Origin of the sequence: Microcoleus sp. Pol12B3, from assembly GCF_036701355.1 — a bacterium.
Classification (GTDB): Bacteria; Cyanobacteriota; Cyanobacteriia; order Cyanobacteriales; family Microcoleaceae; genus Microcoleus.
This window is the reverse complement of record NZ_JAUBQS010000011.1, coordinates 57,672-145,058: the sequence shown is the minus strand read 5'-3', so window position 1 is coordinate 145,058 and position 87,387 is coordinate 57,672. Positions and strand designations below refer to the sequence as shown.

70 protein-coding genes (1 of these 70 cut by a window edge) are annotated in these 87,387 nt (G+C 46.1%); 30 read left to right on the top strand and 40 right to left on the bottom strand.

Annotation, left to right across the window (positions count from 1 at the left end; translation table 11 throughout):
* Nucleotides 1-368: 368 nt before the first annotated feature.
* Nucleotides 369-1,622 (bottom strand): beta-ketoacyl-ACP synthase II, encoded by a 1,254-nt coding sequence (fabF, locus tag QUA53_RS08425; RefSeq protein WP_333096267.1) that lies wholly within the window; start codon nt 1,620-1,622, stop codon nt 369-371.
* A 97-nt stretch (nt 1,623-1,719) separates the two neighbouring features.
* Entirely contained in the window at nt 1,720-1,974 is a 255-nt protein-coding gene (gene acpP / locus QUA53_RS08420) for an acyl carrier protein (RefSeq protein WP_333071912.1), read from the bottom strand.
* 383 nt (nt 1,975-2,357) lie between these two features.
* On the opposite strand from acpP, the gene QUA53_RS08415 reads away from it, so the two are divergent.
* The 4 genes from QUA53_RS08415 (at nt 2,358) to glmS (ending at nt 8,022) form a co-directional block, all read left to right on the top strand.
* On the top strand, nt 2,358-3,263 hold the full coding sequence (locus tag QUA53_RS08415) for a CoB--CoM heterodisulfide reductase iron-sulfur subunit B family protein (RefSeq protein ID WP_333096265.1): 906 nt from the start codon (nt 2,358-2,360) through the stop codon (nt 3,261-3,263).
* A gap of 603 nt (nt 3,264-3,866) precedes the next feature.
* Nucleotides 3,867-5,096, top strand: a complete 1,230-nt coding sequence (locus tag QUA53_RS08410) for a chloride channel protein (protein WP_333096263.1) — start codon at nt 3,867-3,869, stop codon at nt 5,094-5,096.
* A gap of 598 nt (nt 5,097-5,694) precedes the next feature.
* Nucleotides 5,695-5,940: a photosystem I iron-sulfur center protein PsaC gene (gene psaC / locus QUA53_RS08405; protein ID WP_015175986.1), complete on the top strand. Its 246-nt coding sequence runs from the start codon at nt 5,695-5,697 to the stop codon at nt 5,938-5,940.
* A gap of 159 nt (nt 5,941-6,099) precedes the next feature.
* Nucleotides 6,100-8,022 (top strand): glutamine--fructose-6-phosphate transaminase (isomerizing), encoded by a 1,923-nt coding sequence (glmS, locus tag QUA53_RS08400; protein ID WP_333096261.1) that lies wholly within the window; start codon nt 6,100-6,102, stop codon nt 8,020-8,022.
* A gap of 279 nt (nt 8,023-8,301) precedes the next feature.
* On the opposite strand, the gene QUA53_RS08395 is transcribed toward glmS, so the two are convergent.
* Together QUA53_RS08395 and QUA53_RS08390 are read right to left on the bottom strand one after the other, a co-directional pair.
* Nucleotides 8,302-9,801 (bottom strand): O-antigen ligase family protein, encoded by a 1,500-nt coding sequence (locus QUA53_RS08395; RefSeq protein WP_333096259.1) that lies wholly within the window; start codon nt 9,799-9,801, stop codon nt 8,302-8,304.
* 43 nt (nt 9,802-9,844) lie between these two features.
* Nucleotides 9,845-10,690, bottom strand: a complete 846-nt coding sequence (locus tag QUA53_RS08390; protein WP_333096257.1) for a YaaW family protein — start codon at nt 10,688-10,690, stop codon at nt 9,845-9,847.
* A 265-nt stretch (nt 10,691-10,955) separates the two neighbouring features.
* Here QUA53_RS08390 and QUA53_RS08385 point away from each other — a divergent pair, with 265 nt between their 5' ends.
* On the top strand, nt 10,956-12,023 hold the full coding sequence (locus tag QUA53_RS08385) for an FAD-dependent oxidoreductase (protein WP_333096256.1): 1,068 nt from the start codon (nt 10,956-10,958) through the stop codon (nt 12,021-12,023).
* A 377-nt stretch (nt 12,024-12,400) separates the two neighbouring features.
* On the opposite strand, the gene QUA53_RS08380 is transcribed toward QUA53_RS08385, so the two are convergent.
* From QUA53_RS08380 to QUA53_RS08370, 3 genes are all read right to left on the bottom strand, one after another.
* Nucleotides 12,401-13,336, bottom strand: a complete 936-nt coding sequence (locus QUA53_RS08380) for a polysaccharide deacetylase family protein (RefSeq protein WP_333096255.1) — start codon at nt 13,334-13,336, stop codon at nt 12,401-12,403.
* Between the two features lie 504 nt (nt 13,337-13,840).
* Nucleotides 13,841-15,430, bottom strand: coding sequence for a bifunctional pantoate--beta-alanine ligase/(d)CMP kinase (locus tag QUA53_RS08375; protein WP_333096253.1), 1,590 nt, complete (start codon nt 15,428-15,430; stop codon nt 13,841-13,843).
* A gap of 194 nt (nt 15,431-15,624) precedes the next feature.
* Complete coding sequence (locus QUA53_RS08370) at nt 15,625-16,701, bottom strand: septal ring lytic transglycosylase RlpA family protein (RefSeq protein WP_333248790.1); 1,077 nt, start codon at nt 16,699-16,701, stop codon at nt 15,625-15,627.
* A gap of 489 nt (nt 16,702-17,190) precedes the next feature.
* Between QUA53_RS08370 and purM the strand changes: the two genes are divergently transcribed.
* A complete protein-coding gene (gene purM, locus QUA53_RS08365) occupies nt 17,191-18,219 on the top strand; it encodes a phosphoribosylformylglycinamidine cyclo-ligase (protein ID WP_333096249.1) in 1,029 nt (342 codons plus the stop codon).
* A 926-nt stretch (nt 18,220-19,145) separates the two neighbouring features.
* Here the strand turns inward: purM and QUA53_RS08360 are convergent.
* Nucleotides 19,146-19,769, bottom strand: a complete 624-nt coding sequence (locus tag QUA53_RS08360) for a DedA family protein (protein WP_333096248.1) — start codon at nt 19,767-19,769, stop codon at nt 19,146-19,148.
* 346 nt (nt 19,770-20,115) lie between these two features.
* On the opposite strand from QUA53_RS08360, the gene QUA53_RS08355 reads away from it, so the two are divergent.
* Entirely contained in the window at nt 20,116-20,460 is a 345-nt protein-coding gene (locus QUA53_RS08355) for an STAS domain-containing protein (protein ID WP_333096247.1), read from the top strand.
* Between the two features lie 44 nt (nt 20,461-20,504).
* Here the strand turns inward: QUA53_RS08355 and QUA53_RS08350 are convergent, their stop codons facing one another.
* The 7 genes from QUA53_RS08350 to psbN form a co-directional block, all read right to left on the bottom strand.
* The gene (locus tag QUA53_RS08350; RefSeq protein ID WP_333096246.1) at nt 20,505-21,155 is read right to left on the bottom strand and encodes a hypothetical protein; all 651 of its coding nucleotides are present in this window, start codon (nt 21,153-21,155) and stop codon (nt 20,505-20,507) included.
* A complete protein-coding gene (locus QUA53_RS08345; protein ID WP_333078699.1) occupies nt 21,148-21,702 on the bottom strand; it encodes an Npun_F5560 family protein in 555 nt (184 codons plus the stop codon). Before QUA53_RS08345 ends, QUA53_RS08350 begins: the two co-directional genes overlap by 8 nt.
* 262 nt (nt 21,703-21,964) lie before the next feature.
* Nucleotides 21,965-22,597, bottom strand: a complete 633-nt coding sequence (locus QUA53_RS08340) for a class II aldolase/adducin family protein (protein WP_333096245.1) — start codon at nt 22,595-22,597, stop codon at nt 21,965-21,967.
* 826 nt (nt 22,598-23,423) lie between these two features.
* The gene (locus QUA53_RS08335; protein WP_333071074.1) at nt 23,424-24,347 is read right to left on the bottom strand and encodes a hypothetical protein; all 924 of its coding nucleotides are present in this window, start codon (nt 24,345-24,347) and stop codon (nt 23,424-23,426) included.
* A 633-nt stretch (nt 24,348-24,980) separates the two neighbouring features.
* A complete protein-coding gene (locus QUA53_RS08330; RefSeq protein WP_333048652.1) occupies nt 24,981-25,892 on the bottom strand; it encodes an MBL fold metallo-hydrolase in 912 nt (303 codons plus the stop codon).
* A gap of 1 nt (nt 25,893) precedes the next feature.
* Nucleotides 25,894-26,994 carry a chorismate synthase gene (aroC, locus tag QUA53_RS08325; RefSeq protein ID WP_190659307.1) on the bottom strand — a complete coding sequence of 367 codons (1,101 nt, stop codon included), beginning with the start codon at nt 26,992-26,994 and terminating at the stop codon, nt 25,894-25,896.
* Nucleotides 26,995-27,252: 258 nt separating this feature from the next.
* Nucleotides 27,253-27,384: a photosystem II reaction center protein PsbN gene (gene psbN / locus QUA53_RS08320; protein ID WP_006633693.1), complete on the bottom strand. Its 132-nt coding sequence runs from the start codon at nt 27,382-27,384 to the stop codon at nt 27,253-27,255.
* Nucleotides 27,385-27,597: 213 nt separating this feature from the next.
* On the opposite strand from psbN, the gene psbH reads away from it, so the two are divergent.
* The 4 genes from psbH (at nt 27,598) to QUA53_RS08300 (ending at nt 29,139) form a co-directional block, all read left to right on the top strand.
* Nucleotides 27,598-27,801: a photosystem II reaction center phosphoprotein PsbH gene (gene psbH, locus QUA53_RS08315; RefSeq protein ID WP_172189685.1), complete on the top strand. Its 204-nt coding sequence runs from the start codon at nt 27,598-27,600 to the stop codon at nt 27,799-27,801.
* 151 nt (nt 27,802-27,952) lie between these two features.
* The gene (locus tag QUA53_RS08310; RefSeq protein WP_333096244.1) at nt 27,953-28,213 is read left to right on the top strand and encodes a TatA/E family twin arginine-targeting protein translocase; all 261 of its coding nucleotides are present in this window, start codon (nt 27,953-27,955) and stop codon (nt 28,211-28,213) included.
* On the top strand, nt 28,214-28,876 hold the full coding sequence (gene pth, locus QUA53_RS08305; protein ID WP_333096243.1) for an aminoacyl-tRNA hydrolase: 663 nt from the start codon (nt 28,214-28,216) through the stop codon (nt 28,874-28,876).
* On the top strand, nt 28,873-29,139 hold the full coding sequence (locus QUA53_RS08300; RefSeq protein ID WP_006633689.1) for a DUF3146 family protein: 267 nt from the start codon (nt 28,873-28,875) through the stop codon (nt 29,137-29,139). The genes pth and QUA53_RS08300 overlap by 4 nt, the downstream gene beginning before the upstream one ends.
* An 81-nt stretch (nt 29,140-29,220) precedes the next feature.
* On the opposite strand, the gene QUA53_RS08295 is transcribed toward QUA53_RS08300, so the two are convergent.
* Together QUA53_RS08295 and QUA53_RS08290 are read right to left on the bottom strand one after the other, a co-directional pair.
* A complete protein-coding gene (locus tag QUA53_RS08295; RefSeq protein ID WP_333096242.1) occupies nt 29,221-29,595 on the bottom strand; it encodes an S-layer protein in 375 nt (124 codons plus the stop codon).
* 81 nt (nt 29,596-29,676) lie between these two features.
* Entirely contained in the window at nt 29,677-30,510 is an 834-nt protein-coding gene (locus QUA53_RS08290) for a CPBP family intramembrane glutamic endopeptidase (protein ID WP_333096241.1), read from the bottom strand.
* A gap of 399 nt (nt 30,511-30,909) precedes the next feature.
* Here QUA53_RS08290 and QUA53_RS08285 point away from each other — a divergent pair, with 399 nt between their 5' ends.
* On the top strand, nt 30,910-32,379 hold the full coding sequence (locus QUA53_RS08285) for a GTP-binding protein (RefSeq protein ID WP_333096240.1): 1,470 nt from the start codon (nt 30,910-30,912) through the stop codon (nt 32,377-32,379).
* A gap of 350 nt (nt 32,380-32,729) precedes the next feature.
* Here QUA53_RS08285 and QUA53_RS08280 read toward each other — a convergent pair whose 3' ends face one another.
* Complete coding sequence (locus QUA53_RS08280; protein ID WP_333096239.1) at nt 32,730-33,938, bottom strand: argininosuccinate synthase; 1,209 nt, start codon at nt 33,936-33,938, stop codon at nt 32,730-32,732.
* A 307-nt stretch (nt 33,939-34,245) separates the two neighbouring features.
* On the opposite strand from QUA53_RS08280, the gene QUA53_RS08275 reads away from it, so the two are divergent.
* The 4 genes from QUA53_RS08275 (at nt 34,246) to QUA53_RS08260 (ending at nt 41,665) form a co-directional block, all read left to right on the top strand.
* Nucleotides 34,246-35,184, top strand: a complete 939-nt coding sequence (locus tag QUA53_RS08275) for a glycosyltransferase family A protein (RefSeq protein WP_333096238.1) — start codon at nt 34,246-34,248, stop codon at nt 35,182-35,184.
* 572 nt (nt 35,185-35,756) lie between these two features.
* On the top strand, nt 35,757-38,522 hold the full coding sequence (locus QUA53_RS08270; RefSeq protein ID WP_333096237.1) for a PAS domain-containing protein: 2,766 nt from the start codon (nt 35,757-35,759) through the stop codon (nt 38,520-38,522).
* Nucleotides 38,523-38,908: 386 nt separating this feature from the next.
* Complete coding sequence (gene argZ / locus QUA53_RS08265) at nt 38,909-41,023, top strand: bifunctional arginine dihydrolase/ornithine cyclodeaminase (protein WP_333096236.1); 2,115 nt, start codon at nt 38,909-38,911, stop codon at nt 41,021-41,023.
* Between the two features lie 132 nt (nt 41,024-41,155).
* Entirely contained in the window at nt 41,156-41,665 is a 510-nt protein-coding gene (locus tag QUA53_RS08260) for a DUF29 family protein (protein ID WP_333096235.1), read from the top strand.
* A gap of 418 nt (nt 41,666-42,083) precedes the next feature.
* On the opposite strand, the gene QUA53_RS08255 is transcribed toward QUA53_RS08260, so the two are convergent.
* The 6 genes from QUA53_RS08255 to QUA53_RS08230 form a co-directional block, all read right to left on the bottom strand.
* Nucleotides 42,084-43,229 carry a citrate synthase gene (locus tag QUA53_RS08255; RefSeq protein WP_333096234.1) on the bottom strand — a complete coding sequence of 382 codons (1,146 nt, stop codon included), beginning with the start codon at nt 43,227-43,229 and terminating at the stop codon, nt 42,084-42,086.
* A gap of 234 nt (nt 43,230-43,463) precedes the next feature.
* Nucleotides 43,464-43,958 carry a phosphohistidine phosphatase SixA gene (gene sixA, locus QUA53_RS08250; RefSeq protein ID WP_333096233.1) on the bottom strand — a complete coding sequence of 165 codons (495 nt, stop codon included), beginning with the start codon at nt 43,956-43,958 and terminating at the stop codon, nt 43,464-43,466.
* A gap of 67 nt (nt 43,959-44,025) precedes the next feature.
* Nucleotides 44,026-46,827, bottom strand: coding sequence for a diguanylate cyclase domain-containing protein (locus QUA53_RS08245; protein ID WP_333096232.1), 2,802 nt, complete (start codon nt 46,825-46,827; stop codon nt 44,026-44,028).
* Between the two features lie 4 nt (nt 46,828-46,831).
* Nucleotides 46,832-47,668, bottom strand: coding sequence for a GAF domain-containing protein (locus QUA53_RS08240; protein WP_333096231.1), 837 nt, complete (start codon nt 47,666-47,668; stop codon nt 46,832-46,834).
* A 725-nt stretch (nt 47,669-48,393) separates the two neighbouring features.
* On the bottom strand, nt 48,394-49,668 hold the full coding sequence (locus QUA53_RS08235) for a bifunctional oligoribonuclease/PAP phosphatase NrnA (protein ID WP_333096230.1): 1,275 nt from the start codon (nt 49,666-49,668) through the stop codon (nt 48,394-48,396).
* Nucleotides 49,669-49,914: 246 nt separating this feature from the next.
* On the bottom strand, nt 49,915-50,412 hold the full coding sequence (locus QUA53_RS08230; RefSeq protein WP_333096229.1) for an HNH endonuclease: 498 nt from the start codon (nt 50,410-50,412) through the stop codon (nt 49,915-49,917).
* 344 nt (nt 50,413-50,756) lie between these two features.
* Between QUA53_RS08230 and QUA53_RS08225 the strand changes: the two genes are divergently transcribed.
* The gene (locus QUA53_RS08225) at nt 50,757-51,221 is read left to right on the top strand and encodes a COP23 domain-containing protein (RefSeq protein ID WP_333071047.1); all 465 of its coding nucleotides are present in this window, start codon (nt 50,757-50,759) and stop codon (nt 51,219-51,221) included.
* A gap of 33 nt (nt 51,222-51,254) precedes the next feature.
* On the opposite strand, the gene QUA53_RS08220 is transcribed toward QUA53_RS08225, so the two are convergent.
* Nucleotides 51,255-54,005: an AAA-like domain-containing protein gene (locus tag QUA53_RS08220; RefSeq protein WP_333096228.1), complete on the bottom strand. Its 2,751-nt coding sequence runs from the start codon at nt 54,003-54,005 to the stop codon at nt 51,255-51,257.
* Between the two features lie 233 nt (nt 54,006-54,238).
* On the opposite strand from QUA53_RS08220, the gene QUA53_RS08215 reads away from it, so the two are divergent.
* Complete coding sequence (locus QUA53_RS08215; protein ID WP_333096227.1) at nt 54,239-54,985, top strand: 5-formyltetrahydrofolate cyclo-ligase; 747 nt, start codon at nt 54,239-54,241, stop codon at nt 54,983-54,985.
* 50 nt (nt 54,986-55,035) lie between these two features.
* Nucleotides 55,036-55,545, top strand: a complete 510-nt coding sequence (locus QUA53_RS08210; protein ID WP_333096226.1) for an O-acetyl-ADP-ribose deacetylase — start codon at nt 55,036-55,038, stop codon at nt 55,543-55,545.
* A gap of 330 nt (nt 55,546-55,875) precedes the next feature.
* Here the strand turns inward: QUA53_RS08210 and QUA53_RS08205 are convergent, their stop codons facing one another.
* Entirely contained in the window at nt 55,876-57,741 is a 1,866-nt protein-coding gene (locus QUA53_RS08205; protein ID WP_333096225.1) for an AAA-like domain-containing protein, read from the bottom strand.
* Nucleotides 57,742-58,017: 276 nt separating this feature from the next.
* Between QUA53_RS08205 and QUA53_RS08200 the strand changes: the two genes are divergently transcribed.
* From QUA53_RS08200 to QUA53_RS08190, 3 genes are all read left to right on the top strand, one after another.
* Entirely contained in the window at nt 58,018-58,191 is a 174-nt protein-coding gene (locus tag QUA53_RS08200) for a hypothetical protein (RefSeq protein ID WP_333096224.1), read from the top strand.
* Between the two features lie 40 nt (nt 58,192-58,231).
* Entirely contained in the window at nt 58,232-58,564 is a 333-nt protein-coding gene (locus QUA53_RS08195) for a hypothetical protein (RefSeq protein WP_006633666.1), read from the top strand.
* Nucleotides 58,565-58,859: 295 nt separating this feature from the next.
* Nucleotides 58,860-60,191 (top strand): serine hydrolase, encoded by a 1,332-nt coding sequence (locus tag QUA53_RS08190; protein ID WP_333096223.1) that lies wholly within the window; start codon nt 58,860-58,862, stop codon nt 60,189-60,191.
* 86 nt (nt 60,192-60,277) lie between these two features.
* On the opposite strand, the gene QUA53_RS08185 is transcribed toward QUA53_RS08190, so the two are convergent.
* The 9 genes from QUA53_RS08185 to QUA53_RS08145 all read right to left on the bottom strand — a co-directional run bounded on the left by QUA53_RS08185 (nt 60,278) and on the right by QUA53_RS08145 (nt 65,049).
* The gene (locus QUA53_RS08185) at nt 60,278-60,649 is read right to left on the bottom strand and encodes a DUF4342 domain-containing protein (RefSeq protein ID WP_333096222.1); all 372 of its coding nucleotides are present in this window, start codon (nt 60,647-60,649) and stop codon (nt 60,278-60,280) included.
* Between the two features lie 498 nt (nt 60,650-61,147).
* Entirely contained in the window at nt 61,148-61,525 is a 378-nt protein-coding gene (locus tag QUA53_RS08180; RefSeq protein WP_333096221.1) for a hypothetical protein, read from the bottom strand.
* 39 nt (nt 61,526-61,564) lie between these two features.
* Nucleotides 61,565-61,903 (bottom strand): DUF86 domain-containing protein, encoded by a 339-nt coding sequence (locus QUA53_RS08175; protein ID WP_333096220.1) that lies wholly within the window; start codon nt 61,901-61,903, stop codon nt 61,565-61,567.
* On the bottom strand, nt 61,893-62,204 hold the full coding sequence (locus tag QUA53_RS08170; protein WP_333096219.1) for a nucleotidyltransferase family protein: 312 nt from the start codon (nt 62,202-62,204) through the stop codon (nt 61,893-61,895). The genes QUA53_RS08175 and QUA53_RS08170 overlap by 11 nt, the downstream gene beginning before the upstream one ends.
* A gap of 46 nt (nt 62,205-62,250) precedes the next feature.
* Complete coding sequence (locus QUA53_RS08165) at nt 62,251-62,634, bottom strand: hypothetical protein (RefSeq protein WP_333096218.1); 384 nt, start codon at nt 62,632-62,634, stop codon at nt 62,251-62,253.
* A 210-nt stretch (nt 62,635-62,844) separates the two neighbouring features.
* Nucleotides 62,845-63,333: a cupin domain-containing protein gene (locus QUA53_RS08160; protein ID WP_333096217.1), complete on the bottom strand. Its 489-nt coding sequence runs from the start codon at nt 63,331-63,333 to the stop codon at nt 62,845-62,847.
* Nucleotides 63,334-63,392: 59 nt separating this feature from the next.
* Entirely contained in the window at nt 63,393-63,968 is a 576-nt protein-coding gene (locus QUA53_RS08155) for a TMEM175 family protein (RefSeq protein WP_333096216.1), read from the bottom strand.
* 372 nt (nt 63,969-64,340) lie between these two features.
* Complete coding sequence (locus QUA53_RS08150; RefSeq protein ID WP_333096215.1) at nt 64,341-64,676, bottom strand: DUF5615 family PIN-like protein; 336 nt, start codon at nt 64,674-64,676, stop codon at nt 64,341-64,343.
* The gene (locus QUA53_RS08145) at nt 64,666-65,049 is read right to left on the bottom strand and encodes a hypothetical protein (protein ID WP_333096214.1); all 384 of its coding nucleotides are present in this window, start codon (nt 65,047-65,049) and stop codon (nt 64,666-64,668) included. Before QUA53_RS08145 ends, QUA53_RS08150 begins: the two co-directional genes overlap by 11 nt.
* A gap of 43 nt (nt 65,050-65,092) precedes the next feature.
* On the opposite strand from QUA53_RS08145, the gene QUA53_RS08140 reads away from it, so the two are divergent.
* From QUA53_RS08140 to QUA53_RS08120, 5 genes are all read left to right on the top strand, one after another.
* Nucleotides 65,093-66,175, top strand: a complete 1,083-nt coding sequence (locus tag QUA53_RS08140; RefSeq protein WP_333248785.1) for an RNA-binding domain-containing protein — start codon at nt 65,093-65,095, stop codon at nt 66,173-66,175.
* A gap of 238 nt (nt 66,176-66,413) precedes the next feature.
* Complete coding sequence (locus tag QUA53_RS08135) at nt 66,414-67,523, top strand: reverse transcriptase domain-containing protein (protein ID WP_333096212.1); 1,110 nt, start codon at nt 66,414-66,416, stop codon at nt 67,521-67,523.
* Between the two features lie 246 nt (nt 67,524-67,769).
* Nucleotides 67,770-69,692: an ABC-F family ATP-binding cassette domain-containing protein gene (locus QUA53_RS08130; protein WP_333096211.1), complete on the top strand. Its 1,923-nt coding sequence runs from the start codon at nt 67,770-67,772 to the stop codon at nt 69,690-69,692.
* Nucleotides 69,693-70,375: 683 nt separating this feature from the next.
* Nucleotides 70,376-71,596 (top strand): hypothetical protein, encoded by a 1,221-nt coding sequence (locus QUA53_RS08125; RefSeq protein ID WP_333096210.1) that lies wholly within the window; start codon nt 70,376-70,378, stop codon nt 71,594-71,596.
* Between the two features lie 330 nt (nt 71,597-71,926).
* Nucleotides 71,927-72,502 carry a TIGR04376 family protein gene (locus tag QUA53_RS08120; RefSeq protein ID WP_333096209.1) on the top strand — a complete coding sequence of 192 codons (576 nt, stop codon included), beginning with the start codon at nt 71,927-71,929 and terminating at the stop codon, nt 72,500-72,502.
* Nucleotides 72,503-72,851: 349 nt separating this feature from the next.
* Here the strand turns inward: QUA53_RS08120 and QUA53_RS08115 are convergent, their stop codons facing one another.
* The 5 genes from QUA53_RS08115 to cbiD form a co-directional block, all read right to left on the bottom strand.
* On the bottom strand, nt 72,852-73,748 hold the full coding sequence (locus tag QUA53_RS08115; RefSeq protein WP_333096208.1) for a pirin family protein: 897 nt from the start codon (nt 73,746-73,748) through the stop codon (nt 72,852-72,854).
* Nucleotides 73,749-73,903: 155 nt separating this feature from the next.
* Nucleotides 73,904-74,119: a hypothetical protein gene (locus QUA53_RS08110; protein WP_190659239.1), complete on the bottom strand. Its 216-nt coding sequence runs from the start codon at nt 74,117-74,119 to the stop codon at nt 73,904-73,906.
* Nucleotides 74,120-74,537: 418 nt separating this feature from the next.
* Complete coding sequence (locus tag QUA53_RS08105; protein ID WP_333096207.1) at nt 74,538-79,070, bottom strand: CHAT domain-containing protein; 4,533 nt, start codon at nt 79,068-79,070, stop codon at nt 74,538-74,540.
* A 971-nt stretch (nt 79,071-80,041) separates the two neighbouring features.
* On the bottom strand, nt 80,042-81,643 hold the full coding sequence (gene guaA / locus QUA53_RS08100; RefSeq protein WP_445304930.1) for a glutamine-hydrolyzing GMP synthase: 1,602 nt from the start codon (nt 81,641-81,643) through the stop codon (nt 80,042-80,044).
* A gap of 347 nt (nt 81,644-81,990) precedes the next feature.
* Complete coding sequence (cbiD, locus tag QUA53_RS08095; protein ID WP_333096205.1) at nt 81,991-83,112, bottom strand: cobalt-precorrin-5B (C(1))-methyltransferase CbiD; 1,122 nt, start codon at nt 83,110-83,112, stop codon at nt 81,991-81,993.
* An 804-nt stretch (nt 83,113-83,916) separates the two neighbouring features.
* Between cbiD and QUA53_RS08090 the strand changes: the two genes are divergently transcribed.
* The 3 genes from QUA53_RS08090 to QUA53_RS08080 form a co-directional block, all read left to right on the top strand.
* Entirely contained in the window at nt 83,917-85,350 is a 1,434-nt protein-coding gene (locus QUA53_RS08090; protein WP_333096204.1) for an MFS transporter, read from the top strand.
* Nucleotides 85,351-85,986: 636 nt separating this feature from the next.
* Nucleotides 85,987-87,030 (top strand): DUF2235 domain-containing protein, encoded by a 1,044-nt coding sequence (locus QUA53_RS08085; RefSeq protein ID WP_333096203.1) that lies wholly within the window; start codon nt 85,987-85,989, stop codon nt 87,028-87,030.
* An 84-nt stretch (nt 87,031-87,114) separates the two neighbouring features.
* A protein-coding gene (locus QUA53_RS08080; protein WP_333096202.1) for a peroxidase family protein crosses the window boundary here: on the top strand, nt 87,115-87,387 show its 5' end (the start). 1,374 nt of this gene lie beyond the right edge of the window; the window shows 273 of its 1,647 coding nt (coding positions 1-273); the start codon lies at nt 87,115-87,117; its stop codon lies beyond the right edge, outside the window.

Sequence of the window (87,387 nt, the reverse complement as noted above, 5' to 3'; positions counted from 1 at the left end):
TGGCTACAATATCTATTAGTAAATGCTCTTTACTTCTTTCTATTCTTGGATCGGTCAAGTTCTCAAAATGGTTTAAAAAACTAATGTTCAATAAGTCTGTCGGATTCGATACACCTATTGTTTTTTGTTGAGAAGTTAAAGTCGAAGTAAACCCTTTCGCCATCGCTCGCACCTATGAATTACGCACTTGATTTACCTAAATAATCCATCTTATCATGTTTTAGGTTGAAATTAAGATGCGTTTACCCTGGGACTGGAAGAGTTTATTTCTTGGATGTCCCTTAGTTAATAGCCGATGGCTCAATCTAAAATTAAAAGGTGAAAAACTAATTTTTCACCTTTTTAACTCTCGACTTTCAAATTGCCTGTTACTGAACAAACTTCTTGAAAGCCAGAGTCACGTTGTGGCCGCCAAATCCAAAAGAATTCGACAGCGCCACATCAACTTTGAGATCGCGGCTTGTATGAGGAACATAGTCCAAATCGCACTCAGGATCGGGATTTTCCAGATTAATTGTCGGCGGGATTTTGTCATTGGCGATCGACATTACCGTTGCCACCGCCTCAATTCCCCCAGAACCGCCCAAAAGGTGGCCGGTCATCGACTTGGTAGAACTAATAGCTACTTTGTAAGCGTGGTCTCCCAAAGTCCGCTTAATCGCTTTTGTTTCAGTAGAATCGTTGGGAAGCGTACTCGTGCCGTGAGCGTTGATATAGCTCACTTGATCCGGCGTCAAACCCCCATCCTTGAGCGCTAAAGCCATCGCCCGCGACGCACCTTCTCCCCCCGGTACCGGAGAAGTCATGTGGTACGCATCGCAAGTTAAACCGTAGCCGACGATTTCTGCGTAAATCTTCGCGCCACGCGCCAGAGCGTGTTCCATTTCTTCTAGAATCAGAATGCCAGCACCTTCGCCGACGACAAAACCATCACGATCGCGATCGAACGGACGGCAAGCATGAGTCGGGTCATCGTTGCGAGTCGAAAGCGCCCTCGCCGCAGCAAAACCGGCTACGCACAAAGGTGTCACCGCAGCTTCGGTACCGCCGCAAATCATGGCTTGCGCGTAACCCCCCTGAACTAGGCGAAACGCGTCACCCACCGCATTTGACCCGGCAGCGCAGGCCGTCACCGTGCAAGAGTTTGGTCCCTTAGCACCCGTTTGAATCGCCGTCAGACCTGCGGCCATATTCGCAATCATCATGGGAATCATAAACGGGCTGCATCGATCGGGGCCGCGATTCAGATAAATCTCTTGCTGGTCTTCCAAAACCTTCAGGCCACCAATGCCAGTGCCAAGAATGACACCCACCTGTTCTGCGTTCAGGTCGTTAATCTCAAACTTCGCATCAGCAACAGCTTGTTTACTCGCTGACACCCCAAATTGAGCAAAGCGATCCATCCGCTTTGCTTCCTTGCGCTCTAAATAGTCGTGTGGGTCGAAACCCTTCACCTCTGCGGCAAAGCGGCAGTCGTGCCGCGACGGGTCGAATAAGGTGATCGGGCCTATACCATTCTTCCCGGCAAGCAACCCGTCCCAATATTCGGACAAGGTATTGCCGATCGGTGTAATCGCGCCGAGACCCGTGATAACAACGCGCTTACGCTCTAAATTTGTCATGATTTCAGTTTCAAAAAATTAAACACCCAGAACGCAGAACAAAAGAGGAGTTTCCAGTTTTCTAACTTCTCTCCTCTTAGGGGAAAAGACAGGTATTTTATGCTTTTGGAGCTGCAAGTTGGCTGCTGATGAAATCTACAGAAGCTTGAACCGTAGTAATTCCTTCGGCTGCTTCGTCGGGAATTTCAATATCAAACTCTTCTTCCAAGGCCATGACCAGCTCTACAGTATCTAAGGAATCTGCTCCTAAATCGTTAGCAAAGTTGGCTTCTGGCTTGACTTCGCTCGGATCGACTTCCAGTTGCTCTGCCACAATTTTCTTGACTCTAGCAAAAATGTCGTCTTGGCTCATAACATCGTGTCCTCATTGGTTGCTGCGTATCTAATCTTATCCGAAAGGGGGATCTGCAGGAGAAACGCTGGCCGCTTTTCTAAGTGACACGGGCCAGCGACAATTGGCACACCGACGATCGCAGCAACTATAGGAGTAAGGCAAAAAAACCCAATAGCCCAAAATCAATCATCTCGTTTAGCCACCTGATAACGTTGATGAACCGGATTGTTGGTCAATGGTGCGTCAGTCATCAACTCAAAATGCTTGAGAAAAGCTGACAATTGGCTCCTAGCTAGGCGGGGATAGGTTAATTATAAAGAGGGAAAACTAAGCAGGAAGCCTCCCGCCTTCGATCGCTCAAGTTTCTTTTCCCGAACCTTGTGTCCCCAGCAGAAACGACTATGCCATCCCAAACTCTCAGATATGCTTACTTTCCCGGTTGCGTTGCCCAAGGGGCGGCCCGCGAACTTTACTTGTCTACAATGGCGCTAACTCAAGCGTTGGGGATTGAACTGGTGGAACTAAAGAAAGCTTCCTGCTGCGGTTCTGGTACTTTCAAGGAAGATTCGCAGTTGCTCGAAGATACTGTCAATGCCCGCAATATCGCTTTGGCTGAGGAACTGAATTTGCCTTTGCTCACGCATTGCAGCACTTGTCAAGGAGTAATCGGTCATGTGGACGATCGCCTCAAGGATTGCCAAAAAACCGATCCCAACTACATAGAAAAAGTCAACGGTTTACTCAAAAAACAAGGCTGTTCGCCTTATCAAGGCAGTACCGAGGTGAAACATCTGTTGTGGGCGATCGTTGCCGATTACGGGCTGGACGAGGTGCAGAAGCGAGTCACCCGCCAGCTTTCGGGTTTGAAGTGCGCGTCTTTTTACGGATGCTACCTCCTGCGAGCTCAGGATAAGCTGCTTTACGATGACCCGCACCAACCGGAATCGATGGAAAATGTATTTCGGGCGATCGGGGCAACTCCGGTTTACTATCGAGGGCGGACGCAGTGCTGCGGCTGGCCGTTGGCGAGTTATGCCACTGACCAATCTTTTGGGATGGCAGGCAAACATATTCAAGATGCTATTGACAATGGTGCGGATTGTATGGTGACGCCTTGTCCTCTGTGTCACTTGAATTTGGATTCGCGACAGCCGGAGGTGGAAAAAGTAATCGGGCGCAAGTTGGGTTTGCCCGTGTTGCATTTGTCGCAATTGGTGGCTTTAGCTTTGGGTGTGGAGCCGAAAAAACTAGGACTCGATCGACATATTGTGTCAACTAAGCCCGTGTTAGAAAAATTAGGCTTTTAGTCGATCGATTTGCGCCGCTTTGTAGTAAGGAATTTAGTCCTTTCTAATATCCAATCCCGTTTTGTAGTAAGGATTTTGGTTCTTTCTAATATCCAATCCCGTTAGCTCGGAATTATACCCGAATGCTAGCGGGAAGCTCGAGCGCGCTCATCCACTCTTGAGTTGATAGAAGATACCGTCCACAATTTGTCGTTTTGTCCCCAGAGGTGGTCTAGTCTTCTTCTTGTGGGGCAGGAATGGCGCTGCGGAGTTATCACTCTTTGTCGGTTAAGTTGCTCGACAATGTTATTTATTTCTGATCTTAGCTCGTCATCAAAGATCCCAAATGGGTTCTTTAAGCTATTGACGCCACCAAGAGATGAAGCGGTCTAAGGGTGAGGGCTTCAGCGGACGGCGTTGCACGGTAGCTACACCACTGATCACCTATGCCTCAGTTCCGTTGCCAGCCCTTGTTAGACTGCGATCGCTCTCTTCGCATTCGATAGCCCCGATCTCCACTCCACAGCAAGTGTGGTGGTTGGTAGGTTAATATGCAGACAACAGAAACAGAAGTTGTATACAATTACACAAAATAGTTTTTTAAGAGTTCCTAACTGCCTAATTATGGATAAGGAATCAGCAATGAAACGAAACCCAGTAAATCTCACACGTTCGGTATTCCTATGGGCAATGCTAGGAATCATTTGTGGTTTGTTTGCTGCAAGTTATTGGATATTTTTGTCTTACATGATGGTGGGATTTGAATATTTTAGTGGACATTCTCTACTAATCATCATGCCGCTTGCGGGTTTGCTCATCGGTTTGCTCATTCATTGGCTGGGAAATCCTGGCGAAATAGGGTTGATTATTGACAATATTCATCTCAATGGTGGGCGATTACCAATGAACGAGAATCCTTCGATGATTCTGTCGTCGCTAATCAGTATTGCAAGTGGAGGCAGTGCTGGTCCAGAAGCACCAATGGTGCAAGTCACAGGTTCAATTGGTACGTGGTTAGCCGATCGCTTTCAATTGCGTGGAGAGGCACTACGAACTTTGAGTATTGCTGGCATGGCATCTGGTTTTACAGTTTTGTTCGGCGCTCCATTGGGTGGTACTTTTTTTGCTTTAGAAATCCTGCATCATCAGAATGTGGTGGAGTATTTTGAAGCAATATTGCCTGCGGTCGTGGCAAGTTGTACAAGTTACACCATCTTTGTAGCAATTACCCAGCTAGGAATTGGTCCTACCTGGCATTTTCCTCAATACAATGTGGACAGCCTTTATGACTTTGGCGCAGCGATTGCTTATGGAATTGTAGGTGCGCTCATGGGGTGGCTTTTTATCGCTGTATTTCGCAGTGTAGGTCGCTTGTTTGATTCGATACCCAGTCCAATCTATGTGCGTACTACTTTAGCTGGGCTAGGACTTGGTGTTTTATCAGCTTTATTTCCGCTCACTCGTTTCTTTGGTGAACATCAAATTGAAAAAATTGTTGAGGGAAACTTTTCTTTGGGATTTGTCTTAACTTTAGTTATTGCTAAAGTGTTTGCCATTAGTACGACCGTAAATGGAGGCTGGCGCGGGGGGATTATCATCCCACTGTTTTTTATAGGAGCCTGTTTAGGAAAAGCAATCGCTATCATTAATCCCGCATCCAACGAGACTTTGGCAATGATTTGTGTAATGGCTGCTCTGAATTCAACAGTTACTCGAACTCCAATTAGTACAACTCTGCTACTCGCCAAATTGACAGGATTTAGCACTTTTACACCGATTCTCTTTGCTAGTCTCGTGGGTTTCTTCTTGGCTCCCCGATCTCCCTTCATTAGCTCACAGCGTAAAGTGGATTAACCAAAGGCTATAATTCCTCTAATAGCTCCGTGTAGTGGCGAAAAATACGTGCATTTTGCCAGTGCCGAGTCTAAAGGCTTCTGCCATTACAAATGCACCAATGGCATCACACAACATCTAGCCGTTGATACCAGTCAGCCTGCTGTTTTTGATCCATTACACAAAAGCCAGTGTGTACGATGACTGTGGCTTGATTGAAATGTTGAGTCACAACCTCGATGATTTTTACACTCGGGCCCGTCAATATTCCGAAGATTACCATTCTGCAAGGGCAAGGGGTATCACCCGGATAAGATCATCGCAGTTTGGTCAAGAACTTTGAGCCCGCTCTCACCAATGCCACTGCGAAACTCAATTTGTATTTCATGAGGCTGATGCTCAAACGGTTGGCGAATGATAGAGATCCCAAAAGGCTTCTATAACAGTCCCACCGTGAATAACTGTGAAGTTTTGTCGCTTTTTCGCGAAGTGCTTCCAGGCACTGCGGTAGACTAACCTTTAATTCTCTGTGCAGGCTATAGCGGTGGCACCTCGCCGTCAAATCTGTTAATTCGCAGAGGCAGCAAATTTTTAGTGACTCGTTGGGAGCCTTTATTCAATGTCTCATTCAGTCAAAATTTACGATACTTGCATCGGCTGCACTCAATGCGTCCGCGCTTGTCCGACTGACGTTTTGGAGATGGTGCCCTGGGATGGCTGCAAAGCAGCTCAGATTGCCTCATCTCCCCGCACCGAAGACTGTGTAGGCTGCAAGCGGTGCGAAACTGCTTGCCCCACCGATTTTCTGAGCATCCGGGTTTACCTGGGAGCAGAAACCACTCGCAGTATGGGTCTAGCCTACTAAATATCGATCGACACGCCGATCGAATTACAGGCACAAGAGAGGGGGCAATTTAATCGCCCCCTCTTTTTTGTCGCGGAATCTGCATTCTGGGGCCGGAAGAAGGTAAAAATGATAAAACGTGAGTTTTATTGCGATCGCTAAGCAGGAGTAGTACGTTAAATGTGCGGAATCGTTGGCTATATCGGCACGCAAGCAGCAAGCGAGATTTTGCTAGCAGGATTGGAGAAACTAGAATACCGGGGCTACGATTCAGCGGGCCTCGCTACCATCTCGGAAGGAGAAATTACCTGCATCCGAGCCAAGGGCAAATTGCACAACCTCCGGGAAAAGCTAGCAGAGATAGAATCTCCGGCTCCCATTGGCATCGGACACACCCGCTGGGCAACTCACGGCAAACCAGAGGAATATAACGCTCACCCTCACCTGGATAATAGCGGGCGAATTGCGGTAGTTCAAAATGGAATTGTCGAAAATTATCGCGATTTGCGGAAAGAATTGAAAGCAAAGGGACATAAATTTGTCTCCGATACCGATACAGAAGTGATTCCTCACTTAATAGCTGAGTTATTTGCAGAAGTAAAAAGGGAGAAGGAAGAAAGAAAAGAGAAAAAGCCCGAAAAAATTGCTGATTTGTCGTTTTTAGAAGTCGTTGCAAAGGTGGTAAATCGGTTAGAAGGAGCCTTTGCGATCGCCGTTATTTGCGCCGATTTTCCCGACGAAATAATTGTCGCCAGACAGCAAGCTCCTTTGGTGATTGGTTTTGGTGCTGGCGAATTTTTCTGCGCTTCCGACACGCCGGCCTTAGTCTCTCACACCCGCACTGTTTTGTCGTTGGAAAATGGTGAATTGGCAAGACTAACTCCGATGGGAGTCGAAGTTTACAGCTTTGCAGGAGAAAGGCTGAAAAAAAGCCCGCGCATCCTTGGTTGGAGTCCGGTTTTAGTCGAAAAGCAAGGCTTCAAACACTTCATGCACAAGGAGATTTACGAACAGCCCGCCGTAGTCCGAGCTTGTTTGGAGGCTTATTTAGACAGCGATTGGCAGCCGGGAAATCCGCGCTCTCCCATCAATCTCAACTTGCCCAAGGAACTTTGCGCCGATGTCGAACAAATTTCGATTCTCGCCTGCGGAACGAGCTGGCACGCCTCGCTAATTGGCAAATATTTGTTGGAACAATTAGCTAATATTCCCACTGCGGTGCAGTACGCTTCTGAGTACCGCTACGCACCGGCACCGCTGACAGCAAATACTCTAACTATTGGGGTAACACAGTCGGGAGAAACGGCGGACACACTGGCTGCTTTGGGGATGGAACAGCAGCGCCGCGCAGGTTTTACCGATAAATTTCGGGCGAGAATGTTAGGCATTACTAACAGAACCGAAAGTTCGATCGCCCACATGATGCCGCAGGTAATCAACACCCACGCTGGTATAGAAGTCGGCGTTGCTGCGACTAAAACTTTTGTGACTCAGTTGATGGCATTCTATTTCTTAGCTTTGGATTTGGCGCACCAGCGGCAAACAATCAGCACGGATAGATTGGCAGAAATTATTGCGGGTTTGCGCCAATTGCCAGCGGAAATTGAGAAGTTTTTGGAGATTCAAGAACAGTATGTGGAGGAATTGTCCCACCAGTTTACAGACACCCAAGATTTTATCTTTTTGGGGCGGGGAATTAACTTTCCGATTGCTTTGGAAGGGGCGCTGAAACTGAAGGAAATTAGCTACATTCACGCCGAAGGATATCCGGCGGGAGAGATGAAACACGGCCCGATCGCCCTTTTGGATGCGAAAGTGCCTGTAGTGGCGATCGCCATGCCAGGAAGCGTCTACGAAAAAGTGCTTTCCAACGCTCAAGAAGCGAAGGCCCGCGACGCCCGTTTAATTGGTGTCACGCCGAAACAAGGTATGGCGGAAGCCGATATTTTTGACCACGTTTTGCCGGTGCCTTTGGTGGATGAATTGTTGTCGCCGATTGTGACAGTGATTCCGCTGCAATTGTTGGCCTATCACATTGCAGCCCGTCGGGGTTTGGATGTGGATCAGCCACGAAATTTGGCGAAGTCGGTGACGGTAGAATAAAAGACTTCTGTTGGCAGTTGGCAGTGTGTTCTGAGAATAAAGTTGTACACTACCTTGAAAACCTTTCCGTACAACGTTTCTGAGTTCTAGTGTACAACTTTAGCGGAAAATTCTTGTACGGCACAGTAATACTTTCAAGCGTTTTCGGTGTACAACTTTATTTTTCATACACAGGTAGTTGGCAGTTGACTGTTGACTGTTGACTGTTAGCAGTTGTTATGGGTTATTTGTTATTTGTTATCAATAACCTTCCAGACTCTGCCTCCAATGCGCGATCACCTATTCCCTCTGGCTGACTCCGCAAATTGCGGCTAACAGCAACCAGCTTGTAGTATTGAGTCGGAAATCAAACAGCGTCACGTCTACAGTGTTAAATAGCGTACAGGCGACGAAGGCTAATAAATAACTGAAAAAAATTAGGCGATCTGCCGCTCTTACATCTTGACAAACCCTCTGACGTTTGCTGTTAGTTATAAGTTTTTGAGTAAACCCTAAAGCATTTTCCGCTACTTCCTGTGTTGCTATTTGCTCATGTTTGATATCCGCAGAAAACAGTGGCCAATTCGCCAGCATAAAAACACCCCTAGCCAAAACCCAACCAACTAAACCAAACAAAAAAAGGGTTGCGGGTATTCCAGTTTCCGCAGTCAACATCAGTATCAAACTGTGAGGATGACCGAGCCATTCTTTCATCTGAGCTTGATAGAGAGGCGTAAAATTTCGCAACCCCCAACCAGTCCAAGGACGCTGCTGAGTCATCGACAAAGCAAATTCCCACTGAGTTTTTCTCAAAGTAGCTGTTGGTCGATTTGGAAACATCTCGTCGGTGAGTCTAGCCCAAAAGAAAGCCGGAACAATTTTTCGTAAAGATTGCCGCAGTGGTTCCGGACCAAAGGCAGACAAAAAAATTGTGCTAGCCACACTCAAAACTGTAGCTAATAATTTTTTATAGCCCGCATAAAATGCAAAAGCCAAAACTGCCAAAACTGCCATTCCCCAAGCATTGCGAGAATTAGTAAAAATCAAAGCAACAGCATTTCCGATCGCTGCACAACTTAAAAATAAGAATTGGGAATTGGGAATTGGGAATTGGGAATTGAGAATTGGTAAGTCGTCACGACTGACAACTGCCAACTGACAACTGCCAACTGACAACTGACAACTGACTTCTTCCATCCACAGTCCCAGTGCTAAAATAAAAGCAATTGTCAGATAGCAAGCTAAAATATTAGCGTACATAAATACAGAAGCCATACGGCCGGGGGGATTGCCTTGGGGTGCGAGTACCCAGCCAAAAACAGGCTGCAATTGATCTATGCCACTCCAGCCTAAAAATTGCTGTCCCAAGCCTAAAATTATCACTGGAATTGAACTAATTACAATCATCCAAGACAATTGCCGCAATTGAGGCAAAGTTTGAATTAAACTGCTGAAAGCAGCAAACAATATAAAGAATGGCAAGAAATTGTACAACCCTATAAAAGCCTCAATGCGGTTGTGGGCAAAAACGGCTGTGATGACTAGCAACGCGCTCAGAATTGCGAATCCTCGATTCAACGGGCTGCGACTAATTTGACGGAACTTTTGCTTGCAAGTGCTGGCCAATCCCAGGAATAAACCTAAAGCTCCCAAAATTGGAATTAAGGGAAAAATCAGCATCCCCACTTGGGCGAAATTCCAAGGGATTTGCAGGCGGGGATCTGGATGTTTTTGGAGGCGAGACTTGAGATTTTCGGCTGTCAGTTTGGCAGCTAATTTCAACCGATTTTTGATATTCACCCACACTCCCAATCTCAAATCTAAAATCTACAATTTACCATCGTTAAGCTAGTTCCCAAACGCATTCCGATCGCGTCAAGCGTATTTGAGCTAAGGCAAAAATGGTCGGGATAATGCGGCCGTAGTTCGTGGAAATCGATCGCCAACCCAAATCCGCTAAAAACCAAGTCCACATCACCGGGCCGACCAACGAAAATACGCTCCGCGTCGCACCGTAACGAGCTGCACTCACCGCCATACCGCGCCGCGCCGTCTGAATTGCCACATAATTTTGAAACTGGGTTGCTGCAGTTGCAGTGCCTGCAAGCACTCCTTGTTTTGCCATTTGATAGGTGGCAAAATGCAGGGCAAATTGATTGGCCATTAGTTTGAGCAGCATTGGTCTTAAGATGGAACTAACAGCTAAAGCGCTGCCGCCTTTGAACAGTAAACCCAGCGGGTCTTTTTCAGCAGAAATTGGCAGGGGTTCTGAGAGTTTAGAATCAACGATCGCTCGCTGTACGCGCACTGTCAGCGCTTGCTGTTCATCTGCAGGTAAACGCTTCCACGCGCGGCCCATTAAGTGCAGAAATACTTCTGCCTCTAAGTCAGTGGTTGACAACTGTCTGGGATAAGGGATTTTGAGATAGCGACAAACTTGAATTAGTGCTTGTCTGTAAGTTACTTGTTGGGTTCGCCCTCTGAGTACCGTCAACCCGTCGGCTGCAAGATAGCGAAACCGCTGTTCTACGGCGTCGAGCCATGCTTGGCGATCGCGACTTTGTACATCTATCGGTGCGGGGGTTTGCACGTAATCTAAAGGGTTAAACTTGCGGCTGAACAGAAGTTCTGTTAGTTGCTGCAATTCTTCTTCTGTTGTCAATTCGAGTGCTGCTCTGAGTTCGTCCAAAATTTTGCCCTCCCCTATTCGATTTTAGATTTTAGATTTTAGATTGCTGCTGGTTGACAACCATTAGGATTTAGGATTTACCTACAGTGGCATTTATCGATCGGGTCTTAATCGTGGATTCGTGCTGTCCTTTATTCTACTACTTGGTGCAGGGCGATGGCGTCGGGCCCCGGAAGCTACGGCTCTTTTGAGTCGTCGGTAAGCTACAAATTCAGCTCGCAGCCTTTAAGCTGATGTTTAGATTCACAAGGCTGACTGATTGATTATGTTCGATGTTGCGGTGATTGGTGCGGGTATGGCGGGACTTAGTTGCGCTCAACGGTTGCGTCAAGCTGGTTATTCTGTGGCGGTCGTTGAGAAATCTCGCGGCGCGGGGGGACGTGTTGCTACCCGCCGCGTACAGGGTACTAGGGCCGATCACGGGGCGCGGTATCTGGAACCGCAGGGGGATGCGGTGCAGGGGTTAATTGAGGTTTTGGTCGATCGGGATCTCCTCAAACTCTGGACTGATACTGTCTGGGAATTCAGACAGGGGAAACTTTCTGCTATTGCTAGTTCATGTTATGTCCCACCTGCGGGTATGAATGCAATCGGTAAGTATCTGGCGGAGGGTGTAGAAATTTGGTTTGGCCGTCGCGTACAAGCTATTTCTACTACAGATAACCAAATGTGGCATCTTTCCCTAGAAGTCACTGACAGAAATTTAGAGTTCCCTCAAGAATTGATTGCTAAGGCTGTGGTTGTGGCAATTCCTGCTCCTCAAGCTTTAATATTTTTGAATTCTGAAATGGGTTTTTCTCCTAATTTTATTGACAAATTGCGTTCCGTAGAGTACGACCCTTGTATTACGGTGATGGCTGGCTATCCTGTGGCAAAACAGCACGATTTAAATAATCTAAATCCGCAGTGGAAATCTGTTTCGTTTCCCGATAATGCTGATTTAGCTTGGATTGGCTGGGACAGCAGCAAACGGCTCGATCCGCAGCCGCCGGTGTTTGTGGTTCACAGCAGCGCAAATTTTGCCGAACGCTCTTTAGAAGCTGCTGATTTACAAACTGTCGGTCAGGAATTGCTTTCGAGATATTCTGAATATTTAATCCCTTGGTTCAAAGAGCCAGAATGGTTGCAGGTTCACCGCTGGCGCTATGCTTTTTGTCGAAATCCTTTGCCTGTTTCTTGTTTGCCTGCTGGGGGGAATTTGCCGCTGGTTTGTGCGGGGGATTTGTGCGGGGAAGGTCAAATAGAAGGTGCTTTGCGATCGGGCTTGGCGGCGGCTATTTGGGTGAATTCTCAGTTGCACAATTTGCCCTTAGATTTCCGCCTAAATTGGTAATACGGCTACAGTTAACGTATCGATTTTTCCTCTAACGCTATGATTGCCATCCCGTCTGGGTTTAGCCAAGAAAATCACCTTGCCCTCGAACCTGATAATACCGTCCGGCATGAATAACGGATGTTAGGAAGAAGGAATAAGGAAGTTCGGCAACGGATTCGCTTTCTTCGGATGTAACGGATGTCAGTCCGATGTCCGTCGGAAGAAGGAAGAAGGGAAATGCAATTAGAGCAATGGTTTCAGTAGTTAAGAAGGTCGCCTGGAATCGGGCGCGGTTGCTACTTCTTCCTTCTTCGTTCGGCTAGAGTTATGAAAAATTAATCTAACGACTTACAAGAAAATGGAAAAATGGTGTAAACTCCCACTTTTCCAAATTTTTATTTTTGTGCTGTTTGCTGCTGTTTTGACTCTTGTTCTTGCATCTGCAATAACTCGGGAACTGTTACGAAAATGTACCCTTCCTTTCTCAGTTTAGCAATAATATCAGGCAAAGCTTTTACAGTTCTAGATCGATTGCCGCCGCCGTCGTGCATCAGCACAATGCCGCCAGAATTTGCCTGCCTCATCACGTTCTCCATTAAAGATTCCGTAAGAGTGCGCCAATCAAAAGAATCAGCAGACCACATCACAACTGCATAATTTTTCTTTTGAGCGTAAGCTGTCAATCCATTGTTTAAAATGCCTCCTGGCGGTCGGAACATCGATGTTTGGATGCCGGTCAAGTCCTCAATTAAGGCTGAAGTGCGATCGATCTCGCGAGCTGCACCGTCTTCGTTATACTGAAGGTATTCATGGTTCCAAGTGTGGTTGCCGATCGCGTGACCGGCTGCTGCGACCTGTTTGCCAATTTCGGGAGAATTTTTCAGGTATCTTCCTACCCAGAAGAATGTAGCCTTAATATTATTTTCCTTGAGAATATCTAAGATTTGTGTAGTTGTTTTCGGCCAAGGGCCGTCGTCAAATGTCAGGGCGATCGCCTTGTGCTGGGAGTCGAGTTTCGCGTGACTAATGGTTGTACCTTGAAACTGATCCGGTACGGCTGATTGAAATCGGATTGCCTGCACTTGGGCTAGAGCCTGTTGGGAAAATTCTACTCGATTGGCGATCGCCTCGGAGAACTTATTAATATTGGACATCGGCGGTTGTTCTTGCGACTGGGATACGGCCAAGACTTGCGCCTGAATCGGTTGCAATGGCTGACTGGCCCGCAAGTTAATCGGCCATGTCACACCCAGCAAAAAACTTCCTGTGGCTGCCATAAAAGCAACGATGAAAGTTTTTCGCCGCCTCCACAGCAGTTTCAATTTTGTCACGTCCTTCTCTCCTTCACACCTTGCACAGTTAATTTGAGATTTTATGTTGATATCACGTTAATCCACTTAAGAGGATAATCTTAAATTGGACTGCCCCTAAAAATGCTACTGGAAATAACCTATCGCGGGGAAGTCCATCCGGATAAAAAAATTTAAGATTTGTACGCCTGAAATGCCCTAACGCATGAAAACGCGGGATGGTTGAACTTTTCCCCAGCCAGGGGGACGAATTTCAAATCGGATTCATGGCACGATATTCTTAGGGGCTCAGCCCGCATGGACCCGCGTCCCTACCTGACACTGCAAGTTGGTTTAACGTGAGATGTTGCACTATTATTAATAAGCCTTTCAAGGGCGGGCTAGAAGATCCCAACCCCTACTCCCCACAAGAAAATTTAGCCTTTGTGGAACAGGCCCAAAAGCCTGTGCGAGCGAGAATCGTGCAAGATGTGAGTTTAACCCGATTTGATATGAGGGCGATCGCGCGCCCCCAGGGTTGTAAAATTAAGTTTTAGCGCCGATTCTCTCTTTGTACAAGACGACAATCCGATCGATAACTTCAGCAACAGTCAGATTGTCTGTTTGAATTTCCACAGCATCGGCCGCTTTACGCAAAGGTGCAAGCGCGCGGGTGCTGTCCTTTTCGTCCCGCAGGGCGATGTCTTGTTCCAATTGGGCCAAGCTAATATTAGCCCGCTCGGTATCTTTAAGTTCTAACAGCCGCCTGCGCGATCGCTCTTGTACCGAAGCCGTCAAAAAAATCTTCAGTTCCGCATCGGGAAAGACGTTAGTGCCGATATCGCGGCCTTCTGCTATAATCCCGCCTTTTATGCCGCAGCGCCGCTGTTCCTCCACCAGAAACTGCCGCACGGCCGGAATTGCCGCCATTTGCGAGACGCGGGATGTGACTTCCAAACTGCGAATTGCCTCGGTTACGTCTTCGCCGTTAATCTTCAACATCTTTGATGCGGGATCGAGATTGTATTCCAAATAACTGGAACTGATTAATTCAGCGATCGCGCATTCGTCGGAAATTGGCGTGTCTGTTTTCAATGCCAGCCAAGTCAGCGCCCGATACATCGCACCGGTATCCAGATAAAACAAGTTCAAAGCAGTTGCGGCAAGGCGAGTTACGGTAGATTTGCCTGCTCCCGCCGGGCCGTCGATCGCCACAATGGGCCGACGATTCCTGAGAATTATATTGTCAATCAAACGAGTAGAGCCAACTCTGGCGGCCACGGCTAAAAGTCCCGCTGTTTCCACAAGCTGCAAGGGCGTCAAAGTGTCGGGATCGACGAGTTCGGCGTATTCGAGCTTGACTGCAGGTTCTGCTGCGACTGCTGCGCGGGCGGCAGCGAGTGCGGTCACTGCGGTGCGGTCGCCTGAAGCAAAAGTTTCCGAGGCTTGTTGCAGCGCGCGGTAGAGTACGGAGGCTTGCTGTTTTTGCTCTGCTGTTAAATACTGATTGCGAGAACTCATTGCCAGTCCCGACTCTTCGCGGACGATCGGACAAGCGACAATCTCTACAGGCAAGTTAAAATCAAAGACCAGCTTCCGAATAATTGCTAGCTGCTGGGCGTCTTTTTGACCGAAATAAGCTTTTGTCGGCTGCACCAAACTCAAAAGTTTAGTAACAATTGCCGCGACGCCCTGAAAATGACCGGGCCTTGCTTTGCCGCACAAAACCGATGTCATCGCCGGCGGCGGGACTACTTGAGTTAAGGAGGAAAGGTGAATCTCTATCTGTTTTTCGGCGGTTTGCTCTGTTTCTGTGCCGACTGCTTGATGGCCGAACATTTCCGTTGCTGAGGGAGCAAATATGGCGTCAACCCCAGCTTGTTCGCACAACAGCCGATCTTGCTCGAAATTCCGAGGATAATCTTGAAAATCTTCTGTCGGCCCAAATTGCAGCGGGTTGACAAAAATGCTGACCAGGGCGATCGCATTTTCTTGCCTTGCCCGCTGGATCAAGCTCAGATGCCCTGCGTGCAAAGCTCCCATCGTCGGCACCAAACCGACTGTCAAATGAGGTGCAGCAGATTTTTGTAAATTTAAGTAGCAGCGAAGTGCTGCAATGGTAGTAAACAGGCGCACCGGTAGAATCTCCTGAAGGCATTCGGCAGAATACAGAGTTTATTTGTCAGAATTTGTTCGACTTGACATCTTGCACCATCCTCAAGAACAGGTAAAATGCCTCTTCCACAAAGAATGGTGGAAGATGTCAGTTTTATTCTACTTTCTGCTTTCTAAAGTTCGGATAACTTTTGTATTCTGCCTTACACTACCGTTCAGCGTTCAACTGTTGTTTGCTGTTGCGGTTCGATCACTTCGATTTCCACTCTGGCAACGCCACTGCTCATCATTCCCAGTACGCTGGCGGCGCCGGCGGACAAGTCAATGAGCCGATCGCCGACATAGGGGCCGCGGTCGTTAATGCGGACGACTACGGTGCGGCCGTTGTCGAGATTTCTCACCATGACTCTAGTTCCAAAAGGCAAATTTGGGTGGGCTGCGGTCAAATCATTTTGGTTGAAACGCTCGCCGCTGGCGCTGAGGTTGCCGTCAAATCCCGGGCCGTACCAGGAAGCCCAGCCGCTGAGGCGCACTTGAACTGGGCCCAGAGACAGCACAGCGGGTTCTGGTTGCGGTTTGCCTGCGACTTCTTCGAGGGGTGGGGCGTTGCCCAGAAGCCGGCGGAGGCGATTGGTTGCTTGCAGGGCGTCTCGGCTAAAGTCCCTGGTGGTGTCGGGGAGGATGGTTTCGGCGTTGATGTTTACCAAGTCCTCGCCGTTTGCCTGGATAATGTAGCGATCGCCTTTTTCCCACTTAACGGTAATGCTGTTGGGATCGATGTTGTTGCGGGCTAGCTGATTGAGTCTTGCTGCTAAGCTTGATGCCCGCCAAACTGAATCAGGTTCTTGGATGCTGTCGTTGCTGGCTATGTTTCCGACTTTAGGATTTTCTCTGGCGCCCGCTACTTTTGACGGACTGCTAGCACCGGCTTGGCTGTTGCCAGTTTCTCCCAAAGGCGTTTTTGTTTCCCGATTCGCGTTCAGAAAGGTGATGACTGGAATGTTTCGCACGTAGACTGTCGCTGCTTGTCGCCCGCCTAGGTCGTGGGGCTGAATTTTGGCGATCGAGTCTCGGGCAATTTCAGCTCTTGCTTGATACTGATACTGTCCGACTTTTTGCGCTTCGACCCGAGTAGCGTTTAACTGCCGGGACGCTTGGGTGGCAATTACTTGCTCGGAAACCTGAGAGTTTTGGTTGTCGGCACCTGTTGCTTGTGCGTGACAAGAGGATGCCGTTCCTACCACAGGAACTAACAGGACAGCGAGTAGACCACCAACAAATTTTTCCTTCATACGTCCATTTTTGTGAATAGCCATTGCCAACCGAGATTGGAGGATTGGCCATTTGGCGGCGGGCGTCAAGGATTTCTCTCTTGCCCTTCGCCATTCCCCCGTGAGTCAACGCAAAGTATCCGGGTGCGTTTTTGCTTTAATGCTTCCGCAAAAAAAATTGGCGGAAACTTCCCTGACACTTGACAACTCATACTCGATCCGCAATTTGTGTTTTGTTCACGAACTGCAACAGACTACCACAAACTTTTGTGGTTGGGGATCGCTGCGATCGCGATTTTCACCAAATCTTCATCAAATTTTCTCAAAACCCTCTATCATAAAATCCTTTAGTTCCAGAGCTTACAGCCGTTTCAGCTATTCCAGAAAAATTTACAAAAATTTACAAAAATTTATTGTCTTTTGTGGGCTGCCGAATGGCTAGTGTGAAAAAAGCTGTTTGTCAACTGTTATGGGCATAAACTAAAAACTGGAAATCGATTTGGCAGACTTATGGATTATCGAGAAGCAGGTGTGGATGTTGAGGCGGGCAGAGCTTTTGTCTCGCGCATCGGGAGTATGGTCAAGAGCACGCACCGATCGGGAGTTTTGGGCGGATTCGGCGGGTTTAGCGGTTTTTTCAGCGTCCCGGAGGGTTTAAAAGAGCCGGTGATGGTTTCGGGTACAGACGGCGTTGGGACTAAGTTGAAATTGGCCCACAATCTCGATCGGCACGACACGGTAGGTATCGACTTGGTGGCGATGTGCGTCAACGACGTGCTGACATCCGGGGCCGAACCCCTCTTTTTTCTCGATTATTTAGCCACAGGAAAGTTAAATCCCGAACAATTAGCTGCGGTGGTGGCCGGCATTGCTGACGGTTGCAAGCAAGCGGGCTGTGCTTTACTCGGAGGGGAAACGGCAGAAATGCCCGGTTTTTACCAAGCGGGTGAGTACGATTTGGCGGGGTTTTGTGTGGGAATTGTCGAAAAGAGCAAATTGTTGGACGGTTCGCGGGTGCAGGTGGGAGATGTGGCTGTGGGGCTGGCCAGTTCGGGCGTCCACAGCAACGGTTTTAGTTTGGTGAGAAAAATTGCGGGCGATCGGGGTTTTGGCTGGGATTCCCAACCCGAAAAGTTAGGTGGCAAAAGTTTAGGAGAAGTGCTGCTAACTCCGACTAAAATTTATGTTAAACCAGTCCTCGAAGCAATTAAGAGCGGTCTAGAAATTCACGGCATGGCTCACATTACGGGCGGCGGTTTGCCGGAAAATTTGCCCCGGTGTTTGGGAGTTAATCAATCTGTCAGAATTCACAGCAATAGCTGGCAAAATTTGCCAATTTTCCAGTGGATTGCTGAAGCGGGCCAAGTTGCCCCAGCAGATATGTTCAATACTTTTAATATGGGGATTGGGTTTGTGCTGTTGCTCGATCGCACAGAAGTCGATCGGGCTGTTAAAAGGTTTGAATCTCAGGGAATTGGTGCTTGGGCGATCGGGGAAGTGATTGAGGGGAAAGGAGAATTGATAATGGGTAACGGGTAATGGGTAATTAGTAAGAAGCAATCGCCGGCGCTGAACAGTGCTTAGCTTTGTGCAATAACAGACAATCTAAACCTGCATTCATCTGTGTATATCTGCGGTTAAATTTATACTTATACTTTTGAAAGTAACCGCAGAGGACGCAGATGACACAGAGTAAGAAAGAGAAAAAGGAATTCACAACAGATGACGCGTTGCTTTAATTTTAAATGAAATTAAAATAAGCTATTGTGCTTTTAAATAGGGTATAATTTACAACTATTTTCGTAAAATAGTGTATAAATGCCTGCCCAAAATTATCTGAACTCAAAACAAATAGAGCAACTGCACTCAGCATTAGAATAGGCTTTAAAAGGAGATATTAGAGAAAGAATTATGATTGTGTTATTGCTAAATAACCGAAATAATCAACCTAAAATTGCTGAAGTTTTGGGTCGCCCCGTAAATCTCGTAAATAAGGTGTTTCCTTGGTGTATTCAGGGATATCCAGAGAATGTAAACACTTACTACTATTTTCTGTCCGAATAGAGCCTAGTGAAGCAATCTTAAACCCTTGATTTAACGCCCTTGATTGCGTGCGTAATTTCTGAATATATTTCTAATGAACTGTTTAAAGTAATTAAAGAGCTAGAGTATTTATTACATCGCTTTTCAGCGAAACCTCTGATTATTGCGCTCGCACTTCTTATCCTCCCTTGTTCGCAGCATTCTGTGAATTATAATTATAGCGATCGAGCTTTTTGAAGTGCGATTTAACTCAATCAAGGAACATCATTGATGATTTTGAGGAATGAAGTCCTGAATTATTAATAGACGATCGCCAATCATTAGACTTTTTGCAAAAATAGATAATATCTGCGTTCATTTGCGTTTATCTGCGGTTAAAAACAGAAAATCCAGAACTCTTGCAAAAAGTCTAACCACTAATCTTACTTAGTCTTGTCCAAACTCCGCGCCTCCAACCAAATAGGAATTGCAATCCAAGCAACTGCTAACAGCAAAGCAAATACCGCAAATTGAGCAGCCCAAGCTACCAATTTCTCTAAAGACACAACTTGTCCCAAGAAGTACGATAAACTCACCATTACAGATGCCCAGCTTGCAGCACCCAGAACATTGAACAGCGAAAATTTCCAAAAAGGCATTTCTGCAATACCCGCTAGGGGGCTAGCAAAAATTCGCAGCAGGGCGATGAAACGGCCCAAAAATACGGCTTTAGCTGCATTTTTGCTAAACTGTTCTTTTAAGTCAAACAGTTGTTCTTCTCGAAAGCGGAAAAATCGTCCCAGCTTCAGCAGCAGTGGCCAGCCGCCATACCTGCCGATCGCATAACCCAGGTTTCCTCCCACAGTCGCACCGGCGATCGCACTGCCGAGTACAAACCAGTAATTCAGTTCCCCGCTGCCAGCTAAAAACCCGCCAGCAATCGTAATAGTCTCGCCTGGAAGAGGAACTCCCAGATTTTCCAGCAAAATTCCCAGAAATACTGCCCAGTAGCCGTAATCACGCGCGAATTGCTGAATAGTCTCTAACGATAAAAACTCAAAAGACATTCGATACTGCCTTCGTAAACTTTTGCAAAGCTCAATACATTTATATATTGGCTCGATTCAGCCAATAGTGCAATCTTTCGCTGTGATGAAGAACACACTGTTGTCGCGATCGCTGGCCTAACTAAAAATTAGCCTTTCAGGCATACTAGATTAATAGAGAATTGTTGCGGTTGCGTTCGGCGCGATCGCTACCTAGTTTCCTACTAAATTTATCACAACGGCTCTCCCCACCGATTCCCTAGCCCGATCGCGCATCCTAAAACCTTAGCTGAAATCCCCTGAGTCTCTCAACAGAGTCAGCAACTAAACTAACTTATTCATACTTTACGATCGTAGGATAACTGCTATGGAATTTCCCAACTTCAACCAACCAATCGTCCTTCAACCTCACAACTGCCTCGACTCCCAAGCCGGCAGCCTCCTCCAGCAACAGCTAGCCGAGATTGTGCCCGATCGCCACAAACTCTGGGTAATAGACATGGCCGCCGTAGATTTCATCGACAGTTCCGGGATCTGCGCCTTAGTCGGCGGACTCAACGCCGCCCGCCACCGGGGATGCCGCCTCGTCATCTGCAACCTCTCAGCCACAGTCAAGCTAATTTTTGAAATTACTCAACTCGACCAACTCTTTGAAATCTTCGACAGTTTCGAGCAAGTTATCTCCACTGAAACTCCGGCTTTAGTTGCTTGATTCAAATGAGAACCCCTGTTTAAATCTCAAGTTTCCAAGAGACTTCAAGCAACCGCAGAGCTAATTTCAATATCATAAATAGGTTTATTTGTCAAGCAATACCAATGACAAAGAAATAAATCCGGCACTTGAACGCCGACAGAAGCGATCGCAGGTGCAGCCGGAAAAGGCCAAAGTCGATCGAAACAAATCCTTTCCCCTACAAACCCGAACTGCATCAAATAAGTCGCCGGCGGCGCATTTAAAAGATTCAGCAAGCCGTAAGCCAACTCATACAACTGCTGTCGCCAAACATCCGACAAATGCACCGGTTGAGAGTAACTCAACTCGCCAGACTGCTTGTCAGGTTCCCCACCGATCACTTCAGCATACAGTGGCCCCTTTGCCGTCAACACCACAGGCAGCCAAAAATTGCCACCCCCGACGGGAAAAAGCAAGTCCTGGGACACTCGATCGCGCGCCGCCGAAACATTGCCACAAAATCGAAACACATCTTGAGCCGGAAAAACCAGATTTTCTGGCACATCCAGCGTCAAAGGACAAACGATCGCCCCACCCGGAGCGATCGCGCCAGAATGGAGTTCAGAAACCCCACAGATATTGACTTCAGTTAAAGGATGAGATTGAGCGATCGCCGCCTTGAGACTTGCGGCCGGATCATTCTCACCACCCGCCACAATCAAAACCTTAGACATTGCCAAAGCTCGGCATTTGAATTCCCCGATCGTCCTCAGCATCGACACTCGGCAGATCCAAGCCCTTAGCCTTGCGGTTCCGCACAGCTAGACGGTAAGTTACGCTTTGCAACTCAGTGTGCAACTGGCGGTTTTCCTTTTGCAGTTGATCCAACTTTTCCTTAATCGGCTCGATCCGTTCGGCAAACTTCTGGCGGTAAACCCCCGGCAATTCCTGTACTACCTGTTCCAGCATCCGAGAGCGATCCGTCAATTCTTGCACCGACTGCCGCAGTTGGTAAACCTCAGCATCTCGCTCTGCAATTTGTTCTTGATAAAAACCCACCTGTTCTTCAACAGCTTGGAGTTGTTCCCGCATTGCCTGCATTTGAGCTTGGTGGCGATCGGAAACTTCCGGTGCCGGCACAAAATTAGAATTGCCCTTCACCAGCCTGAAAAGTTCTTGAGACAACTGCTGCACCAATTGGTCGCGCATTTGCAGCTCTTCGGTGAGACGAGATACCTCTGATTGCAATTCTTTTGAGCTTACAAGTTTAGTTTGATTCACGATGACTCTCAGCTTTTGTTATATAATGTGTTTCTATTTAAAAATATCTTTCCCTTACCGCAGAGGCAAGAGGCACTTCAAAAGTTTTGAACCCATTAGGCTAAATCGAGCCAGCGGCCCGATGTCAAGGGTAAAGCTCAGTCTAACTCAAATCAGGCACCCACGTCATTACCTTAGTTTTTTGCCACAGACACAGGTAAAATCCTAGGTTTTTTGTCAATAAACCAGGTTTCTTAGCTTTTTCTAAGAATAGTGCAAGAGATCATGTGTAACCAATCACAGCCGAAAGCACTTTGCCAGCTTCGTCCACGGTTCTGCCAAAACAGATAATGCCGTCCTCGTGACCGGCCATCGCCAGAATTTTGCGCTCTGCCAAATTCTCCTCCTCAAAAAGTCTAAACATTTCTGAGGCCATCTGAGGAGTGCCGTAAGGTATTTCTTTTCTAGTAGTAGGAATCTTAAACAGCAGTTGCTGCCATAGCTTTGGATTATGGACGTGAATTATCCCTCCCACATCCTCTCTCTGAAGGTACAGCGCCCCGTGAGTCAGGGACTCCGACGAAGCTTGTACGGGGCCCCGGCAGCCGAGGAAATTTTGTTCTAAATTAAATTCGGTAACAGTACAGTAGAATTCTGGTCCCAGAGTCCTCAAGTGTGCAGTCTGGGTTCCCGAAATTACGAATTGGCAAGAATTGCCGAGTCTGACGCTGACGTTGCCAAACCCTATGCCATTTTCGTAGACGCCAATTAATCCCCAAGCGTGGAGCCGATCGCGCCAGTCCATCAAATCTGCTATGTTCCTGCCAGCTACAGGGTCTGCTTCTTCCCAGTCACAGCGGTACTTAACGACTCCTTCATCCATCCATTTTTTTGTCCGAGCTGACACGACAGACATGACCCAAGCTGAGACTTAATCGAAGTTCTCAAGAAGTTGTCAAACAGCTTTTTTTGCCGGCTGCCTTATATCTCTGTGCATAAGTGCCTTAAGTAATCTACATTCCAGTGTCGCCGTAATTAGCGACCGACATTAGCAAAAAGTAAGCTAGGAAAGAAGAACCAATTATTCCTAAAATCATGATTTAGCCTCTAGGTGATTACAAAAGTTCAATAGGAAAATGTAAGCTATCAGTTGGGGAGTTTGATTCCAGGCTTTTGCCCGATCGAGTTTCTGATGTGAAACTACATAATCTTGCTGAATCGGCTACTAATCAATACTACCGCATTTCTACTGAGTTGACTTCTACCTTAATAAATATTTAAGGATAAATTACCCCTCGAACAGGTCAATCAGGTAAAAAGCAACCGTATATTTACTGATTTTTTATCATTATACATATATTTAAGCAAAAAGCAAGCGGAACAAAAAAAAAATTTTTAGCCAGTCTGGGACGAACTGGCCCCATCTTCGGGTGCTCTACGTTAGTCAACACCTCTGTCGATCGAGCAATTTTTAGATTCGGGGAATCCTAAAAGCTAAGAAACCGGGTTGAGCGTAATATCATGTCGGGTAAAATCACCGCAACCCCAGCTCGCGTCGGCGGGCTTACCACAATCTGTAGTTGTAGTATAAGTTATAGATCTCGTAAACCCGTGCCCACCTAGAGCGGGATAGTCGATCGACCGAACCTGATATAAGTCCTATTAAGAAAAAAACAAGCCGATCGAGGCATCACTGCTCGATCGGCTAAAGTCTTCTGTGGAGTGCGATCGCTCGTAGCCCTTTAAATGTGGAAGTGATACAAGATACTGCCGTCGTCTTTAATTTCGCAGTTGGCATTGAAGACTTCAGCTTGTTGGTTCAAAAAACGCTGAGCGACATCCGGCGACAGCCGCGTTTCCATCGCAAACCGCACCAGAGTTATTTCGCCGCGACCTTCTTTGATCAGTCGGTACAAAGCACTTTGGAGCCTTTCGCTTTCTTCTCGCTGAAAAGCTGCCTTGTATTTCCAATCCGCCACCGAAGGAATCAAACCCCGGCTGACCAAAATTGCCAACAGCAGGCCAATTCCCAAAATCAGAGGCACTGTCGGATCGCTCGTGGGCGTCGCCACAATTTGCGGCACTGTAGCGGCCGCCAAACTGCTGACCATTTCCTTTTCCGAAGCTTGCGTATCCGCCATTGCAAGCTGAGTTTTGTTGTAAAAGTCTTGCTGAAGCTTCATTTGCTGCAACAGCCGAGCGCGTTCTCTTTCGTATTGGTCGAGTTTTTGCTGAGCTTGTTTCAGGTCTTGAGTGACTTGTGCCAAGCGTTGATTGAGCGACTGATTGACTGATTGCCACCGATATCTGTTAATCAGGCGGCTTTTTTCCACCATGCCTTTCATCAACATATCCACCGTTTGGATTGCTTGCTCCTGATCGAGCGAGCGATACCCAACAACAATCTCTAGGGGTTGTTCCGGCTTAGAAATTTTGACACTAGCATTTTGTCGAACTTGCTGGGGCGACAGCTTAACTGCATCTGCCACTGCTTTGACAACATTATCTGCCAGCAGAACCTCTGGGGTGAGTTGCTCTCCTTGCTTGAGAATTGTCGTGCCCGTACTCGAGAATTTGACTGGCGGATTATTAGAAGTGAGAGTGCCTTGAGCCATGAATCCGGGGGGCGGGGCGAGGCGGTAGGCCAGGGCGCCTGAAATACCCATAATTACAGCAAAACTGCCTAAGGCAATCCATCTGTATTGATGTGCTGAAGATCTAAAACGTAAATTTCCCATTTTGATAGTCAAGTCATAACATTCACTGGCCGCAGCTCCTGCCAAACCCAAGAGCCATCGTTTCTTTCTGGTTAGTCAAATTGACTGCTGAAAATTTTCTCTGCTTCTACCTAAAAGCTATTAGCTTTTGAGAGTTGTCAATATTCATGATCCGAAAAAACCGATCGCGCTTTTATTTGAGCCGAGCTATAACTTCAGTTTTTGTCCTTAATAATTAATCTGTAACAAGGCTTCTGGAAGTCTACTGGCATCAGACTAGCACTCAGGCGTGCGATCGCCTCGCCTCCCCGTGTTTGTTGACATTCAAAACAGTCTCCTTTTCACCCTTGGCAATTCTCCAATTATCTTACGTCTTGGCGTCTTGCGGACGCGGTTGAAGAATAAAAAAAACCTTAAATACTTTGCCTTAAAACTTAACAAACAACAATTATACCATGCAGTTAAGAGTTTGCTGCGTATTAAAAAAATTGTGGAGCTGGTCTCGCGCCCAGCTCCACATATTCACATAACAATTATGGTTTGATCGGTTGATGGTTCGATCGAGTTCACAAGGGCGAAGGTTTAGAAGCCGATCGGCAAAATCAGACCCTCGCGGGCCATCACAGCCTTCGGAAAAGCGATTTGCACATCTTCGGCGATGCGATCGAGAAAATCGTCAGTATGAGCCGGATCGTGGTGAAAAATTACCACTCGTTTCACCCGGGCCTCCTTAGCCATTCTCACCGCTTCCTGCCAAGTCGAGTGTCCCCAACCCACCTTCGGAGACTTGGGGTTGTGATATTCCTCGTCTGTGTACATTGCATCGTAAATCAGCACATCAGCGTCGAGGGCTAAATTGTAGACATTCTCATCTAGGCGATCGGGAAAATGTTCGGTATCCGAACAGTAAACAACAGATCGTCCCTGCCAAGTCACCCGATATCCCATAGCAGTATTTGGGTGATTCAGAGAACCCGTCCTAATCTCAATATCATCCAGCATCATCGTCTGGTTGTGATTGAGTTCGTAGAAATTCAAATCTGCCTGCAAACCCATCAGCGGCACCGGCGAATTCGAGTGCAGTACCCGTTCTACGAAGTGCCTTTTCATGCAATCTCCATCCGGCGGAGTTGCCCCGTAAATATCAAAGCTATTGCCGCGGATGAAAGCTGGGGCGAACAGCGGGAAACCTTGAATGTGATCCCAGTGATAGTGAGTAAAAAACATATAAGCTTGCACGGGCATTTCTTGCACCAACTGGTCTCCCAGCATCCGCAAGCCTGTTCCGCCGTCAAAAATCAAGCGTTTGCCAGCGACTCGCATTTCCAAACAAGAAGTATTGCCGCCGTAGCGAACAGTTTCCTGTCCGGGTGTCGGAACACTGCCCCGCACGCCCCAAAACTGTACTACAAAATCATCTATACCTTTTATTGATTCGGAGGGTTGAGGGCAATCAAGGGGAGTTGCCGCTACAGAGGACAAGCTGATTTCCATTTTAAAATTCAGGCTTTAAGGTTCCACATTGTCCGTGATGGCGCAGCAGATGGTCGCACAACACTAAAGCTACCATCGCTTCCACCATTGGCACAGCTCTTGGCAAAACGCAAGGGTCGTGCCGTCCCTTGGCAGCCAGCAGCGTTTCTTCGCCTTCTCGGGTAACGGTGCGCTGCTGCTGGCGAATTGTCGCAGTTGGCTTGAATGCCGCCCGCAAAATGATATTTTCGCCGTTAGCAATTCCACCCTGAATTCCGCCAGAGCGATTCGTCACTGTACGAATTACACCCTTATCATCAGTATAGTATTCATCATTATGTTCGCTGCCCTTGAGCAGAGTCCCGGCAAACCCGGAACCAATTTCAAAGCCTTTGCTGGCGGGCAAGGACATGATGGCTTTGGCCAAGTCGGCTTCGAGTTTGTCGAAGACGGGCATTCCCAGGCCTTTTGGGACATTGCGGGCGACGCATTCGACTACACCGCCGATCGAATCTCCGCTGTCGCGAACTTTTTCGATCAGTTCAATCATTCTTTCGGCACATTCGGCATCTGGACAGCGGACGATGTTGCTTTCTACTTGTTCTAAGGTAACAGTGTCTGGGTCGGCGACACATTCTAAGTCTTTGATGCGTTTGACGTAGCCGACTATTTCGACTCCTGCTGCTTGTTTGAGAATTTTTTTAGCGATCGCCCCTGCTGCTACTCTACCTATTGTCTCTCTTGCGGACGATCGACCTCCGCCTTGCCAGTTACGAATTCCGTACTTGGCATCGTAGGTAGCGTCAGCGTGAGAAGGGCGGTAAGTTGTCGCCATTTCGCCGTAATCTTGGGGGCGAGTGTCTTGATTGCGGACTAAAATTGCGATCGGCGTTCCCAAAGTTTTGCCTTCAAACACCCCCGACAGAATTTCGCAGGTATCTGCTTCTTTGCGAGGTGTGGTAATTTTGCTTTGGCCGGGGCGGCGGCGATCGAGTTCGGCTTGAATTTCCGATGCGTCGATCGACACCAGGGGCGGGCAACCGTCAATTACTACTCCCACACCGCCGCCGTGAGATTCCCCAAATGTCGAGATCCGAAATAAATGCCCAAATGTGTTCCCCATGATGCTTTAGCCTGACACCTAATAATTTTTAGCTTAAATCCAATAGAGATTTACTGTATTTCTGAAAAATATACCATTTGACGAGTAGGCGACAGGCGATCGCCCCACACCATCACTTTTTTACTGCTATAAAAATATATCCGAGCCCGAGGGAGACAGAGGGATGGGGACAGGGAGATGGGGAGAGGGAAAAAATCTTCCTTCTTCCTGACCTCCGTTACATCCCGTACATTGCTCGTTGCCGAATTTCCTTCTTCTTTAGTCTTCGTGTTCTTCAAAAGGATCTCTCAATTCCTTAGAAGGGGGACCGAAAGCGGTGTAGATCGAGAATCCGGTGATTGCCACCAGACACACGCCCAGTGAAATGCCAAGAACTGCTGCAGGTTCCATATTTTTGATCGATTATGAGTGATCCACTCTATAATATTACAAAAAATAACAATCCATCTGAAAGTCTAGTGATTTTAGGCGCAATACGGTATGGTCCCCAACCCCCATTCCCCCTTCTCCCAGTCCCCCATGCCGCATTTCTGAGAAATTGCGATCGCAATTAGCGGTAGAAATATGTCAAACTTTTCTGTAGAGATTCATTGTAGGTGACTTATGGCACAACGGACTTGGTTAGGAGATATACTCAAACCCCTTAACTCAGAGTACGGCAAGGTCGCTCCGGGTTGGGGCACCACGCTGTTGATGAGCGTTTTCATTGGACTGTTTTTCGTGTTCTTGTTGATTATTTTGCAAATCTACAACTCTTCGCTGATTCTGGAGAATGTGGATATGGATTGGTCGAGTCTCGGCCGCTAAAAATTGATCGCAAAACAGTAAGGCTAAAAGTAAAAGCTGAGGGTTGAGGAGAAAGGGTAAAAGCTAAGTTTTCCCGTTTTTCCTTACCCTTTCCGATTACTTTTGGCAGAAATAAACAAGAAGTAACTAAATAAATTGCAGGAGAAAAACCATGAATATTTTTGGCATTGGTTTGCCGGAAATGGCCGTTATTTTTACGATCGCCCTTTTGGTATTCGGTCCGAAAAAATTACCCGAAATCGGCAGGAGTATGGGGAAGGCAATTCGGGGATTTCAAGATGCTTCGCGGGATTTTGAGTCGGAGTTCACGCGGGAAGCCAAGCAGTTAGAAGAAGCTGTAGCAACTAGCAGCAAACCCGAAACTGAAAAACTCGCGGCGGCGAAGCCCAAGGAAGATAGCACAGACAGTTAAATGAACAACACTCAGAAGTCGGAAACACCAGCGGAGTTAGTGATTCCCCAGCTAATAGTTGGGTTGGGAAATCCCGAACCTAAATACGATCGCACCCGACACAACATAGGCTTTAATGCTGTCGATGCCTTGGCTAAATCTTGGCAGATTTCTCTGTCGGAAAATCGCAAATTTCAAGGCATATTTGGCGAGGGAAACCGGCCGCGGGGAAAGAAAATCCGCTTGCTGAAACCGCTTACTTACATGAATCTTTCCGGTCAAGCGATTCGGGCGGCGGCGGATTGGTACAAAATACCTGCGGAGTCGGTATTAATAGTATACGATGATATGGATTTGCCGATCGGGAAATTGAGAATGCGGCTTGCCGGTTCTGCCGGCGGACACAACGGCATGAAATCGACAATTTCTCATTTGGGCACAGACAAATTTCCCCGCTTGCGGATTGGCATCGGCAAACCTCAAAACGATGCTGCTAAAAATGAGAAAGATACGATTTCCTTCGTGTTAGGAAAGTTTTCTTCAGAGGAAAGTCAGTTAGTAGAGAAAGTGCTTAAACTGGTTGTAGAAGCTGTGGAACTAAGTCTGCACCAAGGAGTAGAAAAAGCCATGAGCCTTTACAATAGTCGCACAATTGCAGAAACAAACGCGGAAACAAAAAGGTGAGTTCGAGACGTTTGCCCGAAACAACTGCATATGTCCGGGTTACTGGCCAATCTTGGCAAAAAGGCACGATTGAGGGTGAAGTGACTGCCGGCAATTTTGAGTGGCAGTTTCAGTGGCGTTTCACGTCAGAAAAAACACTGATACTTGAGCCTTCTCAGGGTAGGGCATTGATTCAGGAACCTCTGCACCGTTTTCTAGAAAAATGGGATTATCAATTAGAACCAGGTGGCGATTATTCGTTTACGGTTCGGGCTCAGTTTTAAAATCTTGGTAATGGGAAATGTGGCAAAAGTAATCGGGAATAAAAACTTCCTTTAGTAGGATATCCCGCTTCCAGTAATTCTTTAATTAATCACGGGAAATGGCTGTAATGGGAAATTGGGAAAGGGCGATCGGGAAGGCAAACTTTCTCTAGTAGGAGGTCCCGATTCAAGTGATTCTTTAATTAAAGCAGGGTTCATCCCTTCTCGGTAAGCCCCGCAATAATACATTGTCAAAACAGCTTTGTAAGCCCAGTGATCGGAAGGTGCATCGCTAAAAGGATTTGGCAGGGTTTCAGCTTGATTCTGCACGCAAGCATGGAGAATTTGTTGTCGTATTACCTGCACTTGAACTAAAGAATTACTTGGCTTGGCTTGTGTGGTATTTTCTGCTTTGGCAGGAGCAAAAATACCTGTAGAAATTAACAGTGTAGCAGTGGCAAAGATGGTGAGTTTCATACATTTATAAATTTCTGAATAAGTTGATGAGTAGTGAGGAGTTTAGTCCTCAAAACAGGGGAAAATAAGGACTCTTCGTCCTTACTCGGAACCTTTGAAATGTTCAGACATTTTTCGCATTCCCAAGGCCAAGACACTCAAAAACAACAGCCCCACGACCCCAGCTAGCGGATTGCCGTTAACTCCTGTCACCCAGTGGGGAACAGATGCCGAATATCGCACTAACTGGCCGATGTTAATGATGTAATATCCCCAGACTAAACCTGCATGAAGCCCGATCGACAAACCCAGGCGATTTTGGCGCGATCTTTTTCCCCAAACCAGAATCAAACCCAGCAACAACAACCCCGGAAACTGCGGCCAACTCCCCAGCATTGCCGCGACAGGTTTGATAAAATGAGATAGGGCAAACACCAGGCTATTCGCCCACAGAGATATTTTATAATTGTAATCCCGCTGCAACTCGTCCAGCAACCAACCACGGAATACCAACTCCTCGGCAAAACCGACTCCAAGGGCGCTTAACAGCCCTTCTGCGATGATTCTCGGCAAATTATCAGAATTTTGCCACGCGACTAAGCCGAACAGCCCTTGCACCGCAAATAAGCTGAAAGTGAGCAAAAGCCCGATCGCCAATCCGATTAAAAGCTCAAAACCGTTTTTTCGGGTATTGATTAAACCGTAACTTTTGAGTAATTGGGTTTGTCCGTAAACCTGTTTTCCCCAGCGCGGCACTAGGTACAGAAACTCAGTAAACAACAATCCCATTGTCAGAATAGTTGCTAGGTTACTATCTTTAACTAAAAGATAAATTGGTGCTGCTAGCGGCAGCCAAATTGCTAGCAAGATTAATAGGAAAATTATTACACGCAAAGGAAATGGATAACTGGCTATTATTTGGAGGCGGTTAATCATTGTTGTAAATGAGTTGAAATTGGGTAAATCGGCTTATTGGTCTGTCGGACTGTCCGACAGGGGTTTTTAACCCCTGTCTCATAGCGAAAGTCCTCTCAAAGAAAACTGAAATTTATCACAATCTAATTTAGGTTGGCAGTCGGTTTTAACCGACTTTTGCTATAAGACGGGGATTTAAATCCCCGGCGGGCTTGCGGGTGAATGCGAGAACTTTTGGCTGAGTCAGGCTTGAGTAAATCCGAGAGTTAGAATTTGGTAAATCCGAGAGTCAGGCTTGAGTAAATCCGAGAGTTAGAGTTGGATAAATCCGAGAGAATGTACAAAGCAGACGGAAAAAGCTAGAATGGCATCGTATCGGTTGAAACTTTAAGTGAAGCAAAGCTATAACATCAGGTAACAATGACTGAAGCCTCGGATTTTTCAAATGTCGATCGCGAATTAGATGACACAATTTTAAGCTTCGCAGACATTCAGGCAGAACTCAACCTGCGCCACGCTAAAGATGCTCTGCGAGATATAGTAGAAAATCTAGACTTGACAGTTCAAGAGCGAACTGGACTGGAACCGGAAATTGGCGGGTTGGAGAAAATGCTCGACAAGCTAGAGCGCGCTTGCGTGCAAATAGCTGTGTTTGGGATGGTGGGAAGGGGAAAATCTTCGGTTTTGAACGCGCTGCTAGGTCAAAATGTGTTTGAAACTGGCCCGACTCACGGGGTGACTCGCACGACGACTATTGGCCAGTGGGATGTCGGAGAGGGAATTGATGAGAATTTGCCGGATGGCTTACGCCCCGCTACGCTACGACTTTCGCCCGTTATTTACCGTTTGTCGCAAGTGGAATTAGTCGATACTCCGGGAATAGATGAAGTTGACGGCGAAACTCGCGAACTTTTAGCCCGCCGCGTTGCTCAACAAGCTGATTTGATTTTGTTTGTGGTGGCTGGCGACATTACAAAGGTGGAATACGCAGCACTTTCGCAGTTGCGGGAAGCCGGAAAACCGATGTTATTAGTGTTTAATAAAATTGACCAGTATCCTGATGCAGACAGGCTGGCAATTTATCATAAAATTAGAGACGAGCGGGTAAGAGAATTGTTGTCTCCCGATGAAATTGTGATGGCGGCGGCTTCGCCTTTGACGGCGAGGGCGGTGCGCCGTCCCGACGGAAGTATGGGCGTGCAAATGACTCGCAGTTTGCCACAAGTGCAAGATTTAAAATTAAAGATTTTGGAGATTTTAGACCGAGAAGGCAAATCTTTGGTCGCGCTGAATACGATGCTCTGTGCAGGGGATATTAACGAGCAGTTGGTGCAGCGAAAAATGGAAATTCGAGATGAGGCGGCTAATCGAATTATCTGGAACGCGGTAATGACGAAATCGGTGGCGATCGCACTTAATCCAATTACTGTAGTTGATATTCTTAGCGGTGCGGTAATTGATGTGGTGATGATCTTAACTTTATCTAAAGTTTACGGCATTGCGATGACGGAAGCGGGCGCGGTGGAATTGCTGCAAAAGATTGCGATTAGTATGGGGGGGATTACTGCGGGCGAATTGTTGGCTAATTTTGGTTTGAGCTCGTTGAAAGGATTGTTGGGTTTGGCGACGCCGGCGACGGGGGGTTTGGCTTTAGGGCCTTATTTGTCCGTGGCGGTGACGCAAGCTGCGATCGCGGGGGTTTCTTCCTACGGTATCGGTCAAGTTACTAAGGCTTATTTGGCTAATGGTGCTTCTTGGGGAGATGATGGGCCAAAGGCTGTCGTGAGCAAGATTCTGTCTTCTTTGGATGAGGATTCTATTTTAAATCGGATTAAGGAAGAGTTGCGGGCTAAGTTGGATTTGGGAAGTGTGGAAAAACAGAAATCTTAGCGATCGGCTGTTTTACGTTGACCCAGCAATTCTAGCGCAGCCCTGCCGCCATTCGGCAGGGGTTTAAACCCTTACCTCAAAGCTAAATTTGTGTGAAGACAATTTAACAAATTATTAGGATAACAACCAATTACCAATTATTACTGTATCTTACTAACTCCTAACTTAGGCAATTGGCAGAGGTTGGGCGATTGCGGCAAATAAGGTGCGCCGTGCACACCCTACTCTTAATTCCGCGAAGGCGGACTTGGTTTGTGTAGCCGCCAATTCGATTCGGCGGGTTAACATCGAATTGTTAATCCGAATTCGATTGGGCGGCTTAACATCAGGTTTTCAACCCTAATTCGCTCCTATTTGTAACCTCTATTTTTCTCCGACCAAATGCGGGTTGGTAGTCCCCAAACATAGACAAATCCTTCTGCAGCTTTGTGATCGAATTCGTCCTCTGCGCCGTAGGTTGCTAAGTCGAAACTGTACAGCGAATTGTCAGATTTGCGGCCGACAATCGTCGCATTTCCTTTGAATAGTTTTAGCCGAACGGTTCCAGTTACTCGCTTTTGCGTGTCCTGAATAAATGCGTCTAAAGCGGTTTTCAAAGGATTGTACCAAAGACCGTTATAAATCATTTGGCTGTAGGTTTCTTCGATGCCTCGCTTGTACCGCGTTACATCTGCTGTCAGCGTCAAGCTTTCTAAGTCTCGGTGCGCGTGCATCAAAACTAAAATCGCTGGTGTTTCGTAAATTTCCCGCGATTTTATCCCGACTAAGCGGTTTTCAATCATGTCAATCCGGCCGACTCCGTGGTTTCCAACTATTTCGTTGAGTTGGGAAATTAAGGCGACTGGTGATAAATCTTTGCCGTTTAAAGTGACAGGATTTCCGCAATCGAAACCGATTTCTATGTATTCGGGTGTGTCGGGAGTTTCTTCGATCGCCTTTGTCATCAAATACACCTCTTCCGGCGGTTCCGCCCAAGGATCTTCTAGGATTCCGGCTTCAATTGCCATTCCCAATAAGTTGCGATCGATACTGTAAGGAGAAGACTTTTTCACCGGGGACGGAATGCCGCATTTCTCGCCGTATGCGATCGTTTCCTCGCGGCTCATTTTCCACTCCCGTGCAGGTGCTAAAATCTTAATCTTGGGGTTGAGCGCGCCGATCGACACATCGAACCGCACCTGATCGTTTCCTTTACCTGTGCAACCGTGGGCGATCGCATCTGCACCGTATTTTTCCGCAGCTTCTACTAACAATTTAGCAATCAGCGGGCGAGCCAGGGCAGTCGAAAGGGGATAACGGTTTTCGTAAAGTGCGTTAGCTTGAATGGCTGGAAACGCATAGTCTTTGACAAATTCTTCGGTAGCATCAATAACTAAAGATTCCGAAGCACCGGATGCTAAAGCTTTTTTGCGGATCGGTTCTAATTCGTCTCCCTGTCCCAAATCCGCGGCCAGAGTAATTACTTCTTCCACACCCCACTCGTTTTTGAGGTAAGGAATGCAGACGGAGGTATCGACTCCGCCCGAATATGCTAGCACAACTTTTTTAGCGCGACTCATTGCTATTTACATCCTGAATTTAACTGACATCTTGCACCCTTGTCACTAAGCTTTTCAGGGCGGACAAGATGCCCACCCCACAAAAAATATCATTTTTGTGGAACAGGCATCTTGCCTGTTCTTGAGAATGGTGCCTAATGTGAGGTTTAACCGACTTTTCATTATGCACCTAATTGAGATCGATTCTTGTCAGAAATAGCACAGATTTATATATTCTTTTTTTGCCAAACTTGGCTATTTCGCGGGGGAGTTGCTGCGAAAAATCTGCTACCGTGGGATACGGTAACTGTGGAGATGGGGAAAAACCGTGTTTTTTAGTGTTGTGATTCCGACGTATAATCGTAAACCGATTTTGGCAAAATGTCTACAGGCTTTGGAAAATCAGCAGTTCGGTGAGATTGTGAGAGAGTATGAAATAATTGTGGTGGACGACGGCTCGACGGACGGGACGCTGGAGTGGTTGGCTGCAGATGCCGACTTGTTGCCTCATGTGCGATCGATCGCCCAATGTCACCAAGGCCCCGCCGCTGCGCGCAATTTAGGCGTTGAAGATGCTAAGGGCGATACGATTATTTTTATTGACAGCGATTTGGTGGTAACAGAGCATTTTTTGCAAGCCCATGCAGATGCTTTGCTACAGGGTTACAAAGATACTGATGCGGTTTTTACTTACGGCAGCGTGATTAATACTTGTAATTTCGATAATCCTACTTCGGAACCATACAAAATAACCGATTTTTCGGCTGCTTATTTTGCTACGGGAAATGTCGCGATCGCCCGGCACTGGCTGCTGGCTGCTGGACTGTTTGACACTCGCTTTCAACTGTACGGATGGGAAGATTTAGAGTTGGGTGTGAGGTTGAAAAAATTAGGTTTAAAATTGATTAAATGTCCGGATGCTGTCGGCTATCACTGGCACCCACCTTTTAGTTTAGAGCAAATTCCGGGCATGATTGACCGAGAAATTCAGCGCGGGAGAATGGGAGTTTTGTTTTATCAAAAGCACCCTAATTGGGAAGTGCGGATGATGATTCAAATGACTGTTTTGCACCAAATACTGTGGGGATTTTTATCGTTAGGTGGGATGCTGAACGAGCGGACAATGACTCCTTTTTTGCAGTGGTTGATTGACCAAGGTAAGCCGCAGTTAGCTTTAGAAATAGCTCGAATTTTTCTGAATTGGTATAACGTGAAAGCCGTGTACGCCGCTTGTGGGGAATTGCAGGCTGAGACAAAGATACCATAAATCAGCCGCCGGAGGGTGTAAATAAAATATAAGAGATTGTAGGAGTGTTTCAGGTTACATTGGTGTCAACTTAAGCTCAAATATAGTAACGGTATACTGTTTGACAATTATGTCTAAATTGTCCTAGCCTTGCTTAAGAAAGGGAATTTACCGGACTCAAGACTTGGATAAAAACCAGAGAAGCAAAGGATTTTAGTCTTAAGTTGATACCACCGATCGTGGAGGTTTTTAATTGTCATTTCGACTAAGGATATTTACTTAGAACACACAATAGCGATCCACCAGATAAATGCCAGCCAAATCTATTTCTATACATTGTAAAAATTTTACCTTTAATCAAACTTGCTTGCTGAGCATGTGATTTGGTAAATCTCTGCTGTTTTATTGATGGGCTGCGATAATTAGATTTCCACACATTTTCAAACTCTTCTTATTTTTGATCTAATTACAAATAATTTAGGAGTGTGATCTACCCAAGAGTTGTGCTGGTTTACCCAAGAGCGTTAGCTACAAACGGTTAATGACTTAAAAGTATTCCCACATAAAAAGTTTGAATAATTTGAGGGTCTGCTGTGAATACAAATGACGATAAAAATCCAAGACGAGAAACAATTAGACTTCCAAAAAGTGCTTTACCCGAAAATATTTTAATGGTGGACGATAATCCAGAAAGCTTGCGACTTGTATCCCGGCTTTTGTCTAAGCGGGGATATAAACTGCGGCCGACACGAGATGGCAAATTAGCTCTCAACTTTGCTCTATCGAGTCCACCGGATTTGATTTTGCTGGACATCATGATGCCCGGTATGGATGGCTATCAAGTCTGCGAACAGCTAAAAGCTTCTCCGAAAACGAAAGATATCCCTGTGATTTTTATCAGCTCTTTAAATGAAGTTTTTGATAAAGTCAAAGCTTTTTCGCTGGGGGCGGTAGATTACATTACTAAACCGTTTGAAATAGAAGAAGTCGTGGCTCGCGTCGAAAATCAACTGCTGCTCAGTCGGCTTTCTAAGGAACTTGTAGCAAAAAATGCGCTGCTAGAAGCTGAAATAGAAGAACGCAAGCGGATCGAGGCACAACTACGAGAAAGCCAGCACTGGCTGTCGACAGTAATTAAAACCAATCCTAATTTATTATACGTTTACGATTTGATAGAAGAGAGAAGCCTCTACATCAACCGCGAAATCTATAGCGATATTGGCTACACGTTTGAAGAAATACAGGAGATGGCAGCCACATTTATTCCTAAGTTAATACACCCTGACGATATCCCTGCATTCTCAGAACAGAGAAAAAAACTTGAGACAGCAAAAGATGGCGAAAGCTTTGATTTTGAATACCGGATACAGCACAAAAATGGTGAATATCGGTGGTTTTGCAGCCGGGAGAGCGTTTTTGTCAGAACACCGCAGGGCAAACCTTGGAAAATTCTGGGAACTGCTGCTGAAATTAGCGATCGCAAACAAGCAGAACTCGAACTTAAAACAGCTTTAGCTGCTTTGGAACGGCAAATCAAGCAAAGATTTCTGCTAGAAACAATTACTCTCGAAATCCGCTACAGCTTAAATCCCGAGCAAGTTTTTCAAACAGCCACAGCCCAAATAGGTAGAATTTTTAATGCCGATTACTGCTTGATTCACACTTACAAAGAAAACCCGTTTCCCCGAATCGTTAATGTCGCTGAGTACAGAAAACCCACATCAACATCGCTTTTGAATTTAGAAATTCCGGTACAGGGAAATCCTCACGTTCAGCTTTTATTGTCCCAAGATCAAGCTGTAGTTTCTGACGATGTTTTTTCCGATCCCCTGCTAGAAAATGTCAGAGATTTGTGCTGTCAAATAGGTTTAAAGTCTATGATATCTATCCGCACTTCCTACCAGGGAAAAGCCAACGGAATGATATGCTTGCACCAGTACGATCGCCCGCGTAACTGGACACAAGATGAGATCAGATTATTGAAAGCTGTGGCAGCACAAATGGGAATTGCGATTGCTCAAGCCAATCTTCTCGAACAAGATAAACAACAGCGACTTAAACTTCAACAGAGCGAAGCTAGTCTAGCAGCCGCCCAGAAAATTGCCCATATCGGCAGTTGGGAATTTGATTTAGTCACTCATAAAATTACTTGGTCAGAAGAAGTATTCCGAATTTTTGGTCTTGACTCAAGTGCAACTGAACCGACATCTGCAAAACTTTTAAAGATGTGTCATCCCGATGATAGAGACGTGTTTCAAAAAACTGTCACCCTCACTATCTCGCAAGGCATTTCCTACAAAAGAGAGTTCCGATTTCTTCATCCTAGCGGTCAAATCCTATACGTGGAAGGAAGAGGAGAAGCGGTTTTTAACGAAACCGGGGAAGTAATCAAACTGTTGGGAACAGTAATGGATATTAGCGATCGCAAACAAGCCGAAGCAGAGTTGCTGCTTAGCGAACTGCGAGAACGAGAAAAAGCGCAACAGCTAGAACAAACTCTGGAATACTTAAAAAATGCTCAATCCCAGCTAATTCAATCCGAAAAAATGTCAAGTATCGGGCAAATGGTAGCGGGAGTTGCCCACGAAATTAATAACCCTGTCAACTTCATCTACGGCAATATTATTCCCGCCAAACAGTACGCTTGCGATTTACTAAAATTGCTCAGTCTTTATCAGCAACACTATCCCGAACCAGTTCCTGAAATAGCTCAAGAATTAGCAGAAATCGAGGTAGATTTTATCGCTGAAGATTTTCCTAAAATCATGGCTTCAATGCAAGAAGGTGCTAACCGAATTAAGCAGATAGTGCTGTCTTTGCGAAACTTTTCGAGACTTGATGAAACAGCTCGCAAAGTAATAGACATTCATGAAGGGATAGAGAGCACTTTGGTGATTTTGCAGCACCGCTTGCAGTCACAGCAAAAACGTCGGGAAATTCAACTCATTAAAAATTACGGCACACTGCCAAAAATCGAGTGTTATCCGGCTCAATTAAACCAGGTATTTATGAATTTGTTGTTGAATGCGATCGACGCTGTGGAAGAGTCATCAGCAAACTGTACTTGCAAAGTTAACCAAATTCGCATTGTTACTGAAGTCAGCCGAGAAAATCAAGTGTGTGTGCGGATTTCTGACACCGGGCCCGGTATCCGTCCCGAAGTTCAGTCAAGGATATTTGACCCGTTTTTTACTACCAAACCGATCGGCAGTGGCACTGGTTTGGGATTGTCGATTAGTTACCAAATAGTTAAAGACACCCACGGCGGAAATTTGGAGTGTCATTCAGAAGTTGGCCGCGGAACAGAATTTGCGATCGAACTTCCGATTTCGCAAAAGTTGAAAGTTAAAAAAAGTTAAGAGAATCTGGTATATCATGTGCGTTTAATTAACTATAACTCTTCTGGGGCGGGTTCATCAACAATCTATAATATCAGCCAGAGAAAAGCGTAAACCCGCCCCGATCGTCAGATTTGGGACAATTCAACGGATATCCTATTAATGATCTATCAAAACCTCTTATAGTGTGTGTAATAACCAGACATTTTCTCCAGTATTTCACGAGTATTTCATAAGAACGGTTTGTGATTTAGTTTAATCTAATCCTAAGCGTGATATAATTAAGAGTTGGCCTTATGAGGCCCAGACGTTGCGATGCTAAAATTAGTAGTGAATATTACAGTTGCTATTATACAAACTCTGTCAACATACGTCTGCTGTAGCGTCTACCACATTTTAACTGAATTATGACTGACTCAATTCGCTTCCTCATGTGTGCTCCTGACCACTACGATGTGGATTACGTGATTAATCCGTGGATGGAGGGCAACGTACACAAATCATCGCGCGATCGCGCCGTCGAACAGTGGGAAAAACTCTACCACGTCCTCAAAGAAAACGCTGTGGTAGACCTCGTACCGCCCGCAAAAGGCTGGCCCGATATGGTTTTTACCGCCAACGCAGGCTTACTTTTAGGCAATACCTTCGTCCTCAGCCGTTTCTATCACAAAGAACGCCAAGGCGAAGAGCCCTATTTCAAAGCATGGTTTGAAAGCAAAGGTTTCACCGTGCACGAACTGCCGAAAGACTTGCCGTTTGAGGGTGCTGGTGATGCTTTGCTCGATCGCGAAGGACGCTGGTTGTGGGCCGGATACGGCTTCCGTTCCGAACTAGACTCGCACCCGTTACTAGCAAAATGGCTGAACATAGAAGTGCTCTCGCTGCGTTTAGTTGACGAACGTTTCTATCACCTAGACACCTGTTTTTGTCCCCTGACAGGCGGCTATTTGCTCTACTATCCAGCAGCATTTGACTCGTACTCCAACCGCTTAATTGAAATGCGAGTGGCGCCGGAAAAACGCATTGCCATTGAAGAAGCAGATGCCGCTAATTTTGCCTGCAATGCCGTCAATATTGACAAAGTTGTGGTAATGAATAAAGTTAGCGAAGCTTTGAAAACGCGCATCACTAATGCTGGTTTTAAAGTAATTGAAACGCCGATGACCGAATTTCTGAAAGCGGGGGGCGCCTGTAAGTGTTTGACGCTGCGGGTAACGGAACCGGTGCAAGAAGAGCGATCGGCAAACGTGATGGTAGAAAGCCGCACAATTCGCATGGAAGGTCACTTGCTCGATGCTGGTTTAATCAGCCGCGCTTTAGATTTAATTATCGAAAACGGCGGCAGCTTCCAAGTCCTCAATTTCAATTTAGGAGAGCAGCGGCAAAGCACATCCAGTGCAGACGTTAAAGTTTCGGCTCCTTCCCACGATGTGATGGAAGAAATCATGGGACTTCTAATTGACTTGGGTGCAGTGCCCCCGCCGCAAGAGATTTGCGACGCTATTTTAGAACCGGTAGTGCAAGATGGCGTCGGCCCGGACGACTTTTATGTGAGTACGATTTATCCCACAGAAGTGCGGGTAAATAACCAGTGGGTGAAAGTGCAAAATCAGCGCATGGACGGTGCAGTTGCTATTACTGAAACTGTCGATGGTCCAGTCGCTAAATGCAAATTACTGCGAGATTTAAAAGTAGGAGAAAAAGTCGTTGTAGATGTAGTGGGTATCCGCACCATCCGTAAAACCGAATCGCGGGAACAGCGCAATTCTCAAGAATTCAGTTTTATGTCTGGCAGCGTTTCTAGCGAGCGCCGCGTAGAATTGGTGGTGGAACAAGTAGCGTGGGAATTGCGCCAAATTCGAGATCGAGGTGGCAAAGTGGTAGTTACGGCGGGGCCTGTTGTTATCCACACTGGTGGTGGCGAACATTTAGCGCATTTGATTCGCGAAGGTTACGTACAAGCGCTGTTAGGCGGAAATGCGATCGCGGTTCACGACATGGAACAATCGAGCATGGGAACCTCTTTAGGGGTTGACATGAAACGCGGTGTGGCTGTGCGCGGCGGACACCGCCATCACTTGAAAATAATTAACAGTGTGCGACGTTACGGGAGTATTGCAAAAGCTGTGGAAGCCGGGCTGGTTACTAACGGTGTCATGTACGAATGCGTGAAGCATAATATCCCGTTTTCCCTAGCAGGTTCTATCCGGGATGACGGCCCGCTTCCTGACACGCAAATGGATTTAGTTAAGGCTCAAGAAGAATATACTGAGCTGTTACGAGGTGCGGATATGGTGTTAATGCTGTCGTCTATGCTGCACTCAATTGGTGTGGGAAATATGACGCCGGCGGGTGTGAAGATGGTCTGTGTGGACATTAATCCGGCGGTGGTGACGAAATTGAGCGATCGGGGTTCGATCGAGTCTATTGGAGTTGTTACCGATGTGGGATTGTTCCTGAGTTTGTTGGTGAATCAATTGGATAAATTGACCAGTCGCCATCATGTAACTCAATCTGTTTAGATGTAGCGCGAAATCGGCGGTTGAAACCGCGTTTGTACAAACGAAGTCCGCCTTTGCGGACTGAAGGATAAAGCGCGTAGGGTGCGCACCGCGCACCTTACGAAATCGTTATAAATATTGAGGGCAAAAGCAATGGTACAGGAATTAATAGACCTGAAAAATTGTATTTTGGAAGGCAGGAATGAAGATGCTCTAGCAATTGTCGATGAGTTAGAGGGCATGAGCAAACAAGCAACTCTGCGGAATATTGGGTCTTTTTTACTGATTCTGCTAATCCACCTAATTAAAAACCAAGTTGAACAGCGTTTGACAAATTCTTGGGCTGCTTCTATTGCTAATTCGGTCCGAGGTATTAAAAAGCTCAATCTCAAAGATAATAAAACATCTTACTATATCAACTCGGCCGAGTGGGAATCTTTTATAGAAGATGAACTAGAAGCCGCAATTCGTGAGGCTAGCAGGGAAGTGTTGGAAGGAAAGTTAAGCCGCGCTCAACTCAATCACAGAGTGGACAGAGAGCAAATTATGGCGATCGCAACAGGGCTACTGTCCCTGACATACACTTATTCTCGAGGTGAATTCGAGGATGCGATCGACGAATATTTGTCGCATTTACCTGGGGGTGAAAATTGGAATGTATAGAGTCAAAAATAGAAAAATTCATTGCTGTATAATACTGAGGGTAATAAACGATGTGTGCAATCGCACCTATCGAAAGCTATTCGTAAATCAGAGCCTGGCTGGGGCGGGTTGACTGCCTCGAACTGGCTTTTTTACCGATTTGGTCAATTCGCCCCTATATCCGCTGCAGCGCCTGATATTCCAATAAAAAACCTCAGACCCGCAAGTCTGAGGACCGGAGTTCCTGAAAATCGTCACTTCTTACTATTGTCGCCAACACACAGCACAACATACAAGAGGGGTTCAACCCAGCACGGCAACTTTTGGCAGACAGAAATTGCTTCCTGACTCGCAACGCGAAAGCAATTTTTACTTCAACATTTCACGAAAGCAAAAAAATTCTTCTCGTCATTTTCAGCTCTGGGTTGATAATTTTGCTTTAGGAAGGGAGCCTATCCTCGATCGCAATATAAGGAGCACCGTGAGTCCCCGTATATATTTGAGTCGGGCGGTAAATGCGGTTTGCCTCTAGCTGTTCCTTCCAGTGGGCCAACCAGCCGGCAACGCGGGCGATCGCAAATACGGGCGTAAACAAGTCTGTAGGAATTCCCATTTTGCGGTAAACCAAACCCGAATAGAAATCTACATTTGCATAAATTCCCTTGTGAGCTAGTTTTTCCTCAACCACTTCTTCTAACTTGACAGCAATGTCGTAATAATTATCGCGGCCGAAGTTGTCAAACAACTGTTCTGCTAACCCTTGGAGAATAGTTGCTCTCGGATCTTTCACCTTGTACACGCGGTGGCCGAACCCCATGATTTTCTCCTTGTTTTCAACGCACTTCTCGACAAAAGGCCGCACATTTTCTACCGAACCAATTTGCTGCAACATATCAATCACTTCTTCATTAGCTCCCCCGTGCAGTGGCCCCGCCAAAGTGCCAACTGCCGAAGCAATCACCCCGTAAGGATCTGTCAGCGTCGAAGCTGTTACCATTGCCGAAAATGTAGAGGCATTAATTGTATGTTCGGCGTGGAGAGTCAAGCAAACGTCAAAAATATTAGCCAACAGTGGATCTGGTTCTCGCTCGTTGAGCATATACAGAAAGTTAGCCGAGTAGTTCAAGTCATCCCTCGGCCGTACTGGGTCATCACCCCGCCGCATTTGCTGGAACGCCGCCACCATAGTCGGAATTTTCGCTAGCAGCCGCACGACAGCTTCTCGAATGTATCCCTGGTTGGGGAGAGCTCTGCGGGAGTAGAATAAGCCCAGAGCGGCCGCTGAAGCTTGCAGGGCGTCCATGGGATGTCCTCTTTCAGGAAAGCATTTCATCATGTCCCGGATGCGATATTTGATCCGGCGGTGATAGCGAATTTCATGCTCGAAAGCTTCGAGTTCTTCCTTTGTCGGAAGTACCCCCCAGATTAATAAATATGAAGTTTCGAGAAAGGAACTTTTCAGTGCCAGTTCCTCGATGCTAATCCCGCGATATTCCAGCAACCCTTTTTGTCCATCGACGTAGCTAATGCTGGACAAGGTGGCGGGAACACCTTCTAAACCTGGTTTGAATTCGCCGACGACCATTGCGATACCGTTTTGTGTGAGTTCAATACTACTAAAAGTACATTACCAGAAACCAAGATAGTGTCACAGTCTTGACAAATAATCATTTAATCGGGGTTCAGAAACCGGGTTTTTCAACAGATAGCCCGATCGCACCGCTGCGTATTGTCGCCCCTCAAACCCGGTTGTGCCGTCCCAGAATGCGGGTTTAAGAGGGCTGGCGCGTCCTGTTAATGTCGGGGCGGTTCGCTGTTTCTAGTGCAGCAAAAACTTGGGCGCAGTTAGCCAAAACATTTGGCTGCGGCCCACTGGGGAGCCGGTCTCCGGGAGGATTAAGCCGATGATACCTGCTTTTTTGAGAATCAGGGCATCTTGCGATCGAGCCCAAAGCAAAGTTTCTGCCCAGTGGCCTAAGTCGGGTTGGTGGCCCACCAGGGCCAAGCTGCGGCTACCTATTTCCTGCCAATGTTTGTACCACTCCAGCCAGTTCCCGATGTCTCCTGAAGGTGCGAGAGTGGCGGATTCTTCTATTTGGGAACTCAAACCGACTGTTTGCAGGATTTGGGCCGTTTGCTGGGCCCGCAGTAGGGGACTGGTGAGAATCAGGTCAAACTGAATTTCGAGTTCGTACAGCCGCTGGGCAATTTTCCTGGTTTTACGATCGCCCTCTTTAGTCAGCGGGCGTTCTGAGTCTGTATCATATTCTTCTGGTGCGGCTGCGATACCGTGCCGGATCAGGTAAATAACCATATATCAATACTTCCAGGCATTGGGTCCGGTTTTTCTAGGAGAAATCTAGGATATACCTACCTTTTGCCTATTCTACAACTGGATTAACCTCTGGCGCCGTCAGCGGGTTTGCGCTTTTGTAGCGATCGCGCCCTTGTCGTTTCGCATCGTACAATGCTCGATCGGCGACGGCAACGAGTTCATCCGGTGATGTTTCCGCAGTGGGAATCACAGTTGCAATTCCCATGCTCACAGTCACGATCGAGCTTACCTCAGATTGCTCGTGAGGGATTCCCAAATCTCGTATTGCCTGACGCATCGACTCAGCAACCGCGATCGCCCCTGCAGCATCCGTACTCGGCAGGATAGCAGCAAATTCTTCGCCCCCATAGCGCACAAACAAATCGGTAGAACGTTTAACCGCGGCGGCAGCAGCTTTCGCCACTTGCACCAAACAAGTATCCCCAGCTTGATGTCCGTAGCAATCGTTATATCGCTTGAAATAATCTACATCCAACATAATCAACGAAAGCTGTTGTTTTCCCTGCATCAGCCGATGCCATTCCGACTGCAATCGCTCATCAAAACAGCGGCGGTTTGCTACTTGTGTTAACCCATCTGTCGTAGCAATCAATCTTTCTTGTTCCGCCCGGTGTCTGAGCATCTCCTCGCCCCGCTTGTGTTCTGTAATATCAGCAAAAGTCGTCAATACTGCATAGGGTTTAGACTGATTGAGATGGAACAGCGGTTGAGAATTAATCGAAATCCAAGTCAGCGTTTTATCCGATTTGTGAATGCCCATCACCACATTCGATCGCCCTTGTCCCGTGCGCAGGGTGAGGATTGCCGGATGCTGTTGGCCCGGGAACGGTTGGCCGTCCTCCCGAACGATTCGCCAATCTAAATCTACGGATCTGCGCCCCATCATTTGCTCCGGGGTCAGCCCTAGAATCCTTTCGGCACTAGCATTACACGCAGTTATTTGTCCGTTTGCTAGCTGGAGTACGACACCTTCTGTCATGCTAGTAATCACAGAACGGTAGCGTTCCTCACTTTCCTGTAATTGACTCAGGAGAATGTTTTTGGCATCAAACTCTGAAGCCAGATGCAGGCTGCTTGCCAGAAACCCGGCCATCAGTTGTAAGGTCTGGATATCTGACGCTGTAAACGCAGAGGGTTTAGCTGAAAGCACTTTTAAGACCCCAACCCGATCGTCCTGATAGAACAAGGGAACAACCACCATTGACCGCAGACCAATGCGCTCACAGGCAGCCCTATCCACCCGTGCATCGGTTTCTGAATCCTCGCAAAGCATGATTTGACCAGTCGCAATACATTTTCCCGATAAACTTGCCCCTACTTTGATCCGTAATCCAACATAGGCGCTGGCGATACCGGTGGCTGCCCGATACACCATTTCATCCCCTTCAACCATTTCAATCACTGCTCCATCGGCGCGGGTCAAATCTTGAGTCCTCTCTGCAATCACAGCCATGACTGCATCAAGATTGGGATTGCGGATGGCAATTTCCTGTTGGGTAGCAACCACTATACTCAGACGCTGGAACTCTAGTTGTAATGCTGCTTCTGCTTGCTTGCGATCGGTGATATCCTTCATAAAGCAGTGATGCCCGATCGATCGCTCCTGCGAGTCGTAGGCTGCCAACAGCACCACCTGCTTGTAAAAAATCGAACCATCTTTCCTGATACCTCGGGTCTCAACCTCCACTCGGCCCTCGGCCAGCATTTTTTGATAAGCCGCCATCATCATGTGGCAGTCATCGGGATGAACTGTTTTCTGCCAATTCATACCAACCATTTCTTCAGGCTGATAACCTGCTATATTCGCGTAGGCTTGATTAACGGTGATGTACCGTCCGAAAATATCGAGCCGCGAGATGCCCTCAACTGCATGAGCAAGAGCTGTACTCAATTCTCTGAGTTCTGTTTCCGCCTTGACGAGATCCGTAATGTCTTGGGATGTACCAAACAACCGAATGACTTGTCCCTCTGCATTGAGTTCGGCTTGTCCTCTGGCTTCGGTATGGCGGATAGAACCATTCGGGCGCACAATTCTGAGGCGCAATAGATAAGGCTGCCCATGAGTGAGCGCTCGTTGAACTACCAGGTGTAGCTGTTTGGCACTTTCGGGATGGTAAAGCCGCAGGTTTTCTTCATACGTAGGTTCGCCTAGGGCGCTGGGTCGTCCCACAATCTCGAAGAGTTCGGGAGACCAGGTAATTTTACCCGTAATTACGTCCCATTCCCAGTTACCGATCTGGGCAACCCGCTGGGCTTCTGACAACCGGGTTTCACTCTTTTGGAGGGCTGTTTCTGTCTGGTGGCGGTCGGTAACGTCCTTTTCGTTCACGAGCAACATCGGGTTGCCTGTTACCGGGTCGTCGGTACACCACACGTCCATCCTATGCCAGCGAATTCCCGTCAGAGTAATCACTTGAGCCTCGATGCTAAATACCTCACCGGACTTAAGAACTGCCATTGCTCGCTCTCCTACCTGAGAGTCAACAAAGCGGCTCACAAAAGCATTATCTGTCGCAGAGCCAGGGTGCAGCGCCTCCCCGTAACAGCGCAAGGCCGCCGGGTTTTGCAGCAGCGGCGCACCTTCGAGGGTATATAGCGAAACCATGAGCGTGGTGTGTCGGAGTGCCTCGATCGATCGCAGAATTTCCGGCTCGATTCGATCGGCGCTTTCGACTGTACCCTCGACTAGCATTGCCAAACGCCCGCCCTCAATCCCGATCCCAGAACACCGACAGCGGACAGAAACAGGCTGACCGCCCGGGTAAAACGTCCACTGCTCGGACAAGGTTTTGCCTTGCTGAAACTGCTGCAGATATGTCTGCAAGCGAATCCCAGTAGACTCTGACACATCGCTAAAGTTGCGTGCGGCTCACAAGTTCTTGCCGGCTAGAAGCATTCCACAGGTACAAGGATGCTTGGTTTGCCCACCGCATTTGCAAATGCTGAATATCAAATATCCAGATCGGGTTTTGCAACAAGTCAAAAGCTTTGAGCTGGACAATATCGCCGCTCAGGGAATAGGCAAACTCTAGTGGTAGACAATTTTGATGATTGACTCTGGGCGCGCTTTCTGTACTGGGATCAGTTTGATTTGGTTCTGTTTCGAGTTCCGGCGGTTGATTTGGCCCCAGTACCGGGGGGTGAGATTCCAAGTGCCGCATCGTCAACCCGATGTGCATTCCAACCTGCTGCAGGATCTGAACCTCGATAGGTTCCCACTGACGCGGACTTCGGCAGTGATGAGCAATCAACAGTCCCCAAAGCTTCGGAGATTGCTGCGGTTTGCCATCTAGCAAGATTGGCGCAACTAAATTTGCCTGAACCTGGAGGCGATCGAGCAATTCGACATCACAAGCTTGAAGAGAACCGCTGTGAATATCAGAAATGCTGCTCGTTTGTCCCTGGCTGTAACGCTCTACCCAGGTGGATTCACAGCAAGGATCGTAAATTTGTTTTCCTAGGATTCGCGGCCACTGAGCATCAACCGATTCAGCAAATACTACGCCATTTCCTTTTGGTAAGAAGCGATAAATAATCACGCGATCGGTTTGCAGCAGCACCCTGGTTTCCTCTAGCGCACATTGCAAAATTGTCTCCAGCTCCCCGAACTCGTTGATTTGAAGTGCAATTTCTGAAACTTTTTCTAGAATTTTCTCTAACGACCAAGAGAAAGTCTGGTTTGTAGACATCTCCGCGTTCCTTTTTTGTTAACCAATTTTTTACTATTCTAGCCTGCCACAAAAAAATATAATAATTTCTTTTAACTCGTAGCAACAGGTTGCTTACTTAAGAAAAGAAACCCACATTTTATGTTGAAATAAAGACTTTTATGAAATGCTACAATTCCTTTTTAACTAGGTAACTTAGACCAAAAAATATTTTATCATTATCCCTCTATACTTTTTTGATCGTGCGGCACTTTTTTATAAAAAAATATTTGCCTAAACTTTCCTACATCAACTCTAAAAAAATGTTTTTTTTTTAAATTTAACTATCACAAAAATAAGCCTCGATAATTATTAAATTACAATAATTATATTGTGGACTTTAGTAAACTAAATAAAACTAATTTTTTCCCGCGCAACCTGGTTTTTTACCAAAATACTTAGTTGCCTCCCTTGACCATCGTAAAAAAAAACGGTTTCTTGGGTGTGTATTTTTGGAAAATAGGGATAAAATTTATTATTGTTAGTCCTAGACGGACCAACCGGGTTTTTTAACTCCCTTACTTCGCTCAAACACTCAATAAGACTTAAAAAACCCGGTTGATGAGAGTTAGAATGCGTCTAGGGCTGATTGTCAAATTGAGATTTTGCCCGACGAAATGAGAAAAAAACACAGCAAAAGCTCGTAGTAACCGGAGGCAGAACCGAGACTCTTGCTGGAATCAAGGCCGCACCTAAAAACTACCGAGTTAATGGTCGTAAACAGGATTGTCTTTAGGGCTAATTAAATGCAGCAACTTTTGCTTGATCTGATCGTCAAATACTTCCCATTTTAGCCTTGCATAATCGCTGTTCTCATTCCCGCCAGAAAGAAATCCCACCGGAATTTCAAAACCTCCAGCTTGACTTCGGCCACCCCCAAAAAAGCGTCCTTGAGCATCTTGACCGAAGGCTTCTTTAATGAATTCGTCGGGGTCGAGAGTAAGTTTATTAGTTCGCAGCGAGCCAATTACTACTTCAATTTCTTCGTCTTTGTCGTGAACAATTGCGTAGACAACGGCTGTGTGTACGTTCTCTTCTGTTACTAAAAAGTCTGCCGCTTGGGGAATAGAATCCCGATCGTCATAGCGGAGATAGCCGATGCCGGCGATCGAAAAATTGTTCTGGACTGTGCGGTGTTTGAGCGATCGCTCGATCGCGTCCATCACCCACTTAGAACGAGACGACTGCAACACCGCATTCAGCAACTGCGGGTCGTAAAACCTGCTCAAATAAGCCGCAGCTAAAAAGTCCTCCTCCTGAGCTTGTCTGAGGGCGTTCGTATCCGATCGCAAACCGTGCATCAAAGCTGTAGCGCACTTGATGTGCAGGCTGACGCTGCTGTCGAGAGCTAACAGTCCAGACTGTAAATACTCGGCAAAAATCGTGGCTGTAGCGCGGATTTGAGGGCGCAAATCGGTAAATTCTGCGTTCATTTCCCCCTGCAAATTGTGATGGTCGATGACGGCGGCGATCGGAACTCCCGCCGCTAAAATAAACTCGGTTAAGCTACAAGTCGTCCCTTGGTTGTCGATGAAAGCGCAACCCTGAAACACCGACAAATCCTTGGTTTTTACTGTTTCCAGCGTCCACCGCTGCAACGGCAACCCTGTCAATTTAACTAAGGCAATATTTTCTTGGTGGCTGAGGGCGCCGGCGTAGATCATCTCGCATTGGATATCGTATTGTTCGGCGATTAATTTGTAAGTCCAAGCGCTTGAAAGTGCATCGGGGTCGGGAAAATCTTGCAGCAATATTAACTGGCGAGTGCCTTTGTGGCGCTCGAACATTTGGCGCAATTGCTCGACTTTGCGATCGTGCAATTCCTCGCGGAGACGGCCGCGATTCTCTTGGGAAGCAACTTCGGCTTTGCTGCGCCGTTTTCCAGGCGCACTCACTGCGGGTACAACCTCGCTGCTGGCCTCAAGTTCACCTTCGCGGTTGCCAGATGTTTCATCAGAATTGGTAGGGGAATGGTCTTTCATAGTTAAAAATTAACAATTTAACTCTTTCAGGATTTGCACGGCATTCGCTCTTAAACCCGGTTTCTTTGTAGATGCCTTGTTGTCAAAGCCCATACTTCTTACGAGAAACCTGATTTAAGAGCGTAAATTCTCTCTTTAAGTGTTTAACTTTTTAATTTATGCAGAGAGTGTGTGTTCCCAGGAACGAAGCAATCTCAGGACTCAGAACTTCCGCAAAAAACCCCCGCGCTTGCGCTGACAGGGGTTTTAAAGGCCTATTACATATTTTTGCCATTCTTTGTGCATACCGCTCTTAACGTGTTTAGTCACTTCAAAATAAAGACCGCTGTGAGGTTTCCGAGGCGGATAGCGCAGCGGCATTCCCGCTTCTTTCGGCGTGCGGCTGCCTTTATTGACATTGCAGCGCACGCAGGCGGTGACAAGGTTTTCCCAACTGTCCCCTCCTCCGCGCGATCGAGGAATTACATGATCGAGGGTTAAATCGTCCCCCGCATAACTGCAGTATTGACAAGAGTGTGCGTCCCGGTGCAAGATGTTCCGGCGGGTTAGCGGAATATCCTTATAGGGAACTCGGACGTAATGCCGCAGTCGGATCACAGTTGGTAGCGGGAAGTTTGGCGCAATAAATTTCCCGTTGTGTTCTACCTGTTCTGCTTTTCCTTTCAGCAACAAAACTACCGCCCTTCGCCAATTGGTGATGTTAAGGGGTTCGTAGGAGGCGTTCAGCACCAGAACATTGCCCATTGTTGATTATTAAAGAGAATATTTTTTTCGATGTTAACACAGGTTCCCCTTTAGGTGGGACGGCCTCAGAAAGAGCGAGGCTCAGCAAAAAACGGTGAAAAACCACTTCTTTACCCTATACCTTCGCGCCTGCGCCCCCTAGGGCTACATCTATTTTCTGCCTTTGGTGTTTGTCAGCAAGCATTTTTCCCTGAGTTTTGGCTTAAATGAGGCCAGTGTGTGCGATGGCAAAAATTTGCAGAATAAATTTTATTTTTTTCTCTAAATGCCTAATCTTCCCGGCAACAAACAGCTTAACTTTTTAGACTATTAGTAACCTTAAATGAAAAAGCTTATTACTGCTCATGAAATTTCGGCTCTTAAAGTCAGTTTTTAGCGCGTCAATTATTGCCCTTGCTGCTCCGATTTTAGCAAACAGTCCAGCCTTTGCCCAAACGCCTTCATTCTTCTGCGGCGCTGCTGGCGGCCGTCCAGCTACAATTGCTGTCCAACAGGGCAAAAATATTCCCGTTATTTTGTGGCTAGCTGATAACTATTTCAATGAATCAGGAGAAGATGCGATTACTCGGTGTACCAGAGTCTCAGGAATTCTCAACAACTCGCAACCGCAAGGAAGCTGGGATAATATTGTCACAGCAGGTGCATCGTCCACCGGTCAACTAATTATTTGTGCAGCTAATCCTCAAGACGGTTCCTGTAGATTATTATATCAAGTACCCAAAGGTCAAAATCCAGAACAAGCCAGACAAGAACTCTTAAAAAGAGTTACAAATCCTAATGTAAGTGTTTCGCCTGTTAAAGTAAATTGATAGTCATCATTAGGGACATGGCATTGCCGTGTCCTACTTGCAGAGAGTTGAAACTCTTGTAAAATACTTCGGTTGAGTGGTGAAAAAATTGCAGCTTTGCTTGAGCAATTCTTCTAACCCTTCAACCTGCCTCAGCCAGACAGTGCCGTCGCTTCCAGCTACAGCAATTTGCTTTCCGTCTCGACTCCAACTGACACTAACAACATTCTCCTCAAACTCAAATTGAGCAACCTGCCGCCCCGCTAAATTCCACAGCCTTACAGTCTTGTCAATTCCCACTGTAGCCAGCCGTTCTCCGTCGGGACTAAAACTAATTGATTTCGCATCTAAATGCAATGTTTGAAATTCCTTAACTAATTCTTTTTCTGACAAATTCCACAGCCCTACTTTGCCATTCAATGTTACTGTAGCAAAGCGATACTGGTGTGGAGCCGCAGTGAAACTGAGCCCAATTGCCTGAAAGGGAAGTGTTTTTTTCAGTTTTCCCGACAAATTCCAAATTCGCACTGTAGAGTTGCCATCTAAAGTCGTTATAAAATCTCCGTTTGGGCTAAAATTTACGCTTCTCACTAAGCCGTTGTGACCGGGGAGTTTCACGACGCTAGACGATATGGATTTTGGCTGTTTTGACAATTTCCAAATTGCAGCATTGCTGTCTATTCCAGCAGCAGCCAACAACAGTCCGTCGGGACTAAAACTGATGCTAGTAACTGAGCCTTGAATCCCTTTGAATGTAGAAATATTTTTTCCTGATAAATTCCATATTTTAACTGTGCTGTCCCTTCCTGCGGTTGCTAAAAATTTACCGTTAGGGCTAAAGTTTACCATATTAACTGACTGCTGCCCAGCTTTCCATTCAACAATTTTTTGCCCGGAAAAGTTCCAAATCCGAACGCTATCGTCTATTCCGGCGCTTACTAAAACTTGGTGAGTGGGGCTAAAATTGACGCTGGTAACTGCACCGATATGAGCTTGCCACTTCATCTTTATTTGTGGTGGAAGTGATGAGGTTTTTATTTGCTCTTCTTTTTCGCTAATCTTATCGAGGATTACTTGTAAGGCTAGCAGCGGTATAGTAGCCGGATATTGTTCTAGACGCGGTTGATTTTCAACTAAAGTTTTTAACTTTTTACCCGAGGCGATCGCCCTCAGTAAAGCTTCTGATAAAGCTTCTGTGCTTTCGGTTTTTTGAGATACCGCCAACAATAAAGCATCGCTGCCACTTTGTTCGATTTCAATACTGGCTTGTGCTAGTTTAAACCGCTGGTAAGCGAGAGTTGAAAAGCCGATCGCCGCCAGTAACGATGCGGCCAGTACCGCAGAACCGATGCCGATCCACTCTTTGGCTTTTTGTTTGGCAGAGTCAGCTTCACTCCAAGCTTTTTCGGCATCGTACACAGCTTTTTTGGTTTCTAGTGTAGCTGAATGCAGCAGTTGATTTTGGTCGCTCAAAATAACTTTCTGGCTGGCAGTCAAAAACTGAAAATCTTCGTTTCTCAAACTTTTTCCTGCCGCCCAAACTAATGCTGACTGCAAATCATCCCCTCGCAACAGTTGGGAATCATCTTCACAGCTAGAATTTAGCCAGAGTTTGATCGCTTCCGAGTAAGGCGAGAGTTTTTCTAATTTGTCTTTAATTAATTTTTTGTTAAAAACAGCTTCATAAATAGGATTAGAAATTGTTAATTTTTCCCCGTGCTTAACGATTAATCCGCTTAATCGCAACTCCATTTGTTCGGCACTACCATCCGGGACATTTTCAGTTTGTTCTAAAATTTGCTGATACAATCCCAGTCTCCTGACAATGCGCTGGTTTTCTTTGAAAAGCCGATCGCGAATTGTGGACAAATGTTCGGGCACATCTTGAGTTTCCCAATTCTCCACGATTTTCAAGCGCACTACCTTCTCCACCCACTCTTTAGAAGTGCTAATTTTATCTTTCTCCCCCCCTTGGTCACGGGGGGCTGGGGGGGGTAAATTCGGGATTAATTGTGGATTTTCCAGCAGGAGTTTGCACAGCTTTTGAGTCAAAAAAGGCTGCCCGCCCGTCCAATACAAAACCTCTCTCAAAACTTCATGAGGGCTGTCTGTCAGCTCTGCCAACCCCGCTGCTAGCGGTTGAGCTTCTGTTTCGTCAAAACCAGTTAATTCGATCGCCTTGCCAATATTAAAAGGGGTGTTGCTGCTGGCATTTTTCTCGCGGCACAAATCCGTCGGCGATGCTACGCCTAAAAGGGCCCAAGTTAGGCGATCGAACTCTGAATTGTTGGCGCGCTTGTTGTAGCACGATCGAATTAAGGCTAAAAAATCGTCGGCGGGAAAATCTAGGGCGAGAATGCTGTCGATTTCGTCAATAAAAATGACAATATTGCTGGAAATGTTGGGTAACAGTACGGTTTCGATGAATTCGCTCAATCTTTGAACCGGGGTTAAAAAATTGCGATCGCGCCACCAAGTCCGCACGTTGACAATATCGGACAGGTTAAAGTTATTTTCCAGAATGCGTAGCAAACCAGCATACCACTGTTCGGGAGTGACGCCGCGGTTGCCAATTTCCGAAATGTCGATCGCAGCACAAGCAATTCCTTCATTTCTCAGCCGCTGAATTGTCCGCACCTGCAAGCTAGATTTGCCCATTTGCCGGGAATTCAAAACATAGCAAAATTCCCCGGCTTTTAATCCGTTATAAAGGTCATCGTCGGCTTGCCGCTTCACATAATTGGGAGCGTTATTGGTGAGACTGCCGCCGACTTGATAGTAACTGGGCTTTGTGGTAAAATTCATATAAGTGATTCGGCGGTTAAAACCACTACTAAACAAACAAAGTCCGACTTCGCGGACTGAAGAAGTGAGGCGGTATTAAAGCATAATTCTGTATGATAAATTGTAACACAATACAGTTATTCGGCGGTTGAAACCGCTCAACAGTAAAACAAACAAAGTCCGACTTGGCGGACTGAAGAAGTGAGGCGGTATTAAAGCATAATTCTGTATGATAAATTGTAACACAATACAGTATGAAAACTGATTGGACTGGATACAACGACGACAAAGACAAGTTAAGAGCTGAAATTTGGTCTTTGCTGAAGCAGCAAGCGGCATCTATTGGCGATCCGTTTGGTCATATTCCCAACTTTGTCGGTGCACAGGTGGCGGCTGAAAGATTGGCAAATTTACCAATTTGGCAACAAGCAAAAACGATTAAATGCAATCCAGATTCGGCGCAAAATCCGGTGCGTATGCAAGCTTTGCAAGATGGAAAACGCCTGTATATGGCAGTACCGCGATTGACAGACGATCGCTGTTTTGTTGAGTTAACGGCTGAGGATTTGCAGAGGCAAAATATATCAATTGCCGAAAGTGCGATCGCCCGCAAAGCACTCGCTTGCGGAAAATTGGTAAGTTTTGCAGAAATGGAGCCAATTGATTTAGTAATAGTCGGCTGCGTAGCAGCAGGGCCGGGCGGTGGAAGAACCGGGAAAGGTGCAGGTTTTGCCGATTTGGAATTGGCTATGTTGAAGGAATTCGGGTTAGTACAAATCGATACGCCAATTGTAACAACAGTGCATCCTTTGCAAATAGTCGCAGATTCGCGTTTGCCAATGCAGGCTCACGATTGGGCGCTGAATTGGATTGTTACTGCTGAGGAGGTAATTGAAACTAATACAACTTATCCGCGTCCAATTGGGTTAAACTGGGGTAGTATACGGCCGGAACAGTTGGCACAAATTCCAATTTTGCGAAAGTTGAAAGAGCAAGACTAGATAACGAGTTTCTTTGGTAAACTTGCCTATAGTTTACTATTCCAAAAAATATGAAAGTTATTTTGGGCGACATCACAAAACTTGAAGTTGATGCAATCGTGAATGCTGCAAATACCAGTTTACTTGGGGGTGGCGGAGTAGATGGAGCAATACACAAAGCAGCAGGTTCAGAACTTGTTCATGAGTGCCGATTGCTTGGAGGATGTAAGATTGGGGATGCTAAGCTAACTAAAGGATATAACTTGCAGGCACGGTTCATCATCCACACAGTAGGGCCAGTATGGCGGGGAGGTAATCATGAAGAACCTGAACTCCTGGCCGAGTGTTATCGCAAGTGTATGCAAATCGCCGCAGATCGAGAGTTAGAGAGTTTGGCATTTCCTTGCATTAGCACTGGGATTTACAAATATCCTAAAGCTCTAGCAGGTGAGATTGCAGTGAAGATATGCTCAGAACAAATACAAAAAAATGGTGGTTCTCCAAGAGTAATTTTTTGCTGCTTCGATCGAGAGAATTATGAAATTTATGAGAAGATTATATCTAACTACACTCTGAGGTAGTGAATTTAGTTAGGGTTTTACCCTAGTCTTAATATCTACATTTTTTACTATTTATTTAACAAACCGCGAAGGCGCGTTCGGCGAAGCCGTTCCCGTTCCCCGCAGGGGTTCCCGAAGGGTAGGGTAGGACGCGAAGCAAGACAGAAGAAGAAGACTGTAAGTTGATGATATATCTACTTTGTGGTGAACACGCGCCATGCAATGAAAGCTGTAAAGGCTAGATAACCAAACACGGTTATCCAATCTAGCCAATTATCGGAAGTTATCAAAAAAATATCGTTCATGGTATCATTCGCCTAATTATTACTTACCGCACTTACGCACAAAATTTTACACGATCGCGCTCAAGTGCGATCGAAAATATTGTCGGTACAGTTCGCACCTCGGCACGCACTCGTTCCCCTGCAATCTCACCAACCCCAAACTGTCCAACTTAAAAGCCTGCATCGCCTTTAATGGCACCGGACAATCCGCAGTCACAATCTCTCTCATCCCCTGCGCTAACTCAGGATATTCTTCTAAATTCCACAACTGCCGGCGCAAATGGTCGCTGTAAATTCCCGCATCTGCGATCGCAGTTTCTTTTAATTCATCGAGTGTCAAACCCGATCGCGAGATGTGATATAATGCAACTCGCACTAAATACGGATGACCGCCGACAATAGCCATCAATTCCTCAACTTTTGCCTCCGACCAATTCAAATTATGGCGCGCTGCTAAATCTTGTATTTGCTGAGAGTTGAATTCGGGCAAATCTACGGGAAGTCCGACGTTGAAAGGCGATTGATTGATGTTCATCGGGATGTAAACTTCGGTGGAGTGAACTACAATTAATCGCAGTTTTTTCCAGATGTCGCGCCGCTTCGATTCTTCGTGCCACGCCCGCAGCAGTCCTAAAAAGTCTTCGGCAATGTCGGGATATTGAAAAACGCGATCGATCTCGTCTAATCCTAAAATTAAAGGACTGTCGATTTGCGGTAAAATGTATTTTTCAAAGTAATCTTTGCAGTTGACTTTGCTGCCGAAAATTTCGTCCCAATAATCGTCTAATTGATTGGGTAAGTGCAACTCGCGACCGACGTAAGCGCAAAACCACTTTAAGAATTTATCTAAGTTGGCAAATACGCCTTTATCTACTAACTGAAAAGTTAGCGGCACGGTGCAATAGCCTTGACGGGCTCCGTGATGCAAAATTCGGGCCATCAAGGAAGTTTTGCCCATTTGTCGCGGTGCTTTGATTCTAATTAACGCGCTGGGCTGCACAATAGTTTGATAGCAGCGTTCTTCGATGGGCGGGCGTTCTACATAAAATTGAGAAGTGACATCGACTTGTCCTCCCGGTAATTCAGGTTCGGCGGCGGGTAGAGGTATTTCGTCGCTGCTAATTTCTAATAGCTGTTTTTGTGTTAAATCTTCCGTTTCTTCTACGACGGGTGCGGGTTGTTCTGCTAGTAAATTCAGAACTTCTTCGATAATAATTGGAGTGTCGGCGGTGGTTTTCCATTCCCTCTGTTTGATGCGGTACAGATAGCCCCGCAAGTCGTGATTTAGAGGCGCGTTCAGGGGAAAGCCGACGCGGATGGGGAGAATTATTGGTTTTCTGTCAGGGCGGGAGTCTTGCAGTTCTTTTGCTTGCTGAACTTGATATGTTAGCAGTTCGCTTTGGTTTCCCGTTGGCGGCAAAAGTATCAGCAAATAATCGCATTCTTGGAGGAAGTAATTAATGCGGTCGAACCAATTGTCTCCCAATCTAATATTATTTTCTGCTGTGAAAACTGTATGACCGATCGCGCTTAAGGCTATTTCTAAGTGTTTTCCTAACTCGCGATCTGGTTCAGCGCTGCGATAACTGACAAATACTTTAACAATTCTGCTGCTGGCTGTATCTTCCGCTGGCTGCGAATTTTCCAGCTCGTCTAAATTTTCCGGTTCCTCAAGTTTAGCCGATCGGTGGTCGCTAGCAGCCAGAGTCATTTCAAAAGCCGCGAACAACTGTCGAATTTTACTCAAATCCGCACCTTCTCTACCCTGCTTAATTTTGCTGACTGTATCGGCACCGACGCCAGACTCGGCCTCGATTTCAGTCAGAGTACCTCTAATGTTATTTCGGTCAGACCATTCTTGGAGCGCCTCGTTAAGTTTCTTTAAGCCAGAGGCAGTGAGAATGCGACCGCGATCGCGTTTTGACTTGAGCACTTCGCTTGCAGTGAAAGGGGAACGAATCTAGAAATTTTAACGCCTTAAGTTCCTATTTTGGGCGATTTTAAGGAAGATAATCAGCCAGCCGGAATTTAAGGGATTTTACTTGGAGAGGTTTTTAGGGCGATCGACTCCTCAAACTCTTTCCTGATAACGGATTCAACAGTTGAATATATTTGACGAGAAAAAGTTTTTCTTAACTCCCCAATCTCCGCCGCTAATCACCACTTAACTTTTTAGAGTAGATACACCAAGCAAAAAAGGAGCAGCCAAATGAGCAAAATCTTACACAGACTGGCAATGGCCGCTTTGGGAACCGCCGCCATTTTCACAATTAATACACTTAATAATTTAACAGAAGCATCAGCCGCGGGTAAATTTGACCAATCAGAAATTCATCAAAACACAGTTTTTCCACTTGGCGTACCGGGTCAGTTGCATAAATAGGGCAATTCATTGATTGATTTAATTGAATTAAGGAGAAATTATGAAGTCTACACTGTGTTCGCCACAACCTATAGCTACCAAATCTGACTCCGTTGACGCTGAGGCGATCGATGCCTGCACTGCACTTGCATGGGTGGAATTGGTAGCATTAGATGCTAGCGCTCTCACGGGGGATGATTGGCTGGCTTTGTGCGATGATATAGATAGCGGGGAAATCTACCGCTGCTGGTTTTTGTGGCGCGATCGCGAAGTTAGCGGTAATTGGGAAGCTTACGATCCTTTGAGCGATCGCCGATTCGTTGCGAAAGGAAAAGTTTTTCTCAAAGCTGCGATCGACTCGCTCGAAGATGCTAGAAATCGGGAAGTCGCCTAACTTGAATTCATCTCAGGCGAATAAAATTTTTGCCTGCAAAACAAGAATTCTGCCAAGAGAATCCACGACGACTGTACACACTTTCGTCCGCCTGGGCGAGATTGGAAGAAAAATGGGTAATAGAAGCGGATTTGAGATCGGTCCCGGAAACCGACTATTCTCAAAGAAAATAAAAAAAATTACGGCTGCAGGCAAAAGTTGACTGTATGATGCTATGTGCTTCGTCTCGAAAGCGGTTGATAAGGTTTTTTCAGCTGCTTTCTCGTTGCAGCCGTTAAACTCTTTCTCTTCACACATGACTCCTAAACTGCGATGGCTGTTGCCGGCCGCCCTTAGCCTTTTCTCGATCGCCCTGCCCGCAAAAGCTGATACACTAACATCTTGGCACTTCGATCCCAGGGAAAACCAACTCAATTTAACCACAGATTCGGGAGTTCAGCCGGAAGTCAAACTAATCGCCAATCCCACCCGCTTAGTAATTGACTTACCGGGAATAGTCTTGGAGTATCCCGAAAGTCCTCAAAGCTACAACTCAGCTATTCAACAAATTAGAGTCGGGCAGTTTGACACCGGAACTACCAGGTTAGTAATAGAATTAACTCCCGGTTATAAGTTAGACCCGCAACAAGTCCGAGTCATTAGAGAATCTGCCACGCGCTGGTCGTTTCAGTTGCCAAATCCCGAGCAGATAGCGGGGAATGAGTCTTTTATCCCCACAGCTATTACCCGGATAGAACAAGCAGCAGGTCAAGTGACGCCCACTGTTTCGCCGGAAAATCAGAGAAATTATTCTACTGATTTGGTGATGTCAACCGCCTCGGAAATGACAGCCATCAAGCCTCAAATCGAAAGTGCGATCGAACAGTATAGATCCCTGAGCGCCGGAATGTTTTTTCTGGATTTAGATACAGGAAACTATTTGGATATTAAGGGCGATCGAGTATTTCCCGCCGCCAGTACCATCAAACTACCAATTCTGATTGCTTTTTATCAAGATGTAGACGCAGGCAAAGTTAGCCTAGACGAAACATTAGTTATGAAGTCCGACTTAGTAGCCAGCGGCTCTGGAACTATGCAAGACGAACCTGATGGAACTCGGTTTAGCATCAGAGAAACCGTAGATAAAATGATTACCATCAGCGACAATACAGCCACCAACATGATTATTGAACGTTTGGGGGGAATTGCTAAACTCAACGAGCGTTTTCGCAGTTGGGGATTAACTGATACCAGAATTCGCAATTGGCTCGGCGATTTTCAAGGAACAAATACCACAAGTTCTGTGGATATGGTAAAGCTGCTGGCGATGCTGTCTCGCGATAAATTAGTTTCTGAATCGAGTCGGGAACAAGCTTTAGAATTACTGCGGCACACAACAACTAGAACGCTTTTGCCTTCCGGTTTGGGCCCGGGAGCAGTTATTGCGGACAAAACCGGAGATATCGGCTTTGTGGTTGGCGATGCTGGAATTATTGATATGCCCAACGGCAAGCGTTATTTAGCCGCAATATTTGTCAAACGTCCTTACAATGACCCGATTGTGAGAGATTTTGTGGGTCGAATTTCGCGGATTGTTTACAATTATTTAGAGCAACCTGCGGCGAAAGTACCGGAGAATTTGCGTTGATTGGACAATTCGGCGAGTGAAATCGCTACTAAATAAACAAAGTCCGCCTTCGCGGACTTGAAGAGAAGATTTTTAATTACTAATGACTATTCTTTGCGCTCGATTGCTACAGTCAAATGAGCCGCAACTGCCCCTACTGTAGCAAGTAAAGCAGCAATGGGAAAGACTACAGATCCGGCAACGCCGCCCACCAATCCCGCCATCAACGGAATGTCTGCCAAAGTCCGCTCTTGCGAGTTTTTGATGACGAGGCGGCGGAGTTTTCCTTGCTGAATTAGTTCTTTGACTTTGCCAATTAAACTGTCGGCACTAATCTTAAATTCTTCCACTCTGACTTTTTCTTCTGTTGCAAATTCTGAGGCGAATAAAGGTGTTTCAACTGTTGGGTTTGCAGAATTTCCAGTCGCTGCTGTTTCGTCTTGGAGAATCGTTACTTGTTGTTCTAGTTGTGAGTTCATTTTGTGTAAGGGCGGGTGAAAACCAACCGTTTAATTTCTATATCCTTATCTTCGGCGATCGCACTTGGGAATGACAGGCAAGGAAACCCTACAACCTGCATTCGTACTTTCCACCCCCGCCTTTTTACTCAAAAGATTATTTTTGTGGCGTTATATCAGGGCGGGTTTATCTCTTCCGAAAGGTAGAGAAGATATTGTTGAAACAACCCGTCTCTAGATACAGGTAAGGTGCACACTGCTAGCCATGTCAACGTGGTTGCTGTGTTGAATTTTTTGTTGAAACTTTCGATCTCGATCAATTACCGACATTGCCGTATTCGTGCAGGTTCAACAGCCACAGCCATTAGTAGCAAAAAGTTTCAGCAGTTGGCAGGTATGTCACCGAGAGCATAAAGAGCTAATTGAGCGATCGAGCTATCGTTAGACTGCGACGCTCTCCCTGTCTAAACCCTGAAAACAATGCCGCTGAAATTCCCACCGACTTTTCCTAATAAGCAACTATCTTCTCCTACTTTGATGTTTCTTGATTGAGAACTTAGCAGTGGTTCCTCGCCACAGAATTATCAGAGGAATGGCAACAATAATCAAAACTGGTAAAGCTGAAAAAGATGCTGAGGCGATCGCTGAAATCAGAATCAGCAGAGCTAAACCACCAAAGATTATCCAGCCCGAAATAAGTACCCACCAAGGAATTCTTCCTCTTGCTAAACCTCTAAAAGCTCTTCCACGCAGATATATTTCACCCATAGGCTCATATCCAGATGGAATTCTTTCTTGATAAGGAGATTTTTGCTCTGCAGGGACTTCCACGACAATCCGATCGGTATCTAACTTGTCATCAGGAAGAAATTGCTTATATTCATCGTTTTCACTCATTGTTGCCACTCTTAAATTTTACAGAGGAAATAAGTGTTATTATTCTAGCAATAGAGGTTCCAATGCAATCAGCAGTGTTGGAATATCTTCATTTGAAGTTGTCCAGACTTCATCAAGGTCGATGTCATCATATCGATGAATCAAGTTGTCGCGCATTCTGGCAATGAGTGACCAAGGAATGTCCGAATGTTGCGATCGCAGTTCTGGAGAAAGGCGTTTCACCGCTTCACCGATAATCAGAAGTTGAAACACGATCGCAGACTGCGTTTTATCATCGGCCAGAAACGCTATTTTGTCCATGTTACCTTTATATTGCAGGACTTTTTGAGCAGCCCTGGCAATGTCTAGCAAGGAAGCGCGATCGCGGTTATTTGACATAAATAGTTTGAGCCGTAGAGAGAATTTCTTGACGGCGAATCCAGTTGGAACTGCGCTCGATCGCCCGTTTACTGATTAGATCGACTCGTCTACTTAGCAGTGCTTCGAGTTCTTCCTGCATTTGGGCGTGATCGAGTAGACCCCAGTTGGCTGTGGGGGCAAAAGCAACTAAGATATCGATGTCGCTGTCTGCATGAAAGTCGTCACGAAGGATCGAACCAAAAAGGGAGAGTTCGATGATTTGCCACTGTTGGCAAAATTTGTTGATTTGGTCAATTGGTAGGGCGAGATCGGTTTTCATTCAGCCTCCTTACTTATAGACTAAATACTTTGCTTGAGAATCTTCGTCAAGCAGCATTCGCAGGCTCAACTTGCACTCCTTTTACTTCCAATCGATAGCGTTCCTCGTCTGCTTCTAATTTTAAAATTTCTTGATGTTTCTGACAGTAATTAATGGCCTCATAGATAGCAGACAGGGGTAAATCCCAATTTTCGGCAGCTTGTTCGGGTGACATCCCATTGGCAGTCATGTCTCGCCAAATAGTCGATGCCAGTAATTTACGTCCCTTAATGTAAAGTTGTTTGCGCCAAGCATGAGGACGTGCAATTAAATATTGCCAATTCTCGATTTCTCGTGTATTTTGCAGGGATTCAACGATCGCACCTAGCAGGGCAAGGCGATCGCTGACCGAGAGTTGGCTGGCTTTTTCTTTAAGCTCTTGCAAGGACATATAAAAATACTCCAACAAAAGTTGGTATCTGAATTATAGTCCATTGGAAAGCACGGGCGGTCGAGTCAATAGAAATCCGACAGCGACAACTTTTGTGTAAGGTGTCGAGGGGCACATTTTCCGATAGAGCATACTCAATCGAGATACCTTTGAGCTATCGCTTTACTTCTGTGTATTATGGTTGTTTTACGGTAAGAAATCGCACAATCGCTACTCGGATGGTGGAGGTACGATCTCGATACCGTACTTGGGAGCAGTAGTAAGAATTTTGTCAAGGTCTTCAGGGCTCAAGGATGCTCCAACGGTAATCTCACCATTCACGGCCTTTCCAACTTCGGCAATAAATTTCTCAAAGCCAGCAGGAGTGACCCAAACCAGGAGTTTAGCGGGTGTAGCGGTGGTATTCGTCAATCGGTGAAGCTGACCTTTCGGTGAATGAAGGAAGGTTCCAGCCGTCGCAACGAAAGTACGATCGTCAAGCTGGAATTCAATCTCTCCGTCTTGAACATAAAATGATTCATTTTCTCGGTTGTGCCGATGGGTCGGCGTACCGCCACCAGGTGCAACAATTACCTCACAAAGCGCATAGGCTTCCCCTGTCTCTTCACCCACTGCTTTGAAGGTATAGAGGTCTTGACCAAAGTAGTAAGAACGACCTTGACTAGGTTCAACAAAAAGTCCGTTTTGATGAATTGTCATTTGTTAATTCCTCAAGCGAAGTGTTAGCTGGCTGGCGATGGCTTTTTGTGGAACATTCTTCACGAAGTCAGAATCTTCTCAATACGCCGATCGGGTATCAGCCACATGATTGCAACTAAAACATACAGCATGAAAGCCAACCATGAGTTGACAAAGGAAAGCAGGATTGCTACGGTATAAATCACCACTGATACTTTACCCTTCAAGTCTCGCCCAAGTGCAATTGCCAGAGTGGAATCTTTACCGTGGTGAGAAATAAGAGCACGAGTAAGAATGAAGTAAGCGATCGCAGCAAACCACAGCACTGTGCCATAAAGCGCAACTGGCCAGGCGGCAAAGTGGTTCTCGCCTGTCCAGCCAGTGACAAAGGGAATGAGTGACAACCAGAACAGCAGATGTAGATTAGCCCACAACACATTACCATTGACCTGCCGAGTCGCCTGTAACAAGTGATGGTGGTTGTTCCAGTAGATACCAAGATAAATAAAACTGAGTACATAGCTCAGAAATACTGGAACTAGCGGACGCAGCGCAGCTAAATCAGCTTCATGGGGCACTTTCAATTCCAGCACCATAATGGTGATGAGAATGGCGATTACACCATCGCTGAATGCTTCTAACCTGCCTTTACCCATTTTGGTACATCCTCCTTTTCTGCTGGCGCGCCCGATCGCTTCTCATTCCAAAAATAACTTAGCATAAGGTCGGTTGCAGTGATGTGTTATACCGATGGGCGATCCCTGGCACTTACCAACCCAGCTAACAATTTTGCTTGCCTAATCTCGGCTGAAAACAGATAACCTTAACAGACTTTTCGCCGATCTGTTTAAGCAGTCGATCGGCACGACTTCTTATAAATACCCGATCGCGCAACGGGTAAAACGGGAGAAGCAGTTGTTGAAATAAAAAGAGCGATCGATTAAGGAAGCGCGTAATATTGTATAATAGCAGGTAATAATGAGACTTATATTGTGCATTTTTACATAAATTTCTCGTTAATAATTCCATTAATTCAGAACCACAAACTGATTATTGAGTTCATATTCGGCTGTTTCTAAATTATCAATTGCCTTCACAATCGCCTGATAACTCATATTCTTAGAAGCTTCAGAATCTTGATAAACTGCCAAAATTCCTGAATGTTCTGGGTTCGCTTGATGCAATTGCTGAAAGTCATCACAATTGCGTGTAAGCAGCACTCTCTCATTTTCTCTGGCAGTGTCTAGCACGACTGAATCTGGATGATTCATTAAATCCAATGTATTGACTGTGGCTACATCGTGACCGGCTGCCTGAAGAAGATTGACTAAATACTTTGCTTGAGAATCTTCGTCAAGCAGCATTCGTAGGCTCAACTTGGACTCCTTTTACTTCCAATCGATAGCGTTCCTCGTCTGCTTCTAATTTTATAATTTCTTGATGATTCTGACAGTAATGAATCGCCTCATAGATAGCAGACAGGGGTAAATCCCAATTTTCGGCAGCTTGTTCGGGTGACATCCCATTGGCAGTCATGTCTCGCCAAATAGTCGATGCCAGTAATTTACGTCCCTTAATGTAAAGTTGTTTGCGCCAAGCATTAGGACGTGCAATTAAATATTGCCAATTCTCGATTTCTCGTGTACTTTGCAGGGATTCAACGATCGCACCTAGCAGGGCAAGGCGATCGCTGACTGATAGTTGGCTGGCTTTTTCTTTAAGCTCTTGCAAGGACATAAAAAAATACTCCAACAAAGGTTGGTATTTGAATTATAGTAGATTGCAATCTAAAATTCAAATTGCTGTAACATTGAAACTAGAGTTTATGCCCATACATATGACACAGCCGATTTACTTTGTGAAAGGAGAAAGTTTTGATCGAGAAGAAGGAGATTCTGTGGAGTTTAAGGAGATAACTTCAAAGAGGCCAGTCAATACGATTGTGAACCATGCTGAAGAGTATGTGCTGGGATTCCTGAATGCCCAAATAGAGGGAGATATCTATTTGGGTCTAGATGACTGCGGGATCATTCAGGGGGTTATTCTTAATCGAAACGAAAGAGACGAGATTGGTAGAAATATTCCTAATAAATTAAGAATGACAGATCCTCCTATTTCTCATCATGATTATAGAGTGACTGTTCATGAGATTTTCAATTCTGAGCGGGAGCGTCTAGAAGACTTGTATGTGGTGCAAATACACGTTATCAAGACAAAAGATAAACATCTCTATAGAACTTCAGGGGGAAGCGTGTACCTGAAGAAAGGGTCAAGTTGTATGAAACTTACTAGTGAAGAAATTGCCAAAGAATACGAGAGACGCACACAGGTACATTTGCGGAAAGAAGCCGACGAACTCGATAAAAAACTAGAAAAAGAACCTCATAATCGCAGCATTTTAGAGAGGAGAGCCAAAGTTGCAAAATATATGGGTGATGTTGATACTATGGAGCGAGTTTACCTGAAATTGCTTGAACTAGATCCTAAAAGCTCAGCATTCAGGCTAAATTATGCAATGGATCGTAAGAGCATAGGTGATTTAGAAGGCGCATTATCTATCCTAAATGAAGCCATTAAATCAAATATAAACGATTTTTCTATTTTAAACAACAAAGGATTAATGCTTCAGGATCTAGACAGATGGGATGAAGCTCTTTTATTTTATCAAAATTTGCTTAAAAGGCAGCCGAATGATTATACGATTCTTACTAAGATTGGCGTTGCATTCAGGCATGAAGGAAAATATAGTCAATCTCTTTATTTTCTGAATATGGCACTTAAAATATCCCCCAATTATAGACTGGCAAAATATGAAAAGAAAAAAACATATCAGGAAATTTATAAAAAAGGTAATACGAATTAAGAATATTTAGAAAGTACCATAAGATTTTTAATAAGATTGAAGGATTCTCCAAATCGTGGTATAATTAGTGTCGTACCTACTTAATGGGTATTTATTTCCGTGAGCGATACTGCTACGGAGGACTCTCAACTTAGCCTTACGCTCCTGGTACTGAACAGTGTCAGTGTGCGCTGCGTATGCAAAAAGCGTGAATGCTCAGAAAGTAGGTACTTCATTTTAAGAGTCTGAGCCGATAGTTATGAAAAATAAGACTGATCTCGATCCATTTTTATACGAGAGTTGCGAAGAACTTTCCCAAAAGTTCAAAGAGCTTAAATCACCTTATGATGTTGCTCAACTCTTGCAAGTTCCCTATGAATATCTTATCTACTATATTTACCGAACTCCTCACGATTATCGGTACACAAAATTTCAGGTTCCCAAGAAATATAGAGGTTATAGAACTATTCATTCCCCTAATGGTTCGTTAGGAATAGTTCAAAGAAAGCTCAGCCAAGTTTTATATGCTGTCTATCGACCAAGACCTTCTGTTCACGGATTTGCGACTTCGCGTAGCATTATTACTAACGCTAAAGCTCACGTCGGAAAAAAGTTCATTCTCAACCTGGATATTAAGGATTTCTTTGGCTCTATTAACTTTGGTCGAGTTAGGGGGTTGTTCATGGGACAACCGTATGAACTAGACGAGAAAGTCGCGACTATATTAGCTCAGATATGCTGTTTCGATAATCAACTACCACAAGGAGCACCAACTTCACCAATAGTCTCAAATCTTATTTGTGCAAAAATGGATAGCGAATTACAAAAATTTTCCCGAGAGCAGGGATTATTTCATACACGATATGCAGATGACATTACTTTATCTAGCAATAGGAATGAACTACCAGTCTCATTAGTTTCTTCTTATAAAAAAGGTTCTTCTAAGGTTGTTTTAGGAGATGAATTGCGCTCGCTCATAGAGAGAAATGGGTTTATAATTAACGAGGCAAAAGTGAGGCTATCTTACAACAAAACACAAAGGCAGGAAGTTACAGGTCTAATTGTCAATCAAACTGTTAATGTAAGTCGTAAATACGTCCGTAATATTGACGGTGCTCTTCATGCCTGGGAAAAGTATGGACTACAGGCAGCTACAGAGACTTATGAATTAAAATATGCGAAGAAAGTGACCTTGCCCGAGAAGGAGCTAGCGCGTTTCGTAGACTCTCTACGTGGGAAAATCGAGTTTGTAGGTAGTGTTAGAGGCAAAGATGACTACCTTTATCAGAAGCTTCTCAGTAAGTTCAACGATATCAGAAAAAAAGAAGCTGATAATCAAAAAGTTACAGAGACTGAAGATCCACGATAACTTCTCAAATACGACCCAACAATTGAAATTGCGTGCGGTGTATCTGCCCTTAACGCTGGATGACAAGTATCCTCATGCCGATCGCGAGCTACACAAATCGATCGGCAATTGCTATTCTGTAACAGAATAAAGTTTGTTTAGGGATTCTCTAAATAATCGGGTTTGTGCCGGATCTAAATAATCGGGTTTGTGCCGGAGTGGGAAAGTCAGCGCTAAACTAAGTTAGGTAAATGACTTTCTATACAGATGACTATTTTTACTCTGCGATCGATCAAAAAAGACTTCGGCATCAAGGAACTCTTGACAGATGCCAGTTTCAGCCTCGATGAAGGCGATAAAGTCGGACTCATCGGCACCAACGGTTCCGGCAAATCAACCCTGCTGAAAATGATTGCAGGCTTGGAGTCGATCGACTCTGGCGATCGCTGGGTCAATCCAGGATCTAAAATTGTCTATCTCCCCCAACAGCCGGATTTAGACGAAAATCACACTGTCTTAGAGCAAGTATTTGCCGACAGTGGCGAACAAATGGCTTTAGTGCGGGAATACGAGGAAATTTCCGCTCAACTCTCCCACGGCAAAGGCGATACAGACAAGTTGATGGCGCGTCTGTCTGCAGTGTCTGAACGGATTGATGAGGTGGATGCGTGGGATTTGGAAACCAAGGCGAAATTGATTTTGACCAAGTTGGGGATTGAGGATTTTGATGCGAAAATTGGCGACTTGTCCGGCGGCTACCGCAAGCGAATTGCCTTAGCAACGGCTTTGTTGTCCGAGCCCGATGTGTTGCTGATGGATGAACCGACAAACCACTTGGATGCGCTGTCTGTGGAGTGGTTGCAGAACTATTTGAACGGCTATCGCGGTGCTTTGCTGCTGATTACGCACGATCGCTATTTTCTCGATCGCGTTACCAATCGCATCCTGGAGATCGATCGCGGCGACCTTTACAATTATGCTGGCAATTACGCTTATTACTTGGAGAAAAAAGCCTTAGCTGAAGAATCCGCCGCCAGCAGTGTTCGCAAACACGCGGGTGTATTGCGGCGCGAATTGGAATGGCTCAAACGCGGGCCGAAAGCGCGGAGTACCAAGCAAAAAGCTCGGATAGATCGCATTAAAGATATGCGAGCCCAGGAGTTCAAAACAGCCAACGGCAAAGTCGAGATTGCGACAGCGGGCCGCCGGATTGGTAAGAAAGTGATTGAGTTATTGAATATCTGTAAAGCTTACGGCGATCGCACTTTAATTAAAGATTTTACATACAATTTCACACCCGAAGACCGGATTGGAATTATTGGCAGCAACGGTGCGGGAAAATCGACGCTGATGGATATCATTACCGGACGCATTCAGCCGGATTCGGGTACTGTCGAAATTGGCACAACCATTCATATCGGTTATTTTGACCAGCATTCAGAGGATTTGACCCCGAACGAAGACCAGCGAGTTATTGAATACTTGAAAAGTGTGGCGGAATTGGTGCAAACGGCGGATGGGGAAATCATTACCGCTTCTCAAATGTTGGAAAAGTTTCTGTTTCCACCGAACCAACAGTATGCACCGATTAACAAACTTTCGGGCGGGGAGAAGCGCCGATTATTTCTGTTGAAGGTGCTGATGAGCGCGCCGAACGTGCTGATTTTGGACGAACCGACAAACGACCTGGACGTGCAGACTTTGGCGGTTTTGGAGGATTATCTCGAAGATTTTAACGGCTGCGTGATTGTGGTGTCCCACGATCGCTATTTTCTCGATCGCACTATCGACATGGTTTTCGCCTTGGAACCGGGCGGCAATTTGCGCTTGTATCCCGGCAATTATTCGGTGTATTTAGACTACAAAAAAGCGGAAGAAGCTAAGGAAATCCAAGGGCAAAAACAAAAAGAAAAAATTACACGCTCCGCTGAATCTAACAACTCAAAATCCCCCAATTCCGCTCAAAAATCTACCAAAATTTCCTTCAATGAAAAGCGGGAATACGAACAATTAGAAAGTCAAATTCCGAAGATGGAAGCTGAAAAAGAAGAGATTGAGAAGATTTTGTCTAACAATGCTCCTAGCGGGTTTGCAGAGATGAAGAAGTTATCGGATCGTTTGGCTCAGTTGACGCAGGAGATCGATCGGGCGACTGAGCGCTGGTTGGAATTGGCGGAACGGGTGGGTTAATTTGGGTGGTCCGAGCGTTGTCTTTAGCTCCTGCTCACAATGACAGGAGCTAGAGGAATTATGAGTTAAAAAATCTCATGCTGAAACAAATATATATTGACAAAATTCAATATTTTTTTCTTTTTTGTACCACAAATAGTGTTGTAAAAAAAATCTTAGGAATAGTGCTTATTTAGCCGACAATTTGGCAACCTTTGACAATTTATTACTTAAGTGTGATGAAGCTATGTAGTATTAAAGTTATAAAATCGGTTGCTTGTTATTACTGTCAAGCAAACTGACCAACAAACTTAAGACGAGTAAAAGTCTAAAATCCTTGTTAAAGCTGCAAGGCGATCGGAAACAGCACCAAAAAAACCGCTTTTTTTGCGAGCCTCAAGTAAAGCTGTATGTCAAAAACTGTGAAGACCCGGAGGGTGGGGTTGACACAAGCAGTAGAATATGCACTAAAAGCCAGCTTAAGCAAATAAGACTGGCAGCAGCAAACAGGGACTAAAAAGCCCAAAACAGGTAAAAAAAAAGTCGATCGGGCAAAGTAAGTTGGCCGAGGACTAAAAATATGGTGATGAGTGAGATACAATTGACCTGTTCTGAGCCAAGAATTGGTCAACATCACAAGTATCCTGTAGAAGTCAAAAGTTAACAGTCTCAGGGTTGTCGAGCAGCGCGAATCAGAGAAAACTATGCCTCAAAAAGTAATCGCCAAACAGATGTCTTTGGAATCAGCGTCCGATCCGATCGCCGTGAGGGCGACGGTGGAAACAGTGCCAGCCGAAGCAGTGGCAGTAGAGTCCTACGCCGATCAGTTGATGGACGAACTGTTTGAAGGAGTCGATCGAGCATTCGACGGTAGCGGCGGACTGCCATCGGAACCAGTGCAGCCTGAATTCGTGGCGCTCAAGTCGATCTCGGTACCTCAAATAGTTTTGTCGCAGTTGGCACCCCCCCAGCCGCAGCGGGACGAAAAAGACGTAGAAGCGATCGCCCGCCAAGTCGCCCTAGAAACAGCGAAAAAACAGCAGTCCAAGCAATCATTCGACAGAATCCTGCTCGGAGCAGCATGTGGGTCGCTGCTGCTAGTCATGGGGTTATGGCTGGCAAGCCGGTCGGGACTGGTGCGCTTGCCCGCCGCCTCCGCACCAGAGAGGCCCGCAGCAAGTGGCAAAACAGCACCAGACACCCCGTTTGTCGAATACGTGCAGCGTTCGCTAGAAGCGATAGAACAAAAAAAAGCACCCCGGGCTAACCCCCAACTTGCAGGAGTTCCCGGAGCCCCCATCCCAGGGACGCTGCCGAGCATTCCAATTTCCGGCGCGCCGCCGGCAACCGCAGGTCTTTCGACAGCAGTCAACCGCATTGCTAATGCCCTCGAACAAGCTGCCTCGCAGCCGGGAGCACCAGCACCCCAAGTTGTAGTCATCCCTCCCCCCGCTCAGGTGACTGTGGCTCCGGCTGCTCCGGTAGCTGCTGCTCCGGCTGCTCCTCAAACCGCTGCCGTTTCCCCCTCGCCGGCTGCTCCCGCCTCCGGTCGTGCGATCGCCGCTGCGGGAACTCGAGATCCCCTGGCCGCTTCCTCTTCCCCCTCGGAGTCTCCCCAGCCAAAGATTTTGGCTCGCGAAACCGAACCGGCACCCGCGCCCCCAGCCCAGCAATCCGCACCCGCGCCCGAGCAATCGGCACCGGCCGTCAGCAGCGCCCCGACTTCCGCCCACACGCTGGTAGGGATTTTGGAGTTGGGCGATCGATCGGCTGCTTTGTTTGAAGTAGACGGCGTAGCCCGCAGAATTTATGTCGGCGAAAGCATTGGCGCTAGCGGTTGGACGCTGGCAGAAATCAAAAATCAAGAAGCCGTTATCCGCAAGGGAGGAGATGTGCGATCGGTTTTTGTCGGCCAAAAGTTCTAATCAGTTATCAGTCATTAGTCATCAGTCATTAGTTATTAGTTAGGTCATCGGTAATCAGTAATGGGCAGCGATCGGGCTGTATAATATCACGAGCAGTGAAAAAAGTTATAATATAGGAACCTCCAATACGTTCTTAATTGCTGAAATCATTGCTCTTATTACTTCTTGCTTCTATCCGTTAAATCGGTTCCCAATTCGTTGCCGAACTTTCTTCTGCTATAACTAACAACTCAGGATCAATAATCGATCTCTCGTGACTAATAACAAATGACTAATAACTAATGACCAATGACTAATCACCCAGGACTAATGACTGAGGAATTATAAAAAATGGGCTTATTTGATGATTTCAGCCGCTTTCTAGAAACCAAACTAGAAGAATTTTTGCGTAGCAATCCCCATCTGGAATTGCAGGCAATAGAAGAACAACTGAAGGAACAAGAAGAAGACACTCTGCGACTGATTCTCGATATCCAAAAACAAGAGAAAAAACTGCAAGCCGAAATTCTCTCCGCCGCTCAAGAAATTCAGCGCTGGAACGATCGCATCAACAAAGCTAAAGCTGCTCAAAGGCTCGATTTAGCTCAAGCCGCCCAAGAGCGGCAAGCCGCTTTGCTGCGTCAGGGAAATCAGCGCTGGGGTCAAATGCAAGGCTGCAAAGAACGGATTGAAAAAGCCAAAGAACTGTACCGCCAAATTCAAGTACGGCGAAAAGAAGTCCGAGCAAAAGCTGCAGAAGCTGCAACTCGAACTACTACTAAAACAGAGCAGAGTTGGGATACAAAGGGTTGGAATCAGAGTTCTAATTATAGTAGTTTTACGGCTGCCGACCCTTTAGAAGAAAAGTTTCAGCGCTGGGAAGCTGACGAAGAACTCGATCGAATGAAGCGGAATATAGGCCGATAGTTACGAAAGCATTCCAATCCTTTAGGGACGGGTTCACCCGAAACTCTGATTCCCAATGCAAATATTCGTCAACCCTCCAGAGTCTCAGGTATTGCGATCGCTCCCTCAGACTTGATATAATTACCATCCTAAAATTCTAGGACCAATTAATCAATCATCCCTACAATATTCTCACCTACTTAATTAGCGTTGCATATTTATGGTATAAACAAAACCTCTAATCAAGTAAAAAAATTATGATTTGTCCCGGCTGTCAATCCACCAATCTGACGGGGTGACAACCCCGTCAGGTGAAAAAGACGAATTCTGAATCAAAAAACTGTTTTTTAATTTAAATCGCTGCAGTTATTCATAACGGTTGCTCTGCTTGAGAAGGTGGCTCTTCAGGCAGCGGAATAAACTCTGTCTCTTGGGGAACCTGACCAAACCGTCCCTCTCTCCAATCGAGTTTAGCTTGCTCAATGCGCGAGTGCCGACTCGAAACAAAATTCCACCACTTATGCCGCTCACCAACAGGTTCACCGCCAATCACAATACAGCGAGCCTTGCCTGAAGCAGAAATGTTTACTTCAGCGCCTGAATTTAGAACTGCCAACCGATGTTGTTCCAGAGGCTCTCCATCAATAACAAGCCCATCTGTTACGCTGTAAACCGCCTGTTCGCTGTAATGGCCCGGTAAGGTAAATTGCTTGCCAGCAGTCAGTTGCACGTCCAGATAAATCATGGGTGAAAATATTTGAACTGGGGAAGTACGACCATAGGCTTCACCGGCAATTAGAGTGAACGAAACTCCTGCATCCTCCCAAACAGGCAGTTCAGTTGCCGGATGATGCCGAAACCAGGGGTCGGTTTCTTCGTATTCATCGGGAAGTGCTATCCAGGTTTGGATGCCATGCAGGATGGCTTCTTTGCTGCGCTCGTCGTCAGGCGTGCGTTCAGAGTGGACAATGCCTCGCCCTGCCGTCATCCAGTTCACCGCACCAGGACGGATTTCTTGAACGCTGCCGACACTATCACGATGCAGCAAAACACCTTCAAACAGGTAGGTGACGGTTGCTAAGTTGATGTGCGGGTGCGGTCTGACATCCACGCCCCGGCCGGGTGGAAACACCGCAGGGCCCAGATGGTCAAAAAAGATGAACGGGCCTACCAGTGCTAGAACGTCTGAGGGAAGCAAGCGGCGGGCTTGGAATCCACCCAAATCTTGAATGTGTGGCTCAATGAGATGCTGGATGGTATCCGTCATAATGTTTATGAAGTTGCGAACGCTAATTGTCTATGTCAAAAGTGCATTATACAAAAAGCTATCCTTGTAGAGGGCGATCGCAATATCAGTGACTGGTCTAAACTTTCCCAATCGAAAGCTGTTGTAGAGTGTCGAGTTCTCAACGAGCTTTCTGCTTACGAAACGATGGAGAGTTCATCACTGACTTGAATCCGACCTTTGACCAGGGAGCGAATCAGACGATCGAGTGAGCCACGTTCTTCTTCACTGATTGACTCATCAAGGATGGCAGCCATCATGCCGTAGCGGTCAGCTTTGGTAACGCGGTGAGTATCGGTGACAGTGGCAATTAATTCGTTGATAGCGCCGGGCAGAAGATTAACTTGAAACATGGGATTGTTTTGAACTCGACACCTTAATCATCTCGTGGTTTCTCCTAAGAGCAAGTGATAGTGCTGGTTTTTTTCCGTGATAATACTGAAAATATTCGGTGAACCAAGTCCGTATTACAAGTGATGGAAGTCACAACATTGAAACCAATGCAGCGGTCGCTGGAACAATTACAACCCACCTTCCGCCCTTTGAGTGTGAGAGTTATATCAAATCTGCCCTTCATCGGAATTATCCATCTCTCTTCCCTTCCTCTGTATCCTCTGCGTTCTCTGTGGTTTAAACATTCCAATCTAACCGGAATTGATATCAAAAGGCCCGACGTGGGGTATAAGACACCAGAAAAATGATAATTGGGCACACTAAGTACCCAAGAGCAGGTATTAGGTCTCTTGACGACAGGAAATCAGCTTTTCCGGGTTAACGTTTCTCTGCTTCGCCAATGAGGGTAAAAGCGGCCCAATCTACAGGATTAGGATGTTTGACCAATGTCACCAGCATGGCCTTCCGCAGCGCTTGGGCAATATCAGGCGTTAGCTGCATCTGTCGATAAAATTCCGCCATCAACTCGGCTGTTGATTCGTCGGTTACTGACCACAGAGAAACTACAACACTGGGAACACCTGCTGCAATAAACGAGCGCGATAAACCAATGATGCCGTCACCTGTAATACGACCGCGACCCGTATTGCAAGCACTCAAAACGACGAGTTCGGCATTCAACCTCAAATTGAAAATTTCGCTAGCAGTGAGTAAACCACTGTCATCCTTGCTTGGGGCAAGTGCGATGACTCCAGGTACCCCCAATCCCTCCACGTCATCCAGGATGCCGTGAGTTGCTAAATGCACGATGCGCGATCGCTCTATTTGCTGTAAAACTGCTACTTTTGTCGCTTTGTCGCCTGTAAGCGGTTCAGCATTCAAAAGCTGAGCAATCGCGATCGCTTCGGCTTCAGCGTGTGGGAGTGATGACAGTTGTTGAGGAGGTTGGTTCGTCGTAAAGGCAACACTTGGCATGGTAGGATTCCCAACCACTAGCGCACCTTTTCCTGAAGCAAGCTGTTGCTGTTTCTTTGTTAAAGACAGCACTTGAATTGAAGGTGCTGTTAAAATAGTATGTCTTTCTATCAAGTAGTTTCCCGAAGTATCTTGCAGCGCGGCAAAGGGAACTAAGAACAAAGATTCATGAGGAATAAAGGTAATTCGCGACGCTGGATCTTGAGGTAGAAGGTCAGCAATTGGTTCGATAAGTAGTTGATAAAGCTCTTGCAATGACGGATCTAAAAATCGTTGGTCGACAAGAGGCTTGGTTGGGGTGGGATTTGTAGCTGGTTGGGATCGCTGCTTGTTTCGCAGGCAACTGGGAATGAAGCAACGACCTTGAGTAATCAAGGCTTTTAATGAAGTTTTTTCTTCAGCCAAACGTTTCAAACTGATGCGACGAAATTCAATTTTTCCGGTCGGCTGCGTTACCCAGATATAAAGTTCTGAATCTTGCAGCTTTCTTTGACCATCAGCTTCTATAACTTCTTTGATAAGCGAGTAAGAAACTAAAGTGGAATTGTGTTCTTTAGCAATTTGCTGTATTTCTGGAATGTCGATCGGTTTTATTTGAGTTTCTGATGACTTTAAGGTAGCGTGTGCTGACTGGGCAGAAAAACGGTGGGTCAATAATCTAACAAAAGCTTGCGCCCGTCCACGCTCTGCTATTTCTAGCGCTTCCTTATGCTGATTTTGATTGGCAAGCACTTCTTGTAACGTACTGTAACTTGTTTCTTGGGTCTCAAAAATTGAAATTAAATTGAGGTCGTTATTGTTTAAATTTGACCGCAGAGATTCCCAAATTTCAATAGCTAAAAAGAAAGCTTTGATAGCTTCTGCAGGTTGCTTTGCTTTGTAGAAAGCGTCACCTAAATTGCTGAGTGCGCGGCCTTCGGCGTGGCGATCGCTCAGTTCTCTGGCAATGGCTAAACTCTTTTGGTAAGATTCAATCGCTTGACTATAATTTTTTACCGCATAGTAAGCAATTCCTAAATTTTCTAAAGCGCGACCTTGAACGAAACGATCGCGCAGTTCTAAGGCCATCGCTAAACTTTGTTTCTGCTCATCAATTGCTTGGGCATAATTAGTCAGGGAATAGTGTACTAATCCTAAATTACTCAAAGCAAGGGCTTCGCCTCGGCGATCGCGCTGCTGTTTAGCGATCGCTAAACTTTGCTCTTGATATTCAACTGCCTTGTGATACTCTTTTTGGGCATAGTAAACTAATCCCAAATTTCTCAGAACACTCGCCTCTAAATCAGCCGATTTTAGGGAATACGCTACTTCCAAACTTTGCTCGTAGTATTCGATTGCTTTTTTATAATTGCCAATCGCGCCGTAAGCAGCTCCCAAACCAATAAAAGCTTGTCCCTTTCCCAATAAATCGGCTCTGGATTCAGCTTGTGCTAAGCGCTGCTGGTGATAAGAAATTGCTTTTTCATAATCTCCGATCGCGTAGTAAGTCGCGCCTAGATTGTTGAGCGCATAGCCTTCCCTAGCGCGATCGCGGGAGAGTCTCGCCAGCTCTAAATTCTGCTGGTAGCAGGCGATCGCTTTGCTGTAGTCTTTCGGCGCAGTTTGGAGGGGTACTCCTGCCTGCTGCTCCAATAATTGTTCCTCAGTTAAGCACTGAATGGCACTCGGTGTCAGGCTTACTAAGCCATTGTTTAGAGGTGCGAGTTGAGGGAACTGAATGCCAGATGGTGCTGGTGATTCTGGTGGCAGCGGGGAAGGTATGAACACTCGTGGTTCTGGTGGCAGCGGGGAAGGTATGAACACTCGTGGTTCTGGTGGCAGCGGTGCTGGTTCTAGTGGCAGCGGGGGAGGTATGAGCGGTGGTGGTTCTGGTGGCAGCGATGGTTGTGTTGCTGGCAGCGGGGGAGGTATGAGCCGTGGTGGTTCTGGTGGCAGCGGGACAGGTGATGGTGCTGGCACCGGGGAAGGTATGACCGCTGGTGGTTCGGGTGGCAGCGCAGGAGCCACCTCCACCGAAGGATTTGGTGGATTGCTAAGGAAGCTGATCTCACCTGCCTTGATTCCGCTAGTGTTGATGTTACCCGTACTGATTTTGCCTTCTGAATAAAGGGTGACGCTGCCTCCGTTTCCAATGAAGCTAGAGGTTGTAATTTCACCGGTGACGATCGCGTTTGTCCCATATAGGAAAATTGACCCACCGTTACCGGCTATCGAGGAAGCGTTCAAGGTGCTGGCGTTCGTATTGATGCTTCCCTCCGTGCTGTAGAGGGTAATATTGCCGGCATTGCCCGTTAAAGTTGAAGTATTCAGGTTTTCCGCCGTGATGTCCCCGGACGCTACCAGCGCTAGTTCTCCGCCATTTGAAGTAATGGATGCTGCTTGAATGCTGTTTGCAGCGCCTAAAAAAACTGAACCTGCGATCGCGATATTGCCAACTTGAATGCTGGCAGGTGAAGAACTGGCGGGTGCTAGAGTGCTCTTTCCAGTGAGGGGAGTGGGTAGGTTGCCAGCCGTTAAAACCAACTGCGGTCGATCGCTGGATGCGGAACTGATAGCGAGATCGCCGGCTGCGATCGCGCCTTCGGCTTGCACTCCCAGAGAAGCGCCTGCGTAATTACCAAAAGAGACGTTTCCGCCTGAGACGATGGTAGAACCGCCTGAACTTGCCAAGTTGCCGGGGCTACCTTGCAGTGTGGCAATTGAGAAATCGCTGCCAGCTCTAAAGAGGGCATCACCTGATACAGTACCGTTACTGGTAAGTGTGATGCGGCCGCCAGCGCTCAGTAAGCTTTGGGAGTGATTGCGAGCCTGGATGTTTATTTCGCGATCGCCCTGCACAGTTAGGTTTCCACCTGCACCTGCAACAAAATAATTAGCCGCGCTGTCGCGGATGCGGACATTTTCCCCCGCTTGCAATTTCAAGTCACCGGCGGTCTGTAATTGCCTGTTTACTAGGGTCAGGTTGCGCGCCGCTGACACTGTAGCCGTTTGAGCAGACACTGCTAAATTTTGGTTCGCACCTGTTGCCTGAGTGTCGGCAATTGCCACATCGCCCGCTTCTACTTGCAAGTCTGAATTCGTTAGCTGTACGCTTCCGTCGCTGTTAACTGTAACGCCTGTAGCGTTGCTGCTACCTCCTGTCAGCAGTTGGGACAGGGTGAGGGGACTCAATGGCACAGAAGCAGAATCTAGATTAGAAGAGGGGGAAATTTCTAAACTCAGCAGATGGCCTGCTTGAGAAATGCGGACTAAGTTTTCTCCGGGCACCGATGCGATCGCAATTTGCCCGGACGGTGCTGACAAAGTACCTGGACTGAAAACTGTTCCGCCTATTAAAGCTAGCGTTTGCCCGTTAGGTACGCGCAGTTGACCGAAATTTGCGATCGCCCCTGGCTGAGCTGTACCAAAATTTAAAGTGCTTGGCGTTCCTATCAGCATAGCGTATTCATTAACGCCAACTGCCTGAAACCAATTGTTGCCAAATCCGATTCCGGTTGCTGTCGTTGCCAAGAATGAACCAGGCACGTTTAGTTGAGCGTTGGAACCAAAAACAATCCCCGCCGGATTCATCAAAAATAAGTTAGAATTACCGCCTATTACTTGAATTAAACCGTTAATATAAGAAGCATCGCCACCCACAACTCGCCCTAAAATATTGCGGATATTCGGATCGGAAATAAAATTAACAATTTGACCGTCTTTGAGTCCAAACTGCTGAAAGCTATGAAAGAGATTAGTGCCGTCTTTTGAGAGCTGCCCCCCGTTGATGTTAAATTGATTGCCGGAGGCATTAACAGCAGTTCCTGTGCCATCGGGAGACGGAGTAATTGGCTGTCCTGTAGCAGCAGGTGAGAATAGTAAAAGACCTAAAGATATTACCCAAGTATAAGTCAAAAGTAGCTGTTGATATCCTTGAGTTATTCTTGTTATAATCATTAGACCTCTCCCTAAAAGAAATTGTTTGCTGAGCGCGCTTAAATTATAATAAAACTTTTTCCTCAAAAACATGAGTCGAGTTTAAGCTAAGCACGTTAAAAAGTGCGCTCATAGTTCAAGTGGCGAACGTTTATAGAACCCATTTGAGATATAAGCGGCTGCAAGCCTTATCACCCTCAGCCTAATAAAAATAGTCGGGAGAGTTTTTAGTTCCTAGTGTGAAACCCGTAATTTTTCCTTGGTAGTTCGATTGCGGAATCGCCTTGAAAGCCATATTATACGGTTGGTTATCAAACACTGTCCGAAGTCTTGTAATAAAACAAAGATTAACCTTGGCACTTGCATCAACTAGAGTTTTCTAAACTGGACTTCCCCCGTACAAATGTAATAAAATATCTAAAACATCTACCACTTATAGGTTTCAATTGTTTAGTGAAAAAACTGTACCCAAGTTAAAGCAATAGCCGTTTTGGCGATCGCGCAGAACGCAATAAATTCAATATAATTGGCGTAAGCTTGCAGGCGTGAATAACCTACATGGCTACAGAAATTTTACTCAACAATGGAAACTTTTGCAATGATAGGCTTTTGAGCCTATGTAAGTATATTTGCAGGGGGAAGTCCAGTCTAAAAATTACTGACGAGGATTTTGCAAGTCTCTATCCAAGCATTTGCCGGTTCTCTTCCGCTACTTTGCCACAACCGGAAAAAACAAGGATTCGAGTACGATCCACTCTTCGTCTGTGAGGCTGGTAGAGTAGGGCATAACTGCTGGATACGAATTTTGCAGTCACTTTACTTCAAGTACAAAATGTCAAATGGGTTCTATAAAAGCGATCGCCCTTCCCACTCCCCCATCCCCTAAAGCCGGTGAAGCGTCGCTATCCCAGAGGGAATCGCTCTTTTATCCAAAATCAAAATAAGTAGACAGACAAAAAAATTAGTCCGCCTACTTAATCGCTAACTACAAATCACTCCCACTCGATCGTTCCCGGTGGCTTAGAAGTAATATCGTAAACCACCCGGTTCACTCCCTTAACCTCATTCACAATCCGGTTCGAGATCAGTTCCAACAAATCGTAAGGAACCCGCGCCCAGTCAGCCGTCATCCCGTCTTCACTCTTAATAAATCGCAAGACGATGGGGTAAGCATAAGTGCGCTGATCGCCCATCACCCCTACACTGCGAATCGGCAGCAAAACTGCAAAAGCTTGCCAAAGTTCACCGTACAATCCGTGCCGGTTAATTTCTTGGCGAACAATGAAGTCAGCATCCCGCAAAATATTTAGTCTTTCTGCGGTAACTTCTCCTATGATCCGAATCGCCAATCCCGGGCCGGGGAAAGGTTGTCGGTTCACGATTTCTTCGGGAAGCCCGATCGACCGGCCGACTTTTCGCACTTCATCCTTAAACAGTTTTCGCAGCGGTTCAATCAGCTTAAATCGCAAATCTTTCGGCAAACCGCCGACGTTGTGGTGGCTTTTAATTTTAACAGCAACTCGTTCGCCACTTTTCGGGTCTGCATTAGTGTCAGCCGACTCAATCACATCAGGATAAAGAGTACCTTGTGCGAGGTAGTCAAAGGGGCCAAGACGCTTCGATTCTTCTTCAAATACATTGATAAATTCATGACCGATCCGCTTGCGTTTTACTTCAGGATCGGTAATCCCTTCAAGTTGAGCTAAAAAGCGTTCGCGAGCATTAACATACTCAACATCAATGTGGAATTGCTCTTTAAATAATTTTACCAACCGTTCTGGTTCATACTTCCGCATAAACCCTTGGTCGATAAACATACAGGTAAGTTGGTCGCCGATCGCCTTGTGCAGCAAGAAAGCCAAAGTAGAAGAATCTACGCCGCCCGATAGAGCCAGCAAAACTCGTTTATCTCCCACTTGCTCTCGAATTTCGCGAATCGATTCCTCCACAAAGGTAGCAGTCGTCCAAGTCGGTTCGCACTCGCAAATGTGGTAAACAAAATTGCGAATTAAAGCTATTCCCCCGATCGAGTGAACTACTTCTGGGTGAAACTGAACCCCGTACAAATTTTTCTCGTGGTGAGCAACAGCAGCACACGGAGTATTGCCCGTGTGAGCGAGGATCTCAAAACCCGACGGTAACTCGGAACACGAGTCTCCGTGACTCATCCACATCGTGCTGCCTTCTTCGACATTTGTCAGCAAATCGGTCGGATCGTCAATAAATAGCGATGCCTTGCCGTATTCGGCTAACTTAGCCCGCTCTACCGTGCCTCCGAGCTGCTTTACCATCAACTGCATCCCATAACACACTCCCAACACGGGTATTCCCAAATTCCAAATGTCTGGGTCGCAGTGGGGTGCTTTTTCATCGTATACAGAACTCGGACCTCCTGAAAGAATAATTCCTTTAGGATTGATAGCTTTTAACTGTTCTGCCGTAGTCCGGTAAGAAATAACTTCTGAATATACTTGAGTTTCGCGAATGCGACGAGCAATCAGTTCGGAATATTGCGAACCGAAGTCGAGAATCACGATCGTCTGGCGATCGATCTGCCCCAGAGAAGAGCTGGTGAGGTCTGATTCAGTTTTTATTTGAGTAGTCACGGTTATTGCGTAATTGCTAATTGCTAATTGGGCAGAAATTAGGGGATGTATTTGTAGCGGCTTCACTACAAGACTGAGGAAGGCGAGCAAGCATTAGTCGCTAGGAATAAATCTTATTTATACTAGATTGCAGTCAGCGCTCGTAGTCTATTAATAGGGTCGAGGACAAGCATAGATTTACTTCAATCCTTACCCTAATTAATTAAACTCTGGCGTCAGAAACTGCGTCCCCAAGCAACCTAGTATAATTAAGGTCTAGGGACAAAGAATTATTACTTGTTAAATATTATCCCTGAGCGAGGTTTTCAACAGAATTCAGGGATATTCACACTACATTAACAAATTTGGGTCAAAAATGTATCTCCTATTTCACTTTTAACAATAATTTTGCGATCGCGCCCGAACATCACCGAGCCCACGGGGATGTGCAAGTTAGTGTGAGTAAAAATGCAATCCGATGACCGCAAGTCTATTTGTCGGGCGATGTCGCCGTAAATTCGATCGACCCAATTGTTGCCAGTTTGAGCGTCCAAAGCCCGCAGTTGTCCGAGAGCCTCTTCGGCTGTTGCTGCGGCAAAAATTGCGGAACACGCATCAGCCGGCATTCCAGCCTTAGCACAGTAAGCTGTGAGAATTTCCCTGCGCCCGTCAGCGAGGTGGTGGTGAGTGTGAAAAATTCCCGCTGCCAATTTCATCAGCTTTCCGTGATAGCCAAACAGCAAAATTGACTGCACCCCCTGACATCCGGCCTCTACCAGCAGCGGGCCGAGCCAATTAGCGGTTTTGACTAGCCTCTCAGGATTAATCCCCAGTTGTCGAGCCAAATCCAAGCCGTTTTCGCCGATGCAGAAAACCAAACAGTCAAACAGTTTGGCTTTTTGTTGCAGTTGTTCGCGGTAAACTTCCAACTGTCCCGGGACGCTCAGCGGTTGAGAAATGCCTGTTGTACCTAGCAGCGAAAGTCCTTCTACCACGCCGAAAGCTTCGTTAGAAGTGCGGGCGGCTAGTTGCCGACCAGACGGCAGAATCAGCGTGACAGTAATTTTTTCGGACTGTGCGAGTTCTCGGCTCAGATTCGATCGCAACAGCCGCATCGCGTAATCATAGATTGCCGCTCCTCCACCTGCTTTATGATGTCCAATTCCCTCCCCGCCAACAATCTGTATTTGTTCCCCCTCTCCTTCTCTCCCCAATTCCACCATTGCCCAAACGGGGGTATTGCGAGTCAGATCGAGATTGTCCCCCGGATCGGAGCGAGTCACTCCTAAAGCGGTACCCGTTTTGAGTAGAGACGCCTGCTCGATCGGAATTTCTGCGGTTATTTGTGGTTCCAGTAAATTTACTGATACACTATCAACAGATTGGATACCCTCACGCAAGCACCGCAAAGCTGCAAGTGCGGCTGCACAGGCAAATACTGGCAGTGTATACCCGGATAAAGGTTGAGCTTTTGTCACAATCTAATACAAAAATCCGTAAATTTGCTGGTAATTGACATCACACATTAGCAGTAATATCTTTCAAATGTTTAAGTTTAATTCTAGAGTTTGCTATTATCTGCAGTTAGCATAATTTTTGTCAAGTAATAATTTTGTCCTACCAGTTGCCGATCTCAGTCACACTTTTTTTTGATGTGCGTTAGCGAAGCCCTAGTAGAGGATCGCCAATAACCCACTCCGAAGCTTTAGCTGCACCTGGGGGCGATTTTCACAAAAAACCCGAACTCTCTCGCCAGCGCTGGGACTGAACAAACAGATTCCAGGAATTAGGTAAAAATAGTTAGCATCTATACTCCGCAAGTCGATCGTCTTTCATTCTATAGATTTAGCTAGCCGTAAAGGTTTGAGAGCGGAATGGAGGATCGGGCCCGAAATTTGTTTTGGCCCTTGGGGTGGCTTGTTTGAGGCGGAATTCGAGCAATTTTTGGCAGGCGAAATGCTGCGCTCGCTTCCTTGTTAAGCCCTAAAACCTAGTTTTGTAAAATCAGCAAACTTATATCTCCCAAGCGGTTGATGTGCCAGCGATCGCTTGCCATCTATATTTATAACCATTACCCGGAAGTACCAGTCTAGCTTTCAAGCTCACATCTTGAAGGCGGGGCTGGTTTTATCTTAAAAGGCTAGCTCAGAAATTTTGAGCGTAGAGATTAAATTTTATTGACACCTGCGCGTGAAAAATAATTTAATGACCAGCCAGCCTCAAACCCTTGCCACAGCAGGATTGGGCAATTCTTTAATCTCCGACTAAAATCCTATTACTTTATGTTTGAACCAGTTGCAGAGTTAAATGAACCTCTATCTCTTCAGACTCCTGAAATACTAGACAATCAAATATCTCAGCTCGTTTTATCTTCAAAAAAAGATCTCAAAATTTCTAAACAAGAGGTTCGATCGACCCTGAAAGCCTCAACTCTAGACGGTGTTTTTGCCGCTATCTTCGAGTCGGCAACCGGCGGCGTGCTGCTGAGCAATTTCTTGCTGCAACTCGGGGCGAGCAGCGTGGAAATAGGTATATTCTCCGCTATTCCGATGGTGGTAAATCTCCTGCAACCATTAGGAGCCTACATCGCGGACCGGACAACCAGCCGCCACTGGTACAACCTTTTTGTATTCGGCGTGTCGCGGCTGCTGTGGCTGGTGCTGGCAGTGGCAATTGTTTGGGGTTCCCAGCACCAAGACCTCCACCAACTGCTTCAATGGACGCTGGTAACAGTCGTAGCAGCTAGCGTGCTGGCAGCTTTTGCCAATTCTAGCTGGTTCAGTTGGATGGCTGCTGTGGTTCCTCAGCGCTTGCGGGGACGCTATTTTGCCTTTCGCAACAGTGCTGTCAGCCTCATCACTTTGCTGGGAGTGCCGTTGATGGGATTGGGAGTGTCAACTTGGGGCGCCGATCCAATTTTCGGCTACGGTATTGTTTTATTTGTGGGTGTTTTGGCGGGAATGATTAGTTTGGGGTGTCAATTCTTTATGGTTGATGTGAATCCCCAGGTATACAAAAAAGACGCTGAGAGCGATACGCTTACAGAGAAAAAAGAAAAGCGAATAACAGATTTTGTGCCTTCTGTGCTTAAAGATTCTAATTTTTTAATGTTTATTCTTTACTTCAGTATGTGGACATTTGCAGTTAATCTCAGCGCACCTTTTTTTAATATCTACCTGCTGAAAAATTTAAGCTTGGATGTGAGTTTGGTAACGATTTACACCAGCTTAAGTTCCGGTGCAAATCTACTGCTGCTGATGTTTTGGGGTAAGTTGGCCGATCGCTGGGGAAATCGCCCCCTGCTAATTGGGGTGGGGCTGGTGGTGGCGATAACGCCTTTGTTGTGGTTGGGTACGGGCAATTACCCGTTTGCGGTGTGGGTATGGCTGCCGCTGCTGCACTTGTTGGGGGGGACGACTTTAGGGGCGATCGACCTTTGTACTAAGAATATTCAAATGGAGATAGCGTCGATCGAGCAACCTTCGACTTATTTTGCGATCGCCGCAGCGGTTTCTGGATTAGCTGGGGCTTTGGGAACTACCGCCGGCGGCTTTCTTGCCGAACTTCCCGGCATGAGTTTGGGGGCACTGTTTGCCCTCTCGGCTGGTGTGCGGCTATTCGGCTTGCTGCCTTTGATTTTGGTGCGAGAACCCCGCAGCTTTTCGCTGCGGTCGATCGTCCCCACTTTGGGACGTTTCAATTTAAACCGCGACTAGGAATTTTTCGCACAAATTTACCGATCGAGAAACCAGAAAAGCCCACAGATTGCTAAAAACTTCAAGCAAATCCCACAAAACCTGAGAGTGCTTGAAACAAATATTAATTCAAAACATAGTCCAAACCTGCTATGTCTTCTGCCAATATGTCACCATTATCTTGCAGCCAACTGACAAATAGATCAGATATAGCTGTTCTAAAAACTGACCTGGCATAGCGTAAATGTGTTTAAATGTTTCTTAGCTAGGGCGTCGGAGCGCTACTTCTGTTAGGAGAATAGAGCATTTTTCCCTAACCAAAGCTACTATTTCACGCTGTAAATATTTTACTTTTTAGGAAAAGCGAGCATTTTCCCAGAACCAAAGCTACTATTTCACACTGTAAATATTTTAATTTAAGAAAAATAAATAAAATTAACATTTTAATACAGCCAGCTAGACTATAGAGTGTTTTGGGACTAATATCCTGAGAATCGAAATAGCTAAAGATTGCCCAACCAGATAACAATTTCGTCGAGCAAGAAATTAGGAGGGCTTGCCTCAAGCGACCCAAAAAGGGGAACGGGGAATCTCAAGTAACCGATTAGCAATTACAGGTCGCTATCAAATTTTCAGATTCAAAGAGAGAATATAAAAATGACGAAACCAGGGAAACGTCTGATCGTTTGCTGTGATGGAACTTGGAACAAACTAGATACTCAGTGCCCAACTAATGTGGTTAGGGTTGCCCAGGCCGTGAAACGGACAGCCAGTGACGGGGTTCCGCAGATCGTGTTTTATGACGAGGGAATTGGAGTAGACAGTAACAAGATTATGGGCGGAGTCACTGGGCTGGGAATCGATAAAAATATACAAGATGCCTATCGTTTTCTTTCTTTCAACTACGATCAGGGTGACGAAATCTATCTATTCGGGTTCAGTCGTGGTGCTTACACAGTCAGGAGTCTAGCGGGGATGATCTATTGCTCCGGTCTCCTATCCCGCCGTAACGTTACCATGGCATCACAAGCTTACGAGCTTTACCGCAAGCGAGAGATTTCACCAAAGCATCCGGAAGCAAAGAGTTTCCGCGAAAAATTCGGCAAAGATAAGGGCGATCGCGTCCCGATTACCTTGCTTGGTTGTTTCGACACCGTTGGAGCCCTTGGTATTCCTCTTGTACCCGCCTTGAAGAAGTTTGAGGGACAGATCAAAACAAGGTACAAATTCCACGACACCACTTTAAATAAGGATATTGAGAATGCGTTGCACGCCGTTGCGATCGACGAAATTCGCGAAGTCTTTGATGTTACCCTGATGAAGAAAAATCCTGATGCCCCGAACCAGAAGCTTCGTCAAGTTTGGTTTCCAGGCGAACATGGCTGCATCGGCGGTGGTACGACAGCATACCGCGGGTTATCCGATGCTGTCTTGAAGTGGATGTTGGATCAAATCAGTGACTTTGAATTGAAGCTGGAATTTGAGCCAGAGGCCCTTGAGGATATCAAGCCTGATTATAAAATTCCATTTCAAAACAATCCTGGGTTCTTCAAATTGGCAGGAATCAAGTGGCGCGAGGTGGGAGAAACCCTTGAGGATCTTCATGAAAGCGCGATCGAGCGATTGAAAAAACGCCAAGACTATCGGCCGAAGAATCTGCAAAAGATTATCTCCAAAGTAATTGAAAACATAGAAAAATGATAAAACTTTATCAAACTCTCCGAACCAAACATACGAAGACTTTGTAATCTACCTAATCTACAACAATCGAAAGGAAAAGCAATCATGACAAGAGATACATCTAGAGATGGATTCAGCAACAAAGCTTTAGCGTATACGTTGACTCATTTCAAACCAATTTGGGATTTAGTTCAAAGTTACGAGCCTCTGAAACGTAAACTCAACAAATTTTTTCTAAATAGCATCATTTACAAACTTCCGACTCGCCCGCTTCCCTATAGCTTAATGGGCTTAGATCCCAAAATTCCAGGGACAGATATTCCCAAAAAAACTGATACCTACATCTCTTGGGATTCACTTACAGACAAGACTTATACT

What these genes read in the sequence shown, in the direction of transcription:
- fabF (WP_333096267.1), bottom strand. Translation starts at nt 1,622, where the DNA reads ATGACAAATTTAGAGCGTAAGCGCGTTGTTATCACGGGTCTCGGCGCG.
- acpP (WP_333071912.1), bottom strand. Translation starts at nt 1,974, where the DNA reads ATGAGCCAAGACGACATTTTTGCTAGAGTCAAGAAAATTGTGGCAGAG.
- QUA53_RS08415 (WP_333096265.1), top strand. Translation starts at nt 2,358, where the DNA reads ATGCCATCCCAAACTCTCAGATATGCTTACTTTCCCGGTTGCGTTGCC.
- QUA53_RS08410 (WP_333096263.1), top strand. Translation starts at nt 3,867, where the DNA reads ATGGATAAGGAATCAGCAATGAAACGAAACCCAGTAAATCTCACACGT.
- psaC (WP_015175986.1), top strand. Translation starts at nt 5,695, where the DNA reads ATGTCTCATTCAGTCAAAATTTACGATACTTGCATCGGCTGCACTCAA.
- glmS (WP_333096261.1), top strand. Translation starts at nt 6,100, where the DNA reads ATGTGCGGAATCGTTGGCTATATCGGCACGCAAGCAGCAAGCGAGATT.
- QUA53_RS08385 (WP_333096256.1), top strand. Translation starts at nt 10,956, where the DNA reads ATGTTCGATGTTGCGGTGATTGGTGCGGGTATGGCGGGACTTAGTTGC.
- QUA53_RS08370 (WP_333248790.1), bottom strand. Translation starts at nt 16,701, where the DNA reads ATGAAGGAAAAATTTGTTGGTGGTCTACTCGCTGTCCTGTTAGTTCCT.
- purM (WP_333096249.1), top strand. Translation starts at nt 17,191, where the DNA reads ATGGATTATCGAGAAGCAGGTGTGGATGTTGAGGCGGGCAGAGCTTTT.
- QUA53_RS08360 (WP_333096248.1), bottom strand. Translation starts at nt 19,769, where the DNA reads ATGTCTTTTGAGTTTTTATCGTTAGAGACTATTCAGCAATTCGCGCGT.
- QUA53_RS08355 (WP_333096247.1), top strand. Translation starts at nt 20,116, where the DNA reads ATGGAATTTCCCAACTTCAACCAACCAATCGTCCTTCAACCTCACAAC.
- QUA53_RS08350 (WP_333096246.1), bottom strand. Translation starts at nt 21,155, where the DNA reads ATGTCTAAGGTTTTGATTGTGGCGGGTGGTGAGAATGATCCGGCCGCA.
- QUA53_RS08340 (WP_333096245.1), bottom strand. Translation starts at nt 22,597, where the DNA reads ATGTCTGTCGTGTCAGCTCGGACAAAAAAATGGATGGATGAAGGAGTC.
- QUA53_RS08335 (WP_333071074.1), bottom strand. Translation starts at nt 24,347, where the DNA reads ATGGGTATTTCAGGCGCCCTGGCCTACCGCCTCGCCCCGCCCCCCGGA.
- QUA53_RS08330 (WP_333048652.1), bottom strand. Translation starts at nt 25,892, where the DNA reads ATGGAAATCAGCTTGTCCTCTGTAGCGGCAACTCCCCTTGATTGCCCT.
- aroC (WP_190659307.1), bottom strand. Translation starts at nt 26,994, where the DNA reads ATGGGGAACACATTTGGGCATTTATTTCGGATCTCGACATTTGGGGAA.
- psbN (WP_006633693.1), bottom strand. Translation starts at nt 27,384, where the DNA reads ATGGAACCTGCAGCAGTTCTTGGCATTTCACTGGGCGTGTGTCTGGTG.
- psbH (WP_172189685.1), top strand. Translation starts at nt 27,598, where the DNA reads ATGGCACAACGGACTTGGTTAGGAGATATACTCAAACCCCTTAACTCA.
- QUA53_RS08310 (WP_333096244.1), top strand. Translation starts at nt 27,953, where the DNA reads ATGAATATTTTTGGCATTGGTTTGCCGGAAATGGCCGTTATTTTTACG.
- pth (WP_333096243.1), top strand. Translation starts at nt 28,214, where the DNA reads ATGAACAACACTCAGAAGTCGGAAACACCAGCGGAGTTAGTGATTCCC.
- QUA53_RS08295 (WP_333096242.1), bottom strand. Translation starts at nt 29,595, where the DNA reads ATGAAACTCACCATCTTTGCCACTGCTACACTGTTAATTTCTACAGGT.
- QUA53_RS08290 (WP_333096241.1), bottom strand. Translation starts at nt 30,510, where the DNA reads ATGATTAACCGCCTCCAAATAATAGCCAGTTATCCATTTCCTTTGCGT.
- QUA53_RS08285 (WP_333096240.1), top strand. Translation starts at nt 30,910, where the DNA reads ATGACTGAAGCCTCGGATTTTTCAAATGTCGATCGCGAATTAGATGAC.
- QUA53_RS08280 (WP_333096239.1), bottom strand. Translation starts at nt 33,938, where the DNA reads ATGAGTCGCGCTAAAAAAGTTGTGCTAGCATATTCGGGCGGAGTCGAT.
- argZ (WP_333096236.1), top strand. Translation starts at nt 38,909, where the DNA reads ATGACTGACTCAATTCGCTTCCTCATGTGTGCTCCTGACCACTACGAT.
- QUA53_RS08260 (WP_333096235.1), top strand. Translation starts at nt 41,156, where the DNA reads ATGGTACAGGAATTAATAGACCTGAAAAATTGTATTTTGGAAGGCAGG.
- QUA53_RS08255 (WP_333096234.1), bottom strand. Translation starts at nt 43,229, where the DNA reads ATGGTCGTCGGCGAATTCAAACCAGGTTTAGAAGGTGTTCCCGCCACC.
- sixA (WP_333096233.1), bottom strand. Translation starts at nt 43,958, where the DNA reads ATGGTTATTTACCTGATCCGGCACGGTATCGCAGCCGCACCAGAAGAA.
- QUA53_RS08240 (WP_333096231.1), bottom strand. Translation starts at nt 47,668, where the DNA reads ATGTCTACAAACCAGACTTTCTCTTGGTCGTTAGAGAAAATTCTAGAA.
- QUA53_RS08235 (WP_333096230.1), bottom strand. Translation starts at nt 49,668, where the DNA reads ATGAAAGACCATTCCCCTACCAATTCTGATGAAACATCTGGCAACCGC.
- QUA53_RS08230 (WP_333096229.1), bottom strand. Translation starts at nt 50,412, where the DNA reads ATGGGCAATGTTCTGGTGCTGAACGCCTCCTACGAACCCCTTAACATC.
- QUA53_RS08225 (WP_333071047.1), top strand. Translation starts at nt 50,757, where the DNA reads ATGAAATTTCGGCTCTTAAAGTCAGTTTTTAGCGCGTCAATTATTGCC.
- QUA53_RS08220 (WP_333096228.1), bottom strand. Translation starts at nt 54,005, where the DNA reads ATGAATTTTACCACAAAGCCCAGTTACTATCAAGTCGGCGGCAGTCTC.
- QUA53_RS08215 (WP_333096227.1), top strand. Translation starts at nt 54,239, where the DNA reads ATGAAAACTGATTGGACTGGATACAACGACGACAAAGACAAGTTAAGA.
- QUA53_RS08210 (WP_333096226.1), top strand. Translation starts at nt 55,036, where the DNA reads ATGAAAGTTATTTTGGGCGACATCACAAAACTTGAAGTTGATGCAATC.
- QUA53_RS08200 (WP_333096224.1), top strand. Translation starts at nt 58,018, where the DNA reads ATGAGCAAAATCTTACACAGACTGGCAATGGCCGCTTTGGGAACCGCC.
- QUA53_RS08195 (WP_006633666.1), top strand. Translation starts at nt 58,232, where the DNA reads ATGAAGTCTACACTGTGTTCGCCACAACCTATAGCTACCAAATCTGAC.
- QUA53_RS08190 (WP_333096223.1), top strand. Translation starts at nt 58,860, where the DNA reads ATGACTCCTAAACTGCGATGGCTGTTGCCGGCCGCCCTTAGCCTTTTC.
- QUA53_RS08185 (WP_333096222.1), bottom strand. Translation starts at nt 60,649, where the DNA reads ATGAACTCACAACTAGAACAACAAGTAACGATTCTCCAAGACGAAACA.
- QUA53_RS08180 (WP_333096221.1), bottom strand. Translation starts at nt 61,525, where the DNA reads ATGAGTGAAAACGATGAATATAAGCAATTTCTTCCTGATGACAAGTTA.
- QUA53_RS08175 (WP_333096220.1), bottom strand. Translation starts at nt 61,903, where the DNA reads ATGTCAAATAACCGCGATCGCGCTTCCTTGCTAGACATTGCCAGGGCT.
- QUA53_RS08170 (WP_333096219.1), bottom strand. Translation starts at nt 62,204, where the DNA reads ATGAAAACCGATCTCGCCCTACCAATTGACCAAATCAACAAATTTTGC.
- QUA53_RS08165 (WP_333096218.1), bottom strand. Translation starts at nt 62,634, where the DNA reads ATGTCCTTGCAAGAGCTTAAAGAAAAAGCCAGCCAACTCTCGGTCAGC.
- QUA53_RS08160 (WP_333096217.1), bottom strand. Translation starts at nt 63,333, where the DNA reads ATGACAATTCATCAAAACGGACTTTTTGTTGAACCTAGTCAAGGTCGT.
- QUA53_RS08155 (WP_333096216.1), bottom strand. Translation starts at nt 63,968, where the DNA reads ATGGGTAAAGGCAGGTTAGAAGCATTCAGCGATGGTGTAATCGCCATT.
- QUA53_RS08150 (WP_333096215.1), bottom strand. Translation starts at nt 64,676, where the DNA reads ATGCTGCTTGACGAAGATTCTCAAGCAAAGTATTTAGTCAATCTTCTT.
- QUA53_RS08145 (WP_333096214.1), bottom strand. Translation starts at nt 65,049, where the DNA reads ATGTCCTTGCAAGAGCTTAAAGAAAAAGCCAGCCAACTATCAGTCAGC.
- QUA53_RS08135 (WP_333096212.1), top strand. Translation starts at nt 66,414, where the DNA reads ATGAAAAATAAGACTGATCTCGATCCATTTTTATACGAGAGTTGCGAA.
- QUA53_RS08130 (WP_333096211.1), top strand. Translation starts at nt 67,770, where the DNA reads ATGACTATTTTTACTCTGCGATCGATCAAAAAAGACTTCGGCATCAAG.
- QUA53_RS08125 (WP_333096210.1), top strand. Translation starts at nt 70,376, where the DNA reads ATGCCTCAAAAAGTAATCGCCAAACAGATGTCTTTGGAATCAGCGTCC.
- QUA53_RS08120 (WP_333096209.1), top strand. Translation starts at nt 71,927, where the DNA reads ATGGGCTTATTTGATGATTTCAGCCGCTTTCTAGAAACCAAACTAGAA.
- QUA53_RS08115 (WP_333096208.1), bottom strand. Translation starts at nt 73,748, where the DNA reads ATGACGGATACCATCCAGCATCTCATTGAGCCACACATTCAAGATTTG.
- QUA53_RS08110 (WP_190659239.1), bottom strand. Translation starts at nt 74,119, where the DNA reads ATGTTTCAAGTTAATCTTCTGCCCGGCGCTATCAACGAATTAATTGCC.
- QUA53_RS08105 (WP_333096207.1), bottom strand. Translation starts at nt 79,070, where the DNA reads ATGATTATAACAAGAATAACTCAAGGATATCAACAGCTACTTTTGACT.
- QUA53_RS08090 (WP_333096204.1), top strand. Translation starts at nt 83,917, where the DNA reads ATGTTTGAACCAGTTGCAGAGTTAAATGAACCTCTATCTCTTCAGACT.
- QUA53_RS08085 (WP_333096203.1), top strand. Translation starts at nt 85,987, where the DNA reads ATGACGAAACCAGGGAAACGTCTGATCGTTTGCTGTGATGGAACTTGG.